Source organism: Thaumasiovibrio subtropicus, from assembly GCF_019703835.1.
Taxonomy (GTDB): Bacteria; Pseudomonadota; Gammaproteobacteria; order Enterobacterales; family Vibrionaceae; genus Thaumasiovibrio; species Thaumasiovibrio subtropicus.
The window spans coordinates 3,171,312-3,286,654 of record NZ_AP023054.1 but is presented as its reverse complement, the minus strand read 5'-3'; the positions used below and the strand labels follow the sequence as shown (position 1 = coordinate 3,286,654).

The 115,343-nt window shown below is 48.7% G+C and carries 89 protein-coding genes, 5 tRNA genes and 6 rRNA genes (2 of these 100 cut by a window edge); 63 read left to right on the top strand and 37 right to left on the bottom strand.

What is annotated here, in order from left to right:
• The 5 genes from TSUB_RS14590 to TSUB_RS14570 form a co-directional block, all read left to right on the top strand.
• Positions 1-63 carry the final stretch of a thymidylate kinase gene (locus tag TSUB_RS14590; RefSeq protein ID WP_087019035.1) on the top strand. The gene continues 171 nt to the left of window position 1, outside the view, so only the last 63 of its 234 coding nucleotides appear in the window; the start codon falls outside the window, past its left edge; its stop codon occupies positions 61-63.
• A 151-nt stretch (positions 64-214) separates the two neighbouring features.
• A complete protein-coding gene (locus tag TSUB_RS14585) occupies positions 215-2,047 on the top strand; it encodes an assimilatory sulfite reductase (NADPH) flavoprotein subunit (protein ID WP_087019034.1) in 1,833 nt (610 codons plus the stop codon).
• Positions 2,047-3,768, top strand: a complete 1,722-nt coding sequence (cysI, locus tag TSUB_RS14580; protein ID WP_087019032.1) for an assimilatory sulfite reductase (NADPH) hemoprotein subunit — start codon at positions 2,047-2,049, stop codon at positions 3,766-3,768. Before TSUB_RS14585 ends, cysI begins: the two co-directional genes overlap by 1 nt.
• Positions 3,761-4,522 carry a phosphoadenylyl-sulfate reductase gene (locus TSUB_RS14575; RefSeq protein WP_087019030.1) on the top strand — a complete coding sequence of 254 codons (762 nt, stop codon included), beginning with the start codon at positions 3,761-3,763 and terminating at the stop codon, positions 4,520-4,522. The genes cysI and TSUB_RS14575 overlap by 8 nt, the downstream gene beginning before the upstream one ends.
• 128 nt (positions 4,523-4,650) lie before the next feature.
• Positions 4,651-6,086, top strand: a protein-coding gene (locus TSUB_RS14570) for an IS1182 family transposase (protein ID WP_221274514.1) whose coding sequence is annotated in 2 segments (ribosomal slippage) — positions 4,651-5,206 and positions 5,206-6,086 — 1,437 coding nt in all. Because the reading frame shifts where the segments join, the coding sequence is not laid out codon by codon here.
• A 141-nt stretch (positions 6,087-6,227) separates the two neighbouring features.
• Here TSUB_RS14570 and TSUB_RS14565 read toward each other — a convergent pair.
• On the bottom strand, positions 6,228-6,743 hold the full coding sequence (locus tag TSUB_RS14565) for a DUF2780 domain-containing protein (protein ID WP_087024634.1): 516 nt from the start codon (positions 6,741-6,743) through the stop codon (positions 6,228-6,230).
• Between the two features lie 127 nt (positions 6,744-6,870).
• Entirely contained in the window at positions 6,871-7,491 is a 621-nt protein-coding gene (locus TSUB_RS14560; RefSeq protein ID WP_087024633.1) for a BamJ family beta-barrel-assembly machinery protein, read from the bottom strand.
• A gap of 417 nt (positions 7,492-7,908) precedes the next feature.
• Between TSUB_RS14560 and TSUB_RS14555 the strand changes: the two genes are divergently transcribed.
• A complete protein-coding gene (locus TSUB_RS14555; protein WP_087024631.1) occupies positions 7,909-8,592 on the top strand; it encodes a LysM-like peptidoglycan-binding domain-containing protein in 684 nt (227 codons plus the stop codon).
• A gap of 60 nt (positions 8,593-8,652) precedes the next feature.
• Here the strand turns inward: TSUB_RS14555 and TSUB_RS14550 are convergent, their stop codons facing one another.
• Complete coding sequence (locus TSUB_RS14550; RefSeq protein WP_087024630.1) at positions 8,653-9,540, bottom strand: DMT family transporter; 888 nt, start codon at positions 9,538-9,540, stop codon at positions 8,653-8,655.
• Positions 9,537-9,998 (bottom strand): GNAT family N-acetyltransferase, encoded by a 462-nt coding sequence (locus tag TSUB_RS14545; protein ID WP_087024628.1) that lies wholly within the window; start codon positions 9,996-9,998, stop codon positions 9,537-9,539. Before TSUB_RS14545 ends, TSUB_RS14550 begins: the two co-directional genes overlap by 4 nt.
• A 377-nt stretch (positions 9,999-10,375) precedes the next feature.
• Between TSUB_RS14545 and cobA the strand changes: the two genes are divergently transcribed.
• From cobA to TSUB_RS14460, 17 genes are all read left to right on the top strand, one after another.
• Complete coding sequence (cobA, locus tag TSUB_RS14540) at positions 10,376-11,305, top strand: uroporphyrinogen-III C-methyltransferase (RefSeq protein WP_087024923.1); 930 nt, start codon at positions 10,376-10,378, stop codon at positions 11,303-11,305.
• A 17-nt stretch (positions 11,306-11,322) separates the two neighbouring features.
• Complete coding sequence (cysD, locus tag TSUB_RS14535; RefSeq protein ID WP_087024915.1) at positions 11,323-12,231, top strand: sulfate adenylyltransferase subunit CysD; 909 nt, start codon at positions 11,323-11,325, stop codon at positions 12,229-12,231.
• 10 nt (positions 12,232-12,241) lie between these two features.
• On the top strand, positions 12,242-13,651 hold the full coding sequence (gene cysN, locus TSUB_RS14530; protein ID WP_087024917.1) for a sulfate adenylyltransferase subunit CysN: 1,410 nt from the start codon (positions 12,242-12,244) through the stop codon (positions 13,649-13,651).
• Between the two features lie 23 nt (positions 13,652-13,674).
• Positions 13,675-15,405: an SLC13 family permease gene (locus TSUB_RS14525; RefSeq protein ID WP_192867876.1), complete on the top strand. Its 1,731-nt coding sequence runs from the start codon at positions 13,675-13,677 to the stop codon at positions 15,403-15,405.
• A gap of 15 nt (positions 15,406-15,420) precedes the next feature.
• Positions 15,421-16,047: an adenylyl-sulfate kinase gene (gene cysC, locus TSUB_RS14520; RefSeq protein WP_087024919.1), complete on the top strand. Its 627-nt coding sequence runs from the start codon at positions 15,421-15,423 to the stop codon at positions 16,045-16,047.
• Positions 16,047-16,790 carry a 3'(2'),5'-bisphosphate nucleotidase CysQ gene (gene cysQ, locus TSUB_RS14515; protein WP_087024921.1) on the top strand — a complete coding sequence of 248 codons (744 nt, stop codon included), beginning with the start codon at positions 16,047-16,049 and terminating at the stop codon, positions 16,788-16,790. Before cysC ends, cysQ begins: the two co-directional genes overlap by 1 nt.
• A 466-nt stretch (positions 16,791-17,256) precedes the next feature.
• Positions 17,257-18,809 (top strand): 16S ribosomal RNA (locus TSUB_RS14510).
• Positions 18,810-18,880: 71 nt separating this feature from the next.
• A tRNA-Ile gene (locus tag TSUB_RS14505) sits at positions 18,881-18,957 on the top strand.
• A 45-nt stretch (positions 18,958-19,002) separates the two neighbouring features.
• Positions 19,003-19,078: transfer RNA gene (locus tag TSUB_RS14500), tRNA-Ala, on the top strand.
• Between the two features lie 250 nt (positions 19,079-19,328).
• Positions 19,329-22,211, top strand: a 23S ribosomal RNA gene (locus tag TSUB_RS14495).
• Positions 22,212-22,299: 88 nt separating this feature from the next.
• Positions 22,300-22,415: ribosomal RNA gene (gene rrf / locus TSUB_RS14490) — 5S ribosomal RNA — on the top strand.
• 345 nt (positions 22,416-22,760) lie between these two features.
• Positions 22,761-24,310, top strand: a 16S ribosomal RNA gene (locus TSUB_RS14485).
• Between the two features lie 66 nt (positions 24,311-24,376).
• Positions 24,377-24,452: transfer RNA gene (locus TSUB_RS14480), tRNA-Glu, on the top strand.
• Between the two features lie 250 nt (positions 24,453-24,702).
• Positions 24,703-27,584: ribosomal RNA gene (locus tag TSUB_RS14475) — 23S ribosomal RNA — on the top strand.
• A gap of 89 nt (positions 27,585-27,673) precedes the next feature.
• A 5S ribosomal RNA gene (rrf, locus tag TSUB_RS14470) occupies positions 27,674-27,788 on the top strand.
• The 16S, 23S and 5S rRNA genes sit together here with 3 tRNA genes alongside, the layout of an rRNA operon.
• Positions 27,789-28,391: 603 nt before the next feature.
• A complete protein-coding gene (ltrA, locus tag TSUB_RS14465; RefSeq protein WP_221274591.1) occupies positions 28,392-29,684 on the top strand; it encodes a group II intron reverse transcriptase/maturase in 1,293 nt (430 codons plus the stop codon).
• A 638-nt stretch (positions 29,685-30,322) separates the two neighbouring features.
• The gene (locus TSUB_RS14460; protein ID WP_087018916.1) at positions 30,323-30,622 is read left to right on the top strand and encodes a hypothetical protein; all 300 of its coding nucleotides are present in this window, start codon (positions 30,323-30,325) and stop codon (positions 30,620-30,622) included.
• A 527-nt stretch (positions 30,623-31,149) separates the two neighbouring features.
• On the opposite strand, the gene TSUB_RS14455 is transcribed toward TSUB_RS14460, so the two are convergent.
• The 5 genes from TSUB_RS14455 to rpsU all read right to left on the bottom strand — a co-directional run bounded on the left by TSUB_RS14455 (position 31,150) and on the right by rpsU (position 35,874).
• Positions 31,150-31,225: transfer RNA gene (locus TSUB_RS14455), tRNA-Ile, on the bottom strand.
• 131 nt (positions 31,226-31,356) lie between these two features.
• Entirely contained in the window at positions 31,357-33,204 is a 1,848-nt protein-coding gene (rpoD, locus tag TSUB_RS14450) for an RNA polymerase sigma factor RpoD (protein WP_087018914.1), read from the bottom strand.
• 93 nt (positions 33,205-33,297) lie between these two features.
• Positions 33,298-35,031, bottom strand: a complete 1,734-nt coding sequence (dnaG, locus tag TSUB_RS14445; protein WP_087018912.1) for a DNA primase — start codon at positions 35,029-35,031, stop codon at positions 33,298-33,300.
• Between the two features lie 157 nt (positions 35,032-35,188).
• Complete coding sequence (locus TSUB_RS14440; protein ID WP_087018910.1) at positions 35,189-35,632, bottom strand: GatB/YqeY domain-containing protein; 444 nt, start codon at positions 35,630-35,632, stop codon at positions 35,189-35,191.
• Between the two features lie 26 nt (positions 35,633-35,658).
• Positions 35,659-35,874, bottom strand: coding sequence for a 30S ribosomal protein S21 (rpsU, locus tag TSUB_RS14435; protein ID WP_086939748.1), 216 nt, complete (start codon positions 35,872-35,874; stop codon positions 35,659-35,661).
• Between the two features lie 183 nt (positions 35,875-36,057).
• Between rpsU and tsaD the strand changes: the two genes are divergently transcribed.
• Positions 36,058-37,083 carry a tRNA (adenosine(37)-N6)-threonylcarbamoyltransferase complex transferase subunit TsaD gene (tsaD, locus tag TSUB_RS14430; RefSeq protein WP_087018908.1) on the top strand — a complete coding sequence of 342 codons (1,026 nt, stop codon included), beginning with the start codon at positions 36,058-36,060 and terminating at the stop codon, positions 37,081-37,083.
• 82 nt (positions 37,084-37,165) lie between these two features.
• Here the strand turns inward: tsaD and plsY are convergent, their stop codons facing one another.
• Positions 37,166-37,789: a glycerol-3-phosphate 1-O-acyltransferase PlsY gene (gene plsY, locus TSUB_RS14425; RefSeq protein ID WP_087018906.1), complete on the bottom strand. Its 624-nt coding sequence runs from the start codon at positions 37,787-37,789 to the stop codon at positions 37,166-37,168.
• Between the two features lie 158 nt (positions 37,790-37,947).
• Between plsY and folB the strand changes: the two genes are divergently transcribed.
• The 4 genes from folB (at position 37,948) to TSUB_RS14405 (ending at position 40,638) form a co-directional block, all read left to right on the top strand.
• Positions 37,948-38,304 carry a dihydroneopterin aldolase gene (folB, locus tag TSUB_RS14420; RefSeq protein WP_087018904.1) on the top strand — a complete coding sequence of 119 codons (357 nt, stop codon included), beginning with the start codon at positions 37,948-37,950 and terminating at the stop codon, positions 38,302-38,304.
• Positions 38,301-38,816, top strand: coding sequence for a 2-amino-4-hydroxy-6-hydroxymethyldihydropteridine diphosphokinase (folK, locus tag TSUB_RS14415; RefSeq protein WP_087018902.1), 516 nt, complete (start codon positions 38,301-38,303; stop codon positions 38,814-38,816). Before folB ends, folK begins: the two co-directional genes overlap by 4 nt.
• On the top strand, positions 38,816-39,622 hold the full coding sequence (locus TSUB_RS14410) for an undecaprenyl-diphosphate phosphatase (RefSeq protein ID WP_087018900.1): 807 nt from the start codon (positions 38,816-38,818) through the stop codon (positions 39,620-39,622). Before folK ends, TSUB_RS14410 begins: the two co-directional genes overlap by 1 nt.
• Positions 39,623-39,852: 230 nt before the next feature.
• Entirely contained in the window at positions 39,853-40,638 is a 786-nt protein-coding gene (locus TSUB_RS14405; protein WP_087018898.1) for a hypothetical protein, read from the top strand.
• 104 nt (positions 40,639-40,742) lie between these two features.
• On the opposite strand, the gene TSUB_RS14400 is transcribed toward TSUB_RS14405, so the two are convergent.
• Complete coding sequence (locus tag TSUB_RS14400; protein WP_087018896.1) at positions 40,743-41,975, bottom strand: multifunctional CCA addition/repair protein; 1,233 nt, start codon at positions 41,973-41,975, stop codon at positions 40,743-40,745.
• Positions 41,976-42,104: 129 nt separating this feature from the next.
• Here TSUB_RS14400 and TSUB_RS14395 point away from each other — a divergent pair, with 129 nt between their 5' ends.
• Positions 42,105-44,390, top strand: coding sequence for an AAA family ATPase (locus tag TSUB_RS14395; protein WP_159064863.1), 2,286 nt, complete (start codon positions 42,105-42,107; stop codon positions 44,388-44,390).
• A gap of 88 nt (positions 44,391-44,478) precedes the next feature.
• On the opposite strand, the gene TSUB_RS14390 is transcribed toward TSUB_RS14395, so the two are convergent.
• The 3 genes from TSUB_RS14390 to TSUB_RS14380 form a co-directional block, all read right to left on the bottom strand.
• Positions 44,479-45,084 (bottom strand): TIGR04211 family SH3 domain-containing protein, encoded by a 606-nt coding sequence (locus tag TSUB_RS14390; RefSeq protein ID WP_087018892.1) that lies wholly within the window; start codon positions 45,082-45,084, stop codon positions 44,479-44,481.
• Between the two features lie 117 nt (positions 45,085-45,201).
• Positions 45,202-46,470 (bottom strand): inorganic phosphate transporter, encoded by a 1,269-nt coding sequence (locus TSUB_RS14385; protein ID WP_087018890.1) that lies wholly within the window; start codon positions 46,468-46,470, stop codon positions 45,202-45,204.
• Between the two features lie 29 nt (positions 46,471-46,499).
• Positions 46,500-47,180 (bottom strand): TIGR00153 family protein, encoded by a 681-nt coding sequence (locus tag TSUB_RS14380; protein ID WP_087018888.1) that lies wholly within the window; start codon positions 47,178-47,180, stop codon positions 46,500-46,502.
• 179 nt (positions 47,181-47,359) lie between these two features.
• Between TSUB_RS14380 and TSUB_RS14375 the strand changes: the two genes are divergently transcribed.
• Entirely contained in the window at positions 47,360-48,877 is a 1,518-nt protein-coding gene (locus TSUB_RS14375; RefSeq protein ID WP_087018886.1) for a CYTH and CHAD domain-containing protein, read from the top strand.
• Positions 48,878-48,966: 89 nt separating this feature from the next.
• Here TSUB_RS14375 and TSUB_RS14370 read toward each other — a convergent pair whose 3' ends face one another.
• A complete protein-coding gene (locus TSUB_RS14370; RefSeq protein WP_087018884.1) occupies positions 48,967-49,731 on the bottom strand; it encodes a potassium channel family protein in 765 nt (254 codons plus the stop codon).
• A 172-nt stretch (positions 49,732-49,903) separates the two neighbouring features.
• Here TSUB_RS14370 and TSUB_RS14365 point away from each other — a divergent pair, with 172 nt between their 5' ends.
• Together TSUB_RS14365 and glnE are read left to right on the top strand one after the other, a co-directional pair.
• Entirely contained in the window at positions 49,904-51,496 is a 1,593-nt protein-coding gene (locus TSUB_RS14365; RefSeq protein ID WP_087018882.1) for a methyl-accepting chemotaxis protein, read from the top strand.
• Positions 51,497-51,519: 23 nt separating this feature from the next.
• On the top strand, positions 51,520-54,372 hold the full coding sequence (gene glnE, locus TSUB_RS14360; RefSeq protein ID WP_087018880.1) for a bifunctional [glutamate--ammonia ligase]-adenylyl-L-tyrosine phosphorylase/[glutamate--ammonia-ligase] adenylyltransferase: 2,853 nt from the start codon (positions 51,520-51,522) through the stop codon (positions 54,370-54,372).
• Between the two features lie 52 nt (positions 54,373-54,424).
• Here the strand turns inward: glnE and lpxL are convergent, their stop codons facing one another.
• Positions 54,425-55,375: an LpxL/LpxP family Kdo(2)-lipid IV(A) lauroyl/palmitoleoyl acyltransferase gene (gene lpxL / locus TSUB_RS14355; protein WP_087018878.1), complete on the bottom strand. Its 951-nt coding sequence runs from the start codon at positions 55,373-55,375 to the stop codon at positions 54,425-54,427.
• 126 nt (positions 55,376-55,501) lie between these two features.
• Between lpxL and hldE the strand changes: the two genes are divergently transcribed.
• Entirely contained in the window at positions 55,502-56,932 is a 1,431-nt protein-coding gene (gene hldE / locus TSUB_RS14350) for a bifunctional D-glycero-beta-D-manno-heptose-7-phosphate kinase/D-glycero-beta-D-manno-heptose 1-phosphate adenylyltransferase HldE (RefSeq protein ID WP_087018876.1), read from the top strand.
• Between the two features lie 82 nt (positions 56,933-57,014).
• On the opposite strand, the gene tolC is transcribed toward hldE, so the two are convergent.
• Entirely contained in the window at positions 57,015-58,331 is a 1,317-nt protein-coding gene (gene tolC / locus TSUB_RS14345; protein ID WP_087018874.1) for an outer membrane channel protein TolC, read from the bottom strand.
• 462 nt (positions 58,332-58,793) lie between these two features.
• Here tolC and nudF point away from each other — a divergent pair, with 462 nt between their 5' ends.
• The 8 genes from nudF to idi all read left to right on the top strand — a co-directional run bounded on the left by nudF (position 58,794) and on the right by idi (position 67,212).
• Complete coding sequence (nudF, locus tag TSUB_RS14340) at positions 58,794-59,396, top strand: ADP-ribose diphosphatase (protein WP_087018872.1); 603 nt, start codon at positions 58,794-58,796, stop codon at positions 59,394-59,396.
• A 63-nt stretch (positions 59,397-59,459) separates the two neighbouring features.
• Entirely contained in the window at positions 59,460-59,849 is a 390-nt protein-coding gene (locus TSUB_RS14335) for a DUF1249 domain-containing protein (protein WP_087018928.1), read from the top strand.
• 19 nt (positions 59,850-59,868) lie between these two features.
• Positions 59,869-60,693, top strand: coding sequence for a 3',5'-cyclic-AMP phosphodiesterase (gene cpdA / locus TSUB_RS14330; protein ID WP_087018870.1), 825 nt, complete (start codon positions 59,869-59,871; stop codon positions 60,691-60,693).
• Positions 60,693-61,271, top strand: a complete 579-nt coding sequence (yqiA, locus tag TSUB_RS14325) for an esterase YqiA (RefSeq protein WP_087018868.1) — start codon at positions 60,693-60,695, stop codon at positions 61,269-61,271. Before cpdA ends, yqiA begins: the two co-directional genes overlap by 1 nt.
• Positions 61,272-61,456: 185 nt before the next feature.
• Positions 61,457-63,340 carry a DNA topoisomerase IV subunit B gene (parE, locus tag TSUB_RS14320; protein WP_087018926.1) on the top strand — a complete coding sequence of 628 codons (1,884 nt, stop codon included), beginning with the start codon at positions 61,457-61,459 and terminating at the stop codon, positions 63,338-63,340.
• A gap of 54 nt (positions 63,341-63,394) precedes the next feature.
• A complete protein-coding gene (gene parC / locus TSUB_RS14315) occupies positions 63,395-65,650 on the top strand; it encodes a DNA topoisomerase IV subunit A (RefSeq protein WP_159064862.1) in 2,256 nt (751 codons plus the stop codon).
• 125 nt (positions 65,651-65,775) lie between these two features.
• Positions 65,776-66,528 (top strand): 1-acylglycerol-3-phosphate O-acyltransferase, encoded by a 753-nt coding sequence (locus TSUB_RS14310; protein ID WP_087018864.1) that lies wholly within the window; start codon positions 65,776-65,778, stop codon positions 66,526-66,528.
• A 135-nt stretch (positions 66,529-66,663) separates the two neighbouring features.
• Positions 66,664-67,212 carry an isopentenyl-diphosphate Delta-isomerase gene (gene idi / locus TSUB_RS14305; protein ID WP_087018862.1) on the top strand — a complete coding sequence of 183 codons (549 nt, stop codon included), beginning with the start codon at positions 66,664-66,666 and terminating at the stop codon, positions 67,210-67,212.
• Between the two features lie 72 nt (positions 67,213-67,284).
• Here the strand turns inward: idi and TSUB_RS14300 are convergent, their stop codons facing one another.
• A complete protein-coding gene (locus TSUB_RS14300) occupies positions 67,285-68,334 on the bottom strand; it encodes a linear amide C-N hydrolase (protein WP_087018860.1) in 1,050 nt (349 codons plus the stop codon).
• A 101-nt stretch (positions 68,335-68,435) separates the two neighbouring features.
• On the opposite strand from TSUB_RS14300, the gene TSUB_RS14295 reads away from it, so the two are divergent.
• The gene (locus tag TSUB_RS14295) at positions 68,436-69,332 is read left to right on the top strand and encodes a LysR family transcriptional regulator (protein ID WP_087018858.1); all 897 of its coding nucleotides are present in this window, start codon (positions 68,436-68,438) and stop codon (positions 69,330-69,332) included.
• Between the two features lie 69 nt (positions 69,333-69,401).
• Here TSUB_RS14295 and TSUB_RS14290 read toward each other — a convergent pair whose 3' ends face one another.
• Positions 69,402-69,788: a RidA family protein gene (locus tag TSUB_RS14290; protein ID WP_087018856.1), complete on the bottom strand. Its 387-nt coding sequence runs from the start codon at positions 69,786-69,788 to the stop codon at positions 69,402-69,404.
• 89 nt (positions 69,789-69,877) lie between these two features.
• Entirely contained in the window at positions 69,878-70,579 is a 702-nt protein-coding gene (locus tag TSUB_RS14285; RefSeq protein WP_087018854.1) for a Dph6-related ATP pyrophosphatase, read from the bottom strand.
• A 454-nt stretch (positions 70,580-71,033) separates the two neighbouring features.
• Here TSUB_RS14285 and TSUB_RS14280 point away from each other — a divergent pair, with 454 nt between their 5' ends.
• Both TSUB_RS14280 and TSUB_RS14275 read left to right on the top strand, forming a co-directional pair.
• Positions 71,034-72,545, top strand: coding sequence for a DUF1800 domain-containing protein (locus TSUB_RS14280; protein ID WP_087018852.1), 1,512 nt, complete (start codon positions 71,034-71,036; stop codon positions 72,543-72,545).
• Positions 72,546-72,547: 2 nt separating this feature from the next.
• Positions 72,548-74,329: a DUF1501 domain-containing protein gene (locus TSUB_RS14275; RefSeq protein ID WP_246616375.1), complete on the top strand. Its 1,782-nt coding sequence runs from the start codon at positions 72,548-72,550 to the stop codon at positions 74,327-74,329.
• A 425-nt stretch (positions 74,330-74,754) separates the two neighbouring features.
• On the opposite strand, the gene pyrI is transcribed toward TSUB_RS14275, so the two are convergent.
• The 4 genes from pyrI to TSUB_RS14255 all read right to left on the bottom strand — a co-directional run bounded on the left by pyrI (position 74,755) and on the right by TSUB_RS14255 (position 78,222).
• Positions 74,755-75,216, bottom strand: coding sequence for an aspartate carbamoyltransferase regulatory subunit (pyrI, locus tag TSUB_RS14270; RefSeq protein WP_087018850.1), 462 nt, complete (start codon positions 75,214-75,216; stop codon positions 74,755-74,757).
• 15 nt (positions 75,217-75,231) lie between these two features.
• Positions 75,232-76,161: an aspartate carbamoyltransferase gene (pyrB, locus tag TSUB_RS14265; RefSeq protein WP_087018847.1), complete on the bottom strand. Its 930-nt coding sequence runs from the start codon at positions 76,159-76,161 to the stop codon at positions 75,232-75,234.
• Positions 76,162-76,527: 366 nt separating this feature from the next.
• Positions 76,528-77,817, bottom strand: a complete 1,290-nt coding sequence (locus TSUB_RS14260; protein WP_087018845.1) for a hypothetical protein — start codon at positions 77,815-77,817, stop codon at positions 76,528-76,530.
• Between the two features lie 225 nt (positions 77,818-78,042).
• Positions 78,043-78,222 carry a hypothetical protein gene (locus tag TSUB_RS14255; RefSeq protein WP_159064861.1) on the bottom strand — a complete coding sequence of 60 codons (180 nt, stop codon included), beginning with the start codon at positions 78,220-78,222 and terminating at the stop codon, positions 78,043-78,045.
• A gap of 345 nt (positions 78,223-78,567) precedes the next feature.
• On the opposite strand from TSUB_RS14255, the gene TSUB_RS14250 reads away from it, so the two are divergent.
• Positions 78,568-80,697 (top strand): hypothetical protein, encoded by a 2,130-nt coding sequence (locus TSUB_RS14250; protein ID WP_087018843.1) that lies wholly within the window; start codon positions 78,568-78,570, stop codon positions 80,695-80,697.
• A 60-nt stretch (positions 80,698-80,757) separates the two neighbouring features.
• Here the strand turns inward: TSUB_RS14250 and argF are convergent, their stop codons facing one another.
• Complete coding sequence (gene argF / locus TSUB_RS14245) at positions 80,758-81,762, bottom strand: ornithine carbamoyltransferase (RefSeq protein WP_087018841.1); 1,005 nt, start codon at positions 81,760-81,762, stop codon at positions 80,758-80,760.
• A 338-nt stretch (positions 81,763-82,100) separates the two neighbouring features.
• On the bottom strand, positions 82,101-83,321 hold the full coding sequence (gene arcA, locus TSUB_RS14240) for an arginine deiminase (RefSeq protein WP_087018839.1): 1,221 nt from the start codon (positions 83,319-83,321) through the stop codon (positions 82,101-82,103).
• A 613-nt stretch (positions 83,322-83,934) separates the two neighbouring features.
• Here arcA and rraB point away from each other — a divergent pair.
• The 3 genes from rraB (at position 83,935) to TSUB_RS14225 (ending at position 87,941) form a co-directional block, all read left to right on the top strand.
• On the top strand, positions 83,935-84,324 hold the full coding sequence (rraB, locus tag TSUB_RS14235; protein WP_087018922.1) for a ribonuclease E inhibitor RraB: 390 nt from the start codon (positions 83,935-83,937) through the stop codon (positions 84,322-84,324).
• Positions 84,325-84,675: 351 nt separating this feature from the next.
• A complete protein-coding gene (locus TSUB_RS14230; RefSeq protein ID WP_087018837.1) occupies positions 84,676-86,655 on the top strand; it encodes a HAMP domain-containing methyl-accepting chemotaxis protein in 1,980 nt (659 codons plus the stop codon).
• 56 nt (positions 86,656-86,711) lie between these two features.
• A complete protein-coding gene (locus TSUB_RS14225) occupies positions 86,712-87,941 on the top strand; it encodes an ABC transporter substrate-binding protein (RefSeq protein ID WP_087018835.1) in 1,230 nt (409 codons plus the stop codon).
• A 100-nt stretch (positions 87,942-88,041) separates the two neighbouring features.
• Here TSUB_RS14225 and TSUB_RS14220 read toward each other — a convergent pair whose 3' ends face one another.
• Positions 88,042-88,986, bottom strand: coding sequence for a bifunctional helix-turn-helix transcriptional regulator/GNAT family N-acetyltransferase (locus TSUB_RS14220; RefSeq protein WP_087018833.1), 945 nt, complete (start codon positions 88,984-88,986; stop codon positions 88,042-88,044).
• A 133-nt stretch (positions 88,987-89,119) separates the two neighbouring features.
• Positions 89,120-89,497, bottom strand: a complete 378-nt coding sequence (locus tag TSUB_RS14215) for a DUF2061 domain-containing protein (protein WP_087018920.1) — start codon at positions 89,495-89,497, stop codon at positions 89,120-89,122.
• 273 nt (positions 89,498-89,770) lie between these two features.
• Here TSUB_RS14215 and TSUB_RS14210 point away from each other — a divergent pair, with 273 nt between their 5' ends.
• Genes TSUB_RS14210 through TSUB_RS14200 form a run of 3 tightly spaced genes read left to right on the top strand, consistent with a single transcriptional unit; the run spans position 89,771 to position 92,614 of the window.
• Positions 89,771-90,913 carry a YjgN family protein gene (locus TSUB_RS14210; protein ID WP_159064860.1) on the top strand — a complete coding sequence of 381 codons (1,143 nt, stop codon included), beginning with the start codon at positions 89,771-89,773 and terminating at the stop codon, positions 90,911-90,913.
• Positions 90,910-91,941, top strand: coding sequence for a M48 family metallopeptidase (locus tag TSUB_RS14205; RefSeq protein WP_087018829.1), 1,032 nt, complete (start codon positions 90,910-90,912; stop codon positions 91,939-91,941). The genes TSUB_RS14210 and TSUB_RS14205 overlap by 4 nt, the downstream gene beginning before the upstream one ends.
• Positions 91,931-92,614 carry a penicillin-insensitive murein endopeptidase gene (locus TSUB_RS14200; RefSeq protein WP_087018828.1) on the top strand — a complete coding sequence of 228 codons (684 nt, stop codon included), beginning with the start codon at positions 91,931-91,933 and terminating at the stop codon, positions 92,612-92,614. The genes TSUB_RS14205 and TSUB_RS14200 overlap by 11 nt, the downstream gene beginning before the upstream one ends.
• 113 nt (positions 92,615-92,727) lie before the next feature.
• On the opposite strand, the gene TSUB_RS14195 is transcribed toward TSUB_RS14200, so the two are convergent.
• From TSUB_RS14195 to pepA, 3 genes are read right to left on the bottom strand one after another with little or no spacing between them, the layout of a single operon-like run.
• Positions 92,728-95,589: a valine--tRNA ligase gene (locus TSUB_RS14195; RefSeq protein WP_087018826.1), complete on the bottom strand. Its 2,862-nt coding sequence runs from the start codon at positions 95,587-95,589 to the stop codon at positions 92,728-92,730.
• Between the two features lie 27 nt (positions 95,590-95,616).
• Positions 95,617-96,051, bottom strand: a complete 435-nt coding sequence (locus TSUB_RS14190) for a DNA polymerase III subunit chi (protein ID WP_087018824.1) — start codon at positions 96,049-96,051, stop codon at positions 95,617-95,619.
• A 59-nt stretch (positions 96,052-96,110) separates the two neighbouring features.
• Entirely contained in the window at positions 96,111-97,619 is a 1,509-nt protein-coding gene (gene pepA / locus TSUB_RS14185; RefSeq protein WP_087018822.1) for a leucyl aminopeptidase, read from the bottom strand.
• A gap of 192 nt (positions 97,620-97,811) precedes the next feature.
• Here pepA and lptF point away from each other — a divergent pair, with 192 nt between their 5' ends.
• Positions 97,812-98,921 (top strand): LPS export ABC transporter permease LptF, encoded by a 1,110-nt coding sequence (gene lptF / locus TSUB_RS14180; RefSeq protein WP_087018820.1) that lies wholly within the window; start codon positions 97,812-97,814, stop codon positions 98,919-98,921.
• The gene (lptG, locus tag TSUB_RS14175; RefSeq protein ID WP_087018818.1) at positions 98,914-99,984 is read left to right on the top strand and encodes an LPS export ABC transporter permease LptG; all 1,071 of its coding nucleotides are present in this window, start codon (positions 98,914-98,916) and stop codon (positions 99,982-99,984) included. The genes lptF and lptG overlap by 8 nt, the downstream gene beginning before the upstream one ends.
• A 68-nt stretch (positions 99,985-100,052) precedes the next feature.
• On the opposite strand, the gene TSUB_RS14170 is transcribed toward lptG, so the two are convergent.
• Positions 100,053-100,511 (bottom strand): RDD family protein, encoded by a 459-nt coding sequence (locus TSUB_RS14170; RefSeq protein ID WP_192867833.1) that lies wholly within the window; start codon positions 100,509-100,511, stop codon positions 100,053-100,055.
• 365 nt (positions 100,512-100,876) lie between these two features.
• Here TSUB_RS14170 and TSUB_RS14165 point away from each other — a divergent pair, with 365 nt between their 5' ends.
• Both TSUB_RS14165 and TSUB_RS14160 read left to right on the top strand, forming a co-directional pair.
• Positions 100,877-102,490: a methyl-accepting chemotaxis protein gene (locus TSUB_RS14165; RefSeq protein ID WP_087018816.1), complete on the top strand. Its 1,614-nt coding sequence runs from the start codon at positions 100,877-100,879 to the stop codon at positions 102,488-102,490.
• 99 nt (positions 102,491-102,589) lie between these two features.
• Positions 102,590-102,676: transfer RNA gene (locus tag TSUB_RS14160), tRNA-Leu, on the top strand.
• Positions 102,677-102,679: 3 nt separating this feature from the next.
• Here TSUB_RS14160 and TSUB_RS14155 read toward each other — a convergent pair.
• Positions 102,680-102,850: a hypothetical protein gene (locus TSUB_RS14155; RefSeq protein WP_159064859.1), complete on the bottom strand. Its 171-nt coding sequence runs from the start codon at positions 102,848-102,850 to the stop codon at positions 102,680-102,682.
• A 387-nt stretch (positions 102,851-103,237) separates the two neighbouring features.
• Here TSUB_RS14155 and TSUB_RS14150 point away from each other — a divergent pair, with 387 nt between their 5' ends.
• The 6 genes from TSUB_RS14150 (at position 103,238) to TSUB_RS14125 (ending at position 109,087) form a co-directional block, all read left to right on the top strand.
• Positions 103,238-103,543: a PTS sugar transporter subunit IIB gene (locus TSUB_RS14150; RefSeq protein ID WP_087018814.1), complete on the top strand. Its 306-nt coding sequence runs from the start codon at positions 103,238-103,240 to the stop codon at positions 103,541-103,543.
• A 177-nt stretch (positions 103,544-103,720) separates the two neighbouring features.
• Positions 103,721-105,040, top strand: a complete 1,320-nt coding sequence (locus TSUB_RS14145; protein WP_192867850.1) for a PTS sugar transporter subunit IIC — start codon at positions 103,721-103,723, stop codon at positions 105,038-105,040.
• A gap of 79 nt (positions 105,041-105,119) precedes the next feature.
• Positions 105,120-105,428, top strand: coding sequence for a PTS lactose/cellobiose transporter subunit IIA (locus tag TSUB_RS14140; protein WP_087022268.1), 309 nt, complete (start codon positions 105,120-105,122; stop codon positions 105,426-105,428).
• Between the two features lie 26 nt (positions 105,429-105,454).
• Positions 105,455-106,771, top strand: coding sequence for a 6-phospho-beta-glucosidase (locus tag TSUB_RS14135; RefSeq protein ID WP_087022264.1), 1,317 nt, complete (start codon positions 105,455-105,457; stop codon positions 106,769-106,771).
• A gap of 84 nt (positions 106,772-106,855) precedes the next feature.
• On the top strand, positions 106,856-107,587 hold the full coding sequence (gene chbG, locus TSUB_RS14130) for a chitin disaccharide deacetylase (protein WP_087022261.1): 732 nt from the start codon (positions 106,856-106,858) through the stop codon (positions 107,585-107,587).
• Between the two features lie 501 nt (positions 107,588-108,088).
• A complete protein-coding gene (locus TSUB_RS14125; protein ID WP_087022258.1) occupies positions 108,089-109,087 on the top strand; it encodes a LacI family DNA-binding transcriptional regulator in 999 nt (332 codons plus the stop codon).
• 99 nt (positions 109,088-109,186) lie between these two features.
• On the opposite strand, the gene nagE is transcribed toward TSUB_RS14125, so the two are convergent.
• The gene (nagE, locus tag TSUB_RS14120) at positions 109,187-110,641 is read right to left on the bottom strand and encodes an N-acetylglucosamine-specific PTS transporter subunit IIBC (protein WP_087022255.1); all 1,455 of its coding nucleotides are present in this window, start codon (positions 110,639-110,641) and stop codon (positions 109,187-109,189) included.
• A 159-nt stretch (positions 110,642-110,800) separates the two neighbouring features.
• Between nagE and TSUB_RS14115 the strand changes: the two genes are divergently transcribed.
• Complete coding sequence (locus tag TSUB_RS14115; protein WP_087022252.1) at positions 110,801-111,694, top strand: LysR substrate-binding domain-containing protein; 894 nt, start codon at positions 110,801-110,803, stop codon at positions 111,692-111,694.
• A 23-nt stretch (positions 111,695-111,717) separates the two neighbouring features.
• Here the strand turns inward: TSUB_RS14115 and TSUB_RS14110 are convergent, their stop codons facing one another.
• From TSUB_RS14110 to TSUB_RS14100, 3 genes are all read right to left on the bottom strand, one after another.
• The gene (locus TSUB_RS14110; protein ID WP_087022250.1) at positions 111,718-112,113 is read right to left on the bottom strand and encodes a hypothetical protein; all 396 of its coding nucleotides are present in this window, start codon (positions 112,111-112,113) and stop codon (positions 111,718-111,720) included.
• A gap of 69 nt (positions 112,114-112,182) precedes the next feature.
• A complete protein-coding gene (locus TSUB_RS14105; protein WP_087022248.1) occupies positions 112,183-114,105 on the bottom strand; it encodes an amidohydrolase in 1,923 nt (640 codons plus the stop codon).
• Between the two features lie 175 nt (positions 114,106-114,280).
• Positions 114,281-115,150 (bottom strand): LysR family transcriptional regulator, encoded by an 870-nt coding sequence (locus tag TSUB_RS14100; protein ID WP_087022245.1) that lies wholly within the window; start codon positions 115,148-115,150, stop codon positions 114,281-114,283.
• Between the two features lie 144 nt (positions 115,151-115,294).
• Here TSUB_RS14100 and TSUB_RS14095 point away from each other — a divergent pair, with 144 nt between their 5' ends.
• A protein-coding gene (locus TSUB_RS14095) for a hypothetical protein (RefSeq protein WP_087022242.1) crosses the window boundary here: on the top strand, positions 115,295-115,343 show its 5' portion. The gene runs 242 nt beyond the window's last position; the window shows 49 of its 291 coding nt (coding positions 1-49); it begins with the start codon at positions 115,295-115,297; its stop codon lies off the right edge, out of view.

The window sequence follows — 115,343 nt, the reverse complement described above, 5'->3', positions numbered from 1 at the left end:
CAAGCAACTGAAAATGCGCTCGCGGTAGGATTTCAGCAAGTGCGTATAGCGGATGATTTTTGAGCGATGAGCGCATGTTTTTTAGTGCGGAAAAGGAGGAATGAGTACGTAACCTGACCAAACAAAAGGTTATAAAACATGCTTATCTATTCTTTCTTGTTATTTGGTGAAATGGCTAATCTATCCTCACGCAATGTATAGGGATCGTCGTGTCATGTTACCAAAGGAACTCTCGGCTCTAGCCAGTCCAATAAATGACCAACAATTGGGTCAATTACAACAAACCGTCGCCGAACTCTCGCCACAACAGTTAGCGTGGATGAGTGGTTATTTCTGGGGACTTAGTCAAACGCAAACCGCAGGTCAACCCGTTGCGCAAGCTGGGTTAGCGCCTGTTGCTACTGCACCTGCTGCTCAACCTGCGGGCAAGCTCACCATTATCTATGCCTCGCAAACAGGGAATGCCAAAGGTGTTGCTGAGAAACTGAAAGAAGACTCAGCTGCTGCAGGTATCGAGGTTGAACTGTTTTCGGCAGATGATTACAAAGGTAAAAATCTAGCCAAAGAGCAGTATGTGGTGATTGTTGCCTCGACCAATGGTGAAGGTGAAGCACCCGACAACGCCATTGAACTGCACGAATTCTTGCAGTCAAAGAAAGCACCAAAACTTCCTAACTTGAAGTACGCCGTGATCGGCTTAGGTGATTCAAGTTATGAGTTCTTCTGCCAAACAGGCAAAGACTTTGACAGCTTCCTTTCTAAGCTCGGTGCGACACCGTTCCAACCCCGAGTAGATTTGGATGTGGATTATGAGCAACCTGCCGATGAATGGTGCGCTTCAGCAATTACTTTCCTAAAAGACGCGTTGGCATCAGCGCAAGCTGAAGTGGTGACACTTCCTGTCGGCCAAACAAGTGCTGCGCCGATCGCTTCTGCTTACAACAAGCAGAACCCATTTGAAGCGGAGTTTTTGGTAAGCCAGAAAATTACTGGCCGTAGCTCAGGCAAAGATGTGCGTCATATTGAGATTGATCTTGATGGTTCGGATCTGTCTTACCAACCGGGTGATGCCCTGGGTGTATGGTATGAGAATGATCCTGCGCTTGCTGATGCGATTCTAGCGAAAGCGGGCTTAAAGGGTGATGAATCAGTGACAGTCGGCAACGATACATTGCCACTGCGTCAAGCCTTGATAGAAAAATTTGAAATCACGTCTGCCAACCCTCAGCAAGTGACGCAGTATGCGGAACTATCCGGTAGCAAGAAGCTACAAAAGCTGGTGGAAGATAAAGATAAGCTACGTGATTATGCGAACAACACCCAAGTTGTCGATGTGCTCGCTGAGAAGAAAACCAAGTTGAGTGCAGAACAGCTTGTGGGTCTACTGCGTAAGTTAACACCGCGCCTATACTCTATCGCTTCAAGCCAAGAAGAAGTGGATAGCGAAGTCCATTTGACTGTGGGTGTTGTTGAGTTTGAAAAAGGGGATGAGCAACGTTTTGGTGGCGCATCTTCTTACTTGTCACACCGTGTCGAAGAGGGTGGCAAAGTGAAAGTGTTCGTTGAACACAATAACAACTTTAAGCTTCCAGCAGACGATAATGCGCCAGTGATCATGGTTGGTCCAGGTACTGGTATCGCGCCATTCCGTAGCTTCATCCAAGAACGTGATAATCGTGATGCGGAAGGGAAAAACTGGTTGTTCTTTGGTGACCGTACCTTTACTGAAGATTTCCTTTACCAAGTGGAATGGCAGAAGTACCTGAAATCAGGCATTTTGAGCCAGCTTGATGTGGCCTTTAGTCGCGATCAAGCCGAGAAAGTGTATGTTCAACATCGCATCCTCGAGCAAGCTGAGCAAGTTTGGAACTGGTTACAAGATGGCGCTTATGTCTATGTGTGTGGTGATGCGACACGTATGGCGAAGGATGTCCATGATGCCCTCGTGACTGTGATTGAGCAGCAAGGTGGTAAGAGCCGTGAAGATGCTGAAACATTCCTAAACGATCTCCGTAAAGCGAAACGTTACCAGAAGGACGTGTACTAATGAGCAAGCAACAACAAGAAGTTTTGGGCGAAGTGCTCGGCCCACTATCTGATAACGAGCGCTTGAAAGCGGAGAGTCGCCACCTGCGTGGTACGATCGAAGAAGATCTGCAAGATCGTATTACGGGTGGATTTAAAGGCGATAACTTTCAGTTAATCCGTTTCCACGGTATGTATCAGCAAGATGACCGCGATATCCGTGGTGAGCGTGCTAAGCAAAAGCTTGAGCCACTACACAATGTGATGTTACGTGCCCGTATGCCGGGTGGTGTGATCAAGCCTGATCAATGGTTGGCGATTGATAAGTTTGCAGCAGAACACTCGCTGTACGGCAGTATTCGTCTGACAACCCGCCAAACATTTCAGTTTCACGGCGTGTTGAAGCCAAACATTAAATTGATGCATCAAACGCTCAACAGCATTGGTATTGATGCGATTGCAACGGCAGGTGACGTTAACCGAAACGTGCTGTGTACGTCTAACCCAGTCGAGTCTGAGCTTCACCAAGAAGCCTACGAGTGGGCGGCGAAAATCTCTGAGCATTTATTGCCTAAAACTCGCGCCTATGCGGAAATTTGGCTCGATGGTGAAAAGGTAGAAGAGACAGATAAAGAACCGATCCTTGGGGATAACTATCTGCCACGTAAATTTAAAACAACCGTTGTTATTCCACCGCAAAACGACGTGGATGTACACGCGAATGACTTGAACTTTGTTGCGATCGCCAAAGAAGGCAAGCTAGTTGGTTTTAACGTGCTTGTCGGTGGTGGGTTGGCGATGACACACGGTGACTTAGCCACTTACCCGCGTAAAGCGGATGATTTTGGTTACATCCCATTGGAGAAAACACTGGATGTTGCGGCTGCTGTGGTCACGACACAGCGCGACTGGGGTAACCGTAGCAATCGTAAGAATGCAAAAACCAAGTACACCTTGGATCGCGTCGGTATTGATGTATTTAAAGCCGAAGTGGAAAAGCGTGCGGGGATCGCGTTTGAAGCGAGCCGTCCTTATGAGTTTACCGGGCGTGGTGACCGTATCGGGTGGGTTGAAGGCATTGATGGTAAACATCATTTAGCGCTGTTTATTGAAAATGGCCGTCTGCTGGACTTCCCGGGCAAGCCTTTGAAAACGGGGATGGCTGAGATTGCGAAAGTACACAAGGGTGACTTCCGCATGACAGCGAATCAGAACATTATCGTAGCGGGCGTACCGAAATCGCAAAAAGCGAAGATCGAGAAAATTGCGCGTGCACACGGCTTGATGGATGACAACACGTCTGAGCAACGTAAAAACTCGATGGCTTGTGTGGCTTTTCCTACTTGTCCATTGGCCATGGCTGAGGCAGAACGCTTCCTACCTGAGTTTGTCACTGACGTAGAAGGTCTGCTTGAGAAGCATGAAGTCCCGCAAGACGACAATATAATCCTACGTGTTACTGGCTGCCCGAATGGATGTGGTCGCGCCATGTTGGCGGAAGTGGGGTTAGTCGGTAAAGCGCCGGGGCGTTACAACCTGCACTTAGGGGGTAACCGCGCGGGGACGCGTGTGCCTAAAATGTACAAAGAGAACATTACTGACAAGCAGATCCTAGAAGAGTTGGATGAATTAATTGGCCGCTGGTCATCGGAACGCGAAGGGAACGAAGCGTTTGGTGATTACGTAATTCGCGCGGGCATTATTGCAGAAGTTAAAGTATCGAAGAGGGATTTCTATGCCTAAATATCAACTGGCTGAATTGCTGGCTTTACCTAAGGTAGAGCAAATCCTTGCCTTAGCAGAAGTGAATGCAGAGTTAGAAGCGTTGTCGGCGACTCAGCGAGTTGAGTGGGCGCTTGAAAACCTACAAGGCGAGTTTGCGCTCGCCTCTAGCTTTGGCATCCAAGCCGCTGTGATGTTGCATTTAGTGACATCGGTGAAGTCTGATGTGCCTGTTATTTTGACTGACACGGGCTACCTGTTTCCAGAAACCTACCAGTTTATCGATCAACTGACGACGAAGCTGAACTTGAATCTGCATGTCTATCAGGCGCGCGAAAGTGCGGCATGGCAAGAAGCGCGCTACGGTAAATTGTGGGAACAAGGGGTGGATGGGATCAGTAAGTATAACCGCATCAATAAAGTAGAGCCCATGCGTCGCGCATTGGATGAACTGAATGTGGGGACGTGGTTCTCCGGGTTACGCCGTGAGCAATCTGATTCTAGAGCGAATTTACCGATTCTGGCGATTAAGAATGGTTTGTTTAAATTCTTGCCTGTGATTGACTGGAGCAAGCAAGATGTGGACGACTATCTAGCGCAGCATGATCTGCCCATTCATCCACTGTTTGAGCAGGGCTATCGTTCCGTGGGTGATGTCCATACCACGGAAAAATGGCGTCCGGGTATGTCAGAGCAAGAAACACGCTTCTTCGGTTTGAAACGAGAATGTGGCTTGCATGAAGATGATGTCAAAGGTGACGGCGAAGGTATTTAATTGTCGATAACGATAACATTGCGAATAAGAAAGGGAAGCGAATGCTTCCCTTCAGACTGCTGACAAAGGTCTAGCTTTCGAGCTAGACCTTTGATCTAATAGGGGTATCGAAATATGGACACTCCGTTATGCTTCAAGAGCCTACTCCGCAACAATACGAACTGGAAATGGTGACGATGGAACAGTTAGTTCCTAAAAACCATTTAGTGCGTAAAATCGATAATGCTATCGACTTCGAATTCATTCGAGATGAAGTCGCTCATCTTTACTGTAAAGATAATGGACGCCCACCTGTTGACCCTGTCCGCCTCTTCAAAATCATCTTACTTGGCTACATCTTTGGCATAAAAAGTGAGCGTCAGCTCGTCAAAGAGATTGAAGTGAATGTCGCTTACCGTTGGTTCTTGCGGATGTCATTAACAGAGAAAGTCATTCACGCTTCTACTCTCAGCCAGAACCGCATTCGTCGCTTTAATGGCACGGATGTATTCGAACGTATTTTTATCAATATCGTAGAGCAAGCCATGTCGAAAGGCTTGGTCGCGGGTCAAGAGCTCTTTACGGACAGTACTCATCTCAAAGCGAACGCCAACAAGAATAAACACACCAATAAAGTCACGGCGGTTCGTGCCAGTACCTATCTTGATATGCTGGATGAAGACGTCGCTTTAGACCGAGAAAAGCAGGTAAGAAGCCACTTAAGGCTCGGGAGTCAGAGCCAAAAACAAAGAATACTAAAACCAGCACCACTGACCCAGAGAGTGGCTTCATGACTCGTGATAATAAGCCTCAAGGCTTCTTTTATCTCGACCATCGAACCGTTGATGGTCAACACGGAATTATTCTCGATACCTACACCACCGCGGGTAACATCAATGACTCACAGCCTTACGTTCAACGCTTAGATTACACGCTTGCCACATTCCAATTGAACCCGATAGCTGTTGGACTGGATGCGGGCTACTTTACTGCTCCAGTGGCGGAGTCACTTGAACGTCGAGCTATTCTTGGCGTGTTCGGTTATCGACGTCCATCTAGAACGAAAAATACGTTCAAAAAGAAACACTTTACTTACGATGCGCAAAGAGACAGCTACCAATGTCCGAATGGTCAGGAGTTGCTTTATAAAACGACCTCACGCGATGCGTATCGAGAATACCACTCAGCCCCCAAAGAATGTGCGTTCTGTCCAATGAGGGATGACTGTACTCAAAGCAGAAATATGAAGAAAGTGATTACACGGCATATCTATAGTGACGCAGTAGAGAGGGCAAACCAAATGCGGCTCTCTTCCTACGGCAAGAAGACTTATAGACGTCGAAGTGAAACAGTAGAACGTAGCTTTGCAGACGCTAAGCAACATCACGGTCATCGTTATGCTCGCTTCCGCGGTCTAGCCAATGTGCAAATGCAATGTTGGTTGGCAGCGGCAGCCCAAAACATCAAGAAGATAGCGCTGGTGATGAACTATCTCCGAAAAATAGGCTTAAACATGGCAGAAATGAGGCAAATACTTGCTTCTGTATGCCTATGTAATGAACGGAAACTTCTGCGCACGACATAGCAAAAAATATCGCGATCGCGACCTACGGTCGCTTCCAAAAAAGAACCCCGCTTAAAAAGCGGGGTTCGTCATCAATCTGAAGGGAAGCGAATGCTTCCCTTTTGTTTTTGCGCGTTGCTGCCGCAACAACGTCGAATCGGTTTACGCAGGTTGCCATAGACTCGTTAATGAGCCCAACAAACCTTGGGTCGCGCCTTGATCGCCAAGGTACTGCAAAATGATGGGGGCAAACTGACTGATTAACGCAGGATCAATGCCAAGCGCATCGAAAGCTGACATCACGTTGCTCAAGCCTTTTGCGCCTTCTAATACGCCAGCGTATTCTGAAGGGATGGCAGATGTCAGGCTATCCAGCCCCGGGATAAGCGCAGTTAATTCATTGCCTTGTGTATTGCCAAGACTGTTTGAAGCGAGCGCTAATAGTGCCCCTGCACCACCGGCCGCTTGGGTTGGGGATACATCGATTTGGTCACTGAGTAGAGAAACGAGAGGACTGGCTTCTGTGGCTTTGTTATCAAGTGTGGCGAGACCCTTATCGAGCAGGCTTGATGCAGTTGAAACGGTTTCTTCATCAACATGCTTGAGTGCATCGTCAAAGCTGAAAGCGTGTACAGGTAGAGTTAGGCTAGCAAGGACAGCTAAGGTAGTGTATTTCATGATGTTACCTCCTTGTGAATAGAGATAACTTAACTGTATATCAGCGGCATTAAAATACCTAATTGGCTTTTAGTACTAAAAACGGCACCGAAGTGCCGTTTTTCTTAATAAAGTATCACTGTGAGGATTAAAGGATATCCAGTAGCTCAACTTCAAATACAAGTGCTGCAAATGGAGGAATCGCCGCGCCAGCGCCACGCTCACCGTAGGCAAGGTTTTGTGGGATGTAGAGTTTCCACTTTGAACCGACAGGCATTAGTTGTAGTGCTTCAACCCAGCCAGCGATAACGCCAGTCACAGGGAATTCAGCAGGCTGACCGCGCTCTACAGAGCTATCAAATACAGTGCCGTCAGTTAGCATGCCGTGGTAGTGTACGCGAACTGTTTTGTCGCTTGATGGTACTTCACCAGTACCTTCAGTTAGCACTTCGTACTGTAGACCAGACTCAAGTACAGTGACTTCTTCACGTAGCGCATTGTCTGCTAGGAATGCTTCACCGTCTGCCGCTGCCACTTTAGCTACTTCTTGACGAGCCGCTTCAGCACGCTCGTGAAGATCACGTAGCGCATTGTTGATTTCGTCAACTTCGATTTCTGGCATCTCATTAGTTAGAGAAGCTGCGATACCTTTTGCGATTGCCGCAACATTCAGGCCTTCCAGACCACTTTGCGCCAATTGTTGGCCCATTTGTAGACCGATGCCGTAGCTAGCTTTAGTTTCAACGGTGTCCAGTTTTACGTCGAACATAATTTCTCTTCTTTATTTGAGGTATGAAATGTCGAGGATAGCAGCTAAACCCGCGCCACATCAAGGTGTAGCCTTGGCTTAGGGGAAGGACTGTGCCACTTACATGCAAAAGTGTGCTGAGTTCCAATTTCCTCTGGCGACACTTCGGAAAACCTACGTCATGTAAAGGCACTATTCTGCGTCAGAGGTCAAAAGGGGCGGGTTTGCTTGTTATACGTGTTGGTGAAAATGTAGACTCGGTAAACTTTTCGCATAAAACGTCGTCTAATACCTCTGCGTTACACGGTTTTTTGCTGTAGGTTCATTTTTCACAGAGAAATAACGGAACTCATCATTAGCCTAGGTATACTGTGATTCTCGCTTTTCGGCGAGCATACTTTTTATTGTCTCTGATTTTTAAGATCCAAGGGAGAACGCATGGGTCAAGCCAAGCGCCGTAAACCGGTCAAAACATCCCCTCAAGTCTCGCAATTTACATGGCGTGCCAGTATTGAAAGTGGTTGGCGTTCTTGCGCCGCGGTGGCGAAGCGTGTTGGTGATAAGTTTGGTTTTATTTGGGATAAGGTGGCGCGTTATATCCCCTTGCTACATCGCCGAGTCTTGGTGGTTTTAGTCCCAATAGTGCTGATTTTATTGCTCTGGCCAAGTCGAGAGAAAGGGCCGGAGGTTCAAGAAGAGGTTCGCCGCAATGTGCCGATTCATTTACCTGAAGAAACAGTGACTGAACCGGCATCGCCTCAGCGTCCTGTGCAAACAGAAGGCGCGCGTTCCGTCACAGAAATGGTTGAAGCACCATCCAAGCCAGAAAGTGTTGCGCCAGCTCGTCCTATTTCAACCGATTGGCAGCAGCATAAGATTGCGGATGGACAAACGCTCGCGGCAATTTTTCGCAGCAAGGGACTCCCTTTGAAAGATTTGTACGCGATTGCAGCTATTGAAGGGGATGATAAGCCGATCAGTCGTGTTAGAGCAGGACAGATTTTGCGCTTTAAACAGACGGAGTCAGGTGAGCTAGACGTGTTACAGATTGAACGGAGCGGTCAAGAGCCAGTGATGTATGTGCGTCTATCTGATGGCAGTTTTTTCCGCAGTGATCGTTAGACTTATCACCCAAAGACGAGCAATGCCGAAGGCCACATTTGTGGCCTTCGTTGTTTTGATTTAGAGAGTAGGCTTCTCTGCGGCGGTGGCTTTATGAAAGAGAAGCCCGCGCAAACGCTGCCAAGGTAAAGGCATCATGGGAATGACGATGAGCAAGATTCCCGCGAAAGTGATGGCATCCGGAATTTCGTCAAACCACATCACACCAAACAGGGTGACGAAGACAAGGCCCGAGTATTCGGCTAGGGCAATTTTCCCTGCGTTTACCTCCTTGTAAGCGATAACAGCAAGCGCATGGTAGCCAAGTACAAAAAGGTTAATCGCCATAATCCATCCTACCTGCGTCAGGGTAATGGGCTGCCATTGCGCAATTGCAATAATCAGAGACACAGGGAGGGTCATGACACCCGTCCAAAACAGGGTAGAAACTAAAGGCTGCTCTTGTGGTAGGCGGCGAATCAGTATGTTTCCTAACGCCATACCCAATGCGCTGCCTAGTCCAACAATCGCAGCCCAATGAAAGTGGCTCGGGCGAAGCACGAGTAAAACGCCCATAAATCCAATAACGGTGGCAATCACTTTGGCGAGAGGTGGCGGCTCTTTCAACAACACAAGTGAGAGTGGCAACATCATCAATGGGCCAACGTAGAACATCGCGTTGGCTGTCGCGAGTGGCAGGTAAGTAATGGCGACCATCGCGCAAGCGCTTCCTATCAAGATAACCTGCGCGCGGGTGAAGGCGATTTTGCAGCAGCCTTGGTAGCGTTGTTGTTTCGGAAGTTTTAGCCAAAAAGGTAGCAACAAGAGTGTACTTAGCAGTTGGCGAATAAAGACATATTGGAAAGTAGGCACGTTGCCATCGAGTATTTTTAGTGACACGTCAGAGAATGACGCGAGCAGGTTAGCGAGGATAAGTAATGCAATTGCGCGTTGTGTTGCTGAGGTCATTCCAGTTTCTTCAAAGTTAATCGCATATCAATATGCGGGATGTCATCTTCCAAGTAAGGCTCTGAGCAAGCTTCAAAACCAAACTGACGATAAAAGTCGATCAAAGCATGCTGAGCGCCAATGGTGATCACTGCGGGGTTGAAGTGAGATCGTGCGACAGCGATGCCTTGCTCCATTAAAGGCTTACCTAATTGCTTACCTCGTCCGTGTGGGGCGATGATGACACGACCAATACTGACAGTCTCGTAGGTGATGCCCGCGCCCAGTACGCGGAGATAGGCGGTGAGCTTGCCTGCTTGGTAACCAAGAAGGTGAACAACCTCTTCGCGAGTGTCGTTCCCATCTAATTCTGGATAGGGGCAGTTCTGCTCAACAACAAACACGTCGATACGCAGCTTAATCAGGGCATGTAGTTGCTCAGTATTAAGCTGAGAGAAAGTGTAGGCTTGCCATTTCATCGTCGACTCCTTTCGTTATGAAGGCCGTATTCTATACCAAAATGAAAAGAGGTTTCAAAATACAGAGGTTGTGGTTCATGGAGGCAAGATGTTTGTCGAGGAGAAAAGACGTTATGAAGCGCGTTAGGCACAGAATGTGACTAGCACACTGTTTTTCTTAGAAGAACTGGTTATGTCTCATAGCTGGTAGTTAGCATCAAGTCTGATTGGTGTCGCTCGGTGATTTGCTAAGTTGTTGATATGTATGGGTCTTGTGTTTTTGCTCGGGGACTCGTTGTTACGTAAAACAAAAAAGCATAAAAAATGAAATTTTAGAATTTCAGGTAATATCGCCATCCTCCTATAGTGTCTTCATCTTAATGGATGAGGCTCTGTTTATGGATTTTCTGCCCCTGCTATCACAATTTCAACGCGCTCCGCACTCAGAACAACGAGCAGCAGACGAGTCGCGTTCGCTTTTTTCTCAAGCAGGCGCAGATATTCGTCAGTTTATTAATAAAGCGATCAAGCTCATTCCTTCACGCCCTCAGTCGCAAGGGAGCGTTGCACTTATTGGCTCTGGTCCTGGCGACCCGGGCTTGCTGACACTGCGTGCATTGCAGTTAATGCAAGATGCGGAAGTAGTGCTGTATGACTACCTTGTGTCGAATGAAATCATGTCCCTTATCCACGATAACGCAGAGTTGATTTGTGTGGGTAAGCGCGCGGGTTATCACAGTGTGCCACAAGAGGAAACGAACCGCTTGTTGGTTGAACATGCCCTAGAAGGAAAGCGTGTTGTGCGTTTAAAGGGGGGAGACCCTTTTGTCTTTGGGCGCGGTGGTGAAGAGTTAGAAGTCTTATTTGACGCGGGTGTGCCATTTCAAGTTGTTCCGGGCATCACCGCGGCAGCAGGGGCGACGGCTTATGCCGGTATTCCACTGACTCACCGTGATTATGCCCAGAGTGCCATGTTTATCACCGGTCATTTGAAAGCGGATCGTGATGATCTGGAGTGGACAACGTTGGCGCGTGGCAATCAGACCCTTGTGATCTACATGGGGTTAATGAAGTCAAGCCATATTCAAGCGCAGTTACTTACTCATGGTCGCAGTGCAGATACCCCAGTCGCCATCATTGAGCGCGGTACGCATTTACAACAGAAAGTACAAATCGGTCAGTTGGACCAACTGGCGGATCTGGCTAAAGACGCCGAATCACCCTCGTTAATCGTCGTGGGTGAAGTGGTGCGCTTAGCTGACAAGCTTGCCTGGTTTGAACAGGTAGCAACCCCATATTCATCCTTGCCTGCTGCGGCTGGCGAATAATAGCAATGGAGAAAGAGATGGATCCGAAACGATTAACCCACCTCAAGCAACTGGAAGCGGAAAGCATACATATTATTCGCGAGGTGGCGGCAGAGTTCGATAATCCGGTCATGATGTATTCGATCGGTAAAGACTCCTCTGTGATGCTACACCTTGCACGTAAGGCGTTTTACCCTGGTAAAATTCCTTTCCCACTTCTGCACGTTGATACGGACTGGAAATTCAAAGAGATGATTGAGTTCCGCGATCGTACGGCGGAAAAATATGGCTTTGAATTGTTGGTACATAAAAACCCTGAGGGTTTGGCGATGGGTTGTAGCCCATTTGTCCACGGTTCGTCGAAGCATACCGATATCATGAAAACTCAAGGTTTGAAGCAGGCGCTCAATAAGTACGGCTTTGATGCTGCTTTTGGCGGTGCACGCCGCGACGAAGAGAAATCACGTGCGAAAGAACGTGTTTACTCTTTCCGTGATAAGAACCACACCTGGGATCCTAAGAATCAACGTCCTGAGTTATGGCATACCTATAACGGCCAAATCAACAAAGGTGAGAGCATTCGTGTGTTCCCACTATCAAATTGGACTGAGCTAGATATCTGGCAATACATCTTGCTAGAAAACATTGAAATTGTACCGCTTTACCTAGCGGCAGCGCGCCCCGTTGTTGATCGTGATGGAATGCTCATCATGGTGGATGATGACCGTATGGAGCTACGTGAAGGTGAAGAAATCGAGCATAAGAGTGTGCGTTTCCGCACATTAGGCTGCTACCCATTAACCGGTGCTATTGAGTCTGAAGCTGACACCTTGCCAGGCATTATTGAAGAAATGCTGGTGGCTACATCAAGTGAGCGTCAGGGACGGGCTATCGACCATGACCAATCTGGGTCGATGGAACTGAAGAAGCGTCAAGGTTATTTCTAAGGAGAGCAGCATGAACAGTGTAATTGAACAACAAGTCGCTGAGCTGGGTATCGAAGCCTACCTCGATCAGCATCAACATAAATCTTTGCTGCGCTTTCTAACTTGTGGCTCAGTTGATGACGGTAAAAGTACTTTGATTGGCCGACTGCTCCATGATTCGCAGCAAATTTATGAAGATCAACTGGCCGCGATCCACGCCGATAGTCAAAAAGTGGGTACAACGGGTGAAAAGCCTGACTTAGCACTCTTGGTTGATGGTCTGCAGGCAGAGCGTGAGCAAGGGATCACTATCGATGTTGCCTATCGTTACTTCTCAACTAAAGCGCGTAAGTTCATCATCGCGGATACTCCCGGACATGAGCAATACACGCGTAATATGGCAACAGGGGCATCAACCTGTGATCTCGCGGTTATTTTGATTGATGCGCGTAAAGGTGTATTGGACCAAACTCGTCGTCACTCTTACATTGCGAGCTTACTGGGGATTAAGCACTTTATCGTTGCAGTGAACAAAATGGACTTGGTCGATTTCGATCAGAGCCGCTTTGAATCTATCCGTGATGAGTACCTCGCGTTTGCTGAAAAGCTCAATCAAGATATCGACATCAAGCTAGTGCCTATTTCTGCATTAGAAGGTGATAACGTCGTTGATCGCAGTGCAGGCACACCATGGTATGAAGGTGAAACGCTGCTTGAGATCCTTGAGTCGGTGCAGTTGGGCGAGCGTGAAGAACAAGCTTTCCGTCTGCCTGTGCAATACGTAAATCGTCCTAACCTTGATTTCCGTGGTTTTGCCGGCACCTTGGCATCAGGCACGGTGAAAGTTGGTGACGTAGTTAAAGCCCTACCTTCAGGCAAGGTCTCAACCGTCTCTCGTATCGTGACTTTCGATGGTGATTTGCAAGAAGCCCATGCGGGCCAAGCGGTCACGGTCACCCTTAATGATGAGATTGACATTAGCCGTGGCGACCTTTTGGTGCCAGCGAATGATGATGTTTTACAGAGTAATACTCTATTAGCCGATTTGGTGTGGATGGCTGAGCAGCCATTGGTGCCGGGTCGTCAGTACGACATTAAAGTGGCCGGAAAGAAAACGGTTGGCTCAGTCTCTGCGATTAAGCACCAAGTGAACATCAATACGCTTGAGACATTCGACGTATCAGAACTGCCATTGAATGGTATTGGTCTGTGTGAAGTTGAGTTGACTGAATCCATTGCCTTCGACCGCTATCAACAAGTTCAAGATACTGGTGGCTTCATCGTTATCGACCGTCTCACTAACGTCACTGTGGGTGCAGGTATGATTCGCGATGCGGGCGAGCAAAAAGAAGTGACTAAAGAAGGCCAGATGCAGGCTTTCGAGGAAGAGTTAAAAGCCCTTATCCATAAATACTTCCCTAGCTGGGATCCAAGTATCTAAGTGGCTATTAAGGAGACGCTAGGATGGTGAGTTGGGAGCAGGGAATGGTCCTTGCGCTGTTAATGGTCATTGTGACTTGCCTGCTCGCAACACGCATTAAGCCTGCGTTTCTATTTGCGGGGGCAGCGTTTGTTGCCTTCCAGTTTGGACTGATTGAGCTTCATGATGTGGCGGGTAATTTTACCAACCCGTCACTGCTGACACTCGTCTTATTGATCTTGGCTTCAGTGGCGTTGGAGAAAACGCGATTGATTTCATGGGTTGGTCAACAGATAAGTCGTGGTGGTCAAAGTACAGTCGTCGCCAAGCTTGGACTGTCGACAGCCTTCCTTTCCTCTTTCACCAATAACACGGCGGTGGTGATCTCTCTGATTGGCGCGGTGAAGCGCAATCAAACCCATGCACCATCACGTTTATTGTTGCCCCTATCCTATGCGGCGATTTTAGGTGGCACCTTAACCTTGATTGGTACATCGACCAATCTGATTATCAATAGTTTTGTCGAAGATGCGGGACTACCCAGTCTTGGCTTCTTCGCGCCTAGCATGGTTGGACTTGCTGTGCTATTTGGTGGTCTCATTTTACTTATTCCGCTGAGCTACTTGCTTCCGGTCAATGATGACCATCATCAAGATGATCTCCCTTATTTTCTCGAAGCAAAAGTCGCTGGAGGTTCGCCGTTGGCGGGTAAGACTGTCGCTGAAAACGGTTTACGCGCCCTTCGTCGTCTCTTTTTAGCGGAAGTCATTCGCGATGGCGAGACCATTGCCCCTGTTTGTCCTGACACAGAGCTGAAGAGTGGGGACACGCTATTGTTTTGTGGTGACATTGAAAGTGTCACGACGCTTCAAGAGATTAAAGGACTTCAGCTGTTTGGTCATCATCATATCAATGGCCAGAATTTACTTGAGCTGGTGGTGAGCCAGTCGGCATCTATTCGCGGAAAGACGTTAAAAAGCGCGCGATTCCGCGAGAAGTTTGACGCTGTTGTCGTGGCTATTCGTCGAGGCCATGAGCGATTAGAAGGCGGGCTCGGCAATATCGAGCTCAATGCGGGCGATACCTTAGTGATCGTGCCGGGTAAGTCGTTCAAATCAAGCCAACATTTATTGAGTCGTGAGTTTGTACTCGTGAATGGCCTTGACTCCAGTGCGCGCCTTGATACGCAAAAGAGTGCTGCCGTCCTCGCAGGGTTTGCAGCCGTCATTGGCTTTTCGTTGCTGGGTGTGATGCCAATCATCAAAGGGCTATTGGGCTTTCTTTTGATCATGTTGGGTACGGGAACCATTAGCCTTACGGAGTTACGACGTCGATTTCCGACTGATATTGTGATTATTGTCGGATCTGCATTAACCATTGCTCAGTTGATGATGAGCTCAGGGCTATCCGCCAATATTGGCGATTTCTTCGTTGAATCGATGAATGGGTGGGGAGTGTATGGGGCCTTGGTTGCAACTTATTTGCTGACGATGATCTTTACAGAGCTCGTAACCAATAATGCTGCCGCAGCATTGTCGTTTCCGTTTGGTTATAGCCTAGCGTTGGCATACGGCGTGGATCCAATGCCGTTTATTATGGTGGTGTTGTTTGGTGCGAGTGCAAGCTTCATTTCACCTTATGGTTACCAAACGAACTTATTAGTGTATAGCGTGGGTAACTATCAGATTAAGGATTACATCAGGGTTGGCTTGCCCATCTCGATCATCTATTCCGCATTAGTGCTATTACTGGTGCCAATCCTGTTTCCATTTTAATTGAGGGAGTGTGTCATGAGTGCACAAGTAGAATCTAAGCCACAAGATGAAAACATTGTGTGGCATCAGCATGCTGTCGATCAGGCTCAGCGAAGCGAACAAAAACGCCAGCGCCCAGTTGTTTTATGGTTTACGGGCTTGTCTGGAGCAGGTAAATCTACCATTGCGGGCGCGCTGGAGAACCTCCTCGTTGCACGTGGACAACACACTTATTTGTTGGATGGCGACAATGTTCGTCATGGCCTTTGCCGCGACTTAGGTTTCTCCTCTCAAGACCGTCGTGAAAACATTCGTCGTATCGGTGAAGTGGCGAAGCTAATGTCAGATGCAGGGCTGATTGTGTTAACGGCATTTATTTCGCCGCATCGTCAAGAGCGTCAGCTAGTTCGCGATTTGCTGCCTGATGGTGACTTCATCGAAGTCTATGTAGATACTCCTCTGGATGAGTGCGAAAAACGCGATCCTAAAGGGCTCTATAAAAAAGCACGCGCAGGTGAGATCAAGAACTTCACGGGCATCGACTCGGAGTATGAATCACCAGAGAATCCAGAGATCCATTTACAGGCTGGTTCAGCAAGTGTAGAAGCACTGGCACAAGAATGTCTTGACAAGCTCGTGGAATTGAAAGTGGTGCAAGCATAGTGAGTAGTTCGTTACTAGATCGCGTTGTCGATATAGCAGAAGGTGCCGGTGATATTGTCTTAGGTTTTTATAATGATGATGTCGGTATCGAGTATAAAGAGGATGAAAGTCCATTAACGGAAGCGGATCTCGCGGCCAATCGCTATATTACTGATGCATTGACAGCGCTAACCCCCGATGTCCCCGTGCTATCAGAAGAGTCAAAGCATGCCCCTTGGTTAGAAAGAAAGCAGTGGAGCAAATTCTGGTTAGTCGATCCTGTTGACGGCACGAAAGAGTTCATCAAGCGAAACGGTGAGTTTACCGTCAATATCGCGTTGATTGATTCTGGTAAAGCGACACTGTCAGTGATTGTTGCGCCGGCGCTTGCGAAAACATGGTTGGCTAATGGTGAGCAGGCTTGGCTGAAAGTCGACGGGGAAATTCAGCAGATTTCGGTTAAACAGGCTGAAAAGCCAACAATTGTAGGTAGCCGGTCTCATAAAAGTGATGGGATGGCAGCATTTCTTGAGGGTATTGGTGAGCATAACTTTGTTTCGGCGGGTTCTTCGTTGAAATTCTGTTTAGTTGCCGAAGGCGTAGCGCAATACTATCCTCGATTAGCGCCCACCATGATGTGGGATACGGCTGCGGGGCAGTGTATTGCTGAAAGTGCTGGGGCAAAAGTGCTTGATGAACAAGGTGAGCCGTTGAGTTACCACAGAGAAGCGCTACTCAACCCTTTCTTTATTGTTTCTATCTAATCAAATAAGCCCAAAACGTAGGGTTTTTGGGCTTATTGGTCTCTTTTTGTGCGAACAACATAAAAAAACTCTTTTTCTTAAAAAAAGGCTTGTCAGCGTAATAAAGATCTCTATAATGCCGCCTCACTGACACGGAGCACGGCGCTGAAAAGCAATGTCGCCCACCGAGTTAGCCTCGAAAGAGGGATGTCAAAAAGTGGTTTTGAAAATAACTAAAATTACTTGTTGACATCAAATCAGGAAAGCGTAGTATACGCAGCCCTGACACGGTAACAGCGTTACCAGTCAACGTTCTTTAACAATATGACCATGCAATCTGTGTGGGCACTCGTTGAATAGATAGTCTAAAGATTTATCAATGATACTAGTGACCAAATTAAGACTTCGGTCTTAGCACAGTCAATTCATTACTTAGCAATAAGTAATATCAGTATTCATTGAGCCGGTCGCAAGACCAACAAAACTTTAATTGAAGAGTTTGATCATGGCTCAGATTGAACGCTGGCGGCAGGCCTAACACATGCAAGTCGAGCGGAAACGACTTAACTGAGCCTTCGGGTGACGTTAAGGGCGTCGAGCGGCGGACGGGTGAGTAATGGCTGGGAACCTGCCCTAACGAGGGGGATAACCATTGGAAACGATGGCTAATACCGCATAATCTCTACGGAGCAAAGAGGAGGACCTTCGGGCTTCTCGCGTTAGGATGGGCCCAGTTGGGATTAGCTAGTAGGTGAGGTAACGGCTCACCTAGGCGACGATCCCTAGCTGGTTTGAGAGGATGATCAGCCACACTGGAACTGAGACACGGTCCAGACTCCTACGGGAGGCAGCAGTGGGGAATATTGCACAATGGGGGAAACCCTGATGCAGCCATGCCGCGTGTATGAAGAAGGCCTTCGGGTTGTAAAGTACTTTCAGCAGTGAGGAAGGTTTAGTAGTTAATACCTGCTAGATTTGACGTTAGCTGCAGAAGAAGCACCGGCTAACTCCGTGCCAGCAGCCGCGGTAATACGGAGGGTGCGAGCGTTAATCGGAATTACTGGGCGTAAAGCGCATGCAGGCGGTCTGTTAAGTCAGATGTGAAAGCCCGGGGCTTAACCTCGGAACCGCATTTGAAACTGGCAGGCTAGAGTCTTGTAGAGGGGGGGTAGAATTTCAGGTGTAGCGGTGAAATGCGTAGAGATCTGAAGGAATACCGGTGGCGAAGGCGGCCCCCCTGGACAAAGACTGACGCTCAGATGCGAAAGCGTGGGGAGCAAACAGGATTAGATACCCTGGTAGTCCACGCCGTAAACGATGTCTACTTGGAGGTTGGTGTCTTGAACACTGGCTTTCGGAGCTAACGCGTTAAGTAGACCGCCTGGGGAGTACGGTCGCAAGATTAAAACTCAAATGAATTGACGGGGGCCCGCACAAGCGGTGGAGCATGTGGTTTAATTCGATGCAACGCGAAGAACCTTACCTACTCTTGACATCTACAGAAGCTTGAAGAGATTCGAGTGTGCCTTCGGGAACTGTAAGACAGGTGCTGCATGGCTGTCGTCAGCTCGTGTTGTGAAATGTTGGGTTAAGTCCCGCAACGAGCGCAACCCTTATCCTTGTTTGCCAGCACTTCGGGTGGGAACTCCAGGGAGACTGCCGGTGATAAACCGGAGGAAGGTGGGGACGACGTCAAGTCATCATGGCCCTTACGAGTAGGGCTACACACGTGCTACAATGGCGCATACAGAGGGCGGCCAACTTGCGAAAGTGAGCGAATCCCAAAAGTGCGTCGTAGTCCGGATTGGAGTCTGCAACTCGACTCCATGAAGTCGGAATCGCTAGTAATCGTAGATCAGAATGCTACGGTGAATACGTTCCCGGGCCTTGTACACACCGCCCGTCACACCATGGGAGTGGGCTGCACCAGAAGTAGATAGCTTAACCTTCGGGAGGGCGTTTACCACGGTGTGGTTCATGACTGGGGTGAAGTCGTAACAAGGTAGCCCTAGGGGAACCTGGGGCTGGATCACCTCCTTAACGATAAGACTGCTGTTAGATGCAGTGTTCACACAGATTGCTTGGTCGTAATGTGAAAGAATGCCTTAGATGGGTCTGTAGCTCAGGTGGTTAGAGCGCACCCCTGATAAGGGTGAGGTCGGTGGTTCAAGTCCACTCAGACCCACCACTTCTCCTCCCAGAGATGGTGGTACGACTAAGGTCATTCAATGATGGGGCTATAGCTCAGCTGGGAGAGCGCCTGCTTTGCACGCAGGAGGTCAGCAGTTCGATCCTGCTTAGCTCCACCACTCTTTAAGTGTTTTCTCGCAGAGAATATTTAAAAAGTGGTCTTTGATAGATTCACATGCTCTTTAACAAACTGGAAAGCTGACTAGTAAATTCAATCGAATAGATTGAATCGTTCATTGAAAAATGAACAAGTTCTCAAAATGTATTTACGCAAGTAAATACAACAAACACATTCAAGTGTCTTGTATTGAGTCCGGCGAAAACATGTAAACCTTGGTTGCTGTCATACGAAACCCCTTGGGGTTGTATGGTTAAGTGACTAAGCGTACACGGTGGATGCCTTGGCAGTCAGAGGCGATGAAGGACGTGCTAACCTGCGATAAGCCATGAGAAGACGGTAAGAGTCACTATACTCATGGATTTCCGAATGGGAAACCCGGCCGCATAAGCGGTCATCATAACGTGAATACATAGCGTTATGAGGCGAACTCGGGGAACTGAAACATCTAAGTACCCGAAGGAAAAGACATCAACAGAGATTCCGAAAGTAGCGGCGAGCGAAATCGGAGTAGCCCTTAAGCTGGCTTGGGATTAGGTGAAGGCTCTGGAAAGTGCCGCGATACAGGGTGATAGCCCCGTAACCGACAATCCCTTATCAGTGAAATCGAGTAGGACGGCGCACGTGAAACGTTGTCTGAATAGGGGGGGACCATCCTCCAAGGCTAAATACTCCTGACTGACCGATAGTGAACCAGTACCGTGAGGGAAAGGCGAAAAGAACCCCTGTGAGGGGAGTGAAATAGAACCTGAAACCGTGTACGTACAAGCAGTGGGAGCCCTTCGGGGTGACTGCGTACCTTTTGTATAATGGGTCAGCGACTTACATTCTGTAGCAAGGTTAACCGAATAGGGGAGCCGTAGGGAAACCGAGTCTTAACTGGGCGTACAGTTGCAGGGTGTAGACCCGAAACCAGGTGATCTAGCCATGGGCAGGTTGAAGGTGAGGTAACACTTACTGGAGGACCGAACCGACTAATGTTGAAAAATTAGCGGATGACTTGTGGCTGGGGTGAAAGGCCAATCAAACCTGGAGATAGCTGGTTCTCCCCGAAAGCTATTTAGGTAGCGCCTCGGACGAATACTACTGGGGGTAGAGCACTGTTAAGGCTAGGGGGTCATCCCGACTTACCAACCCTTTGCAAACTCCGAATACCAGTAAGTACTATCCGGGAGACACACGGCGGGTGCTAACGTCCGTCGTGGAGAGGGAAACAACCCAGACCGCCAGCTAAGGTCCCAAATTACTACTAAGTGGGAAACGATGTGGGAAGGCTCAGACAGCCAGGATGTTGGCTTAGAAGCAGCCATCATTTAAAGAAAGCGTAATAGCTCACTGGTCGAGTCGGCCTGCGCGGAAGATGTAACGGGGCTAAGTAGTAAACCGAAGCTGCGGCAATGCGCTTATGCGTATTGGGTAGGGGAGCGTTCTGTAAGCTGTTGAAGGTGTGCTGTAAAGCATGCTGGAGGTATCAGAAGTGCGAATGCTGACATGAGTAACGATAAAGGGGGTGAAAAACCCCCTCGCCGGAAGACCAAGGGTTCCTGTCCAACGTTAATCGGGGCAGGGTAAGTCGACCCTAAGGCGAGGCTGAAGAGCGTAGTCGATGGGAAACGGGTTAATATTCCCGTACTTCTTACAATTGCGATGGAGGGACGGAGAAGGCTAGGTGGTCCTGGCGACGGTTGTCCAGGTTCAAGTATGTAGGTTGGGTGTTTAGGCAAATCCGGACACCTAAGACTGAGATACGACGTCGAGCTGCTACGGCAGTGAAGTCATTGATGCCATGCTTCCGGGAAAAGCTTCTAAGCTTCAGATTGTAAGGAATCGTACCCCAAACCGACACAGGTGGTCGGGTAGAGAATACCAAGGCGCTTGAGAGAACTCGGGTGAAGGAACTAGGCAAAATGGTACCGTAACTTCGGGAGAAGGTACGCTCCTGTCGGTGAAGTCCCTCGCGGATGGAGCTAACGGGAGTCGCAGATACCAGGTGGCTGCAACTGTTTATTAAAAACACAGCACTGTGCAAAATCGAAAGATGACGTATACGGTGTGACGCCTGCCCGGTGCCGGAAGGTTAATTGATGGGGTTAGACTTCGGTCGAAGCTCTTGATCGAAGCCCCGGTAAACGGCGGCCGTAACTATAACGGTCCTAAGGTAGCGAAATTCCTTGTCGGGTAAGTTCCGACCTGCACGAATGGCGTAATGATGGCCACGCTGTCTCCACCCGAGACTCAGTGAAATTGAAATCGCAGTGAAGATGCTGTGTACCCGCGGCTAGACGGAAAGACCCCGTGAACCTTTACTACAGCTTGGCACTGAACATTGAGCCTACATGTGTAGGATAGGTGGGAGACTTTGAAGCGTTGTCGCCAGATAGCGTGGAGTCATCCTTGAAATACCACCCTTGTATGTTTGATGTTCTAACTTGGCCCCATTATCTGGGGTGAGGACAGTGCCTGGTGGGTAGTTTGACTGGGGCGGTCTCCTCCCAAAGCGTAACGGAGGAGCACGAAGGTGGGCTAATCACGGTCGGACATCGTGAGGTTAGTGCAATGGCATAAGCCCGCTTGACTGCGAGACTGACAAGTCGAGCAGGTGCGAAAGCAGGTCATAGTGATCCGGTGGTTCTGGAATGGAAGGGCCATCGCTCAACGGATAAAAGGTACTCCGGGGATAACAGGCTGATACCGCCCAAGAGTTCATATCGACGGCGGTGTTTGGCACCTCGATGTCGGCTCATCACATCCTGGGGCTGAAGTCGGTCCCAAGGGTATGGCTGTTCGCCATTTAAAGTGGTACGCGAGCTGGGTTTAGAACGTCGTGAGACAGTTCGGTCCCTATCTGCCGTGGGCGTTGGAGAATTGAAAGGGGCTGCTCCTAGTACGAGAGGACCGGAGTGGACGAACCTCTGGTGTTCGGGTTGTGTCGCCAGACGCATTGCCCGGTAGCTAAGTTCGGAATCGATAACCGCTGAAAGCATCTAAGCGGGAAGCGAGCCTTGAGATGAGTTCTCCCTGGCAGTTTAACTGTCCTAAAGGGTTGTCGTAGACTACGACGTTGATAGGCAGGGTGTGTAAGCGTTGTGAGGCGTTGAGCTAACCTGTACTAATTGCCCGTGAGGCTTAACCATACAACACCCAAGGTGTTTTATCGGACTTAATCGCACTTGAGTGTGTTGAGAATAGACGAATCAGCTTTCCTAGTTTGAACAAATTTTGCTTGGCGACCATAGCATTGTGGACCCACCTGACTCCATGCCGAACTCAGAAGTGAAACGCAATAGCGCCGATGGTAGTGTGGGGTCTCCCCATGTGAGAGTAGGACATCGCCAGGCTTTGAATTTTCTTTCTTTTTGTCTAAGAAGAAAGTGATTTCGCTTGCGAGCGGAGTCAACATAAGATTTTCAAAAAATCGAGAATCTTATCTTGACTTAAAATCAGAGCAGCGTATTATACGCCTCCTGACTTGCTGAAGCCAACAAGGCTAACGCATTGAAAGTCAACGTTCTTTAACAATATGACCATGCAATCTGTGTGGGCACTCGTTGAATAGATAGTCTAAAGATTTATCAATGATACTAGTGACCAAATTAAGACTTCGGTCTTAGCACAGTCAATTCATTACTTAGCAATAAGTAATATCAGTATTCATTGAGCCGGTCGAAAGACCAAAAAAACTTTAATTGAAGAGTTTGATCATGGCTCAGATTGAACGCTGGCGGCAGGCCTAACACATGCAAGTCGAGCGGAAACGACTTAACAGAGCCTTCGGGTGACGTTAAGGGCGTCGAGCGGCGGACGGGTGAGTAATGGCTGGGAACCTGCCCTAACGAGGGGGATAACCATTGGAAACGATGGCTAATACCGCATAATCTCTACGGAGCAAAGAGGAGGACCTTCGGGCTTCTCGCGTTAGGATGGGCCCAGTTGGGATTAGCTAGTAGGTGAGGTAACGGCTCACCTAGGCGACGATCCCTAGCTGGTTTGAGAGGATGATCAGCCACACTGGAACTGAGACACGGTCCAGACTCCTACGGGAGGCAGCAGTGGGGAATATTGCACAATGGGGGAAACCCTGATGCAGCCATGCCGCGTGTATGAAGAAGGCCTTCGGGTTGTAAAGTACTTTCAGCAGTGAGGAAGGTTTAGTAGTTAATACCTGCTAGATTTGACGTTAGCTGCAGAAGAAGCACCGGCTAACTCCGTGCCAGCAGCCGCGGTAATACGGAGGGTGCGAGCGTTAATCGGAATTACTGGGCGTAAAGCGCATGCAGGCGGTCTGTTAAGTCAGATGTGAAAGCCCGGGGCTTAACCTCGGAACCGCATTTGAAACTGGCAGGCTAGAGTCTTGTAGAGGGGGGTAGAATTTCAGGTGTAGCGGTGAAATGCGTAGAGATCTGAAGGAATACCGGTGGCGAAGGCGGCCCCTGGACAAAGACTGACGCTCAGATGCGAAAGCGTGGGGAGCAAACAGGATTAGATACCCTGGTAGTCCACGCCGTAAACGATGTCTACTTGGAGGTTGGTGTCTTGAACACTGGCTTTCGGAGCTAACGCGTTAAGTAGACCGCCTGGGGAGTACGGTCGCAAGATTAAAACTCAAATGAATTGACGGGGCCCGCACAAGCGGTGGAGCATGTGGTTTAATTCGATGCAACGCGAAGAACCTTACCTACTCTTGACATCTACAGAAGCTTGAAGAGATTCGAGTGTGCCTTCGGGAACTGTAAGACAGGTGCTGCATGGCTGTCGTCAGCTCGTGTTGTGAAATGTTGGGTTAAGTCCCGCAACGAGCGCAACCCTTATCCTTGTTTGCCAGCACTTCGGGTGGGAACTCCAGGGAGACTGCCGGTGATAAACCGGAGGAAGGTGGGGACGACGTCAAGTCATCATGGCCCTTACGAGTAGGGCTACACACGTGCTACAATGGCGCATACAGAGGGCGGCCAACTTGCGAAAGTGAGCGAATCCCAAAAAGTGCGTCGTAGTCCGGATTGGAGTCTGCAACTCGACTCCATGAAGTCGGAATCGCTAGTAATCGTAGATCAGAATGCTACGGTGAATACGTTCCCGGGCCTTGTACACACCGCCCGTCACACCATGGGAGTGGGCTGCACCAGAAGTAGATAGCTTAACCTTCGGGAGGGCGTTTACCACGGTGTGGTTCATGACTGGGGTGAAGTCGTAACAAGGTAGCCCTAGGGGAACCTGGGGCTGGATCACCTCCTTAACGATAAGACTGCTGTTAAATGCAGTGTCCACACAGATTGCTTGGTAATAATGTAGAACACGATGTGTCCCATTCGTCTAGAGGCCTAGGACACCGCCCTTTCACGGCGGTAACAGGGGTTCGACTCCCCTATGGGACGCCACTATCTCAATCTTTTGCTGAAGCAGAAGCTTAAGATAGTGGTGTTGAAAGACACACATGCTCTTTAACAAACTGGAAAGCTGACTAGTAAATTCAATCGAATAGATTGAATCGTTCATTGAAAAATGAACAAGTTCTCAAAATGTATTTACGCAAGTAAATACAACAAACACATTCAAGTGTCTTGTATTGAGTCCAGCGAAAACATGTAAACCTTGGTTGCTGTCATACGAAACCCCTTGGGGTTGTATGGTTAAGTGACTAAGCGTACACGGTGGATGCCTTGGCAGTCAGAGGCGATGAAGGACGTGCTAACCTGCGATAAGCCATGAGAAGACGGTAAGAGTCACTATACTCATGGATTTCCGAATGGGGAAACCCGGCCGCATAAGCGGTCATCATAACGTGAATACATAGCGTTATGAGGCGAACTCGGGGAACTGAAACATCTAAGTACCCGAAGGAAAAGACATCAACAGAGATTCCGAAAGTAGCGGCGAGCGAAATCGGAGTAGCCCTTAAGCTGGCTTGGGATTAGGTGAAGGCTCTGGAAAGTGCCGCGATACAGGGTGATAGCCCCGTAACCGACAATCCCTTATCAGTGAAATCGAGTAGGACGGCGCACGTGAAACGTTGTCTGAATAGGGGGGGACCATCCTCCAAGGCTAAATACTCCTGACTGACCGATAGTGAACCAGTACCGTGAGGGAAAGGCGAAAAGAACCCCTGTGAGGGGAGTGAAATAGAACCTGAAACCGTGTACGTACAAGCAGTGGGAGCCCTTCGGGGTGACTGCGTACCTTTTGTATAATGGGTCAGCGACTTACATTCTGTAGCAAGGTTAACCGAATAGGGGAGCCGTAGGGAAACCGAGTCTTAACTGGGCGTACAGTTGCAGGGTGTAGACCCGAAACCAGGTGATCTAGCCATGGGCAGGTTGAAGGTGAGGTAACACTTACTGGAGGACCGAACCGACTAATGTTGAAAAATTAGCGGATGACTTGTGGCTGGGGTGAAAGGCCAATCAAACCTGGAGATAGCTGGTTCTCCCCGAAAGCTATTTAGGTAGCGCCTCGGACGAATACTACTGGGGTAGAGCACTGTTAAGGCTAGGGGGTCATCCCGACTTACCAACCCTTTGCAAACTCCGAATACCAGTAAGTACTATCCGGGAGACACACGGCGGGTGCTAACGTCCGTCGTGGAGAGGGAAACAACCCAGACCGCCAGCTAAGGTCCCAAATTACTACTAAGTGGGAAACGATGTGGGAAGGCTCAGACAGCCAGGATGTTGGCTTAGAAGCAGCCATCATTTAAAGAAAGCGTAATAGCTCACTGGTCGAGTCGGCCTGCGCGGAAGATGTAACGGGGCTAAGTAGTAAACCGAAGCTGCGGCAATGCGCTTATGCGTATTGGGTAGGGAGCGTTCTGTAAGCTGTTGAAGGTGTGCTGTAAAGCATGCTGGAGGTATCAGAAGTGCGAATGCTGACATGAGTAACGATAAAGGGGGTGAAAAACCCCCTCGCCGGAAGACCAAGGGTTCCTGTCCAACGTTAATCGGGGCAGGGTAAGTCGACCCCTAAGGCGAGGCTGAAGAGCGTAGTCGATGGGAAACGGGTTAATATTCCCGTACTTCTTACAATTGCGATGGAGGGACGGAGAAGGCTAGGTGGTCCTGGCGACGGTTGTCCAGGTTCAAGTATGTAGGTTGGGTGTTTAGGCAAATCCGGACACCTAAGACTGAGATACGACGTCGAGCTGCTACGGCAGTGAAGTCATTGATGCCATGCTTCCGGGAAAAGCTTCTAAGCTTCAGATTGTAAGGAATCGTACCCCAAACCGACACAGGTGGTCGGGTAGAGAATACCAAGGCGCTTGAGAGAACTCGGGTGAAGGAACTAGGCAAAATGGTACCGTAACTTCGGGAGAAGGTACGCTCCTGTCGGTGAAGTCCCTCGCGGATGGAGCTAACGGGAGTCGCAGATACCAGGTGGCTGCAACTGTTTATTAAAAACACAGCACTGTGCAAAATCGAAAGATGACGTATACGGTGTGACGCCTGCCCGGTGCCGGAAGGTTAATTGATGGGGTTAGACTTCGGTCGAAGCTCTTGATCGAAGCCCCGGTAAACGGCGGCCGTAACTATAACGGTCCTAAGGTAGCGAAATTCCTTGTCGGGTAAGTTCCGACCTGCACGAATGGCGTAATGATGGCCACGCTGTCTCCACCCGAGACTCAGTGAAATTGAAATCGCAGTGAAGATGCTGTGTACCCGCGGCTAGACGGAAAGACCCCGTGAACCTTTACTACAGCTTGGCACTGAACATTGAGCCTACATGTGTAGGATAGGTGGGAGACTTTGAAGCGTTGTCGCCAGATAGCGTGGAGTCATCCTTGAAATACCACCCTTGTATGTTTGATGTTCTAACTTGGCCCCATTATCTGGGGTGAGGACAGTGCCTGGTGGGTAGTTTGACTGGGGCGGTCTCCTCCCAAAGCGTAACGGAGGAGCACGAAGGTGGGCTAATCACGGTCGGACATCGTGAGGTTAGTGCAATGGCATAAGCCCGCTTGACTGCGAGACTGACAAGTCGAGCAGGTGCGAAAGCAGGTCATAGTGATCCGGTGGTTCTGAATGGAAGGGCCATCGCTCAACGGATAAAAGGTACTCCGGGGATAACAGGCTGATACCGCCCAAGAGTTCATATCGACGGCGGTGTTTGGCACCTCGATGTCGGCTCATCACATCCTGGGGCTGAAGTCGGTCCCAAGGGTATGGCTGTTCGCCATTTAAAGTGGTACGCGAGCTGGGTTTAGAACGTCGTGAGACAGTTCGGTCCCTATCTGCCGTGGGCGTTGGAGAATTGAAAGGGGCTGCTCCTAGTACGAGAGGACCGGAGTGGACGAACCTCTGGTGTTCGGGTTGTGTCGCCAGACGCATTGCCCGGTAGCTAAGTTCGGAATCGATAACCGCTGAAAGCATCTAAGCGGGAAGCGAGCCTTGAGATGAGTTCTCCCTGGCAGTTTAACTGTCCTAAAGGGTTGTCGTAGACTACGACGTTGATAGGCAGGGTGTGTAAGCGTTGTGAGGCGTTGAGCTAACCTGTACTAATTGCCCGTGAGGCTTAACCATACAACACCCAAGGTGTTTTATCGGACTTAATCGCGCTTGAGTGTGTTGAGAACAAGACAAATCAGCTTTCCTAGTTTGAATAAATTTTGCTTGGCGACCATAGCATTGTGGACCCACCTGATTCCATGCCGAACTCAGTAGTGAAACGCAATAGCGCCGATGGTAGTGTGGGTCTCCCCATGTGAGAGTAGGACATCGCCAGGCTTTGAGTGAAAAGGCCATCCGAGAGGATGGCCTTTTTGCGTTGTGCGCCGAGCATGGCGTTGCTCTAGGAGGTGAAAGTCCTCTACGGGCTCAGTCGAGCGAGAACCGTTAGCCTATGCAAGGATGTTCACTGTGAGGTGAAATCTGAAGGAAGCAAATGGCAAAACTTGGTTGTGACGGACAGAAACCTGATAGTAGGCCAGTACAACTTGGGTAACCTAGCAATAGATAGAATAGCCCAATGCCTCGACGGGAAGTGTGTATAGGTAAATCAGGCACGACCAAGGGAAAGAGCAACGTCTTACCTCGGGAGATCTTATTGCTTGTCTCAGTCGAGACTAATACAGGAGTGATGTTGTGTGATGAGCAATGAGAAGTCAGCAGAAGGCATAGTACTTTGAGGAAGTACAACTCAAGGGAAGGCCTGAACAGAATATATCAAGAAGCAGTCACTATTTACTCAATCATGTGGAGTCATAGCAAGATGAATAACATCTCTACGTTCCAAAGGGCAATACCGCAAGTAAAGCTCACGGTCACGAAGAATGACAAGCATGATCGGCGTAGAAAAGAGGACGAGTCTTGGTGACCCCAACTCCGCTGATGGAACAAATCAGCGCCTCAGCGAATCTGAACCATGCTCTTCGACGCGTGAAGAAGAACAAGGGGTGCGCAGGTGTCGACAGGCTCGATATCACAGCGACCATCTCAAAACTTCGACAAGCTTCAAATGGGCAAGCGCTCCGGCAGAGTCTTCTGGACGGAAGCTACCAACCTCAACCAGTCCTTGGTGTAGAAATCCCTAAACCTAATGGTGGTGTAAGACAACTAGGCATCCCCACGGTGCTTGATAGGGTTGTTCAACAGGCAATGACATCGGTGCTGACTGATATCTATGAGCCTAAGTTCTCCGCCAGTAGTTATGGGTTCAGGCCGAACCGCAGTGCGCATGATGCGTTAGCAGCGGCAAGTCGCTATATCAGGGATGGTCGAGGTTATGTTGTAGATATCGACTTAGCGAAATACTTCGACACAGTGAACCACGATAGGCTGATGTACAGACTATCGCAGGACATTGATGATAAGCGAGTGTTAAAGCTAATCAGGGCATATCTACAGGCAGGCTTAATGCGAAATGGGATAGTTGAACAGAGACAACGAGGAACGCCACAGGGCGGGCCATTATCTCCGTTACTTTCTAATATCGTATTAGATGAACTGGATAAAGAGTTAGAGCGAAGGGGGCATAAGTTCTGTCGATATGCAGACGACTGCCAAATCTACGTTCGTAGTGAGGAAGCCGCCCATCGAGTCAAAGCGTCGATAACGGAGTTCTTGGAGCAGAAGCTAAAGCTCACGGTAAATCGTGAGAAAAGTGCCGCGACAAGAGTGACAGAGCGAGCTTACTTAGGCCATAGCTTCAAGAGAGATGAAGCAATCCTGATATCGAAATCGGCACAAGCTCAAATGAAGAAGCGAGTGCGGAGAATAACGAAGCGAAATCGAGGTCGAGAGTTATCGGTAATAATCACCGAGTTAACCCAATACCTACGAGGTTGGCAGCACTACTTCAAGCTCGCCATACGTAAGAGCGCGATGCAGCGTTTAGACGAATGGATACGACGTCGATTAAGATGCTACCGACTGAAGCAGCGCAAACGCAGATACAGTATAGCGACATGGTTACAGCGACAAGGTGTAACAGAGCGCAATGCGTGGAAGCTAGCGATGTCAGATAAAGGTTGGTGGCATCTGGCGTTAACGCCCCAGTTGAATCACGCCATGCCAGTTAACTGGTTCAATGAGAGGGAATTATACTCGTTGCGAGACGGGTATGAGTCACTGAAAATATATTCGGAACCGCCGTATGCGACCCACGCTTGTACGGTGGTGTGAGAGGACGGAGGCCGTGAGGCCTCCTCCTACTCGATTATCTCTTGTATCGAATTTCCCAAATAATAGAACTGTTACTGTCGAACGGATCTAGGCCGCGTTCCAAGCTAAACTCAAATCCTTCCGGTTGTACTCTGTTTACCAAATCTCGCTTTCTCCTGAAACCAAACATCAGCTTGATTAAGGCTTACACGCTCTGGATTGTCACTGATCTTTTCCAGTAGTAAGTTTTACTATGGCTTCTTGAGTTACTCTACTTGTGTGGATGTTAAGAATACGGTCTGCATGCTCTTGGCTTTTCTTGTTGCCCTTAAAGGCCTTTTTCAAGAAAGGTGTGAATCCATTTATTCACCTTAGCTCTACTAGCTTGAGAAGCTTAGCAATTTGTGTACGTGAAAAGCCATCTTAGATGTGGGTAAGCGCGAGCAGCCTCACTTCCATTTGTATGGATTATTGCTGCCTTGCTAACTTTTTGAAGCCGATATTAATGAGGCTATCCGTAGCTATTTGACTGTATGAAAGAGTGATCTCAGCTAGATCATATTTTTACTTAGAGTGGTGTTAAACCATCACAAAGCAGAGCATATTGAAGATATCAATGACGCGACTCAGAGTACTGAAGCTATTTCTTAAGGAGTACGATGCTTATAGTTAAGGCAAGAGTATACATAAAGCCAGAAAGCGAAGGCGGGCTAAGTAAGCCTTTCGTTTCAGGAATGCAGCCCTCTTTCGCTGTAGCGAGCGACTTGATTGCGTGTAAAGTCATTGGAGCCGCAGGACTTTCAGTACTTGCTTCAGGGCGAGAGCATGATGTAACTATTGAGCTGCCTTATGGAGAAGTATTTACAGCTCTGATTATTGAAGGATATATATTTCATCTAAATTTTGGAGGGCAGGAGCTTGCGAACGGAATCGTCAAGAACGTGCTTCAGATATACTAGTTCGGGCGTGATCTGACAGTTCCTCTTTTGATAATCACTGGCAAGCTGATGTTTCTCTGCAACCTTAATGCGCTGAAGTAAACAGCGCTAGCTCTTGTTGAATGAGTAGCATTGCAGCGGTGTATCTAGAACTTTAGTATAGAATGCTTTGCAGCTGCCGCCTTAGAGACCGCATAGAGCTCAAATCTGAGAAGGTTACGATAACTGATAGAGCGACCAAGACACTAATGACAACCGCACAGCTTTCCTGTTGCTGATATACCATTAATCGTTTCTACTAAAATCCCATGAGTGCTGATAGTAGGTGCTATCGAGGTACTTTTGTACTGATATTAACTAAAGGAGATAACAGTGAGGATGAGTTGTCCGTTAAGCGAGCCAAAGGAAGAAAACGGTATTAGAGAGGTAAGTTTAAGGGCTTGCCACACAGAATGCTACACAAGAGCCATCTGCTACATGTTTGCTACACAGAGCCCTAAAACGAACAAGGCCTTAGCAGCGAAAACGCTCTAAGGCCTTGAAAAATATGGTGGCCCCTCGCAGACTTGAACTGCGGACCAATCGATTATGAGTCGACTGCTCTAACCACTGAGCTAAGGGGCCATAATGAGCAGTGATTATAGGGGATAGGGGCGGATCTGTCTAGATGAAGAGTAGGTGGTTTTGCTTGCATTTTAAGCAGTTATAAAAAAAGCGAGCGTAGATGCTCGCTTTTTATGCTTTGTTTCTACCGGTTACTCGTCAAGGAAGCTGCGCAGCGTTTCTGAGCGGCTTGGGTGACGTAGTTTACGAAGGGCTTTCGCTTCAATCTGACGGATACGCTCACGTGTCACATCAAACTGCTTGCCAACTTCTTCCAACGTATGGTCGGTATTCATGTCGATACCAAATCGCATACGAAGTACTTTAGCCTCACGAGGGGTAAGGCCTGCGAGTACTTCGTGTGTTGCCATACGCAGGTTGGTTGCCGTAGCGGAATCCATCGGCAGCTCTAGCGTTGTATCTTCAATGAAATCACCTAGGTGCGAATCTTCATCATCACCGATTGGGGTTTCCATTGAGATTGGCTCTTTGGCAATCTTCAGTACTTTGCGGATCTTGTCCTCAGGCATTTGCATGCGTTCTGCCAGCTCTTCTGGCAGCGGCTCACGGCCCATCTCCTGAAGCATCTGACGAGAGATACGATTCAGTTTGTTGATGGTCTCAATCATGTGCACAGGGATACGAATAGTACGTGCCTGGTCAGCGATTGAACGTGTAATTGCCTGACGGATCCACCACGTTGCGTAGGTCGAAAATTTGTAACCACGACGGTATTCAAACTTATCGACGGCTTTCATCAAACCGATGTTACCTTCTTGAATCAGATCCAAGAACTGCAGACCACGGTTGGTGTATTTCTTCGCAATAGAGATAACAAGACGCAAGTTTGCTTCTACCATCTCTTTTTTAGCACGGCGTGCTTTTGCTTCACCAATCGACATACGACGGCTAATGTCTTTGATGCGCTCAACAGATAGGCCGGTTTCACCTTCAATGCCTTTCAGTTTTTGCACGCTACGACGTAAGTCTTCTTCGTAATTTTGAAGACGGTCAGCCCATGGTTTGCCAGAGCTAAGCGCTTCATCAATCCAGTGTTCGCTTGACTCATTGCCGCTAAAGAAGGAAACAAAGTTTTTCTTCGGCATCTTAGAGTTATCAACACAGATACGCATGATTAAACGCTCGTGAGTACGAACACGGTCCATGGTATCGCGCAATGAACTCACTAGGCGGTCAAACTGCTTAGGGATCAGGCGGAACTGCTTGAAGATTTCAGAGAGCTCTTCAACGGCAACTAACGTACGTGGGTCTGCACGACCATAAGTATCGATCGCGGTTGCCATTGATTGATAGCTTGAACGAAGCTCAGAAAACTTCTCACGAGCAAGTTCAGGATCGATGCTGCCATCATCCTCATCTTCTTCGTCATCATCACTATCGTCTTCTTCCAGATCTTTATCTTCGTCTTCTAGATCTGCTTCACTCAGCTCAGAGCCGATATGCGTAGCCGTTGGGGCTGCGGTCTCTTCGTCATTAGGATCAACAAAGCCGGAGATAATATCTGTAAGACGAAGTTCTTCAGCTTCTACTTTGTCGAACTGCTCGAGTAGGTGAGCGATAGCTTCTGGGTATTCTGCAACAGAACATTGAACTTGGTTGATACCTTCTTCAATGCGTTTAGCAATGTCGATTTCGCCTTCACGGGTCAACAGCTCTACAGTACCCATCTCGCGCATGTACATGCGAACTGGGTCAGTGGTGCGGCCAATTTCGTTTTCAACACTAGAAAGTGCTTGCGCTGCGGCTTCAACGGCATCTTCGTCTGCGGCGTCTTCTGACATCATCATATCATCGGCATCAGGGGCGCTTTCAACCACCTTAATACCCATGTCATTAATCATTTGAATGATGTCTTCTACCTGATCAGAATCAATAATATCTTCTGGCAGGTGGTCATTTACTTCGGCGTAGGTCAGATAGCCTTGTTCCTTGCCTTTTTGGACAAGTAACTTTAGCTGAGACTGCGGATTTTGCTCCATAGACGATATCCAACTTGGGTCTGTGTGAAGAATGTAGTATGCGGAAACGCAAACCGCCAAATATAACAAATTTCAGTATTGCTGGCTACTTTGTCAACGAGACGAGATGAGCATCGCGAGCTCTTGTTTTTCTACGTCCGAAAGGCCTTCTGTTCGGCTTTTAGCTAGCAAGGTTGCAATTTGTTGCTCAACACACTGGGCAAACACTTTGTCCAATGCGTCGTTAAAAACTGTTTCTACGATGTCGTCATCCGTTGCAAGATCCCAACTCGCGAGTTGAGATAAGATGGCTTCATCTTTTGTATTACGCCAGTGCTCTAATAACTGGCCAGTAGAGATATTGGGGTTGGAATGACATTTATCAACCAACGTTATCAATAAATTTATCCCCGGCACCTTCAGTGAGCCTAATCCTGTGACTTCAGGGACGCCTTCAGAGAGAGATGGATTTTGCAATAGCAAGGCGATCACCACACGCATGGGGGTTCGCTTCATCTCTGGCTGAGGTGGTTTCGCCGCGGCGACACTACCATGTTTAGAGAGTAGTTGTGAAAGCTGGGCTTCGTCAGGTAGACCCAGTTTTTTTCCCAACATTTCTCGCAAATATAACCGTAAAGTACCGCCTGGTACTTTATCTATCAGTGGCACCGCTAGTGTACTCAGTTTGGCCTGCCCTTCGCGTGTACTGGTATCTACCTGTCGCATCAAGGTATCAAACATGAAGTTGGTTAGCGGTGTTGCTTGTTTTACCTGCTCTTCAAACGCGTCTCGGCCTTGATTACGAATAAACGTATCAGGGTCGTCACCGTCGGGTAAAAACATAAACTTAAGTTGTCTTCCGTCACTGAGATACGGTAACGCTTGTTCCATTGCACGCCATGCGGCATCACGACCTGCTCGGTCACCGTCATAACAACAGATGACGGTGCTGGTTTGGCGAAAGAGCGTTTGCATGTGATCGCCCGTTGTCGCAGTACCTAGTGCTGCAACGGCGTAATCCACGCCAAACTGAGCAAGCGCCACAACATCCATATACCCTTCAGCAACGAGAACTTGCTCCGGTTCTCGATGCGCCTGCATGACTTCATACAAACCGTAAAGCTCTCTACCTTTGTGGAAGAGCGGTGTTTCTGGTGAGTTTAGGTATTTTGGGGTGCCATCACCGAGCACTCGACCACCAAAAGCAATAACACGCCCGCGTCTGTCGCGGATGGGAAACATGACACGCCCACGAAAACGGTCATAACGACGGCCATTCTCGTTCTCGATTAACATACCGGCAGACACGAGGCCTTTTTGCGACTCTGGATCGCGCCCAAATCGTTGTCTGACTTGGTCCCATTGATCGTCTACATAACCGATTCCAAAGGCTTTGACGACTTCGCCACTCAGCCCTCTACCTTTTAGATATTCAATGGCATCAGGGTATTGGCGCAGTTGACCTTGGTAAAACTGGGCTATTTGCCCCATCATTTCGTAGAGGCTGCGTTTTTCTTCCTTGGCTGGACCAGAAGGGCCATTACCGCGCTCGCGGGGTACCTCTAAACCAAGCGAGTTGGCGATTTCTTCGATAGCATCAGGAAACTCAAGGCGATCAAACTCCATGACGAAGTCAATGGCATTACCATGCGCGCCACAACCAAAGCAGTGATAAAACTGCTTCTCTTGGCTGACAGAAAAAGAAGGCGTTTTCTCGTTATGAAATGGGCAACACGCGGTGTAGCTTTTTCCGGCTTTCTTTAGCTTCACCCGGGCATCAATGAGCTCGACGATATCTACTCGCGCTAAGAGGTCATCAATAAAGGAACGGGGAATCAGTCCTGCCATACGTGCTGCTACCTTGGAACAATTTGCAAAACAGAATACGTTAAAGCACTAAATTATCAATGCGCTAAAGTATTATGTGAGTGGTTTTTAGATACGAACAAGCCGCGTAATCCAATCAAATGGATGACACGGCTTGTTGCAAAGGTTGATAAAGGGATTAACCGAGTTTCGCTTTCACGAGTTGGCTAATTTTCCCCATATCGGCACGACCCTGAACTTGTGGTTTCAGCACGCCCATCAGTTTGCCCATGTCTTGCATAGAGGCAGCACCAGTCGCAGCGATGGCTTCATCCAGAAGAGCAGCGATTTCATCGTCACTCAGTGGTTGAGGCATAAACTCGTCTAGTACAGCGATTTCAGCAAGCTCTACATCCGCAAGATCTTGACGACCTGCCTCTGTGTATTGCGCAACTGAATCACGACGTTGCTTTACCATTTTGGTCAGCACAGCAATGATGTTTTCATCGGTAAGCGGCATTTGCTCATCGACTTCACGTTGCTTAATTGCTGCCATTACTAAGCGGATGGTACCAAGGCGAGGTTTGTCTTTCGCCTTCATCGCCGCTTTTTGTTCGTCCTTAAGACGCTCGATCAGAGTCATGTCAGGTTCCTTCTGCTAATCAGTGATTAGTACAGACGAACGCGACGCGCGTTTTCACGAGCCAATTTTTTCAGGTGACGCTTAACCGCTGCTGCTTTAGCACGCTTACGTACAGTGGTTGGCTTCTCATAGTGCTCGCGACGGCGAACTTCTGAAAGGATACCTGCTTTTTCGCAAGAGCGCTTGAAACGACGTAGTGCTACGTCAAACGGTTCGTTTTCACGTACTTTGATTACTGGCATGTAATACTCACCTCAGAGTGTGTTCGTTTATGCTGACGGCCAAAAGTGCCAGCTGTTTAAAAATGGTGCGAAATTTTAATCCGAACTATGGGGCTTTGTAAAGCAAATTGCTGCAATGAACTGGTTAATTTCTGGCAGCGAGGGTAACATGTGCGCAAATCGCGCTGAGTATCAGAGGTAAGTATGCGAATTCTCGGCATTGAAACGTCTTGTGATGAGACGGGCATCGCCATTTATGATGATGAAAAAGGCTTACTGGCACATCAACTTTACAGTCAAGTTAAGCTACACGCTGATTATGGGGGCGTTGTTCCTGAGTTAGCATCACGTGATCATGTGAAAAAAACGATTCCCTTGATTCAGGCTGCACTGAAGCAAGCGAATTTAACCAAAGATGATATCGATGGTGTCGCATTTACTGCGGGGCCTGGGTTGGTGGGCGCGTTACTGGTGGGCGCGACCATCGGACGCAGTATCGCTTACGCATGGGATGTGCCTGCGGTACCTGTCCATCATATGGAAGGACACTTGCTGGCACCTATGCTAGAAGATGATGTCCCCGAGTTCCCTTTTGTGGCGCTACTTGTTTCGGGTGGTCATACCTTGTTGGTCGATGTGAAAGAGATTGGTGAGTACACCATCTTGGGTGAGTCCATTGACGATGCCGCGGGTGAAGCGTTTGACAAAACGGCGAAGTTAATGGGATTGGATTACCCGGGCGGTCCACGGCTTGCTAAGTTAGCCGAGCATGGTACTGAAGGGCGTTTTACTTTTCCTCGTCCAATGACAGATCGTCCAGGGCTTGATTTCAGTTTTTCAGGCCTAAAGACATTTGCGGCGAATACCATTCGCGCCAATGAAGATGATGAACAGACACGCGCAGATATTGCCTTTGCCTTTCAGCAAGCGGTTGTCGATACTTTGGCGATAAAATGTAAGCGTGCATTGAAAGAGACAGGCCGTAAACGCTTGGTGATTGCGGGTGGTGTGAGTGCGAATGTGTATTTACGCGAGCAGCTCGCCGAGATGATGACCAAAATGAACGGTAAAGTGTATTACCCGCGTAATGAATTCTGTACCGATAACGGTGCGATGATCGCTTATGCAGGTATGCAGCGCCTAAAGAACGGCGAAGTGCTCGATCTTGGCGTGAAAGCGTATCCGCGCTGGCCTCTTGATCAACTGACACCCGTTAGTGTGAGCAAGTAAATAGACCGCGCATTTTAGCCAGCTACAAAAAACGCAGCATTATAAGCTGCGTTTTTTTATGTGCATTAATAATGACAAAGGGTTATCCCGTCGACTCTTCTTGCTTTCTTTTCTTATCAAACTTATGCCAAATCTTGCTTTCTTTACCTTTAATCAAGCGGGCGATGTTTTCACTGTGTCGCCATAAGATAAGGCATGACAGCATGGAGACGGCCATGGTGTACTCCGGTTTAAAGAACCAAGTACAAAGCGGTGCAAGTAGCGCGGTGACAACGGAGCCGAGGGAAGAGAAACCACTTGCAGCAACAACAGCAAGCCAAACGGCGATCAATAAGCCCGTTAAGTCAGCACCGATAGGTGCCAGCGCACCCAGTGCCGTTGCAACACCTTTCCCACCTTTAAAATGAAAGAAGATAGGGTAGATATGGCCGAGGCAAGCGGCAATACCGATAAAGCCAAGATAAAGCGGGTTCAAGCCAATAAAGTAGCTTCCCCAAACGGGCAACATGCCTTTCAATATGTCGCAAATGAGTACCAAGAGGGCGGCGCTTTTTCCACCCATACGCAGTACGTTGGTCGCGCCAGGGTTGCCAGAACCTGTTTCGCGAGGATCGGGTAAACCGTACAGACGACAAATTAGCACCGCACTGGATACAGAACCCAGTAAGTAAGCTGCGATGATAATCAGAAATACCGATGCCGTCATGTTGCCTTCCATATGCTCACCGACGTTAGATTGACGAAACAACCTGTGCGGTGCGAGTTTGACCTGTGATATAGTTCGATGTCTTTATCACCTGATAATACGCGCTTTTAGGCGTATTGGGTATCCGACCTGTAGATTATTTTGGCTAGGTTTCACAGATGGATTGCGTTTTTATTGAACAACTTGAAGTTATCACAACAATTGGTGTGTATGACTGGGAGCAAGAGATCAAGCAAAAGTTGGTGCTTGATATTGAGATGGCACACGATAACCGCCCAGCGGGTAAGAGTGATGATGTTGTCGATGCATTGGATTATGCCAGTGTGAGTCAAGCCGTGACTGACCACGTCACGAATGGGCGCTTTTTATTGGTAGAACGTGTTGCGGAAGAAGTCGCGGCATTGATTCAGCAAAAATTCAGTGTGCCTTGGGTGAAAATTCGTCTTACTAAGCCCGGCGCCGTCGTGAATGCGCGCGGTGTGGGTGTTGTTATTGAACGCGGGCAACGCGCGTGACACGTGTATTCATCAGTGTTGGTAGCAACATTGAGCGAGAAAAACATGTCAGATTAGGTTGCGAAGCGCTAGCGTCATTGGGTGTGTCGCTGCGTTTCTCTACTTTATATGAGGCTGAATCTGTTGGGTATCAGGGGGCGAACTATTTCAACTTTATTGTTGAAATGGAAACGTCACTCTCGCTTGATAGATTACTCGGCGCATTGAAAGCCATTGAACAACGTTATGAGCCAGAAGTGCAACAGCAGGGCTATCGACAACGTTGCTTAGATCTTGATGTCATTTTGTATGGTCAAGAAACTTCGGTATCGCCTTACCCGCTTCCCCGCAACGATCTGTTTAAATTCGCTTTTGTTTTGTTACCAATGAGTGAGCTCGCGCCGGAACTTTTGGTGCCGGGTCACTCTAAGACTCTACTAGAACTATGGCAGTCCCTCTCTCTGCAGCCTCCGATGCAAACACAGTCATTACAGGCAGTTGATTGGGACTTTTACAACAATAAGGAAAAATAATGAGCGCTATTGAAGCTTTTGTGTTGGCTTTGATTCAGGGCCTGACGGAGTTCTTACCTATCTCCAGTTCAGCGCACCTGATCTTGCCTTCAGCAGTGTTAGGTTGGGACGATCAAGGGTTAGCGTTTGATGTCGCGGTGCATGTGGGAAGTTTAGCGGCGGTTATGATCTATTTCCGCAAAGAGGTTGTCGCCTTATTTACGGCTTGGATAGCGTCCATGTTTAAGGGGGATCGTAGCCCAGAAGCAAAACTCGCTTGGTTGATCATTGTCGCTACCTTGCCTGCAGGTATTCTTGGCTTTGTGCTGGATGATTTCATTGATGCGTATTTGCGCTCTGCGTATGTCATCGCGTGTACCACCATTGTGTTTGGTTTATTGCTATGGTGGGCTGATAAAACCTCACGTCTTGAATACAACGAGTACCAAGCGACATGGAAAAAAGCCTTGATCATTGGTTTTGCACAAGCGGCAGCCATGATTCCGGGTACCTCACGATCTGGCGCCACCATGACAGCAGCACTGTTCCTTGGTTTTAATCGTGAAGCGGCAGCACGTTTTTCTTTCTTGATGTCGATGCCAATTATCTTAGCCGCAGGTGGATACCTAGGTGCAAAAACAGTGGCAACTGGGGCGACCATCGCTATGATGCCACTCCTCGTCGGTATCTTTGTCTCGTTCGCAAGTGCTTATGCATGTATTCATCTCTTCTTAAAGCTTGTGACCCGTGTCGGCATGTTACCTTTTGTCATCTATCGCTTAGCTCTGGGTGTCTTCTTAATGGGCTTTCTCCTTTTAGGTAGTTAACTCTACTGTGCGCGCTAGGTATCAACCTAGCGCGTTGCTCTTCTTCTTTCTCTTCTTGATATGCGCTAACCGTGTTGCTCATAAGTTCTGCTAATGAGGCTGATAAGACTTATTAAGTTTATTTGAAACGATGTTCAATTGCATAATGAAGTCCATTAAAGAAACACTGTTTTTTATGTGGCCTGTTAGTGAAGGCGCATGAGTATTGATTTACCTAAGAGATTGTACTGATGAAAAAACTCAGCTTTGTAGCAATGATTCTGGCGACGCTAGTGGGTTGCAATTCCTCGGGCTCAGACGACACAAGCTCAACGTTGCCTGACGCTCCGGTTGAACGTCCTCAACCTGATGATGTGACGCCACCACGTCCAATCCCTGCGCCTGGTGACGATGTGCCTTCGCGACCGACGCCTGACTGGTATCTTGAAGCGGCAACGATTTACGGCATGAGCGTCGAATCACTGGAGGCCGTGTGTGAGTTTAGTTATGACGATGAAAGGCATGGTCAGGTTTATCCTTCGCGCTGTTACTGGGAGGAGGATGTACTCACAGTGACTTACTCGTCGGTTGATGTGTATGCGCAAAATGGGAAGCATGATGGTGTGCGTAATCAACTGAGTTGGGTGATTAGTCCAGAACTTATAAGTGAAGGGCATATTTGGCCTTCAGTATGGAACCATGATGCCAGCATGGATGAGAAAGAAACACGGGGGATTGAAGAATCCAACTTTTTCGGCTTTGAGGAGTGTGTACAGTGGAGCTGCGACAACACGGTGCAGCGTCAGCACTATTTGATGCCTGAGTTTAAACATGGCTTAGCGGTGTCGGATGGTAAGCCACATCTTGATGACACCGATTTTACCTTACGTACTTATGAAATTGGCAGCCCTTTACGCGTGTTTATCGATTACTTCTCAGCGAACTATGATGTCGCACTGCAGTGGAACGTGATTCATGTTGAAGCTGATTTTATGAAGCACTTGCATCCCGTATTAGCGCCAGCATTTGGCTATTAACTTAGCCGGCGTCTTGTGATGGTGAAGGAAAAGAGCCGAGCCATTCGGCTCTTTTGGTTTCTCGGTTACCAGAAAGATCGAACCCGCTGAATATGGAGACGCCGTTAATCGGTGACTTGCTGAGCTTTAACCGACGCTACGGCTTCTGCGCGTTGTCGATTTAATTCCGCTTTTATATCAGCACCTTTATACCCAGCGGTGACGATTGGTTTGACATCGACGGCTTGTGCCGCAGTGAAACACGCCAACACATAGTCTGCTTGAGGGTAAGCGTTGTCCTCAAAACCGATTCGACCTCGGCTATCGGCTCGACACGCAGTCACCAATTTTTCTACGCGCTCTGGTTTTCGCCATGCATCAATGCGATCAAACAAGTTCGTCAGCGTACTCGGTTTGAGTTCCATCGCGCGATGAATATTGGTGTGTTCTGCACAAACAATTAACGCTAGATCTCGGTAACTGTTGGGGACTTTGAGACGGTGACAGAGTTGCTTGACCAACTTAATGCCACGTTTTTCATGAGCAATGTGTCGCGGCCACTCCTCTTTAGGTGTCGTTCCTTTTCCTAGATCATGGAGTTGCGCCGCAAATCGGACCTCAGGATCATCGCTTTCAGTGGCGGCTTGCTTAGCGACAAGCAAAGTATGGATGCCACAATCAATTTCTGGATGATGTTGTTCCGGCTGAGGCACACCGAAAAGGGCATCAATTTCAGGCATGATGACATGCAACGCGCCACTGAATCGTAGCGTCTCTAAAAAGACATCAGGGCGTTCGCTCGTCAGTGATTTATGCCACTCTTGCCACACGCGCTCAGCGGTTAGCGCAGAGAGCTCCCCAGAGACCGACATGTCGATCATTAGTGTAAGTGTCTCTGGAGCGACATGGAAACCGAGATTGGCATAGCGCGCTGCAAAACGTGCCACGCGGAGTACTCGAAGAGGATCCTCGCTAAATGCGGCGGAAACATGACGTAGGCGTTTGGCTTCAAGATCTTGCTGACCATTGAAAGGATCATGAATATTGCCTTTGGCATCCTGAGCCATGGCATTAATGGTCAGATCGCGGCGGATCAAATCTTGCTCTAGGGTGACATCCGGCGCCGCGTAGACGGTGAAGCCCGTATAACCTGAACCAGATTTACGTTCGGTACGCGCCAGTGCATGTTCTTCTCTTGTTTCTGGATGAAGGAATACAGGGAAGTCCTGTCCAACTTGTGTGTAACCGAGATCCAGCATTTGTTGCGGATGCGCGCCGACAACGACCCAGTCACGATCTTTTACGGTTAAACCGAGTAGGGTGTCACGTACCGCGCCACCTACAAGAAAAGTTTCCATATTTGTCCCGTTTTCTGCATGAATGCAGGTTGGCTCGCATCAATCCACGAATCTCAACGCATTCAGAATATGTTCTTGGCCCTTATTGTGGCACTATTGTCGACGATTGTTTATCTCGGACCCACGTTTATGTACAAGGATTTTTTCTCGTTAAAGGAATCGCCCTTTACCATTATTCCAAGCGCCCGTTTTCTCTACTTGAGTGAACGTCACCGCGAAGCGTTGAACCATATGGTTTCAGGGCTCGCTGATGGTGGTGGCTTTGCACTATTGACTGGCGAAGTGGGGACCGGGAAAACAACGGTACTTCGCGCACTGATTTCGCGTCTAGAAGAAAATACTCAGGTTGCGACTATCCTCAACCCAAGTCTTTCTGCGAATGAGTTATTGGCCAGCCTGTGTGATGAGCTGGCACTAAGCTATACCGATGCAAATAGCTTAAAGCAACTGACCGACACCTTGTTTGATAAGTTGAAAAGTAATGAGGCGGCCGGCAAGCAAACGGTGCTCATAATTGATGAAGCCCAACATTTGATGCCCGATGTGCTTGAGCAGTTGCGCTTACTGACGAACCTTGAGAGCGAGAATCGTAAGTTATTAAAAGTGGTGCTGATCGGCCAGCCTGAACTCCAGCAGCTTTTACAGCAAGATAATTTGCGTCAGCTAGCGCAGCGTATTACCTCTCGCTACCACCTGCTGCCGTTAACCGAGACCGAAGTCGCCAGTTACATTGGTTATCGCTTACAAACAGTCGATTGCCTAGAGACAATTTTTAATGCTAAGTCGATGACGGTGATTGCCAAACGCACCATGGGTATTCCGCGTTTGATTAATCTGGTTTGCGATAAGTCGATGCAGATTGCTTGCCAGCAGGGTAAGCGCATCGTGACGGCAGATATTGCAGGGCAAGCCTGTGATCACGTCCTTGATTGGCAATCTTTAACGATAGATACCGAGCCGCAAAAAAACAAAACCACCCTAGTGGCAGCCGCTATCGGGCTTGCGCTAGTTGGGGTGGTTGGTTACAAAACCTATCCTTGGTTTACCGTGCCAACATTGCAATCAGCACAACCTGTTGCCGAGGTTGAAGCCTCCTCTGTCGGTGTCAGCGATGCCAGTACGGTATTGGTTGCTCAATCTGATGACATTGCCTCAGTGGTTACGGCGGCGCTATCAACAGCAGTTGAGACGACGCTAGCAGAAACGACCACTGTTGAGCCCATCGTTGTCATGCCAGTACAACCAGTAAGTTACCCCGATGATGTTTGGTCGCTGGTGGGCGACGAACGACAAGCATTGCGTACACTCGCAAGGCTGTGGGGGATTGCGTTGGCATATCCCCAGTCTAATTGTGGCTTATTGGCCAGTGGGCCGATGCAGTGTTATCAAAGTACGGTTTCACTCCCTTTGCTGCGGATGGTCGATAAGCCTGCGGTCGTGACGCTTTATCAACAAGATGCCACACTTTATGCGGTGGTTTATGCGGTTGATGAAAATCAAATCGAGCTACTGATTGACGGCTATAAGGTTGTTGTGAGCCATGACTGGTTTGAATCACATTGGTTGGGCGAGTCGTTATGGCTTTGGAAGCCGCCGTTTGCTGACACGGTCATTTTACCAGGTCAAAGTGGTGAGCCAGTAAGATGGCTTGATCAACGTTTGGCATTGGTACTGGGTGAGCGCCAGCTCAACACTCGTACCTTGACGCCGGCTATGCGAAATCGTGTGTCGCGCTTCCAGCAGAATCAACTGTTAGACGCAGATGGAATTCCGGGGCCGATGACCTTGATGTCATTGCAGTCCGCCCTGAGGTTGTCTGGTCCTGATTTGATGCCTCTGGAGCGCAAGATCACGCGCATTGATGGCGAATATACCTTTGCACCTTACCCTCAGCTGCCGGCCGGAAATCCCTTGCTGTTAACCGCACCGCCTGAAACAGAGCTCACCTCTCCCGTATTGGAAGCCCCAGTGGTTGCAGAGCAAGTACCTCGACGAGAGACAGAGACGGTGAGTTCGGGCGGTGATAACCCCATAGAGCTTGATCTGTCGGAACTTTCCCCTGAGCTGGCGAAACGCGTGCAAGCCGCACTAGAGGCCGGTGAGGAGGCAGAGCGCACGACATCGGCAACGTCCACAGAAGACGCTGTGGTTGCGGAAGAATCAAGCACAGAGCCGAGTGTTGTTCCTATTGGTCAATTGCCTTTGGCTGTACAAGATCGCTTGCCAACCTTGAACTTTCAAACCCATATTTATGCCTCTACAGCGGGTGCGCGTTGGGTGAAAGTGAATGACCGAGAGTTGTTTGAAGGTGATGAAATCGCACCTGGCCTAACTTTAGAGAAGATAGCGCCGAACCATGTTGAGATGGGGTTCGAAAACTATCTCTTCAGTATGCCAGCATTATCAGAGTGGTAAACGCGACACTGAACAATGAATAAGACAAGGGCTCGTCATTGACGAGCCCTTGTTGTTTTTTCTTCACAAGCAAGATTGGAAGGCCAGTTTAAGCCCAACCGCTCGGCGATTTCTTCTTGCGAGGAATCAAGTGGGGAAGCAGCAGGCCAAGTAGAAGTCCGCCACCAGCAACCATACCACCCCGCATAAACCAGCGCATGAGTAGATCATTGTGTTGTGTATCGAGTTTCTTACTCAAAGTGCCCACTTCCGTCTCGGCAGCGTTTAAGCGTTCACTTAGCATCTGATTACGCTCTTCCAAATCAGAAATTTTATCTTCCCGATCTTTCAGTGAAGAGACCAAGCTGGCATTGCGTTGGTCAGCATCTTGTTCTGCTGTCGCAAGTTTCGCCTTGGTTTCCGTGAGCTCTTTCTCAAGCGCAGGTAAGCGCTCTTTGAGCCCAGGCGTGTTGGTGATGAAATCATTCTTGATCCAACCTTCACGACCACGGCTGTCTTTGATTTTAATGTAGCCACTGCTGGCTTCGAGTTGGGTTACTTTTGCGCCAGCGTTAACGCTACCTAGTATGCGGTACTGCGTGCCAGGACCAGAGTGCATATAAGTAAACAAGTCATCAGAGATATACTTGGTTTGAGCATGGGCTGGGGCGGATAGAGCGCAAGCCAAAAGAATGAGGCGAATAAAATGCTTCACTGCGGGATCCTTCACGAATCTAATTTTTTATGTTGAAGCTGAGATAGTAAGAACTTTATGAGAAGGGTGCAACCATGGAGAGGGAGATGACCCCTCTCCTTGGCGGTAAATCACTTCTTAACTAATCATGACTTGCATGATTTTGAAGAATATGACAGCGAGTAATGCACCTGCTGGAAGCGTAATTACCCATGATGCGACAATGTTACGCACCACTCCGAGGTTCAGTGCAGCGATACCACGCGCAAAGCCAACACCGAGCACAGCACCCACTAAGGTCTGCGTGGTTGAAATCGGCAAGCCTGTACCAGACGCCACTACAACGGTTGATGCCGTCGCAAGCTGAGCGGCAAAGCCACGGCTTGGCGTCAGTTCTGTGATACCCGTACCGACCGTCGCCATCACTTTATGCCCTAGCGTGGCAAGACCAACGACAATACCGATACCACCCAGCGGTAAAATCCACCATGCAATTTGGGTTTTCTCAGCGATTTCACCCATATTTTGTACCGTTGAAACGATCGCAGACAGCGGGCCGATAGCGTTTGCCACATCGTTAGAACCGTGCGCGAAGGCCATGGCACAAGCCGTAATCACCATCAGCAAGCTGAAGACACGCTCGACGCCAGCAAAACCATTGCTGTCAACGGTGGTGCCATCGTCGGTGTACTTACGTTGGATGTAGACGTAGCCAACAACCATGACGAAAAATGACACAACGGCAGAAGCTAACCATGCTTCACCGGTTGAAAGGTGAAGGCCAACGTGCTTCAGACCTTTTGTGATAGTTACAAGAGAGATCACAAGTGTGGTCAGGAACATGTAGCCCGGCACATAACGCTTGGCGTTATTGAGCGGGTTGGCGGTATCAAAAATCAGTCGTTGCGCACTAATGAAGATAAAGTAAGCGAACAGACCCGAGATAAACGGTGTGATGATCCAGCTACCAACAATCCCTTTCACTGAGTTCCAATCAACCGCTTCAGTACCTACAGAGATACAAGCGAAGCCGATAATGGCACCAATGATAGAGTGCGTTGTAGAAACGGGCCAGCCCATGAAAGAGGCCACGATAAGCCAAGTGCCTGCCGCAAGCAGGGCTGACATCATACCGTAAACCAAAACGTCAGGCTGGTGTGCGAAGAGATCGGTGTCGATAACACCTCGGCGAATAGTGTCGGTCACTTCACCACCTGCAAGGTAAGCACCGGCAAATTCAAAGATCATTGCAATGATGATGGCTTGCTTGACGGTCAGCGCTTTCGAGCCAACAGACGTACCCATAGCATTGGCAACATCGTTTGCACCAATACCAACAGCCATAAGGAAGCCAAAGACGGCAGCTACGATAATCAGTAGCGGACCATACTGAGCAATAATTTCCATTGTTTACAACCTATTTCAACAAACGCGATTTATGCGCGAGACAACATGAGTTCAAGGCGTGAGCCCACACGTTGGGCTTGATCAGCGATTTCGCCAACCCACTCTAGAATTTTGTAAAGGAACATGACATCCACAGGGTTGTGGTCAGCCTCAATGGCGAGCAGTTGCTTACGCAGACCGATCTGCATGGCATCTGTGTCGTCCTCGATTACATCTAGCTGGTGGATCATTTCTTCCACCAAAGTGACTTCGCGGCCTTTAAAGCCAGTCTCAAGGAGTTCATCGAGTTCGTGTATCACCTTCTTAGCTTGTTTGGCAGAGTCGAGACAACGCTGCACATAAGCGATAAAGTCGGCGTACATAGGAGAAGGGATTTGCAGTTGACGCCCATAGACTCGGCCCGCAATATCTTTAGCGATATTGGCAAGTTTGTCTTGTTGGGTCAGTAGGCTCAGCATGTCAGTGCGATCGACTGGCATAAATAAACCACGAGGAAGACTCAAACGAATTTCACGTTTCAGCTGATCGGCTTCTTTCTCGAGATGAGAAATTTGCGCACGTAGGGTTTCTGCTTGCTCCCAGTCACCGTCATGACAGGCGGCGAAGAAAGGAACGAGTTGCTCACAGCAGGCATGGACTGTCGTCACATGATCTTGCAATGGCGTCAGTGGGGACTTTGCAAACAGCCCCATAATTGTATTAACTGGCATGGAGATCACACCTTAATTGCCAAATGGCGAAAAAATAAGCGATGGTTTTAAGCGGCGAATGTTACCCCAAGGCCGCGTCCAATAAAAACATTTTCATGTCTATACATTCCTGAAAATTCGGCTTGCTGTTGGCAAACTTTGCCCATATCCTTGAGATGTCACGTATTATAGGGTTACGTATGGAAACCGAAATAGAGTTGAAATTTTTCGTTTCAGCACAATTTTCAGGCACTTTGGCGTCAAAAATCGAGCGATTTAAGGTATTACAGAAAGGACGGCGTGAGCTGGGCAATACCTATTTTGATACGCCAGATAAGCTCTTGAGGCAACACGATATTGGTTTGCGGATTCGTCGTTTTGATGATGTTTCTGTCCAGACTTTAAAAACTGCGGGTCGTGTTGTCGCCGGACTGCACCAACGTCCTGAGTACAACGCTGAACTCTCAGATAATCAGTTAAACCTCTCTCTTCACCCGGCCGATGCTTGGCCAGACTCCTTCGATATCAACAGATTACAGGCCGATTTGGAGCCGCTATTTTCTACCAACTTCGAACGTCAGCAATGGCTTGTTGCGTTGAATGATGGTAGCCAAATTGAAATTGCCTTTGATCAAGGAGAAGTGATTGCGGGTGAGCAACGCGATCCTATCTGCGAAGTTGAGCTCGAACTGAAGTCAGGTCAGACTGAAGCGCTTTTTTCGTTGGCACGTGAATTATGCAGCGAAGGAGGCATTCGTCTGGGCAACTTGAGTAAAGCCGCGCGCGGTTATCGTTTAGCCAGTGGTTATGACGGTGATAGCGTGAAAGCGCTGGCATTACTCGAAACAAACGATAGCCACACGGTTGAGCAAGTGTTTGTAAACAGCTTAGAGCACGCCCTCTCGCATTGGCATTACCATGAGCAGATCTATGTAGAGCGTCAAGATCACCAAGCACTGTATCAGATCCGCCAATCTATTCAGTTGATCATGCAGGCCCTCGCCGTATATGGGGAGATCATTCCTCGTCGCGGCAGTGCGTTAATCCGCCAAGAGTTGAAATGGTTGCGTGGCGAGCTTAACTGGCTTGAAGAAGCGGCGAGCATTGAACAACTTGTCTCGGATAAAGGCCACAAGATGCGCAAGCTAGATGCGCGTAAGTCGCTAGTGAAGCAGTTGAAAAAGCGTATGGAGCGTCTCCCGAGTGAGGAAGAGATGCTGGTGTTGTTTCAGTCTTCTCGCTACTGCAATCTGCTGCTCGATTTAAGCCGTTGGATCTTGAGTCATGGCTGGCAGCCTCTGTTGGATGATAAATCCCGCGAAACATTGTCTCAGAGCATACGTCCTTTTGCGGATGAGCAACTCAACTACTCATGGGATGAGTTGTTGCAAGTTTTCCCTGTGGATAGCCAGTTTAGTGCTGATGATTACATTGGTCTTTACAACAAGTTGGCGCGTAACCTGCTGACTGGCGTCTGTTTCGCCACGTTATATGATGAAGAGGCGCGAGAAGCGTTCCGTCTACCTTGGTACGATTTGTTGCACGGAATTGAAGATCTTCAGCAACTCGAACAAATTGGTCGTTTACTTGAAAAGCAACCAGAGCAGGAAGATCGCGATCAGATCGGTCGTTGGCTGGCACGAAAGCAGTCTTCATTATTAAGTGCGATGCAACAAACCCGCGACAATAGTTTAACGTTAGAAGCCTACTGGCTGTAATCATTGATAGAAGGAATAGCCGCACTGTGATGTGCGGCTATTTTTTTCGCTAAAGATCTTCGATACCTTCTCCGATAACACTCATATGTCTATGGTTTTCTATAAGAAACCGAACTTTCTTTCTCAGACTTTAACTGCTGTTCAAGCGAATCGATGCGTTTCAGTAAACGTTCTTGATTGTCGAGGATCTGTTGCCATTCAGGTTGCACTTGATGGCGTTTTTGAATGGCGCTGCTAACAAGGCCTGCAACCATGCCGAAGATGGCGACACCAGAGACAATCACAATGCCCGCGATGATGCGTCCCCAGTTAGTCACCGGGTAGAGGTCACCATAGCCGACGGTAGAGATGGTCACAATGACCCACCACAACGCATCATCTGCATTGGTGATAGTGGCATCAGGTGCATTGCCTTCGACGAGAAGAATAAAGGTCGATCCTAAAGTTAGGAGCAGAGTGAGAAGGAGAATTAAGGACGCTAGCGTCGTCTCCTTTGGCGCTCGGGAGAGCTGGCCAAGGACATCCTGACTGGTGCGAATGAGGCGAATAACGCGGAATATTTGAAACAAGCGCATAAAGCGCAGTGGTTCGATAATGGGCACGCTGGCAATAAAGTCAATCCAATGTTGACGAAGGTATCGGCGTTTATTGCGGCTGCGAACGAGGTCGATGGAAAGTTGAAACCAGAATATAAGGCAGATAAAAGTATCAAGGATGATAAGCCAGTGAAAACTGTCGGTATACCTTGCTGCAATCATGGATACGACAACAATGATAAGTGACACCAATGAGAGGGCGAATGCCATTAAGCTCATCGGGTGCAACTGATGCTCATCGGGTGCAAAGTTTTTCATTCTTGTTGTTTTTTCATGTCATTAAAAGGTTACACTAAGAGAGCCCGTTAACCATTTGACTTAACAAAAATTAACGTCGAATGGCTAGCTGGCCTTACCTACTATAAAGAAATTCGTCAGGCCTGTCAGTGAGGTAGGCCTAGATGGAACAATAGCAAAAGGGAGACCCAATATGGCCAAACTGACTTTTAAGCCATGGGAAAAAACAGTCACGGATATTAAGCTAGTACCTAAGTTGGTGCTACTTATGGTATTCAGTACAATTTTGGTGCTAGGAAAACAGCTTTGGGATGCACGCACATTCCATCAATCGCTGCTAGAAATACAGCTTCACACCCAGCAAGAGTTAGCCGCGGCTAACCTCGCCACCTTGCAAGTATTAAAAAACAGTAACCCTGAAGTGATCCCTTCGGTGATCGCTGACACTAATCTCGCCTATGGCGAAGACATGACCGTGTTTTTAGTCGACAAGGCATCTGGTGACATTCAGGGCCATCCCACTGCGCGTTCGCTTCAGCAACTCGCGGCAGTGACAGAGAGCGGTGTCAGCCAAAGCAGTCGCCTGCGTCAGGTCGCGACTGACGACAGTTGGTGGCTAGGCGATGGTGAGGTGTTGGAATATGCCAAGCTCAGCCAAGATGGGACATACTGGATTGTGGTTTCTCAGACCTCAAAAGAGGCCGACGCATTTTACGCGGATTACCTTGTTCAGGTTGCATGGCAAACTGTCGCCATGATTTTGATCTTCATGGTTGTGCTGCTCGGTGGATCGTCGATCATGTTGCGCCAGTTCCGTTACTTGAGTAACAGTATTCAGCAGATGTCGGATCGCAATCTCGCTGAAAAAATTGAGATGCAATGTAAAGATGAGTTTGGCGAGCTGGCTCAATCTCTAGAGCGCACACGTGAGCAATTACGTGATGTAGTGTTAAATCAACGCACTACATCGCATGAGTTGTCGGAAGTGACCGAAGTGATGACAATGAGCATGCAAGAGACCCGTGAAGCCGCGCAAGAAGAGTTCAATGAAATTGATCAGTTAGCCTCGGCAATGAGTGAAATGACGTCGACGGTTTCAACCGTTGCAGAGCATGCTAAAAATGCATCGCAAGCGACCGAAGGCACCTCAGAGCAAGCCAAGCAGGGGCAGCAGTTTGTATCTCAAACGGTACATACCATTGAACAACTTTCCAATGATATTACTGCGTCAGCACAGGCGGTAAATCAAGTGGAAGAGCGTGTTGAACGTATTGGCTCCGTCGTCACGACGATTCAGAGTATTTCTGAGCAAACGAACTTATTGGCATTGAATGCGGCGATTGAAGCAGCGCGTGCAGGTGAAGCGGGGCGCGGCTTTGCGGTGGTTGCGGATGAAGTGCGCAACTTGGCAGGCAGTACCGGTGACGCCACCATCGAGATCCAAGAGATGATCACACAGCTCCAACAGAGTGCGCAAGAAGCGGTGAACTTGATGGAACAGAGTGTAGTGGAAGCGGCAGATGGCGTTGAGCTGGTGACAAAAGCGGGCATGGAGCTTGATAGCATAGTGCACCGTGTTCAAGAAATTAATGACATGAATTTCCATATTGCTTCAGCCGCAGAGCAGCAAAGCCAAGTAGCAGACGAGATGAATCAAAATCTCACCAATGTGCGTGAATTGGTCGAAGGTTCTGTTACTGTTGTTACTGAGCTCACTGAAACCGCAGAAGAGATGCAAAATACCGCTGCGGAAATGGAAAACAAGATTCAAGCATTTAACGTTTAACGTAGGGATACAAGGAGTCGCAGATGACGTTGCCTTCATTAATGGCGCAAGCCGCGGATAAACACTGGCAACATCTGCAAGAACAACACCCCGAAGTCACGACAAGCTTGTCTGCGGAACAACAGGCAAGCTTGTTGTCGTTAATGGGGTACAGTGATTTCATTGCTAACAGTGTTATCCAGCAGCCAAGCTTGGCTGAATGGTATTTTGCTGCCGAGCAAAAACCAGAAAAAGCCCGTGTTTATCGAACCCGTCTTGCCAACTTGTTGGCCGAAGTGAATGATGAACCGAGTTTAATGCGGGTGTTACGTCGTTTTCGGCGTGAAGAGATGGTCTTGCTTGCCGCGCATGATTTCTTAGGAAAGCAAAGGTTAGAAATCAGCCTCGCGCGCCTGTCTGAGCTTGCTGAAGCCATCATCATGGAAGCCTACCACTGGCTTTATAGCCGCTGTTGTCAGGAGTGGGGGACGCCAACCAATGATGAGGGTGAAGCGCAACCTATGTTGGTGCTTGGTATGGGGAAACTCGGTGGTGGCGAGTTAAACTTCTCTTCTGACATCGACCTGATTTTTACCTATCCCGATAACGGCGAGACAGTTGGCGCGCGTCGCAGTATCGCGAATGCCCAGTTCTTTACGCGTTTAGGTCAGCGACTTATCAAAGCACTCGATCAACAGACTTTTGATGGTTTCTGCTACCGAGTCGATATGCGTTTGCGACCTTTTGGTGATAGTGGCCCCTTGGTAATGAGCTATGCGGCACTTGAAGATTATTACCAAGAGCAAGGGCGCGATTGGGAACGCTATGCAATGATCAAAGCGCGGGTCATGGGGAGAGAGAGCTTCTCGAGATACCAAGAGCTGCGCCAAATGCTGCGCCCATTTGTGTTCCGTCGTTATATCGATTTCAGTGCGGTGCAATCACTGCGTCGTATGAAAGCGATGATCAGCAGTGAGGTGCGTCGTCGTGGCTTGCATAACAACATTAAGCTTGGCCCCGGTGGGATTCGTGAAGTGGAGTTTATCGCGCAATCTTTCCAATTAATCCGCGGTGGTCGTACCCCACAACTGCGTGGACGAGGGCTCCTCGAAACCTTAAAAGCGATTGCTGAGAATGGTTTGCTACCAGCAGAAGAAGTGGACGTTCTCCGCGCAGGATACTGCTTCTTAAGGCGAGTTGAAAACTTGCTACAAGCGATTAATGACACTCAAACCCAAACCTTGCCCGATAAGCCATTGGATCAATGGCGACTTGCTCATGCCTTAGGATGCTCTGATTGGTCAGCACTTGAAGCTGAGATTACAGGTCATATGGCCGCGATCCATCAGGTGTTTGATGATCTTATTGGTGACGATGAGCAAGAGCAGCAGGGAAGTGTCGAAGCTCATTTCCAAGAGATATGGGATATGGCACGGAATGAAGACGTGCTGTTGACTATCTTTAACGAGTTCAGTTTCGTCCAGCCAAGCCAGTTGTGTCAGCACTTACTCAATGTGAAACAGGAGTTGAGTAAGCGTACCTTGGGTCAACGTGGTCGGGAAGTACTGAACCGATTAATGCCTTCTTTATTAAGTCATATTTTGCCGCGAGATGACGCACCATTGGTGTTGAATCGAATTTTAGAACTGGTGATCGCCATCGCCACGCGGACGACTTACCTAGAGCTCTTGGCTGAACATAACAATGCGCAGATCCAATTGGTGCGATTGTGTGCGGCTAGTACCATGATTGCAGAGCAGTTGGCGCGCTATCCGATCTTATTGGATGAGTTACTCGATCCGAATCAGCTCTATCATCCCATTCCACTAGAGCAGTACCGTGATGAATTGCGTGAGTACCTTGCTCGTATCCCTGAAGAGGATATGGAGCAGCAGATGGAAGGTATTCGTCAGTTCAAGCAGACGCAATTGCTCCGTATCGCGGCAGCAGACATTGCGGGTGTGCTGCCGGTGATGAAGGTGAGTGATCACTTAACCTATCTTGCAGAAGCGATTGTTGATGCCGTGATCAGTCAAGCCTGGTTCCAGACTGCGTCAAAATATGGTTCACCAAGCTACTTGAAAGAACGCGGTGGTCGAGGCTTTGCAGTGATTGGCTACGGGAAGGTAGGTGGTTGGGAGCTGGGGTATAACTCGGATCTTGATATTGTTTTCCTGACTGATTGCCCAGCGAATGATTATACCGACGGTGATAAGCAGATCGATAGTCGCCAGTTTTATGTGCGTCTTGCCCAACGTGTCGTGCACCTTTTCTCGACACGTACGACGACGGGTGTGCTTTACGAGATAGATACACGGCTACGCCCTTCAGGCGCTTCAGGTTTGCTGGTTAGCACGGTGGAAGCGTTTGAAGAGTATCAACATCAGGACGCGTGGACGTGGGAGCATCAAGCCCTGGTTCGAACGCGAATGATTTATGGTGATATGCCTTTGGCTCAAGCATTTAGTAAAGCGCGCAAAGGTGTGCTGCGCTTAGCGCGCGAGCCGGAAAAGCTACGTCAGGATGTCGTCGAAATGCGCGAGAAAATGCGCGATCATCTTGGTGGGAAAAAAGCGGGTCGCTTTATGATCAAGCAAGATGCTGGTGGGATCACGGATATCGAGTTTATCGCTCAGTACCTTGTTTTGAATCATGCAAAATCGCTGGGTGCGCTGACCAAGTGGTCTGATAATGTGCGGATCTTTGAGATGCTGGCTGAATGCGAGGTCATTGGGCATGCCCAAGCACAGGCGGTGATCAATGCTTACACTGGCCTGCGTGATGAGATCCATCGCTTGAATCTGCGTGGGCTTGATGCCGATGTGGCGGGCGATCAGTTTGAGACAGAGCGTGACGTGGTGAAGGCGATGTGGCAACAGTATCTAATTGATTGCTAACGATGCAAACGTAAACCTAAAAAATAGCCCGCTCGTTCGACGCGGGCTTTTTTTATCTATTGGCTCGAGGATCTTTATCGCCATAGAGGTTAGGCGCCCCTTCTGGACGGGTCTTAAAACGTCGGTGTAGCCACATATATTCTGCAGGTGCTTTTCGTATCGCTGCTTCTATCACCTGGTTTATTTTGGTCGCTGCGGCTTCAACATCGTGATAAGGGAAGTCTTCAACGGGCGCTACTTCGCAAATGTAACCTCTATTATCCTTGCGGCGGCGGAAACTGAACCCGACCACCGCAGCTTTTGAGGTATCGGCTAAAATGGATGTTCCTGTGGTTGTACAGGCATCTTCGACACCAAAGTAAGGGACAAAGACAGAGCGACGAGGGCCATAGTCGTGATCAGGCATGTACCACAATGCCCCGCCATCTTTGAGCGCTTTAATCATTCCTTTAACGTCGCGCTTATGGATCATGCCTCGATTGACGCGAACACGGCCCTTGAACTGGACGTAGTCATAGGCGGGATTGTTGTTAGGGCGGTAAACCCCCCATCCCGGGACTTGACTGCCCATGGCCCGCGCGCAGATTTCTAAATTGAGGTTGTGATAGGCCAAAATAATGACGCCACGCCCTTGCTGGGTTATCTCGGCAACTTTTTCCATGCCGCGGACTTCAACGAGGCGATTTAAACGCCATTGCGGCCAAAACCATGCGATACAGGTTTCAAATAACGCAAGGCCACTGTTCTCGACGTTTTCTCTCACTAAATTGTCAATTTCATGTTCACTGAGTTCAGGAAAACAGAGCTCAAGGTTGCGCTTAGCGACATAGAGGCGTTTGTGCATAATACGCATCATTAAGTGCCCTGTGGCACGGCCTAAGCGCAGTAGGACAGCATAAGGAAGCCAAGAGATGAGGTACATCAGCCCCATACCAAACCATACTAGCCAGTAGCGAGGGTGGAGCAGTCCAACATGAAATTGAGGAGAAGCGTATTTACTCATAGCGAGAGAAGTCACTGTTCCGGATGAAAAAGAGCTTGCTATTGTAAATGAATTGACCGCCTGAGTCTCCCAGCCTCAGTTGGATAATGTTACACTCGGCTGGTTTCCTGAATTTCGGAGAGAAAAATGAAACTGACGCTTCCTGATTACGATCTTGCTTCTGTACTGGTGGTTGGCGATGTGATGCTAGATCGCTACTGGACGGGTCCTACAGGCCGTATTTCACCGGAAGCTCCGGTGCCAGTGGTCAAAGTTGACCAAATTGAAGAGCGTCCTGGTGGTGCTGCAAACGTCGCGATGAATATTGCAGCCCTTGGCGGTCACGCGCATTTGATCGGCTTAACGGGTCAAGATGAAGCGGCTGAAGCGTTGCGTCAGACATTAACGTCTCTAAAAGTGAACTGTGATTTTGTTGCACTTCCTGATTATCCAACTATTACTAAGTTGCGAGTGATGAGCCGTGGTCAACAGTTGATTCGCCTTGATTTCGAAGAAGGTTTTCATGGGGTTGCTGAAGAGCAGGTCCTGCCTCCAATCGCGCAAGCTATGCGCGATGCAAAAGTGGTGATTCTTTCTGATTATGCCAAAGGTGCACTTACCCATGTGCAGGCAATGATCCAATCTGCGCGCGACGCGAATGTTCCCGTATTGGTCGATCCTAAAGGGACCGATTTTGAACGTTATCGCGGCGCGACGTTACTGACACCTAACTTGTCTGAGTTTGAAGCGGTTGTCGGCAAGACCAGCGGCGATGAGGATATTGTTGAGAAGGGCTTAGCCGTGATCGAGCAGTTCGATCTTGAGGCGCTGCTGGTCACGCGTTCTGAACATGGTATGACATTGATTCGTAAAGGCGCAGAACCATTCCACTTACCAACCCAAGCGCAAGAAGTGTTTGATGTGACTGGTGCCGGCGATACGGTGATTTCGGTCTTAGCAGCCTCTTTGGCCGCTGGTAAAAGCTACGAACACGCGTGTGTTATGGCGAATGCCGCCGCGGGTGTAGTGGTTGGCAAACTAGGGACTTCAACGGTGTCGACCATTGAACTCGCTGAAGCGGTGCATGGTTGCCAAGAAACGGGTTTTGGTGTGATTGCAGAGTCAGCGTTGAAAGTTGCTGTTGCTGAAGCGCGTAAACGTGGCGAAACCGTGGTAATGACAAATGGGTGTTTCGATATCTTGCATGCGGGACATGTTTCCTACCTCAATGAGGCGCGTAAGCTTGGTGACCGCTTAATTGTGGCGGTGAACACTGATGAGTCGGTGAAAATGCTTAAAGGCCCTGGACGTCCAGTGAATCCTACCGATCGCCGTATGGCGGTACTAGCAGGGCTAGGCAGTGTGGATTGGGTTGTGCCGTTTGGTGAAGAGACACCACAGCGTTTGATCAGCGAGATTTTACCCACTCTGCTTGTGAAAGGTGGTGATTATAAGCCAGAAGAGATTGCTGGCGGTGTTGAAGTGATCGCTGCTGGGGGCGAGGTGAAAGTGCTCAACTTTGAAGATGGCTGTTCGACAACGGGTATCATTGAAGCGATTCGTAGTGGTAAGGGCTAAGCTGAGCACTTCGCATCGAAAGCATTAAAAAAGGCACCGAAGAAGGTGCCTTTTTTCTATCATTTTATTGCCGTTTTGCTGTTTATTTTGCAGCAACAAGGCCTGCGTTGATATCTACGATATCTTGCTCACTCAAGGTGCCTACAGCTTGTTTCAGGCGCAGAGTACTAAGGATATAGTCGTAACGCGCATTTGACAGACTGCGGTTAGCATCGAAGAGGCGACGTGTTGAATCGAGTACATCGACAATGGTTCGGGTACCAACATCAAAACCCGCTTCCGTTGCTTCGAGTGCTGAGCGCGCTGAAATCACGGTTTGCTCGTAAGCACGTAAACTACCAATGCTCGCATTGATGGTGTTGTAGTAAGCACGTACATCGCGCACGACGCCGCGGTAATCTTCTTCCAGCGCTTGGCTTGCGGCGACATAGCCGTATTGTGCCTGCTTCACTTGCGATGTGATGTTACCACCAGTATAGAGTGGCATGCTGAGGTTAATGCCCGCTTTCAGGTCGTTATAATCGCTGTCACTGTTCATCGGAGAAGAGTTCTTCACGTTGATATCGACCATGTCGTAACCCGCACTGAAGCTCACTGTTGGTAGACGAGAGCTTTGAGCCAGTTCGATTCGCTCGCGAGCAACATCTTGGGTGATACGTGCAGCCAGTAAGGCTAAGTTTTGTTGCTGCGCGGTTTCAAGCAGGGCGTCGACATTGCGATCAGGACGGCTCGCACTGAAACGCGTCGTGTCGAGCACATCAAGTGAGGTATGCTCTTGTCCCGTAATTTCACGCAGACCTTCATAGCTGTTGATTAGCTCGTTTTCCGCGACGATTTCACTCGCCAGCACGGCATCATATTGTGCTCGCGCATCATGCACATCGGTAATCGCTGACAGGCCAACTTCGAAGCGTTGCTGCGTCTGCTCTAACTGACGACCTACCGCGGCTTTTTCTGCGCGAACGAACTCCAGGTTGTCGATAGCACGTAGCACTTCGAAGTAAGCAACAGAAACGCGGAGAATCAACCCTTGCTGGGTAGCAGCGTAAGCGGCATCGGCTTTACGGGCATCCATTTCTGAAATGTCGAGGTTGATCCAGCTATCGCGGCTAAAGATTTGCTGAGTTAGGCCAATGCCAGCTGACAGCACATCATTTTCATTCGCATCACGGTTGCTGCGAGTAATGTTATAGCCCGCGTTTAAATTAACTTGCGGTAAAAGGCTGGCGCGAGAACTATTGATTGCTTCAAACGCTGAATCCTTGCTGGCAGCCGCTGAGAGGAGTTGGGGATCATTCTGTTTGGCTTGCTGGTAAATTGTTGCGATATCGTCAGCAAACGCAAAGTGACTCACACCACCCAGAGTGATACTGATGACGAGTGGCAATAATTTCTTCATGGATACAGTCCTTGATGAATATTAGCAATGAATGGTTTAGTGTACAGCATAATCGCTTTTGTGGAACGGATCATTACGTAACTTTACGCCGGTAAGTTGCTGTTAAGCTTGGGTTGCAAAGGTTACGTAATTGGACGCGTTTAATGCCGCTAGCGATATTTATATTTTTGTCTCGAATTGACCAATTAATACGATATATGTGCAAAGGTCGCTATCTTATGCAACGTAAACCTTAACAGAAAATGATCAATGCGTGCCATTTTTCCCTGTAAGAATGTTTATAAATTCAGCAAGTAAGTGTTCTATTACTAATAATGAAGGCAGAGAGGGTGAGCAAAGGTCATGATTTCCGGCCATTTTTGTTAGGCTTCACACTATAATTTAAATTTTATGACATTTGTTGAAGGCTCGGGATATGTTACTCTTTGAGCTTCACACATTCGCATTCAGGAAGAAGCCCTTATGACACAAGAGTACGATAAGCACGATGTGGCGTTGTTGGAAAAAGAGACGGTTTTTCAGGGCTTTTTCCGGATGGTGAAGTATCGCCTCAAGCACAAGCTTTTTGCGGGTGGTTGGAGTGAGGAAATGGATCGTGAGGTCTTCGAACGAGGCCATGCTGTCGCATTGCTGCCCTATGACCCACAGCGAGATCAGGTTGTCATGGTCGAGCAATTCCGCGTTGGGGCCTATATCGCTGGCTGCGCCCCATGGCAGATGGAGATTGTCGCAGGCATTATCGAAGACGGTGAAACACCGCATGACGTTGCGTTGCGAGAAGCGGAAGAAGAAGCTGGACTGAAAGTGCATGCACTCCACGATGTCACGCGATATTTGTCGAGTTCTGGCGGGTGCACCGAGTGTTTGAATATTGTTGTCGGTGAAGTCGACAGTAAGAATGCGGGTGGAATCCACGGCTTAGCAGAGGAACATGAAGATATTCGCGTGCATGTTGTTCCGCGATCGACAGCCTATGAGTGGGTTGATAGTGGGAAAATTGAAAACGCAGCCTCTATTATTGCTCTGCAGTGGCTACAGTTAAACTATCAAAAACTGCAGCGTTAGGCTGAGCAAAAAAAGTAAGGATCGAACGTGAATCGCAATTATGTCGTCGACTTTCCAGCAATCATGAGAACCTACGAAACTAACTATGCTAAGTTGGTGTCTCTATTGCCACGTGGCGAGCAGGAGCGATGCTGCTATGAAGTCTGTGGGGAAGACTACATGCTGACGATTCTCGAGCAGACCCGCTATACCACGCTGATAGAGATAGAGCAGCTCTCTCCACTTGCGAATCAACCGGCAACCAAGTTGACGGTGCGTCTATACCACGATGCAAGGGTGGCAGAAGTGTGTGCTACCCAACAGACAACGAGGCTCAAGCCCCGTTATGATTACCCCAATAAAGGGATGCACCAAAAAGACGAAAAGCATCAAGTAAATCAGTTTCTTAATGACTGGCTGGTGCACTGCCTGAGACACGGCACAAATAAATCATCAATGTGTAAGTTAAATTAATAACAAGGTTTTACGCGTTTTGCAGACATTTTCTCTGCCCTTAAAGGACTCCGACAGTGCAGTTTTACTGCAACTCACTGATACGCACCTTCACAGTACTGATGAAGGCAGCTTGTTGGGTGTACAGACCAATCAGAGCTTTAGAGCCGTATTAGATGAAATTGATGCCAAGGCGTCACATTTCGACGCACTTCTGGCGACTGGGGACATCTCTCAAGATCACAGTGCAGCATCCTATCAGCACTTCGTTGCGGGTATTTCCCGCTGGACGACACCTTGCTTTTGGTTGCCCGGTAACCATGACTTTAAACCGAACATGTATTCGGTCTATCCGACACCGGCCATTGATCCCAGCCAACAAGTGTTAGTGGGTGAGCATTGGCAACTTGTCTTACTCGATAGCCAAGTGAAAGGGGTGCCGCATGGTGAGCTAAGCGAAGCGCAGTTGGAACATCTGCGCAACGCGTTGCGTGCTCATCCGAATCGTCATGCGCTGGTGTTATTGCATCATCATCCACTAGAAGCTGGCAGCGCTTGGTTGGACCATCATCGTCTCCATAACGCTGAGGCGTTTTGGGATGTGATTAGTGAATTTCCGACAGTGAAAGGGGTGCTGTTTGGCCATATCCATCAAGAGATGGATCGTTTACACAATGGTGTACGCATCATGGCAACGCCTTCCACCTGCTTTCAGTTTAAGCCCGACTCTAATGACTTTGGACTTGATAATCAGACGCCGGGTTGGCGTTGGTTAACACTGAAGGCGAATGGTGACATAGAGACCAAAGTTGAACGCTTGCCCGGCAAGGATTACTTACCAGACTTTAATAGCGCAGGTTACTGATGACGCCTTTACTCCTTTATATCCACGGTTTTAACAGCTCGCCATTATCGCAGAAAGCGCAAATCATGATGCAATACTGCCGCGAGCATCGCCCGGATATTCGCTTGGAGGTACCGCAACTGCCCAGTTACCCACAGGCGGCAGCGCATTATTTAGATGAAGTGGTGAAACCACTCCTTAGTCGCCATAAGGTCGGTTTGGTAGGTAGTTCTCTTGGTGGTTACCTGTCAACCTGGTTAAATGACAGATATGGCATTCCGGCAGTATTAGTGAATCCAGCGGTAAAGCCCTACGAGTTACTGGTCGACTATCTCGGCGAGCAAACTAACCCTTATACACAAGAAGTGTATACCTTGGTAGAAGCGCATATGGACGAATTGAAAGCGCTGGATGTGGATGTGCTAAAGCACCCGGATCAACTATGGTTATTGCAGCAGGAAGGCGATGAGGTGCTTGACTACCGTCAAGCGGTTGAAAAGTATGCTGCGTGTCGACAAAACGTGGAGCCAGAGGGTAATCACAGTTTTGTTGACTTTGAGCGCTATCCTGCCGAGATCATTCAATTTCTTGGCTTGTAACATCATACCTTTACGATAAGTTGTGATTGTACAATCTATCGCCTTCTTAGAGTCTGCTGACTTTAATCCCCACTAGCAGCAGGGGAAGACGGGTCACAAATGTGACTGACTTTTCGTGGCTCCTGCTTGACAACCAAGCGGGCGTTACTGACTATTGTGAAAATTTTTTACGACGTATCCCTGATATGACAGAGCAAACTTATAACGCGGGTGCCATTGAGGTTCTCAATGGACTGGAGCCCGTGAAGCGCCGTCCAGGTATGTATACCGACACTACGCGCCCCAACCACCTTGGCCAAGAAGTCATCGATAACAGTGTCGATGAAGCTTTGGCTGGCCATGCCCGCAAAGTTGAAGTGATTCTTCACGCCGACCAATCGCTTGAAGTCATTGATGATGGCCGAGGGATGCCCGTCGATATTCACCCTGTAGAAGGTGTATCTGGTGTTGAACTTATCCTGTGCAAATTGCATGCGGGTGGTAAATTCTCTAACAAAAACTACCAGTTTTCTGGTGGTCTTCACGGGGTGGGTATTTCGGTCGTTAATGCCCTTTCAAGCCGTGTTGAAGTGACCGTTAAACGTGATGGTCAGGTCTATCAAATCGCCTTCGAACACGGTGATAAAGTCTCCGAGCTTGAAGTGATTGGTACTTGCGGCAAGCGCGCTAAAGGGACCCGTGTTCATTTTTGGCCAACACCGGACTACTTTGATAGTCCAAAATTTTCCGTCTCGCGCCTAAAGAGTGTTTTGAAGGCAAAAGCGGTGCTATGTCCGGGCTTGGAAATTGTTTTCACTGATAAGGTCAATAACGAAGAGCACCGTTGGCACTATGAAGATGGCCTTAATGACTACCTGGCAGACAGTGTAAAAGAGTATCCGTTGCTCCCAGAGCGGCCATTTACAGGCAAGTTCACTGGCTCAACAGAAGCTGCTGATTGGGCCGTGATTTGGTTACCTGAAGGCGGCGAGCTGATTAATGAAAGCTACGTGAACCTGATCCCAACTGCACAGGGCGGTACCCATGTGAATGGACTTCGTCAAGGTCTGCTTGATGCGATGAAAGAGTTCTGTGAGTTCCGCAACTTATTACCGCGAGGCGTTAAGCTGACCGCCGATGATATCTGGGATCGCTGCGCCTACGTGTTATCGATCAAGATGCAAGATCCACAATTTGCGGGCCAAACTAAAGAGCGACTCTCTTCACGTCAGAGTGCTGCATTTGTTTCGGGTGTCGTAAAAGATGCCTTTAGCCTCTGGTTGAATGAGCAACCACAGATAGCTGAGCAACTCGCTGAGCTGTGTATTGCCAACGCCCACCGCCGTATGCGTGCTGCGAAAAAGGTTGTGCGCAAGAAAGTGGCCTCAGGGCCAGCCTTACCCGGTAAGTTGACCGACTGTTCAATGCAGGACTTAAGCCGAACCGAACTCTTCTTGGTCGAGGGTGACTCGGCGGGTGGTAGTGCGAAACAGGCGCGCGACCGTGAGTTCCAAGCCATTATGCCGCTACGCGGTAAGATTCTGAATACGTGGGAAGTGTCTGCGGATCAGGTCTTGGCATCACAAGAAGTGCATGACATCTCTGTTGCGCTGGGCATTGACCCCGATTCTGATGACTTGAGTGGCTTGCGCTACGGTAAAATCTGTATTCTTGCCGATGCGGATTCGGATGGATTACATATCGCCACCCTGCTTTGTGCGCTGTTCTTCAAACATTTTAAGGCGATGGTGAGAGCGGGGCATGTCTTTGTTGCGATGCCGCCACTTTATCGAATTGACTGTGGTAAAGAGGTTTACTATGCCCTCGATGATCAAGAAAAAGAGGGGATTTTAGACCGATTAAGCCAAAAACGCGCCAAGATCAACGTGCAGCGATTTAAAGGATTGGGTGAAATGAACCCGCTACAGCTGCGCGAAACCACCATGGATCCGAACACCCGCCGTTTGGTGCAGTTAACGCTGGATGAAGATGAGCAGGATGAGAAGGTGATGGATATGTTGCTCGGTAAGAAACGAGCAGAAGATCGTCGCGGTTGGTTACAAGAAAAAGGCGATCTCGCCGAAGTATAATGATTTTTCCGCCAGTGAGAGCTGGCGGTTTTCAGTTTTAACGGATGTCACATCATGACTGATATTTCGATGGATGGCGTTGAACAGCTGCCGATTGGTCGCTTTTCTGAAGATGCCTACCTCAATTACTCCATGTACGTAATCATGGATCGTGCGCTGCCGTTTATCGGTGACGGATTGAAGCCAGTACAGCGTCGTATTATCTATGCGATGTCAGAGCTAGGGCTCTCTGCGACGGCAAAGTATAAGAAATCTGCTCGTACCGTCGGTGACGTGTTGGGTAAGTATCACCCTCACGGTGATTCCGCCTGTTACGAAGCGATGGTCCTAATGGCGCAACCATTCTCTTACCGTTATCCATTGGTCGATGGGCAAGGTAACTGGGGTGCGCCAGATGATCCGAAATCTTTCGCTGCGATGCGTTACACCGAGTCACGTTTATCTCGCTTCTCAGAAGTATTATTGAGTGAACTGGGTCAAGGCACGGTGGATTGGGTGCCAAACTTCGACGGTACCATGAAAGAGCCGAAGATGTTGCCCGCGCGTCTGCCACACATTCTGCTGAATGGCGTGACAGGGATTGCCGTCGGTATGGCCACAGACATTCCACCGCATAATGCCCGTGAAGTGGCCAATGCACTGGTCCATCTGATTGATAATCCAAAATCAGATCTAGAGACCTTGATGGAGTATGTCAAAGGGCCTGATTATCCGACGGAAGCGGAAATCATCTCATCAAGCGCTGACATCAAAAAGATGTATCGCACCGGTAAAGGTAGCGTGAAGATGCGCGCGGTGTGGACGAAAGAGAATGGTGATATCGTGATCACCGCGCTACCACATCAAGTATCTGGTGCGAAATTGCTTGAGCAGATTGCCAACCAAATGCGCAACAAAAAGTTGCCAATGGTGGATGATCTACGTGATGAATCTGATCATGAAAATCCGACCCGTATTGTGATTGTACCGCGCTCTAACCGCGTTGATTGTGAACAGCTAATGAATCACCTGTTTGCATCAACCGATCTAGAGAAGAGCTACCGCGTCAACCTCAATATGCTGGGCCTTGATGGCCGCCCGCAGGTGAAAGGGTTAGAAACGGTTCTACGTGAATGGCTGGTGTTCCGTCGCGAAACTGTGCGCAAGCGTTTGCAGCACCGCCTAGATAAAGTCTTGGCCCGTCTGCACATCTTAGAAGGTCTCTTGGCGGCTTATCTCAACATTGACGAAGTGATTGAGATCATCCGAACAGAAGATAATCCAAAAGCCGAATTGATGTCGCGCTTTGATCTGAGCGAGAAGCAAGCTGAAGCGATCTTAGAGATTAAACTGCGTCAACTTGCCAAGCTTGAAGAGATCAAGATCCGCGGTGAGCAAGATGAGTTAAACAAAGAGCGTGAGAAACTAGAGCAACTGCTGGGTTCTGAGCGCCGTATGAATACCTTATTGAAGAAAGAGATCGCGGCGGATGCAGAGAAGTACGGCGACGATCGCCGTTCTCCAATGGTTGAGCGTGCTGAAGCGAAAGCGCTATCTGAGCGTGAGCTAGTGCCGAGTGAACCAATCACTGTTGTGCTGTCAGACAAAGGTTGGGTGCGCCATGCCAAAGGTCATGATGTCGACCCGAGTGGCATGAACTTCAAAGCGGGTGATGCATATTTAGCGCACGCGCGGGGTAAGAGTAATCAACCCGCTATCTTCCTGGGTAGTGATGGCCGCTCCTATGCGCTCGAATCGCACACCTTACCTTCAGCGCGCAGTCAAGGTGAGCCGATCACTGGCCGCTTGAACCTGACGCCGGGCAGTGCGGTGCGACAAGTCTTGATGTCTGATGAGGATAATCTTTGGTTAATGGCTTCCGATGCTGGTTACGGCTTTATTTGTAAATCGAGTGATATGATCTCGAAGAACAAAAGCGGTAAAGCGTTGTTAACCTTGCCCGAGAACGCCGAGGTGATGTCGCCGCAAACCATTAACGATCTTGAGAACGACCAGATCGTCGCGATCACCAATGAAGGGCGGATGTTGATCTTTAAGGTCAAAGATCTGCCTCAATTAGGTAAGGGTAAAGGAAACAAGATTATCAATATTGCAGCAGCGCGTGCGAAAACACGCGAAGAACTGTTGGCACATTTGATTATTTTACCACAAGGCGCATCGTTAACCCTGCAAGCGGGCAAGCGTAAACTGGGGTTGAAACCCGCGGATCTTGAGAATTTCCACGGCGATCGTGGTCGTCGAGGCGCGATGTTACCGCGTGGGTTACAACGCGTGACAGGGATAGAGATCGTGGTGCCCGAAGCGGAATAACGACTCAGTGTTGATACTAAAAGCCCTCACCCTGAGGGCTTTTATTTGTTAAGGGGTGAAAAAGGGTGTTTTTTCATCTTCAGTCTGTATACTAGCGTACACTTGTACGCTGAAAGGATGTAGGAATGATTTTTGTACTGCGCTTGCTGGCAACCGCTATCTTTGCCGTAGTGATGTTTGTTTTTGGCTGTAGTTGGTGCTTGCTAAGTCCGCGCAATCCAAAACATGTGAAGACCTTTGGACGCATGTTCAGCAAGATGTCTCGCATCTATGGCATTAAGCTGGAAGTTCGCTATCCAGAGCAGCAAGAGGGCTTGCCGCCGAGTGTATATATTGCCAATCACCAGAGTAACTGGGATTTATGGACAGTGTCAGGGGCAGTGATGCCTCGTACGGTCACCGTCGGTAAAAAGAGCCTGCTTTGGTTACCTCTTTTTGGGCAACTGTATTGGATTACCGGTAATATTTTGATTGATCGTAAGAACCGCTCGAAAGCCGTGGGGACGATTGGTCAGGTTGTCGAGAAAATTAAACAGAACAAGGTATCGGTGTGGATGTTCCCTGAAGGGACACGATCACGCGGCCGTGGCTTGTTACCTTTCAAAACTGGCGCGTTTCATGCGGCGATTGGTGCTGATGTCCCTGTAACGCCGATTGTTTGTAGTTCGACGGGCCATTTAAATCTGAATCGCTGGGACAACGGCCATATCATTGTTGAAGTGATGCCTCCCGTCTCAGTAGAAGGATACGGTAAAGATCAAGTTCGTCAGCTTGCGGAAGATTGCCGCAACCTCATGGTGGATAAGCTGGCTGAGTTAGACGAAGAAGTGTCACGCCGTAATGGGGCCGGAAAAGTGGGACACTCCTCCGCTGCCTAGATGAACGGCAAGGTCATGGGAAACCTTTGCTGAACTGATTACTATTGCAGTTGGTCAATAAGCTATGATAAAAGGGCACGCTTCGGCGTGCCCTTGCTGTTTTTGGGTGCCATATCACGTGATAACGAGGGCTTGATGTCAACAGAGCAAGTAGTACTGGTTAACCATGACGGTGAGCCGATAGGGCTAAAAGAGAAGATGCAGGCGCACCTTGATGGTGACCTCCATTTAGCGTTTTCTGTCTTACTCTATCGTCACAACAGCAAAGGCGATCGCGAATATTTACTGCATCAACGGGCGATGAACAAGTACCATAGTGGCGGCTTGTGGACGAACACGTGTTGCTCCCACCCACGCACAGGTGAAACCCTTATAGATGCGGGTGCACGTCGTTTACATGAGGAGATGGGGATTCATTATGAAGGTGAACTGCATGATGTTGGCGACTTCGTCTATCGTGCCGATTTGGATAATGCCCTTGTCGAGCATGAGTTGGACCATGTGCTGATTGGTTCAGTCGATCATCTTGAGTTTACCGTAAATCCTGAAGAAGTCATGGCGACGGCGTGGGTGAGTGCAGCGAGCTTGCATACAGCCTTGGCGACGACGCCAGAGCGATACACCGCTTGGTTTCCCACCGTGGTTGCAATTGCTGAGTGCGCATTAAATACGAAAAGTCATTGAGTCTGTGGCGTTATTACTCACGTGTAAAAAAACGGCACCTCGAAGGCGCCGTTGCGGTTAAAGTTGACTGGACTAAATACGATATTGGCCCATCACGCCTTTGCTTTCGATCATCCGCTCTGTAATGTCGCCGAAGAGATCAGCTTGGTCTGCCGGAATGCTGTAGAACTTACCATCATTGACTTTATCGAAGTCGACAGAGAAATGCGTGAATGCATCACCGAACTGATAGCGAACCTGCATCACTTGTTGATCGAGGTTGTAGGCAAGTGAATACAAGGTCGCATAACCCATCATTTCGCCGTTAACGGGGCGGTTAGCCGCATCAAGGGGGATCTTGTAGGTCACACTGTCTATTTTGGCGAGGCCATTGGTGTAGCTACTTGGCTCAACCAACTGGTCTTTCATGTATTTGTTCCAAATGAAACGTTGTGATGAAATGATGTTGCCCGGCACGGGGAAGTTGCCATCTATCTCACTAGCATCGCTTGGCTTCGCCGCTTCCCAGTTAGCAAGATGTTCAGCATAGCTTGGGCTGTTCGTCATCACATCATACTGTTTACCATGATAGATCTGCCATTGGCCATCAATGAACTCAAGGACGGCTGAGTCACCAGTCGCATCTTGAAGAGAGTAATGGCCTTTCATCGCCATACCATTGTGTTCAAACTGCTGAATTTGCAGTGTCTCAATGTTTTTTAAGGCTTCTTCGACGGTCGCAAAGCTATCAAGCAAGTAGGCAACGAAGCGGGCGTTTTGAATTTGTTGGCGAGTTTCATCAAATTTGCCCGGAGATTCTTCATCTAAAAACAGAGCATTAGCAGAGAACCCCGCTTCGTTGAAGCCATCTACCAAACCAATACCATAAAGTGTAAGGCCGACAGAGGCATACTTAGACTCCCAAGTTAGCGCATGGTCGGATTCGAAACCGCGATAGCGAATGCCTGCTGGTCGCACATCAACGGTTGGTTGATTCTCTTCCATCCAGTCCATGGTGCGGCCCACAAAGACGCCATGATCGTCTGTTTCCCAAAGCACGCGAGTACATGCTGACGCGGTGACTGATGCCATGGCTGCGGCTACCGATGCAGCCAGTACGATTTTTTTAGTAAGTGCTTTCATAATGTGAATCCTGTTTTGTCATTGGATGTGGCCATTTTACGAAAGTGATTCAGCAAGTAATCTCAGTTTTGTTAGAATATTTGCAACAAACGGAGGAAGGTATGGCAAGAGCGAGTATTGAACAACTGACAGCTTTTGTGGCTGTGGCTGAACAGGGCTCCTTTAGTGCTGCGGCGAGAAAGTTGGGTAAAGACAGGGCGACACTACACCATCAAGTGACCAATTTAGAGATAGACTGGGATCTTGAACTGTTTGAAAGAGCTGGGAAAAAGCCGAAGTTAACTACCGAAGGCGAGCCACTGTTACGTCAAGCGAAGCACATTCTTTACCAACTCGATGCGCTTGAACTTGCGTGCGATAGCCTCTCGCAGGGAGAGGTGGCGGAAGTGACGGTATGCCATGACGTCGCGTTGCCTTGTGATGCGATAGCGTCGTTTGATAGTGGGATGCGACGAGCCTTTCCACACACGCGCATTCATTGGCTGCAACGCGACAGAGACCCCGCAATCGATGCCTTGTTGAGGTCGCAAGCTGATTTTGCGATCACCTTAAACAGTGGTGCGATAACACCAAAAGCCGGTCTGCGGTTTCACAATTTAGGGTATCCAAAATTTGGTTTCTACGTGCATCGAAATCATACCTTAGCGCAGCGAAAAGACTTGAGTATCCGTGATCTTGAACAATGCCGTCAGTTGGTGGCTGAAGACTTGATGAATACCGCTTTGAAAGCGCAGATGGTGGTGGCCTCGAACGCAGTGAAAGTGAGTAACATCGATGTGTTATTGCGTATGCTGCAAGACGATGGCTTCGCTATTTTGCCGGAACACGTCCTGACATCTTCGTTTTATGCTGACCAGTTCTGCCAGCTCGACCTTGCTTTTATGACGAAAGAAGGCAGGGCCGGGTATGTGTTGTTGAGTCGCTCGGAACTGGATAATAGCCCTGTACATCACGCATTGATCACGGAAATTACGGCGTGGTTCAAAGCATTACCATAAAGAAAAAGGCCAGTCTGTGACTGGCCTTTTGCTCATTCAAATCGTGAAGAAATTCGCGAGTATTGCCGATTACTTACGAACGGCAATGGCTTCAATTTCGATGCCAACATCTTTTGGTAGGCGGGCAACTTCAACGCAAGAACGTGCAGGATAAGGTGCATTGTGCTCATCAAAGAACTGACCGTAAATTTCGTTAACAGCGGCGAAATCGTTGAGATCTTTCACGAAAACAGTCATTTTCACGATGTCTTTTACAGTGAGGCCAGATGACTCAACCACCGCTTTGACGTTTTCGAGAGATTGACGCGCTTGCGCGGTAATTTCAGCAGGTACTTCACCCGTTTCTGGGTTCACTGGGATCTGGCCTGAAGTTAATACCATGTTACCCAGGTCAACGCCCTGTACGTATGGACCGATAGCCGCAGGCGCTTGTTCAGTGTGTAGTACTTGAGTCATGTGATGTCCTATATATTGAGTGTCATTTGAGGCAGTTAGTGTGCATCTTCACGTGCAACAGGTCAAAGGAAATACTGCGGGGTGAGATCTCAACGAGGGATCAGTTCCTGAAAGTAAAATCCCGGATGCGAGTCGGTTAAATGATCCGCTTTATAATGTTTATGAACGATGTCGTCTTTTTCAAATGCGACAGGATGGCTAAAGTTCGGACCGTCAAAAACGAAGGTGTGAAACTCGCCATTTTCTCCACATGGATCAACGGCTTTCGGTAGATCTGCGATGAACTCGGCATTGAGTTCTCGACCCACGAAGGATTGATCTAACTTGCTACCATCAATGGCCACGACGACGGCACGAAAGCCAAGAGAGAGCAGTTCATCGAGCAGTTCGCGTGTGTCGCGCTTCCATAGCGGAAAGTGGGCTTGAATACCGACAGGCGCAAGTTGCGCTTCGCGATGGCTGCGAAGATCTTCTAGGAAAATATCGCCAAAAATGGTGTGTTCCCAGCCTTTTGCTTTAATTTCGCCGATCTCTTTCTTCATGATGGTGTCATATTCTTCCATCGTAACCGTTTCTGGTAACCAGATTTTGTGAAGCGGCAATCCAAGCGCATCGGCTTGTTTATCAAGGAGCTCAACACGAAGACCATGCATCGAGACGCGACGGTGGGTCTCGTTAACAGTGGTCAATAGGGTGTGAATTTCAAAGCGCGGGTCTTGCTGCGCGTGGTAGAGTGCCATGGCGCTGTCTTTACCACTACTCCAGTTAAAATAGGCATTTAGGATTGACATACAGGCTTCCTAGCAGAGTTGATATGCCGTCATAGTAGGGGAAAAAGCGGCAATAAAAAAGCGCAGCGAGGAGCAGCGCTTCGACAATCTCGCATCTAGTGTAGGGCAGTATTATGATGATCACGCCGCAGCTACTTTTGAGTCTCTTTTATCGCTCAGGAACAGAGCGGCACAATGTGATTGGCCATTCGTTAACTTGGGTTAAGGAGAATGCACCCCGTTACCTCCGCTGAGGCATCATTTCTGCTCGCTTCATTAGCCTAAAGTGAAAATTTTGCTTGTCTCATTTTTGATTATTTGAGGGTTGAGACACGAATAAAATGTGATCTTAAGCATCATTGCATAAAAAAATGAGCATTGTCTGCATTCTCAAATATACCTTAAAAGAATATTGAATTGTCTTGTTTGTTGGTCAATTTTGATTGTGAGTGCCTATTAAATAAGGTGGACACAAATGGAAGGATTGACTTACAGACAAGCATCTCGCTTTCTCGATATGGCAACGATGGGATTGAGGGATGGTGATGTCGAGGCGTTTTTAGCGATAGATGATCGCGATACTTGGGTGACACAACAGTTAGCTGAAGGCTTTGCGAATCATGAAGAACGACTAGCGTATCAACGTTTAGAGATTGGCGGTGACGCGACGCAAGCCATGCGAGTAGGGGCGTGGTTCGATATTGCTCTTTGGACGGGTGCCCAGCTCCGTCAGCGAGTTGCATTTGCGCTGAGCCAGATCTTGGTTGTCAGCGACCGTGACGGCCAACTCGCGCCTCACCCCGTTGCGCTAGCGCATTACTACGATATGTTGACAACCCATGCCTTCAGTGACTACAAAACCTTGCTCTACCACGTCACCCGTTCGCCTGTCATGGGGCATTTCCTTACCATGGTCGGCAACCTGCCGAAGTCTCAAAGTGGTGTTGATCCTGACCAAAACTATGCCCGTGAGGTAATGCAGCTCTTCACCATTGGGCTAGAAGAGCTCAATATGGACGGGACTCTCAAGCTTGATGGCGAGGGGAACCCCATCCCGACGTATGACGATGAAACCATTCGCAATGTGGCGCGAATCTTTACGGGCTGGTTCGTGGACAGTAGTGGCGCCAATGGCACCATGTATGACCCTATGGTGGCATTTGATGATTCCCACGATATGGATGAGAAAACCGTCTTCGGCGTGACCTTTCCCGCGGGTGTCGGCGCTGAACAAGAACTGGATGCGTTTCTCGATTTATTGGTCGATCATCCTAATACCGCGCCTTATATCAGTACGTTGTTGATCAAACGGCTGGTAACCTCAAACCCTCGTCCTGAGTATGTGGCGCGGGTGGCAAATGTGTTTGTTAGCAGTGGTGGCAATCTAGGCGAAGTGATTAAAGCAATCTTGACCGACAGTGAGGTCCTCAAAGAGGGGGATCTGCATGTGGCGAAAGTACGCGAACCTATCTTGGCAATGACACATTTCTACCGTGCGACGGACGCGAGGCCGAAAGGAGGCAGCACCACGGTTCGCAATCCTATGGATTATCAAAACACCTTTGGACAATATCCGTTAGGCGCCCCGTCTGTATTCAATTTCTTTTCACCGAACAGCCGACCTTCGGGGCCTCTTCGCGACAACAACCTGACAGCGCCTGAGTTGAGTCTTATCGATTGGAACCAAGTGATACGGATGGGCAATGTGCTCTATAAAACTGTATTGCAATACGGGCAAGATAGAAACAAAACCGATCTAGCCACGGAGATGTACACCTTTCCAGATGATCTCGAAGCTGCTGCTAACGCGGGGGATGTGGAGACCATGTTGACCATTATCACCCGTCGATTTTTGAACGGCGTACTCACGCCAGAAATCGAAGCCCATTTACGCAGCATTTACGATGTACACGGCACTAAACGTTATGCAGTGCCGAAAATGGTGTTCTTTGCCGCTATTTCGCCCAATTTCATGGTACAGGAGTAGAGATGATGAAACTCACTCGTCGACATTTTCTTAAAGGATCCGCTGCGGTTTCGGGTACGACATTGATGCCTCTGTCATTGACACTACCAGGTACGGCACATGCCGCAGGAAACGACTATAAGGCATTGATCTGTTTGTTTCTCTATGGCGGCAATGACTCTTTCAATATGGTGGTACCCGCAGACGCGGCTAATCATACAAACTACTTAGCGGCACGCCCTGACATTGGTTTGCAACTGAATGAAATGGCGGATATGGCTGGCTTTACTGATGAGGCTGGGCAGCAAGTACGTTTAAATGGCCAGATGCCGAATTTGGCGCAATTAATGTTAGAAGGGGCAGCAACAACCATTGTTAACGTTGGCACCATGTTAGAGCCAACCACCAAAGCCAATTACAGCCAAGTTCGAAAGCCTGCCAACTTAGGGGCACATAACAAACAGCAGTTGGCTTGGCAGCGCAGTTGGAATATCAGTGAGTACAACCCCTTTGGCTGGGCGGGGATGATGATGGATATTCTAGCGAGCCCCTCTTTGATCGCTGAGAACATGGAAATCTCGGGCGGTGAGCTATTGGATGGCCAGCAAGCTATCCCGGTAGAAGTCGAATCAAACGGCGTTGCGGCGATGGACGCTTTGGGTCACTCGAATATTGTTAAGGAGAACTTCTCCTCGCTGGTGGATAACCCTTATGGTTCGCTGTTTTCTCAGGCTTATACTGCACGCTTGCAAGGTGTTCGTGATTTCCAAGAGCAATTAGATGCGGTGTTTGCGGCAAATCCGGAAGATGAATCGATCAACCCAAGTTATCTCGGACGTCAACTACGTATGGTTAAACGCCTCATGCAGTCCAGTGAAGCGTTAGGGCATCAACGTCAGGTGTTTTTTGTTTCAACTGGCGGGTTTGATAACCATCGTAACCAGCGAGGTCGCCATGATGGACTGCTCGCAGACATTGACCAAGTGGTAACGCAGTTTTATCGCGCGCTGGAGGCCGAAGGGTTAAGTGATAAAGCGGTGCTCTTCTCGATGTCTGACTTTGGTCGCACGATCGAAAATAACAGTAATGCCGGCACTGACCATGGCTGGGGAAGTAATCAGATTGTGGTGGGTGGGGCAGTGCAAGGAGGCAAAGCCTACGGACGTTACCCGAGTTTTGTACGTGATGGCGTTGATGCGATTGGCAACAAGTTTATCCCGTCGACGTCCTCTGAGCAGATGGCTGCGACGTTATGTCAGTGGTTTGGGCTCAGTGAATCGAGTATTGATTATATCTTTCCGAGCTTAAGGCCAACGAACACGAACGCTTTCTCTAGTCGTTACCTTGGTTTTCTTGGCAATGTGACTACGCCGCCGCCTGTTGTTGATCCTGCGGTGCTTGTGCCAGCCGCGGTGGTGGCGAGTGTCGAGAATGCCAATGGGACGGGGGCCGCCATCAATGCGATTGATGGAAATCCAGAGACTCGGTGGTCGGCGAAAGGGATTGGAGTGACCTATACACTCACGCTTTCATCTCCTGCGACGATCAGCTTATTGCGTTATAAGCAAGTGAAGGGGGATGTGCGCAGTTATATGTTTGATATCCAAACGTCTACCGATGGCGTGACCTTTACGACTATCGCCAGCGTTACGACCCCTGGCAACAGTGCCGATTGGTTAGAGGCGCCTTTGACTGGGGATGATATCACCGCCGTGCGATTAGTCTGTAATGGGAACAACGATCCTGTTGATACCTCGTTGCGAGGATGGAATAACTTCATTGAGTTAGAAGTATGGGGTGTTTAACCAACGGGTATCGCTTTCTTGCCACCGAGCCTGTCGTATCGTGATAAAGCAGGATACGGATAGCTTATCTTGCTGGTTTAGGGGGGAGAAATAAGCAAATTATGCGTTGTATAGCAGGAAAGTAATCGATGAAATTGGTGATTTCACTGTGGAGTTGAAGGTTTTCAAATTTCATGAAAATACCTTTAAGGCATCTTGCTGTCGGCGAAGTCATGCACCAAAGTTAATAGGCTTATGAGCGAAAGCGATACACTTCTTTCTTAGGTTCCTTCCTAACGCCAAGCGGCGTTGTGCCAATGTAACCTAGCCCCCGATGTTGCATGGGATTTGCCAGTCTGAGCGGGCTGGCTTTTTTTTGCGTGGTATCAAATTGCCAACAAAAAACGCGCCGTATGGCGCGTTTTAGTGACAGATAACTTATCTGCTTAGTGTTCTGTCACAATTTCGCGCGAGAACACTTTTTCACAGTAGTGACATTTCAGTTGTACATCGTCTTGGTGTTGAAGGATGCGGAACTGGCTATCAACGGGCTCATCATGGGTAATACAGTTGCTGTTTGGGCAAGAGAACACTTTGGTGATTCGCTCGGGTAGCGAGAGTGTGAGCTTTTTCACCACTTCGTAGTTTTCAATTTGATTGACTGTGGCATTCGGTGCGTACAGCGCTAACTGATTGGCTTGCTCTTCAGAAACAAAGACGTTCTCAATCTTGATGAGGTCTTTGTGGCCCAAGGCAGAAGATGGCAGGTTTAAGCCAATGGTGACGCGCTTTTCACTGCTGCTAATATCAAATAAGTTCAGCACTTTGATACCCACGTTAGCAGGAACATGGTCGATCACAGTACCGTTTTTAATCGCTTCGACCTGAAGTTGATTTTCTTTCACCATGATAGTCTCTCCTGCTTAAAGTGTTTCGTTAAGAACCAGTGCCAACAAGGCTTGGCGGGCATAGACACCATTCTCCGCTTGTTGGAAATAGTAAGCGTGAGGTGTGGTATCAACATCGACAGTAATTTCATCGACACGCGGAAGCGGGTGTAGCACTTTCATATTGTCACGCGCGCCATCAAGGGTAGCGGCACTGAGAATGAAGGCTGATTTCATGTGGGCATATTCCGATGCGTCGAAACGCTCTTTTTGTACACGCGTCATATAAAGTACGTCGACTTCAGGAATTACCTCTTCAATATTATCGTGCAGGCTGTACTGGATGCCTGCCGCGTCAAGCTCTTCCAAAATGTAGTCAGGCATTGCTAAAACTTGTGGTGCGATGAAGTAAAAACGGACGTTGTTAAATTTAGAAAGCGCTTGCGTCAGAGAGTGCACCGTACGGCCATATTTCAAGTCGCCCACCATGGCAATATTGAGATTATCGAGTTTGCCTTGTGTTTCAGCGATGGTGTAAAGATCTAGCAGAGTCTGCGTTGGGTGCTGGTTAGCACCATCGCCGCCATTGATGACGGGTTTGCCATTGGAAAACTCAGTCGCTAAACGTGCTGCTCCCTCTTTCGGGTGGCGCATGAAGAAGGCATCGACATAGCTAGAGATAACGCGGACCGAATCGGCGAGGGTTTCCCCTTTTTTGCCTGAAGAGGTGTTGCCACCATCCGGAAAACCGATGACTCGTCCTCCAAGACGCTGTACTGCTGTTTCGAAAGAGAGGCGCGTACGGGTTGATGCCTCAAAAAAACAGCTCGCAATGACTTTGTTTTTGAGTAATTCAGGTTGTGGGTTCGCTTTAAGCTGAGCTGCGGTGTCTACGATGAGTTCTAGCTCTTCGCGGCTAAGCTCAGGGATAGAAATAATGTGCTTCTGATACAGCGAATTCGCCATGGCTACGCTTCCCTATTCAGTGATCAAATTAAAAATTTTGGTCAAAAAAAAGCCTCCTATAAAAGGAGGCTTTCTTGACTAATTCTGGAGCGAAACAACGTGTGATCCTGCCTCTGTAAGGCGTGTTGAGAACAGCGCTGAGCGAGTCTGACAGGACATTAATACACCATTGCGTCGGCTAAATTGTCGAGCATTATACTCGCTATTATCACGGACGCAAGCATCGCTAGGAAGGTGAGAGGCGAGGAGAGAATCTCTCGAAAACCCCTGCAATCTAGCGCTGCTATTGGCGACCAAGCGATGATTAATCGCATCAATCATTCAGTGTTTGGTGATGGCTAACGATGTGCTGCGTTTTCCTTGCTGTTACGCGAGTTGTTCCGTTTGACCATTGAGTCGAGCCCGATATCTTTTGGATGGACGAAAACCACAAACGCCGAGTATCAGCGCGAGCAAGACAAGCACAGCAACGATAGCGACATGAAGCCGAACTTGCATTTCAGCTGCTACGCCATAGTGAACATCAAGGTGGTAGAGGGTGCCATGCGCTTCAGTTGTCACCGCAAAAAGGGTGCCGCGTACCACTTGTTGTGAGGCATAGTGGAGTTCGGCAAGTGTTTCCGTCACCGCTTCTTTGGAGTATTGGGTTAGGTTAGTTAAATCATCCTCGACGAGATGCCGTTTAATGCTATCAACGCTATGACCTAATGCTCGCAATTCTATCGGTAGTCTGCCATGTAGCAATACCCGATGTCCCTCGGGGAGCGCCGTGGCATTTAATAGCGTTTTGATTTCTGCACTGCGGCGATCGATAGGTTGATCGCCGAGAAAGTCAGGCACATCGGCTGTGTTGTGAGGGATGATAAAGTCGCGGCACCAACTGTGGTTTAAATAATCGTCTTTAAGATGAACAGATGTGCGAGCATCAAGGCAGTACTTTGGTTGCATCAGCGTCAGGTATTGGCCTACTTGCAGAGGGCTTTCCCAATCTTTTTCAGCACTGATAATGAGAGATGCGGGGGTCGGCGAGCGACTGAAAGCCAGTTTGGCATCTTGTCGGTCAACATCATTCCCTAAGCCTAGCGCGATAATGAAAAGTCCAATAGAGAGGGGCTGGAAAACGGACTGAAGTGGGGTCAAGCCGTGAGGTTTATTGTTGAGTATTGTGTCGTCACTGAGTGACAACAATAACTCATGCTTCACGGAAGCAGAAAACTGGCCTTGAAAGCCGTTTTCTATTTTTTCTCGCCATGCCTGTGGGATGCGTAAACGAAACGCCTCATTCGTATTGTTAACCTTGACCGGGATATAGCAGGCGCCATGCTCCACCTCAACGTTGTCTAAACGGCCTTGAAATTGACTGATGGTAATTTTGCGCTTGGGGAGAATGAAGATCAGTGCCATGAGAAAAAGGAGGCAAAGTCCAGCGGCCATCGCATTGACAGCCCATTGCGTTTCGAAGAGGGTTTTCAATGCGTAATAAAGCATGACAAGTCCGATAGAGATAACAACAAAACTCACTCGATACTCATCTCTCATGTTCAAGAAAGCCAGCTCTTGCTGTGTGGCTTGACGCGTGTGCAGTAATCGGCAGTTGATCGATTTGCCTGTTCCCTTGTTGTGCTTATTAGGTTTGTTTTTGTTACGACTATCCATTCGTTATCCATCTGTCGCGTGAACTCGCCAAAGTTGCCAATGATAAGACGGTTAACTTGATGAATTCACTGCGGTGCTTACTCTTTTATTACAAATTTATGTCAGTTATGTGTCGTTCTGCGAGGGATCTCTCAGAGGACAGCATGTGTAAGGGAAGCAAGCCTGCCCACTCCGGACAGGCTGATGCTAATTAGATCAACTGGAGGTGTCTATATCTGTCGCCGATCATTCTGCCGAGACAAAAATGATTTCCTGTTCAGGTAACGCTGACGCTCGTCTGTTTTCTAAGATGTGAGCCAGTAGTTCTTGATCGTCAATGGAAGTGACTTCTTCATTGTTGTCGTCCTCTCCTTTTACCAAGTATGCAGTTACACCGAACATGACCATTAACAGGATTGCTTCCAATTTCAGTTGTCCTTTGCTGATAAATACATAATCCAAAGACGACAGAAACTGACGCAATCACAAATGTGACGGTGAGGAGGTAGTGCGTAAAGGTAAGGAAAGTGGCGGAACTGTGACATAGCGCGAACGTGGTGTTTAACGACATACGCTACTAGCCCTAAGAGAGTGCATAGGATACCTGAGACTGATTTTCCGGCCTTGCAGCATTTGTTTCTGGATGCACTTCGCAAACTTGTTGGTTAAAAAGTGTGTCATTTTTATGCGATGTCATCATATCTCCCATTTTTTGTTGTGAAGTTTGTCAATTTCGAACGGCGTTATCGGTATGGATAGAGGTGAGGAGATATGGAAGAGATAGCGGTCTTTTTGAAGATTTTGGTGCTGGTAATCTCGATTATTGTGTTCTTTATGAACCGCTCTGAGAAAAAAGCCTTTGATGAAAAGCGGGATGAAGCATTAAGCGCTAGACGTGATGAGCCATTAAATGAGGCAGAGCGTGAGGCGGTAGAAAAATGGCTTGAACAGGCGCCCACTGAATCTACGGTGTACTACCTCTGCGGTGATCTTGCTTATATTGATTTGAATGAAGTTGAAGGCATTCAGAGTGAAGAAGAGCGCCCAGTCCTCCTCATCAACGAGCAACCAGTATTAATGTCTACGGTGGCGCTGGCGTGCGCACAGCGCGAAGGGAATATGGCGGAAGTGGTTAAAGTTGATGACACGCTGGTGTTACTCAGTCTCAATGATCGTTACCGCTTAGTGGATGAGCAACAAGGTGTCTATCCCGAAGGCATGGCGGTGGCCGAGAATGGCATGCTGGATACTGAATCTTTAGTCGCAGACGAAGTGGAAGCCGAAGTGGTTTACCATCGCATGACGGTCGAGAAAGTGGGTGAACGCCAAGCGACACCCGAAGAAATCGAGTACCTCACCCCGCGCTTTTATGCGATGAGGTTTATGGGATGGACGATTCTTGTGGCGATTGCTTACCTGATAGTGGCCGGATATGGCTATCAAACCGAGGCAGGGCTCGTCGCTGTATGTGGTGTATTGCTGGGTTATGTATTTTGTCGCCGCAATGGACGTCTGAAAGAAGAAGATTGTCGGGTCGAAATCTACCGTGGTGCGATACACAGTATGAGTGATTCGGCGTCCGAGTTGCTGGTGGCGATAACGGAAGATGACCGCCAAGTGGCACTATTTCGTGAGTATCAAGCACCACTCGCGTGGCAAGGCTTATTACAGCCAGGGACAGTGGGTCGCTTTGATGTGTGCCCTTCGCAAGGCAAGATGCTTGCCTTTGGGCCGCACCGAGCAATTGATGTGGTTGATGAGTCCCCAGGCCGCCTGCGTCAGCCCAAGCATCTGACGATGATGTTCTCCATTGTGGCGTTAATATTACTCGCAGCTTACCAAGTCTACTGGCCTTGGGCGAAAGCGAGCGTGGCGATGCAAATGGATGCGCAGTGGCGCACAATGGCCTATGCGGGGGACTGGCAACAGATGCCAAAGGTGGGTGACACCTTGGTGCTTGATCAACCAAAGTTCTGCGAACAATCTAATGGCTGGGTAGGTTCATTCTGCTATCGATTCCACGTGTCGACCAATGCCGACGAGGAGGTAACCTTCACTCCCTTGTTACTCACGGATACGATAAAGGCACGCGCAGGTTACTTTTTGGATAAACCAAACATGCTGCCGCAACTGCCAGATGAAGAGTATCTGCGTTTAGAAAGGTTGCAGTACCTTTATGTTGGCATTGGTGAAGCGTTGAGGCCGCAATATCAACTTTACTGGTTTACTGCGGAAGACTTAGTCAACATTGCCAATCATGTCGATAAGTTTTGCCATTACGCAGAAGAACCTTGCGATCGCTTTCGCGCGGCATTTGCGCCAATTTGGCAGGCAGTGACGGAAGCGGAATGCGATAAGACGAGTTGTTGGCAACAAGCGTTAGCCAATGAAGTGCCCAAAGAGACATCACCAACGCTAGAAAATATTGATACGGCCAGTGTGTATCGTCAGGCAGGAAGAGATATTGCCAAGCAAATCCGCCAAGGGGTGATTGATGAGTATGTGCTGTCGTTCAAAGAGATTCCAGAGCAACGCGTCACCCTCGACTTTAACCATGCCACCTTCGGTGAGATGAAAGCCGCAGCCGACGTGATTGGTGACTTCTTAGATATTAATCGTCGCCACACAGAGCAGATGAAGAAGTACGTTGATATCGCAACCCTGGCTTATTCGGCAGGTATGAGTAAAGTGACGGCGACTGTGATTGGCATTCAACCAGAAGGGGACAGTTATACCTTGCTGATTGATGCTTATCTGGATCAAGAGGCTGCGAATCAAGAGTTCCAGAAAATGATCTTGATGGCTATTTTGTCTCTGATGGCGGCAATCCATCTTCTGTTGTATATCATCGGCCGTAGGCCGTCAGCAGCGAGGCCACAACAGTCAGCATTGGTGAGCTGAGTATTATTGGGGCAATAAAAAAGACCGCCTGATGGCGGTCTTTGCTATGGAAAAATCAGACTAGCTACCCAGTGTCGCTACCATGACAGCTTTAATGGTGTGCATGCGGTTCTCTGCTTCATCGAACACAATACTGTGTTTAGATTCAAAAACCTCTTCGGTGACTTCAAGGCCGGATAGGCCATATTTTTCTGCTATCTCTTTGCCTAAATGGGTTTCGTCATTATGAAAAGCAGGCAGGCAGTGCATGAACTTCACATTCGCATTGCCCGTTGCTTCTAGCATGGCCTGATTGACTTGATAAGGTAGCATCTCTTTTACGCGTTGCGCCCAAGCTTCTTCGGCTTCCCCCATAGAGACCCAAACATCGGTGTAGAGGAAGTCACATTCTTTCACGCCTTCAGCTACATCTTCAGTGAGGGTAATGGATGCGCCTGTTTCAGCGGCAATCGCTTGGCAAGTCGCAACGAGTTCGTCTTCAGGCCAGAAGGCTTTTGGCGCGACAAGGCGGATATCCATGCCCATTTTGGCTGCACCGACCATGAGAGAGTTACCCATATTATTTCGAGCATCGCCCAAGTAGGCGAAGCGCATTTCATTGAGTTGTTTGCCCGGTGCATGCTCTAGCATGGTCATAAAGTCAGCAAGAATTTGCGTTGGATGAAACTCGTCAGTCAGGCCATTCCAAACAGGAACGCCTGCATATTTACCCAACTCTTCGACAATAGATTGCCCAAACCCACGGTACTGAATGCCGTCATACATGCGGCCTAGGACGCGGGCAGTATCTTTCATGGACTCTTTATGACCAATTTGCGTGCCTGAGGGGCCTAAATAAGAGACTCGAGCACCTTGATCAAACGCAGCGACTTCGAAGGCGCAACGGGTACGTGTGCTGCTTTTTTCAAAGATCAATGCAATGTTTTTGCCGACGAGATTTGGTTGTTCATATCCATTGTATTTTGCGCGCTTCAGGTCAATGGCGAGGTCGATCAAATGTTGAATCTCGCGCGGAGTAAAGTCGAGTAGTTTGAGAAAGTTACGATGCTTTAAGTTGAACGCCATTGCCGACTCCCTTGTGATTATGATGGATGAATTTTGTGTAATAATAATTCACATTATGTGAATGGATATTCTGTGATGATAGGGGGCATAGTAGGGGATTGCAAGCGAAAATCCCATTGAGTGACAAAGAGGCGAATCGGCAAGAAAACAAGTGGCGCGATCAAGAGAGGAAATGCAGCGGCACGGCGGCCAGCTATACCGCTGCGGTCGCATGAAGGCGAAAGTTCGCGAGTTATTTCCATGCCTTCTAAGTATGGAAGATCTCTTTGATCCTAGGTTGAACAATGAAGCATAAAATTCATATTCACGCCTTGTTTCTGCCTATGATGTGACTCGCATCACAAGCTATCGCGTTCAATCGGACAGCTCATACAGCGTGCTCCCCCTCTGCCTCGGCCAAGCTCATTGCCCGGAATGGGGAGCACTTGGATCCCAGCTTTGTCATATTTTTCATTGGTATAAGTATTTCTCTCATACCCGATCACAACACCAGGTTTGATCGTTAAGACATTATTGGCATCATTCCATTGTTCGCGTTCTGCTTCATAGCTGTCGCCGCCCGTGGTGATCAATTCGATCTTATCGAGATTCAAGGCGGTTTCGATGGCGGGAAGGAAATGCGTTTCGCGATAGGTCGCGATCCGCCCTTCTTTTCCGGGCACTAAACGCCAGCAGGGCGTATCGGGACGCACCACTTCTGGATAGATAGAGAAGGTGTCCTCTCGCATATGGGTCATCACGGTATCGAGGTGCATGCATGAACGGTGCTTGGGAAGATCTAAAGCCAATACTTGCGTGGCTTGGCCATGTTTAAAGAGACTCGCGGCGAGGTGCTCAACACCTTGCGGGGTTGTTCTTTCTGACATGCCTACAAGGACCGCGCCATTACCTATCACGAGGACGTCACCCCCTTCGATGGTGGCATTGTCATAGTTCACCTCGTCGTTACCGTAAAAGTAGGTGAAGTCTTGCTTCGAAAAGAGAGGGTGCCAGCGATAAATTGCTCTCAAGTGATTGGTTTCTCGCTGTCTGGCGGCCTTTGCCATTGGATTTAATGAGACACCACCATAAATCCAGCAGGAGGTATCTCGGGTGAAGAGGTGGTTTGGCAAAGGCTCTAGGACAAAATCGGTGCCAGCATGCATCGCTTGCATCATAGAATCGGGGCGCAGAGGTAACTCGGAGAAGCTTAGCCCGCCAAGGAGAATGGTGGCGAGCTCTTCATTGGGTTGTTCAGCTAGAAACTCTCGTACGTCTTGCGCAAAGCAGTTACCTAATCGGTAATCGGAAATTTGCGTATCGAGCAGCCATTGCTTGGCATCGGAGTTTGAGAGTGTCTCGACCAACAGATCATGGAGTAGCAGTACTTCAACCCCTTGATCACGCAGTGTTTGTGCGAATGCATCATGCTCTTCGCCAGCCCGCTCTACTGAGAGGACATCATCGAACAGCAGCTCATGACAGTTTGATGGGGTAAGTAAGTTAAGGGCGCGCTCTGGACGGTGTAGTAATACGCGTCGCAGTTGACCGACTTCTGAGCCGACATAGAGTGGGTTCATTTCTGCTCTCCTGATCTCTGTTTTCCCTGCTGAAACGGCTTGGTATAAAACGGTTCAGGCAGTGAAGATGAGATATGACGTTCCTGTCTTTGGCCATAAAGTTACCTGACTTTACGGCTCCATAATTGATGTTTGCATCATGCTGGGATAAATCACGCTAATGGAGATAGTTCGGGATTGCAAGCATGTTGCGTATTCTAAATATATTTAATTCATTGAATTTAAATATATTTTTAGGTTTTCTTCACTAGCGATTATCCGTTGGGTTGCGTGTTTATTCAGCATTGATGGGCAGATATTAGTGTTCAGAGGTAAATGATTGTTAGCGGTTGACGATGAGGGCTATTTTTGTGACGCCCACAACAGCGGGCGATTGAATGATATTTGCGCAATGTGTTTCGGGTCGCATTTTTGAGTGGTTATTCATATCACTGAAAAGGATAGATATTCACTATTGTGAAAAATGCGCGAAAGCTGACTGGAAATGTGAGCAATATCACTCAGGGTTCGACTGGGTTAGAAATCGCGCTATTGCTTTAGATAGCAAGGGAAATATGCGATAGTAGCGCCGTTAATCTCTCAGACGATTGGAGTCCCCATGTCTAACACAGAAATCTCGTACGAAGAATTGATCGAAGAGCAAAAAGAGGAAACGCGTGAAATTATCGAGGCCCTGCTGGGTGATGGTAGTGATCCTGATGCGCGTTACTCGATCGAGCACCACTTCTCTGCGGATAGTTTTAAAGATCTTGAAGAAGCGGCGGTTGAGGCATTCAAAATGGGCTTCGAAGTGTTGGAAGCTGAAGAGTTAGAGTTGGATCCAGAAGATGGTGGCGGTACGGTTGTTTGTTTTGATGCCGTTGCCGAGTCAGCATTGGATGCTGAGTTGATTGATGAGCAAGCAGAAAAACTGATTCGCTTAGCCGAGAAACACAATATCGACTACGACGGTTGGGGCACCTACTTCGAAGATGGCGAAGAGGATGAAGAAGACGGCGAGTAAGCTGTTTTTTCCCTCAGCGAATAAAGCCCCCAAGTGGGGCTTTTTTTGTGGCTATTCTCAAATCATTTAGCGCCACAAAATAAGCCTTCGGCACAGATTTGCGCTATATCCATCAAAAGCACGAGACGCGGCCCACCTATTCTTTCCTCATACGATACCTCTCCTGTATGGCTCTTTTACCTTAGATTTCATTATTTCGGCATAAGTTTGCTTAACTCCTTGTTTTTGTGTTCTTGTATTTTTAAAGAAATTAATTGGTGTTGAAAAATATTTTATGCACATATTTTCTGGCGACTTGGTGAGGGTGTTCTATTCTTAATAATACTTTTGTCAATCTGAGCCGCTGTATTTATGAAAGTAAGTATCGTTTTAAGAACGATTATTGGCTTTGCCATTATGTTCTTGTTGTTAGTGGTACTTGGGGGCGTTAGTTACTTCAATACCAAGAACATTCAGCAACGTGTTGACCAAGTTACCGAGGAGGCGACGCCCTTGCTGGTAGGGTCTTCACAACTGCAGAGTACTGCGCTGGGCAGTCAACGTCGTTTGCTAGAATTCCGCACGCTTACCAATCAAGACAAACTCGCCGCGACGTCGCTGTTGTTCGACGAGCAAAAAGCGGTGTTTTCCGACATCGCTGCTGAACTGGTTGCACGTCAAACTTCCCCAGACTTAGCTGATGAGTTTTCTGCCTTGCAGGCGGAAGCGGATAATTATTATGCCGTTGCTGCGGAGATCATGGCGCTTCACCGTGAGTTGGTGATGGTGAGTAACAATTTGGCCGAGATTCGCAGTAACTTTGTTCACCAAGAAGACGTGTATCAGCAGGCTTCTCAGCTATTGCTTGACGCGACGGCAGATAAACGGTCGCAGCGTAACAAAGTGGAACGCTTGACCAGTGGTATCAGTCGCGACTTGAAAACATTGCGACGCGCCAACCAAGAGACAGATTTAAACGCGCTAATTGAGGATTTAAATCGCAATATCACCAATGCGCTGAAGAATTTGTCTCGCGTTAAAGCCAGCGACGCCGTGCTCGCCCGTTTCCGAAAAGCGGTAGAAGAGTTGCAGGTGAGCAGTACCAGCGAGACTGGCCTGTTACCGCAAATGCTCTCTTTACAAGCGATAGAAAGCAACATTGCTCGTCTTGATGCACAAGCCAATCAGCACTTGGTTGCCATGGAGGCGCTACTCGATTCGTTTGCAAGTTCCTCGCAATCCGCCGTCGAAGAAGCCAAAACGGTGACAGAGAAATCCGTGTCATCGGCAGTCCTTTTTAATATCACCATGACCCTTGTGTCTGGGGGCGTCGCGATAGTGATCGGCTACATGACAGCACAGAGTATTCACTCTCCGCTGGCGAAAATTACCCCTGTTCTGAAGAAAATGGCAGAGGGGGATATGACGCATAAGGTGAACTATCAATCCTCTTGTGAGTTTGGGGCGTTGTCAGCATCGCTCGACGCCTTAGTAGACGGCATGCGTGAAGTGTTATCGCAGATTAACCAAGGCGCGGAAAGTCTAGCGGAAGAAGCGCGAAATGCGGCGATGATCAGCGAAAACACCATGGCCCATGTTGAGCAGCAGAAAAATCAGATTGATCAGGTAGCGGCGGCGATTTCTGAAATGGAAGTGAGTGTGACTGAAGTGTTCCGATCGTCCGAGAATACCCAACAAGAGGTCACACACGCCAATGATGGAACGCAAGATGGTCGACGTCAGGTTGCAATAAACCGAGAAATCACCGAATCCCTGTATGGCGCTATCAATCAGGCCGTGGAGATCACCAGTAAATTAGATGAATTTAGTGCCAATATCGGCAGCATTCTGGATGTGATTCGTGGCATTGCTGAGCAGACCAATTTACTGGCGTTGAATGCCGCGATCGAAGCGGCACGAGCGGGTGACCATGGACGTGGTTTTGCTGTTGTGGCAGATGAAGTCCGTACCTTGGCGAATCGTACTCAGCAATCCACCGTAGAGATTCAGACCATGATTGAGAACTTGCAGCAAAGTTCGAAGCAGGTTTCTGAAGTGATGAACGAGAGCCAATCACAAACCGAGCGCTGTGTTGAGCAAAGCCGTACCACAGATGAAACCCTACAGAGTGTGGCTGGGCGTATGGAAGCCATCAAAGAGATGACGGTACAAGTGGCGCATGCGACCGAAGAGCAGATTTCTGTCAGTAAAGACATTGCAAAGAACATCAATGGCATTACTGAAGTGGCACTCGAGACGGAGAGTCAGGCGCGAAACTCTGCGTCGGTCAGTGATGTACTGGCACAACTCGCCGAACAGCAACGCGCCCTCGCGGGACGCTTCAAATTGTAATCAGAACCATGTGCGCCGTGATTGGCGTCATTAGCGAAAAAAAGAAGAGGTAAAGTATGAACAGGATGCCCATTTTATCTGCGCTGACCTTGGTAATGCTAAGCGGTGCAGTTCAGGCCGCAGAGTTGAAGATTGAAAGCTGGCGAGAAGATGGCCAGATTTGGAATGAGAAGATCATTCCGGCATTTAATGCCAAACATCCAAACATTAAAGTCACCTACGTTCACACTCAGGCGACCGATTACAATAGTAGCCTGCAAACCAAGCTTGGGAACGGCTCGGCCGGGGATCTCATTACTTGTCGCCCATTTGATGACTCATTGAAGCTGTTCCAGGCTGGGCATTTACTCGATATCACTGATCTAGAAGGAATGGTGAACTTCCCAAGTTTTGCGAAATCCGCTTGGACTACCGACGACGGTGCGACCTCTTTCTGTCTGCCAATGGCATCCGTAATTCATGGCTTCTTTTACAATAAAGCCATTTTTGCTGAGCTAGGGATTAGCGAGCCAAGCACGGAAGCGGATTTCTTTGCTGCATTAGAGAAGATTAAGGCGAGCGGTAAGTATGTGCCTTTAGCAATGGGAACCAATGATAAGTGGGAAGCGGCAACAATGGGTTTCCAAAATGTCGGCCCTAATTATTGGGCGGGAGAAGATGGTCGTCTTGCCTTGATTGATGGTGATGAAAAGCTGTCTGATGCCCATTATGTTGAGGTGTTTGAACAGCTTGCGAAGTGGGGACCTTACATGGGGAGCGGATTTGAAACCCGCACCTATACCGATGCCATTGCGATGTTTGGTGATCAAAAAGCGGCTATTTACCCAGCAGGATCGTGGGACATTTCGGCTTTCAACACCAAGTTCGATCTTGGTGCGTTTAAGCCCGTCCTGAAATCTGGTGATGATGAGTGTTTTATCTCGGATCACACCGATATTGGTGTCGGGATCAATGCGAATTCAGCAAACAAAGAAGAAGCGAAGATCTTCCTCGAGTGGATGTCGAGCGAGGAGTTCGCCTCTATCTTCACCAATGCGCTGCCAGGGTTCTTCTCGCTCTCTAATCACTTTATTGACGTTGAAGATCCAACCGCAAATACGATGATCGGTTGGCGTGATGAATGTGACTCCACCATACGTAACTCCTACCAAATCTTGAACCGTGGCACACCGGGACTGGAGATGGAGATTTGGGAAACCAGTGTCGGCGTCATCAATGGCAGCATGGCGCCAGCAGACGCGGCGAATCGATTGCAGCAAGGTTTAGATGGCTGGTACAAGCCCTAGAACCCAGCACGGGTTGATCATATGTTGATTTTCCCAATGACCAAAGGCAGACGTTATCGTCTGCCTTTTTATTGCTGAAAAAGGAGGTGACTTGAGTATATTAGATGAGTGGCTTTAGCATTCTTACTTCACAGGCATCATGGCCTGTATCGCCAAGCGGGGCATCTAAGTATGTAAACCCCAGTGATTCGTATAGGGCAATCGCGGCCTTGAGCTCTGCAGTGGTTTCAAGGTAACAGGCTTTAAAACCGTGTTGTCGCGCGAACTTGAGCGCTTCTGCGGCAATTCGGCGTGCAAATCCTAACCCTCTTAACTCAGGGAGAAAGTACATTTTTTGCAGCTCGCACACCCCTTCAGCACCTGCAAGTGGGGCAACCCCTCCGCCACCTAATACACGATGATCTTTTTCGATGACCCAAAAAATAGCACTGTCATCCCGGTAGCACTCGCTAAGGCTATCAAGGGTAGGATCAGCGACACTATAGCCTTTATCTGCGGTAAGGCCATGCTCGTCAGAGACGCGACGAATGACGGCTGCCATGGCGGCATTGTCGAGCGGCGTCAGCGGACGAAGTGTGTAGCCTACCTGATTGGCAGAGGCTTGAATCGCGCGTTGATAGCGATACAAGCTGCGACCTAACGCGTCGATTTCGTCGGCATCGAGTTGGTCGAGAAATCCCGCCACCTGATGGTTTAAGCTTGTGTCGAGAGAGTCAAACAGGGCGCGCCCTTCGGCTGTCAATATCGACTGTGCTTTGCGTTTATCCCCTGCGACATGTTGAGTCGTGACGAGCCCTTTGTTGATTAGCATCGCGTTGGCTCGGCTGGCGTTGGATTTATCTACGCGCAGTTTGTCTGCCAGTTCACTGACGGTGAGTGGTGCCGACTGAATTTCAATCAGCGCATGCGCCTGTACCGGGGTAATACCGCTTAAGCCACAGTGCTGGTCTAGCATACCAAGCCCACGCACCAACTCTCTAGATAAGGCACGTATTTGAGGTGCATTTGGGGGAGTGGATTTAGACGACTTCAGGTTGCTGGTCATAGATATTCTCACTGTCACTGGTTTGCTTTCCACACGCTAAGGTATCGTGTGGTTATATGGTTGCGGTGTGCAAGTAAATTTAGTTGCATACCACAACCATGTCAAGGCTGGATAGTGACCTTATGATGCAACGCTAGGCCTGTAGCACTGGTTGAGCACGTTCCTCCCAGACTTTTTCATGGAAGTAGTACACAATGGTGTTAACTGTCGGCTCAAGTAGGGCGATAGCACTGCCTACCAAAAGATCCCCACTCAATAAGTAACCGACACCAAAAGCGACACTGAAATGGACAGTGGCAAAACTGGCCGTTTTGATACGCAGCATCTGAGTCGTCATTGAAGCATGGTGTCGCCATGCCCAAATGCGGTCATGAAAATAGAAGGCCACGGTATTGGCCATAGGTTCAATCATGGCAACTAAACTGGCTAATAGGATTTCGCCAGTTAATAGATAGGTAATGGCGAAAGCGACACTAAAGTGTAGGGCAGCAAAGCTCATTGTTTTTTTCATCATGGCCTCTCTCAATAATATGGCTTGACTTGGGTCTATGGGAATATTATTGATAACTATTCTCATAAAGGAAAATCGTTTGCGGCAATGAGTGCAATAGGTCATATCGAATACGATAAAAATTGCGAGTTCGTCGTATTTTAGTTGCTTGCGGTTAAGTGTATGAATCCAAACTGTTAGAATGCGATTGCACCATAAATGAGTGCCCCGGCATGGGTAGGCTAGCAAAATAAAAAAGTCGGGTATCGATGAAGAATAAAGGAAATGAAAGAAATGAACGCATTTAAGTTCAACGGAAAAGGGTCAGAGTTTTTTGGTATCTGGATCGTTAATGTCCTTCTCAGCATTATTACATTAGGAATCTACTCGGCATGGGCAAAGGTACGAACAAACAAATACTTTTACGGCAATACCGAGTTAGCGGGCGAGACGTTTGATTATCACGCCACGCCAGGCAAAATCTTGATTGGTCGCTTGATAGCGATGGTGTGTGTGTTTATCTGGGCCTTTTCTGCGGCGATATCGCCAGAGTTTCAGGCGGCCCTTTTAGTGGCATTTGTACTTGTTATGCCCGCGTTGATGTTCATGAATACCCGATTTGATGCACGTATGACGAGTTATCGTCATATTCGTTTCAATTTTGAAGGCAGTATTTGGGGATTCTATTTGCTTGTGCTTGGTTTCCCATTAGCCGCCTTCGCAGTGTTTATTGGCATTGGCGCATTGGCTGGATTGGTGATAGGCGAGTCAATGGGGCTGTTGGTGTTAGTACCTATTTACGCAGTTGGCGGCATTTTTGGTTTCTCGTGGTGGCGCTTCAAGTTAGATAACTTCCTTGCCAATGGTTATCGCTACGGCACGCTAAAGTTTAAGGCTGAGCCGAGTTATAAAGCTTATCTTGCCACCTTTTCACTCGCGAGTTTGATTGCCATTGGTGCGATAGCGGTGCCGTTTATTTTTGTGATTGTGATTGGTTTTTCCTCGATGTTGGCATCACTGGGTGATCTTGACGAAAGCATGATGATCCTGCTTGGGGCTTTCGGTGTGTTTGGCGCCTTTGCTGCATACATCTTGATGTTTGTGATTGGTCAGTTGATCAATGCGTTTATCAATGTTCGTATTCGTAATCATCTGTTTAGCCAAACGATCCTTGATCACGAGTCTCAGCCACGTTTGAAATCAACGATGACGGTCTCGGGCTATTTGGGTCTGGTGATCACTAACTTCCTGCTCTTGATTGTCAGCTTCGGTATTGCTCGTGCGCATGTCAAAGTGAGAACGGCAATCTTTTTGGCAGATCATACGGAAGTTGAAGGTGATCTCTCCGCTGTCATTGCTTACGGCGAAAGTGAATATCAAGACTCGGCCATCTGCGACGAGATGGCAGCAGCCTTTGATCTTGAGGTCGGACTTTGAGCCAATTTGAAGCGCAATGTTACCGTAGCGGCAGCTCAGAGCAGTTTAATGGGCTATTTAGCTTCAGCATTGATGGCGACGTTGCCGTTGTGTTCGATGGGCAAACGCTGACAGCAAAAGTGTCTGAAGTGAACATTGAGGTGCCTGTGGGACAGCTCCCTTATCAGGTACGTTTTCCCGATGGCACCTTGGTCAAGCTCTCTTATAGCAAAGCGCTGGCGGCAGCCTTCCGTCAGTGTGGCCATCAGTCGCGTTTAGGGTTCACCGAGCGCAGTTGGCGCGCGGTTTTTGTCTCGCTGCTTTTAGTGATGTTGTCGGGGGTGTTAGGTTACATCTATGGCGTCCCCGCATTAACCTCTGTTATTGCGAATGCGCTGCCCAACAGCGTGGCAGAGCAGGTCGGCGAACGCACCTTAACCGAGCTAGATAAGAGTTGGCTTGAAGCCTCAACCTTATCGACAGAAGAACAGGCACGCATTACGGCGCGGTTTGACCATTTGGTCTCACAGCTGCCCGATATGCCTTTAACGCCGCGTTTAGTTTTCCGGCGTGACAACGATCTGGTGAATGCTTTTGCCTTATCTGATGGGACGGTGATCTTGTTGGATGGACTGGTGACTGTCGCCCCTTCGGATCAAGCATTAGACAGTGTGCTGTTGCACGAGCTTGCCCATGTTTACCATAAAGACGTTATGCATAGCTTGGTACGAGCAAGCTTAAACGGTGTGATTGTTGCCATGATCACCGGAGAAGCGTCGGGTGTGCTCGATTCATTGTTAGGTGTCGGTGTGTTTGTGAGCTCGCAAGGTTACTCGCGGCATGTCGAGCAGATAGCGGATGATTTTGCCGCTGAAAATATGCTCGCCATTCACGGGTCGGTTGAACCAATGAAAGCGATGTTTGAGGTGCTGGGGCAGGATCATGCTATGCCTGAACTGCTTAAATGGCTGAATTCTCATCCGGATATGGATGCGAGGATCAAGGCGATCGATAGTGCTGCTTTGAAGGTGGGTAAAGATGGGCAATAAATTAGTGAGTCTTGGTTGCCTGATGTTCGCGCTAGGGGCTAGCAATGTCGCAGCGGTTGAAAGTACTTGCTATGGCACGACCTCAAACGGTCGATTAGAGAATGGGGTCAATTTACCCTCGAGTGGTGATAATTTCGTAACGTATAGCCATGTGGCTCGCATGGCAGGGCGTACTTATGTGCATTCAGAAGTGAAAGCCATTGTGCTAGACGCCTATAAGGCCTTGGCAGTTTCGCATCCTGACAAGGTGTTCAAGTATGCTGAAACAGGTTATGAAGAGGGTGGACGCTTTCGCCCTCATAAAACCCATCGCAATGGGCTGTCGGTCGATTTTATGACGCCAATGATCAACAGTGATGGCGAGTCGGAACATTTGCCTACCCATCCTTTTAATAAGTTTGGCTACAATGTCGAACTTGATGCCAATGGTCGGCTGGATGATCTCCACATTGATTATGATGCCATGGCGGCGCACATTGTTGCGCTGCATAAAGCGTCAACAGCGAGAGGGCATGATCTGTGGCGCGTTATCTTTGATCCTAAGCTTCAAGCAGGCCTTTTTGAAACTGAGTATGGTAGCTATCTAAAGCGCCATATTCAGTTCTCCAAAAAGCGCTCTTGGGTTCGCCATGATGAGCACTACCACATTGATTTTTCGGTGCCTTGTCAATAAAGCCATTACGCCTTTGAGATGACCACGCCTTTGGGATGACCCAAAGCGAGGCAATAAAAAACCGATGCCCAAAGGCATCGGTTTTTCGTTTGAAACGTCTGCTTACGCTGCGCTTATAGTGCTGCGATGGTCGCTTGCTGTTCGGCGAGTTTGATCAGGCTTTGTTTGTAGCCTTCCAATTTTTCACGCTCTTTAGCAACCACGGCTTCTGGCGCTTTCGCCACGAAACCTTGGTTATTCAGCTTGCCTTCGATGCGTTTCACTTCGCCTTCGGTTTTCTTGATCTCTTTCGCCAGACGATCAAGTTCAGCATCTTTATCGATAAGACCAGCCATAGGAATCATCAATTCAGACTGACCAACGAGGGCAGTAGCACAAGCCGGCGTCTCTTCGCCTCCAGCGAGTACGCGTAGGCTCTCTAGTTTTGATAGTGAAACCAGCACTTGCTCGTTTGCTGTCAGACGTGCTGCATCAGTCTCATCCGCTGCCTTTAGCATCACATCCAATGGCTTGCTTGGTGCAATATCATACTCGGCACGTAGATTACGAATACTGGTGATGAAGCTCTTCACCCACTCAATGTCAGCGGTCGCTTTTTCATCGAAGTTCGCCGCATCATATTGAGGCAGAGGTTGCGTCATGATGGTCTCGCCTTCAACACCCTCAACCAGTGGCTTCACGCTTTGCCAGATTGTTTCAGTGATGTATGGGATCACAGGATGCGCAAGACGTAAGGTCTTCTCTAGTACAGTGATCAAGGTACGGCGCGTTGCGCGTTGCTGCGCTTCACTACCTTTCCAAAGTACTGGCTTAGTCAGCTCTAGGTACCAGTCACAGAATTGGTTCCAGATGAACTCATACAGCGTGTTCGCTGCCATATCTAGACGGTAGTTCTCAATGTGCGAGTTGAAATCTTTCGCGGCAAGTTCGAATTGAGATTCGATCCACTTGTCGGCCAATGAGTATTCAAGCTCGGCACCTGCCGCAAAACCACAATCTTGATCTTCGGTGTTCATTAACACATAACGGCTGGCATTCCACAGCTTGTTACAGAAGTTGCGGTAACCTTCTAGGCGTTTCATGTCCCAGTTAATATCACGACCCGTCGAGGCCATTGCCGCTAAGGTAAAGCGCAACGCATCTGTACCGTAAGGTTCGATGCCGTTTTCAAACGTTTTACGGGTGTTTTTCTCGATCTTCTTCGCAAGTTGCGGCTGCATCATGTTACCCGTGCGCTTTTCAACCAGCTCTTCTAGACCGATGCCGTCGATCATGTCGATAGGATCGAGTACGTTACCTTTTGATTTCGACATTTTGTCGCCGTTTTCATCACGGATAAGGCCCGTCATGTAAACCGTTTTGAAAGGCACTTGTGGCTTGCCATCGTCATCTTTAACGAAGTGCAGCGTCATCATGATCATGCGCGCTACCCAGAAGAAGATGATATCGAAGCCCGACACCAGCACATCAGAAGGGTGGAAGGTTTTCAATGCGTCGGTGTTTTCTGGCCAGCCTTGGGTGCCAAACGTCCAAAGTGCTGATGAGAACCAAGTATCCAGCACATCATCGTCTTGGCGTAGCACAACTACAGGGGCAAGATTATTTTGCTCGCGCACTTCTTCCTCAGTACGACCGACATAGACGTTACCGTCATTGTCATACCAAGCTGGGATGCGGTGACCCCACCAAAGTTGGCGAGAGATACACCAATCTTGTACGTCACGCATCCACGCAAAGTACATGTTTTCATATTGCTTAGGAACGAACTGAATGTCACCGTTCTCTACCGCTTCAACCGCTGGTTTAGCCAGTGGCGCGGTACGTACATACCATTGGTCGGTGAGCATCGGCTCGATGACGACACCACCACGGTCGCCGTATGGGACGGTGAGGTCGTGATCTTTGATTTCATCAAGTAAACCAAGGGCTTCGAACTCCGCAACGACGGCTTTACGTGCCGCAAAGCGCTCTAGACCTTGGTAGGCGTCTGGCAGTGCAGTGCTGTAGGCATCGGTCGGTTCGCCATTGGTGTTGAAGACTTCCGCTGCGTCACGGACGTTGGCATCGAAAGTGAAAATGTTGATCATCGGTAGGCTGTGGCGCTTGCCGACTTCGTAGTCATTGAAGTCGTGGGCAGGGGTGATTTTCACACAGCCTGTGCCTTTTTCCATATCGGCATGCTCGTCACCCACGATTGGAATGCGACGATCGACAATAGGAAGCAGGATTTCTTTACCAATCAGATCTTTGTAACGAGGATCTTCCGGGTTTACCGCTACACCAGTATCACCCAGCATGGTTTCTGGACGTGTGGTTGCTACGACAATGTAATCTTTGCCATCGGCTGTTTTCACACCGTCTGCCAGTGGGTAGCGGAAGTGCCACATGTGGCCTTTTTTATCTTTGTTTTCGACTTCGAGATCTGAAATCGCGGTGTGTAGCTTAGGATCCCAGTTAACAAGACGTTTACCACGATAGATAAGGTCTTCTTCATAGAGGCGAACGAAAACTTCTTTCACGGCATTTGAGAGGCCGTCATCCATGGTAAAGCGCTCACGATCCCAATCAACCGATGCGCCAAGACGGCGTAGCTGTTTGGTGATGGTGCCACCTGACTCGCCTTTCCATTCCCAGATTTTATCGATGAAAGCGTCACGACCATAATCGTGCTTGGTTTTGCCTTCTTCTGCGGCGATCTTGCGCTCAACGACCATTTGAGTCGCGATACCAGCGTGGTCTGTACCGACCTGCCAAAGGGTGTTCTTACCCTTCATACGCTCACAGCGGACCAAGGTATCCATAATGGTATCTTGGAAGGCGTGGCCCATATGTAGGCTACCTGTGACGTTTGGTGGCGGAATCATGATGCTGTAGGCATCTTTCGAGGTATCACCATGAGGACGGAAGTAACCGTTCTCTTCCCAGCGCTGATATAGCGCCTGCTCAATTGATTGTGGGTTATATGTCTTTTCCATAGCGCTCTTAATGGATCTATATCGGAATCAGGACGTTTCTGTCGCGGTCAGTGTTTGCAACTGAATGCCAGCGTGTCGATATTGCTTATATCGCTCACGCGCAAGTTGTTTGAGATTTTCATCGCAAGGGACGAAGTCTATCACTTGTGCAAAGGTCACCGCAAAGTTTGCGGCGTTATTCGCCAGATTTATTAGTACGGAGCGATGCCCTGAGTGGCGGAGGTACTGCCAGCCTATCTCCACAGGAGAACCGGCCCTAGGGCCTTCACCGAGTAGGTTATGCGGCACAAAGGCATCGGGGTCGCGTTGCCAAAGCAAATTATCAATGCGTTCTGCGTCGGCTTTTTGCTCGGTATGGATATAGACACGTTGACCTTGCTGATGATATTGGCTTGCGAGATCGCAAGCGAGCTGAAACTCTGCTTCGGCTTCATCTAGCAAATAAAAGGTCGCGTGTGTCATGGATCATTCCTGTTTATTGCGGCCAATAAAAAAGGGCCCGTAGGCCCTTTTTATCTCGATTATTCGTTGGTGTCGAGCCCTGAACGATTCAGCATAAACTGGACCAGCATTGGGACCGGACGACCGGTGGCACTTTTGTTTTTGCCTGACTTCCACGCTGTACCTGCGATATCAAGGTGTGCCCAGTGATATTTCTTGGTAAAACGCGACAGGAAACAGCCCGCAGTGATTGTGCCTGCACCTGGTGAACCCAAGTTAGCCATGTCAGCAAATGGGCTCTCTAACTGCTCTTGATACTCGTCTGTCATCGGTAGACGCCATGCGCGGTCACCAGATTGTTCAGAGGCGTTGCTGAGTTCATGCGCCAATGGATTGTGGTTAGCGAGCATACCTGTAAAGTGGTGGCCCAGAGCCATCACACAAGCACCCGTCAAGGTTGCCACGTCAATGACACAGTCGGGTTCGAAGCGTTCTGCGTAAGTTAGGGCATCACAGAGCACAAGACGACCTTCAGCATCGGTGTTCAGTACTTCAACCGTTTGGCCTGACATGGTCGTCAGAATATCACCTGGGCGGTAGGCATTACCATCAGGCATGTTTTCACAACCTGCGAGGATTGCTGTGACATTAATTGGCAGATTTAGCTCTGCGAGCGCGCGCATCGCACCAAACACACCCGCTGCACCACACATGTCGTACTTCATTTCATCCATGTTGGCGCCAGGCTTGATTGAGATACCGCCTGAGTCAAAAGTAAGGCCTTTACCTACCAGTACGATTGGCTTGTCGTCGGCATTGGGTGAGCCTTTGTACTCGATGATCGACATCATCGACTCATTGCGTGAACCACGACCTACGGCTAAGTATGATGTCATACCCAGCTCTTTCATCTCTTCTTCACCAACGATTTTAGACGTGATGGTCTCGTAGTCGTCAGCAAGGCGACGTGCTTGCGAGGCGAGGTAGGCAGGGTTGGCAACGTTCGGTGGCATGTTGCCAAGATCACGTGCGGCTTTCACACCTGAGGCAATGCCTAAACCGTGCGCGATTGCGCGCTCGCCTAACGGTAATTCGCGACGTGTTGGTACATTGAAGACCAACTTACGTAGCGGACGGCGTTGCTCAGGCTTGTTGCTCTTGAATTGATCAAACGTGTAAAGCGACTCGTTTGTCGACTCTACGGCTTGGCGGACTTTCCAATATGTATCACGCCCTTTCACATGCAGTTCAGTGAGGAAACATACCGCTTCCATGGAACCTGTGTCGTTGAGGGTGCTGATGGTTTTTTGGATGATCTGTTTGAACTGGCGCTCGTCAAGTTCACGCTCTTTGCCACAACCCACTAACAGAACGCGCTCAGACAGAACATTCGGCACATGGTGAAGTAGCAGCATTTGACCTGCTTTTCCTTCCAGATCACCGCGTCTTAGCAAAGCACTGATATAACCATCACTGATTTTATCTAGTTGCTCTGCGACAGGTGATAAACGGCGCGGTTCGAAAACACCGACAACGATACAGGCGCTGCGTTGCTTCTCCGGGCTGCCGCTTTTAACACTGAACTCCATGCGTACTCCTACATCTAAAGACAATTGATGCTAAATGTTAGATAATGCCGTGCTTACTTGAATGAAACCCACCTGTTTAAAGGGTATTTTTGAGCAGGGTAACAGTTAGCTGAAAGATAAAAAAACAACAGGTTTATTCTGAAATTATAGCGATTCCAGCAAAAAAACAAGTTTTCGAAGGACAGAATAGCGGTGATCATAGTTCGATATTTGACGCGAGAGACAATTAAGAGCCAAATTGCGGTGCTCTTTATCTTGTTTCTTGTTTTCTTTAGCCAACGCTTTATTCGCGTGCTGGGGTCGGCCACGGAGGGATCGATTCCAAGCGATCTCATCTTGACCTTTATCGCGCTCTACATGCCGTCAATGGGCCTGTTATTGCTGCCTTTGAGTCTCTATGTCGGCATCTTACTGACGTTTGGTCGCCTGTATGCCGAGAGCGAAATTACCGTCATGAACGCGACCGGTATTGGCAACAAATTTCTCATTCAAGCGGCGATGGTGTTAGCGCTGATGACGGGGGCAGTAGCAGCATATAATGCCTTCTGGCTCACCCCATGGGCCAATGAAAAAGAGGTACAATTGCGCGAACAATTAGCCTCAGAATCGGGCCTAGATCTCCTTATTAAAGGTCAGTTCCAACAAGCGCCAGACGGCCGTGCCGTCGTGTTTATCGATGATATTACTCAAAGTGGCCGTCAGTTAGAAAATGTGTTTGTAGCACAGCCTATTGCCATGGGTGGATTACGCCCAAGCGTATTGACAGCAGAAACGGGGGTGGTCTCTGAATTGCCTGATGGTCGTCAGGTCTTAGAGCTGAGAGATGGTGAGCGTGTTGAAGGGCTGCCAACGCGATTAGATTACACAGTGACTGAGTTTGAGAGTTACCAAGTGTTGATTGGTCAGCGCGCGGTGCGCGAACATCATCGCGATTGGGATGCCATTGGCACGCTTGAGCTCATGAGAAATAGCAACCCTTATGCCCAAGCTGAATTTCAGTGGCGTGTCTCTTTAGTCCTCTGTATTCCGCTATTAACTATGGTCGTTGTGCCGCTGTCGTCGGTGAATCCACGACAAGGTCGCTTTGCCAAACTCCTACCAGCGATCTTGCTCTACCTTGCTTACTTCCTCTCGATAAGTGCAGGTAAATCAGCGGTAGAAGATGAAGTGTTGCCAAGTTATATCGGGTTATGGGGCATTAACGCAGCCCTGCTGGGTGTGGCGATTGTATTGAACAGCCTGGATTCTTTGGCTGTGCGAAAACTCAAGGATAAATGGCGGAGAAGGCGCGCCAATGTTTAAGATTTTAGATGTCTATATTGGACGAACCATCATTAGCACCACAGCGTTGGTGCTGTCGATGCTGGTGGGGTTATCGGCAATCATCAAGTATGTTGAACAGTTGCGTAAAGTGGGGCAGGGGACTTATGACCTGATCTTGGCCCTCTGGTACGTTGTGTTGAGCATCCCTCGTGATATCGAGCTATTTTTCCCGATGGCAGTGCTACTTGGTGCGCTGATTGGGCTTGGTATGTTGGCGTCAAGCTCAGAGCTTACCGTCATGCAAGCTGCCGGGGTCTCGAAGCTACAGATTGGCCTGTCAGTCTTAAAAACGGCGGTGCCCCTCATGCTATTGATAATGGCGCTGGGGGAGTGGGGATCGCCGGTGACACAAAAAATGGCCCGTGAGTTACGTGCCGTGGCAACCTCTGGTGGTAACATTCTTTCAGTGCAGAATGCCGTCTGGGCGAAAGATGGTAACGACTTTATCTATATATTGCGAGTCAATGAAGATGGCAGCCTACAAGGGGTGAACATCTGGCAGTATGACGATGAAGATCAACTGACGTCATCGCTCTTTGCCGAAGAGGCCACGTATTCACCACAGAATGGTTGGCTATTGGAAAGCGCGGTACAAACGCAAATGAGTGGGCCTACGCGTTCTAAGCAGAAGTTTGATAAGGCGCGCTGGAAAACCACACTAACGCCGGACAAGTTAGCCGTGGTGACGGTGAAGCCTGAAGAGTTGTCAATGTCTGGTGTCTACGAGTACGTGCGGTATTTGAGAGAGTCTCAGCAAGATGCCTCTCGTTATGAACTCGCCTTTTGGCGCAAAGCGGTACAGCCTATCTCTATTGCGGTAATGATGTTGCTAGCGTTGTCGTTTGTGTTTGGGCCACTGCGTTCAGTGACTATGGGCGCGAGGGTTTTATCTGGCGTGGTCTTCGGATTTGGATTTTATATCTCCAACGAAGTTTTTGGTCCTATGAGTATTGTATACCGAATGCACCCCGCAATTGGCGCTTTAGGGCCCAGCGTGTTGTTCTTGTTTGTGACGCTCTATTTGTTAAAGCGAAAACTCTAATCCGTAGTGTCTCCTATGTGAAAAAGCGCGCTGTTAAGGCGCGCTTTTTTATTGAGTACGTGTATGGATTATTTGACTTTTGGGTCAAAGTAAACGTGTGTACTTGCCATATGATCTTGAAGGCTGCGGTTCTTTGAGTCGATTAATACTGTGACATTACCGAGACCAAATGCGGATGTCGCCATACGCACTAAGGCTTGAGTAAGAGAGACTCGTTGACCGTCTTCATTTTGCAAGTGAAGACGCCATGCTCGCATCCCCAGTGTTTGTCCTGCCTTGCACCAAAAGTAGGCGTAGAATCCCACCATAACGGTGAATAAATACAACGGATAGAGTATCGCAGCGACAGGGTGGTTATTGAGGTAGTGGCTAACATCCACATAATTGCCCATATTGAGCAGACCGATCTTGAGTGCTAACGCAACCACCCCGAGCGCGATGGCACCGGCTGCGATTAATACCGCTGTCACGACTAGCACATCATAAACCCACGCACCTAATCGTCTAAAAAATCCCGCTTCTTTCACTCTCTGTTCCCTATTTGGTTTATCTGCTATCGATTCTAACAACAGTTTTCCATTACGAATAGCGCCAGCAATCAGCCAGTATGAGGTTTGAGAAATAACATTGATCTATGTAGGGGAACATCATATGCCAATATCGGCTTTTCCCTATATCCAGCCGGAAGAATGCAGTTTTATTCCGACTCATCTAGTGATTCGTACTGCTACCTGATGGTTTCATTACCTGAGCCTGGATGTTAATGAGCTTTGTGTCATCAGTGACACTCGTTTTTATTATGTTAACTATCAAAAGCACCTTCTTCTCATTTGGACTTCTGCTATATTGCTTGCCTCGATTAATCGTATTAAATCCATAATCAGAGGCGGATATGCTACAAGGATTGTTTACAATCTCCGGAAAATTGCGCTTATTCAGCATTAAAATCGTTTTACTCTTTATCGCAGTATGTGGTTGGTTTTCATGGCATGGCTACACAGAGTTAATGGATGAACGCCGCCACTTGATGCGGGCTCAGGTTGAAACGGCAATCTCTGGAGCCTACAGCTTTTATCAGCAGCGTCATGAACTCGGCGACGACGTTGCGAAGACTCAAGCACTGAAACTGCTTGCTGACTATCGCTACGATGTTGACAACTACTTCTTTGTTATCGCCTCTAATCTCGACATCCTTGCCCACCCTAAACCCAGCCTTGTTGGTCGTAACTCTCGTGATATGCAGGACAGTGCCGGTTACTACATGTTCCGAGAAATGGGGCGTATAGCGAATACCACCCAAAAAGGGTTTTTGGATTATGTCTGGGCATCCCCAGAAGGTGATGTGTCCAAGAAAATCTCTTATGTGAGTTACATGCCCGAGTGGGACTGGATCATTGGTAGTGGCATTTTGGTCGATGATATCAATGCAAGCTTGATGACGTCGGTCTGGCGTACTGGCGTGATTATGTTATTGACGATTGTTTCTCTACTGGTCGCGCAAATGTGGCTTAACAACTCAATTAAGTCTGCAATCCATTATCTGAACGATGTGATTGAGCGCATGGCCGACGGTTTGCTTAATCAAAAGCTCGATGTGAACCGAAAAGATGAGATGGGCCAAATTATTCGCCAGCTTGACCGCATGCAGACGCAATTGCGTGATGTGCTACAGAGTGCCAATGAGACGGCCGAAGAGTCAGCAGCCATGGCGCAAGATATGGCGAGTGCTTCACAGCAATCTGCGGTGGGTGTTGCGGCTCAACAACAGCAATTGGATGTGCTAGCTGCGGCCATGGAAGAGATGACACAAACGATCATGGATGTGGCAAAAAATGCTGATCATACCGCTGTCGAAACTCAACAGGCGACAGCCTTGTCAACGCAGTGTGCCGACAATATGGATCAGTCAACAACCAGCATTAGCCATTTGGCAGAGCGTGTTGCGCTGGCTGATGAAGTGGTGCAGAAGCTCAACACTGGTGTGGAAGAGATCAGTTCTGTGGTGGAAGTCATTCAAGGTATCTCTGAGCAGACCAACTTATTGGCCTTGAACGCAGCGATTGAAGCAGCACGTGCTGGGGAGCAGGGCCGAGGGTTTGCGGTTGTCGCTGATGAGGTGCGTAGCTTGGCGAGCAGAACGCAAGCCTCCACACTTGAAATTCAAGAGACAATCTCCCAGCTAACTGAAAATGCCACGACGGCCAAAGCGGCGATGGTGGAGTGTGCAGATAAAGTACAGGTGGGTAATGAGATGTCTTACCAAACCAAACAACAGTTGCAAGCCATGATTAGCCAGCTATGCAGTGCCAGTGAGCAAGTTGCTCAGATCGCTACCGCCGCGGATGAACAAGGCGCTGTGACGCAAGATGTGACAAGCAGTATGACGGAGATTCAATCTGCCGCTAGCGATATTCACCAAGCCGCGGATAGCTTAGCCAAGCAAAGTGCCACGGTCGCGAATTCATCTGCACAACTGCAAGCAAACTTGAATTACTTCAAAATGTAATCAATTTGCTTACTAATCGTGCAAACGGTTCGATTACTTCAGTTTTTTTGCAATTGAGGCTTGCAGGTGGTTAAGAGTTACGTATAATCACTCGCACATGCCCGGGTGGCGAAATTGGTAGACGCAGCGGATTCAAAATCCGCCGGTGGTGACACTGTGCCGGTTCAAGTCCGGCCCCGGGCACCAATTTCAAACGATAAAGCCTCGACGAAAGTCGAGGCTTTGTTGTATCTGGCATAGCCTATAATGGCATTCTGCTTCTGCTTCTGCTTCTGCTTCTGCTTCTGCTTCTGCTTCTGCTTCTGCTTTCTGCGGTTTTTGGGTACGTCTAACTGCTAGGGTTGACTGCGTCGATTTCATCGCCACTTTGCTTGCCCCTCTTGACTAAAGATCGCGATAACAGCGCTTCTCGAAGGGCGAGTTTTCTAAGCTCGCCACCTTTGTTACTGCTTTTGGGTTTAGTCGACGAGATCTTCAAAGCAGCGTCTCGATGGCAAACCTAGAAATTCTCACTGAACAAACATCTTGAGGTAGTTAGAGTATATAACGTTGTTGGTTTTTCCTGAAAATCATCAACAGCGCTTGCTTCCTACTGCAATTAACATCGGGAGTTCTCACTATTTCATTGTGGTTTCATTGTTATTTTGTGATCTCTAACAAAATTAACGCAACCGGTTGCGCTTTTGTTGTGTGATGGTCTTGGTTACAATGTGAACACATCAATAATAATGAAAGGCGGGATAGAAAATGAAAAAGATATTACTTTGTTGCAGTGGCGGAATGTCGACCAGCATGCTAATGAAAAAAATGGCAGAGGCGGCTAAATCTCGAGGGATTGACTGCGAGATTGAAGCTATGGCCGTGGCCGCGTTTGAAGATGCCATTCAAGAGTACGATGTATGCTTGCTCGGCCCACAGGTGAAGTTTCAACTAGATAGCTTAAGCGAGGTTGCGGCGACATATGGCAAGCGTGTCGCCGCAATTGCGCCTATGGATTACGGGATGATGAAGGGTGATGCGGTGCTCGATCAAGCGTTGGCATTAATCGACTAGGTTACTCTACCCCGTTAGATTACTTATCTGTCGACCAAGATAAATAATAAATAGTTTTATCACACCACTTTTTATTTAAAGGTGCTGGAAATCAATACACTTTAAATAAATCTGCATACTGAAGTTATTCAGTAATTTGCAGCGGGAACGTATTTCCTAAAAATAAGGATTGTTTTAATGAAGCTCTACGATGCAATCATTGATGTCGTTGAACGACATATTGCGCCATTGGCCTCCAAGGTTGGGGCGCAGAAGCATGTCCGTGCCATGCGTGATGGCTTTATAGTGGCGATGCCTTTCATTATTTTAGGCAGTTTTACGCTTATTTTTGCCTTTCCTCCCTTTGATGAGAACACAACAAATAGCTTTGCCCGGGCGTGGTTAGACTTCGTTGCCGCCAACATGGACCAAATTTTGATGCCATTTAATATGACGATGGGCATCATGGAAATTTTTGTCGCCATGGGCGTCGCCTATAGCTTATCGAAAGCTTACAAAATGGATGGTATTACAACATCCGCACTTTCATTAATGGGGTTTCTTTTAATTGCCGCACCGCAATCAGAAGGTGGGTTAACCACGGCACATATGGGCGGAAGAGGCATCTTTACCGCAGTGATTTGTGCTTTCTACTCGGTCGAGATGTTTCGGCTACTTAAAAAGTACAACATCACGATTCGGATGCCGGAACAAGTCCCGCCAGCGATTCAGCGCTCTTTTGAACTGCTCGTTCCCGTGCTGGTGATGTTTTTGACCCTGTTCCCCCTCAGCTTGTTGATTCAAAACCAGTTCGAGATGCTGATCCCAGCAGCGATCATGGAGCTGTTTGTGCCTTTAGTGAGTGCGTCCAACACCTTACCCGCCATTATTGGTGCGTTGCTGTTATGTCAGTTGTTGTGGTTTTCGGGAATCCACGGCGCGGCGATCGTGGTGGGGTTATTGAGTCCGATTTTCCTGACCAATATCAGTGTCAACATTGAAGCTTTTGTGAATGGTCAGCCGATCCCTAATATCTTTACCCAGCCATTCTGGGACTTCTACATCTTCATTGGGGGTTCAGGGGCGACATTGGCTTTAGTGATTTTGATGGCATTTAGTCGCTCAATTCATTTGCGCAGTATTGGCCGAATGAGCTTGGTTCCGGGCATGTTCCAGATAAATGAACCGGTGATTTTCGGGACACCGATTGTCCTCAACCCGATCTTGTTTATTCCGTTTGTCTTCACCCCGATCATTAATGCGGTGATCGCCTATTTTGCCGTTCATACCGGCTTTGTGGGCATGGGGGTCGCGACAACACCATGGACAACCCCTGCGGTATTGGGCGCATCTTGGGGCTCAGGCTGGACGTTGACGCCTGTGCTCTTGGTCATCGTGCTTTTGATACTGGATGTCTTCCTTTATTTACCTTTCTTCAAAATGTTTGAAAAACAGATGCTAGAGCAAGAAGGGCCTGCAAAAGCGGCGTCGACGGTTGGCGAACCCGTTTCCGCCTGAACCTTGTTACAGCGGCGCAGCGCCAGTGAGCTCTGCGCCTTATCTCACTCACACTAAGACGTATTAAGCGAGCATGTATATGGAACAAGAAGCGGTAGTGATGGAAATCATCGTCAATGCGGGCGAGGCGCGTAGCCTCTGTTTTGAAGCATTGGCAAAAGGGCGTGCGGGACAGTTTGAAGAGGCTAAGGCGCGGTTAACGGAGGCGAAAGCCTGCTTGAACCGCGCGCATTTAGTGCAAACCCAGCTCATCGAAGCAGATGAGGGAGAAGGCAAAGTCAAAATGACCTTAGTGATGGTCCATGCGCAGGATCACTTGATGACCACGATCTTAGCCCATGAACTGGCGACGGAAATGGTGGCAATGCAGCAGCAAATGGCTGCGTAACGATAAATGGAAACGGAGAGTAGTTGATGAGTAGGTCTTCATTGAAGTTAGCCATTATCGGTGGCGGTAGCAGTTACACCCCAGAGTTGGTCGAAGGTGTGTTAAAGCGCCTTGACCAAGTGCCTGTAGGTGAAATCCATTTTGTTGATGTGGAAGCGGGAAGAGAGAAGCTCGATATAATCTTGGCGTTATCGCAGCGGATGGTGGATAAGGTTGGTGCCAAGATAGCCCTAACAGCATCACTCGATCGCCGCGCCGCCATCAAAGATGCCGATTTTGTCATGACACAGTTTCGCGTTGGGGGGCTGCAGGCGCGCGCCAATGATGAGCGTATTCCGATTCAATATGACGTGATAGGCCAAGAGACTACCGGGCCGGGAGGCTTTGCGAAAGCGCTTCGTACCATTCCTGTGATTTTGGATATCTGCAAAGACATTGAAGAGTTAGCGCCCAATGCGTGGATGCTTAATTTCACTAACCCAGCGGGACTCGTTACTGAAGCGGTGAGCAAGTACACCAAGGTGAAAACCATTGGCCTGTGTAATGTGCCCGTTTCAATGAAAATGATGATTGCAGAGATGATGGAATGCGAGCCAGAAGAGCTGTCGCTCGAATGTGCCGGCTTAAACCATTTGCTGTGGGCGCATAAAGCGTGGCTTCGCGGTGAAGACATTACTGCAACCGTGCTGGACAAAGTGGGTGACGGCGCAAATTACAGCATGAAAAACATCCATGAAGAGCCGTGGGATCCTGATTTTCTCCTCGCGCTGAACGCGATTCCGTGTCCGTACCATCGCTATTTCTATCAAACCGATGCCATGCTAGCAGAAGAGAAAGCCGCGGCGGCTGAAGGTGGGACGCGAGCCGAACAGGTGATGACAACAGAAAAAGAGCTGTTTGCACTCTATCAAGATGAGGGGTTAGATAAGAAACCAGAGCAGCTTGAACAGCGTGGGGGCGCGTACTACTCCGATGCTTCGTTAAACCTTGTCGATGCAATTTATAACAATCGCAATAGTTTGCATGTGGTGAATGTACAAAATAACGGTGCGATTGCCTCATTGCCGGATGATGCCGTGATTGAATGTACCGCGGTGGTAGGCAGTTGGGGCGCTAAGCCTTTGGCTGTGGGGCATTTGAGTCCGGCAGTCTTGGGCTTAATGCATCAAGTGAAAGCGTATGAAACGCTGGCGGTTGAAGCGGCTTATACTGGCGACTATACCAAGTCTTTCATGGCCTTGGCCGCCAATCCGCTAGTGCCGGATATCTCGCGTGCGAAAGCGATCCTTGATGAGATCTTGCGAACCAACCATGACTATTTGCCTCAGTTTGCAACAAGGTGAATACAAGCTGGTATAACAGTCTGATTAGCCCATTCTTACCGAGAAAAGTGGCTGAATGGTGCGCGCGAGTGAGAGGAGGAAAAAATGCAGGTCATTTTCAACGCTGATGATTTTGGCTTAACACAGGGTGTGAATTACGGTATCGCAGATGCGTGTCGACAAGGCGTGGTGCGCTCAACCACGATGATGGCAGGCATGGCTGCGTTCGAGCATGGCATCGCGTTAGCAGCGGACGTACCTGATCTGCAAATCGGTGTGCATTTACGTTTAACCGCCGGCAAGCCGATGACAGCACTGTCGCAAGGAGTGAATAGCGAGGGCGAATTTTTACGAGATGCAGAACGCTGGACACAGTCGCTAACGGAAACCGAGATTGGCGATGAGCTGGTGGCGCAAATCGAGGCCGTGCGTGGTGCAGGGATCGAGATAAGCCATCTTGATAGTCATCATCATGCGCATATGTTACCTGCTGTGCTGCCTGTTGCTATCGCCGTTGCGCAGCAGTACAAGGTGCCACTGCGGGGCAATGGCCACCAAGGTTGGCATCGCGCGGCGCTACGCTATCAATTTAGTGCCGATTTCTATGATGATGCCCTCAGCGAACAGTGCGTGTTGGAGACGATTGAACAGCATCGTCATGACTGTGATGTGATTGAGTTCATGTGTCATCCTGCCTATCTGGATGAAGGTCTGCTCTCTCGGAGTGCATACGCTGAACCGAGAGCAAAAGAGCTAGCGATTTTGACCTCTAGCCGATTACGCGCAGCGATTGAAGCGCAAGGCCATCAACTCGCTGACTACCGCGTCTTGTGGTAAATAAGCTGTATCGACGCAACAGCCAGAAGGTATTCCCCCCAAACCACACCTTGGTATCTTCTGGTTCGTTGCGCACTTTGTACTTAAGCCTAACACGCTTGCCCAACGGGAAGTGTGTTGACGCAGCTTGAGTCGGTATGGGGTTATGGCGTGTTTTTGGGGTGAAGTTGAGAGGCTTGAAGGGAAATCCGATATATACTCAAGCCACCTCAAGGTGCATGTTCAGCGAGAGTTTCTAGGTTTGCCATCGAGGCACTGTTTTGAAGATCTAGTGGACTAAATCAAAAAACAGTAACGACGGTGGCGAGCCTAGAAAACTCGCCCTTCGGGAAGCGACTAGCGCCCCGATTTCTGCGTTAAATGTGTTCGAAAGGGGAAAGCCATTCCTTCACACCTTTGCCTTGAACTCGACGCGCTAGTCTGCTTCTGAATCCTGCATCTTGAGGTGGCTTGAGTATACTCGCATTGCAACACAGCACCTTGATTAAATGGAAGTAATGGATGGCAAGTATTAAAGATGTCGCGGCGTTAGCGGGGGTGAACCGCTCAACGGTGTCACGGATTATCAATGGCGAAGGCTCTTTTCGCGCAGATACGAAGCGAAAAGTTGAAGCGGCCATGGCAGAACTCAATTATCGACCAAGTGCGATTGCACGTAGTTTAGCGACGGCTTCCTCAAACATGACAGGGCTTCTGGTGACCTATTACACCGGTGGCTTCTTTGGTTTTATGATGGATCAGGTTCAATCAGAGCTTGATAAGCACAACAAGTTTTTGATCACCGCACAAGGCCATCATAGCGTTGAAGGTGAGCGTGAAGCGATACGGCGTTTTCATGATCTACGCTGTGATGGCTACATTCTCAATAGTCGCCACTTAAGTGACGATGAGTTGCGTGATTTGGCAAAGCAACCCACACCGTTTGTGTTAATTGATCGCGTCGTCGAAGGATTAGAATCGCGTTGTGTGACCTTTGATCACCATAGCGCCAGTGAGATGATGGTGGCACATTTGATTGCTCAAGGTCACACGAAAATTGGGTGTATTTCAGGGCCTATTCATCGGGTCAACAGCCGGGCGCGTTTACGCGGTTATCAAGCGGCACTGAAGGCCGCAGGGATCACGCCTGATCCTAAACTGACCAGTGAAGGGAACTATGGGCGAGAAAGTGGTTACTTAGCGGCAAAAGCGCTGCATCAAGCCAACCCTGAGATGACCGCTATTTACTCGTGCAGTGAAGAGATGACCAGTGGGTTGTTACAGTATCTTCACGAGCAAGACATTGCCGTTCCTGAGGCGATATCCGTAGTCAGTTTTGACAGTATTGACCTTTGCGCCAGCTACTATCCCGCGATTTCAGCAGTGCACTTTCCGATTGGTGATATGGCCAGAACGGCAGTGGAGATCCTGAACGGTCTCATGAATGACTCGCCGATCGAGATTGTCCGTCACTTTGAACCGAGCTTACGTCTGCGGCAAGGTGACAGAGCGATAAACTAAAAAAACGCCCAGTCATGAGCTGGGCGTTTTAGTAAGGTGAGAATGTCACCACCCACACCAGGGGGGATTGGGTGGATAGCAACACTCTCAGGGGGACGGTTAGGCTAAGATGCGTTTCATCTCTGCGGCAACTTTATCCACTTTGCCAAGGCCAATGATGACTTGCAGTCCTTCTTTACCGATAGGTACCACGCCTGCAGCACCCAGTTTGCCCATCTCATCGCGGTTGGCGATAGAAGAGTCTTTTACAGTCAGACGAAGACGAGTAATACAGTTGTCGACTTCAACAATGTTCTCTTTACCACCGATAGCAGCGATGTAGGCTTCTGTCAGTTCGCCGATGTTTTCCGCATTGACGGCTTCTTCATCGCTCTCACCGCGACCCGGTGTTTTCAAGTTAAACTTGACGATTGCAAAGCGGAACATGAAGTAGTAAATCGCAAAGAAGACAACACCTTGAACGATCAACATGTACCATTTCACTGCGAGCGGGTTCTGCGTCGATAGAACCATATCAACGAAACCTGCAGAGAAGCCAAAGCCTGCCATCCACTCCATTGATGCTGCGATATAGAGCGAGATACCGGTGAGAACAGCATGAATCACGTAAAGCAATGGAGCCGTGAACATGAACGAGAATTCAAGTGGTTCAGTGATGCCAGTGAAGAACGATGCCATGGCGGCAGCGAGCATGATAGAGAAGGTTCTATCTTTCGATTTTTGGTCAGCACAGTGGTAGATAGCCAGTGCAGCACCCGGAAGACCAAACATCATGATGGGGAAAAAGCCTGCTTGGTACATGCCTGTTTTACCGACAACAGCATTGCCTTCTGCGAGGGATTGTGCACCACCAAGGAAGTTAGGGATGTCATTGATACCGACAACATCAAACCAGAACACAGGGTAAAGGGCGTGGTGCATACCAATGGTCAGCATCAGGCGGTTGAAGAAGCCAAATAGGCCAGCACCGACGGCGTCCATCGCTTGGAGTTTGGTACCAAAAGAGATGAGCGCGTCATAAATAACGGGCCAAACAACTAGCAGTAGCACCGAAAGTAAGATACCGGCGATGGACGTCAAAATGGGTACAAGGCGTTTTCCGCTGAAGAAAGCCAAGGCTTTAGGCAGTTCAACAGTGTGGAAGCGGTTGTAAATTTCAGCGGAGATAATACCGATAAGAATACCGACAAACTGGTTGCCAATCTTATCGAATGCTGCGGGCACCGCCTCAAGATCAATGCTTTTTAGCTGTGCAACAACGGCTGGAGAAAGCAAAGTGGTGACGACCATGTAGCAGACAAACCCCGCTAAGGCGGCTGAACCGTTTTTGTCGCGGCTCAGGCCGAAGGAAACACCAATGGCGAAGAGTAGCGCCATGTTATCAATGATGGCTGCACCTGATTTGATCAGTAACGCAGCGATGACGCTTTCTGAGCCCCAGCCAACCGGGTCAACCCAGTATCCAATACCCATCAAGATTGCTGCCGCTGGTAAGGTGGCGACCGGCACCATCAATGCTTTACCTACTTTTTGTAGATAGCCAAAAATATTCATTCATCACCTATTTTTTTGACGTTAATAAAGTTTCAAAGGTTCAGAGAGTTGTTGAGGCGGCCATCTCTTTCTCTCACTGCGCCAATAATGGGATAAATAAATTTCATCAACAAACGAAAAATAAGCTAACATGCATTAAAAATATTCATGGATGGAAAGATGTTAGTCAGTAATAAATTGATGGCCAACCTACACACCTTAACGATCGTCGCCAAACACCTGAGTTTTACCAAAGCGGCAGATGAATTGAGTCTAACTCAAGGGGCAATCAGTCATAGAATCAAAGGGTTGGAGTCTGAGCTTGGTTTTCAGGTCTTTGTGCGTCTCACACGAAGCTTGGCGCTGACTCCGGAAGGAGAAAGGTTGATAAATACCTTGCACCATTCGTTGGCCGCTATTAACAGTGAGCTTGAGGATTTAAGCGGTAACGCGTTGTTTGGGGAACTGGTTGTCGGCACATCACCCGCGTTTGCGACCAACTGGTTAATGCCGAGACTTCACCGCTTTCATGAAGAACACCCCCACTTGAATATTAAGTTGTTTACCAAGCACTACCGTGGCGATTTTCAATATGATGCGTTGGATGCGGCGATCTTTTATAGCCGAGGTCGTTACATTGACAGTTATTCGGAACGGCTGTTTTCTGAAGAGCGTATTCCGGTTTGCTCGGCGCTGTATGCAGAGAAACTTGGTCTGTTAGCTGGGGATCTCACTGCACTTTCGCAAGCGACATTTATTCACGGCGAGCATTCAGAGATCTGGTCTAAATGGCTCGATCATATGGCGATGACGATAGATTGCTATGCGCGTAGCCATACCTTCACCCAGTATGATCATGCGATCATGGCGGCACAGAACTCGATGGGAATTGCGATGGCGAGAAAAGTGGTTGCTGCCCACTATTTACAGACAGGGGACTTGGTTGCGCCATTCCCGAGTATTAGCTCGGGAATGGGGTATGACCTTGTTTGCCCGGACGGCATGCAGAGCAGACAAAAGTTTGTCGTTTTTGCTGACTGGCTGCGACGTGAAGCTGCGCTGATGGATGGCTAACCCTTCAGCTTACCTTGCTCGCGTCATGCATGATGTGCTGGCTTGTTAGCACGAAAACAGCGAACGACTTGCAGCAAGCCGACTAGACCAATGATGTTGACGGCGACACCTGCCCAGCGCCAAATCGCGGTCGGCCAGTTTGTCGGCTCACCTGTGAATGCACCAATGATGGCCAGCAATGCAGCCATAGCGGGGAGGAGGGACACTAGACAGTAACTTTTCTCGCAACCTTTGTGTAGCAGTATCAGCAGTGTCATGCTCAGGATTGTCATGACAACTATGCCATTGAGTGAAGCGACGGGGCCAATCGGTTGTTGTCCTTGTGCGATTTGGTAAACACCTACCGCGTTCCAGATCATACACAGTACAAGGTGAAGTAGTTGCGCCGAGTAGGCGCGAGTATATTGATGAACGAGCATAATGATCTCTTTGAGAGGTCAGAATAAAAAGCCCGGCGAGAGCCGGGCCAGTATTATCAGGGGGGCGAGTTACATATCGCGAAGGATCTCTTGGTAAATGCGGCTGGCATCGCAGCTATCACCACCTGTCACATGTCCACCGCCAAGGCGAGAAATGATGTTGACGGTATTTAGCCCTTCTTGGTTAAGCACGAGACCTTGCGACATTTTCTCAGTCACAACCGGGTTGCCATTAAAGACAGTGGCATAGACTTCGATGTCTTTAATAGTTTCAGGTGCCGTTTTCTCTACTTCATAAGGGTGCTGGTTGAGTACTGCAAAGTTAGCGGCTTTACCCAGGTCAATACTGCCCACTTCATCTTCCAAACGCGTTTGGTAGGCGGCTTCGATGGTGATCGCACGCAGCGACTCTTCCATGGTCATCTTTTCAGACTCACCTAGCATCTTGCCACTGAGGCCAGTACGGTTAACTGCTGTCCAAGCTAGTGCAAGTGGGCGTCCCGGCGCCATTGGCGCATCAGAGTGGAACGATAAGCTTGCCCCAGCATCAAGGAAAGAACGGCCACGAGACGTGTATTGCGCGCGCTCCATACCAACACCAAACTCTGCATACTGTTCGCCCAACACATGTAAGTAGAATGGGTTGACAGAGAAAGTGGCACCAATGTCAGCACCGCGCTGGATATCGACCGGATCGGTGTAAGCCAAGTGATGGAAACTGGTACGGTGATCCTCACGCGGTGACTCTTCGTGCAGTTTCTCCATCAGGTCTACGGCCACTTCGAGACCGTAGTCACCGTTAGAGTGGACGACGATGGTGTAGTCATTTTCCCAGTAGGGGCGCATGCTTGCTTCAAGATCTTCCGGATATTGGATCCAAGCGCCGTCATGGCCATCGGTATAGCCGTCTTTCATCATCATTAACTGTGCATACGCAGCGCCATCAGAGAAGAGCTTGACTTGATTGGGCAGCCAACGCACATACTCACCGTTTGTGGCTGGGTCTTTGACCATTTGCGACACCGCCTCGAAAGCGGCTTGCGCATCTTTATCCAAGTGATCATAAGCGGTGTTACCTGCCGGGATCATGTAGTAATCCAGCATTGGTAGGCCATCATCCATCAGGTTGACCATCGATGCTGTCATGTTCATCGGTAGCATGACACCAGGATCAACTGCGGTGGTGATGCCTCCTGCTTGCATATACTCCTTGGTACGCTCAATGCCTTGAGCAAACTTTTCCGGTGTGCCGACGAGTTGAAGCAACAAAGGCGCTGCGGCATAGAGACCGGTCTCATAGGCATGACCTTTTTCGTAGTCCATGTAGTTGAAGTGATTCGCTTCACCTTGCCAGTCTTCGGCTTTAACGCCGAAGTGATCGAATGCGGCACTGTTAAAATAGAGCTCATGCACAGAGCGCTGCCACACAATAATAGGACGTTCGGTGCTGATCTCATCGAGGATCTGACGGTTCATTTCACCATGGAAGTAGTTGTGCCAGCCCCAAGTGACGAGTGGCTCGCCTTCAGGCAGTGAGGCTTCGAGCTCTTTTAAACGCGCGAGATACGCTTCTTGGCCAACCACCCCTTTGACGTCTCCCCAAGGTAGGCTCCAGTCCGCTGGGGTGATGAAGTGGGTATTGGCGACAAAGGTGAACAGCCAAGCGTGGACATGGGGTTCGACAAAACCCGGAGTCATTGTTTTGTTGGCAAAGGTTGTATTGTGCGAGAAACCTTCCGTGTCTTGGTATTTGGCTAAGATGGTGTCTCGGTCGCCAATCGCAAGAATCTTACCATCTTGAACCGCGACGGCATTTGCACTCTCTATTTGGTCAGACATGGTAATGATGTTTGCCGCTGAATAGAGGGTGATAGGTGACGCTGAGGCTTCCGCAAACAGGGTGTCGGTTTGCTGCGTCGATTGACAAGCCGTGAGACCTAAGGCCATGGCGGCAGCTAATGCTGTGATTTTTATTTTTGCGTTTAGGGACATGGATGATGCTCCGAGAGTAAAACGAGAGACGTTGTCATTGAGGTTTATTCTATGACCGTTTGTCGTAATGCCTAAATCGCGAAATGGTGAATAGCGGGGTGAAATCCCCCGCATAGAGATAAAAGGTGGCGCAGATTTTTCGTTGTTTAACTCATTGCGTGGTGGTGATCACAGTTTAAGAAAGCAGGGAGGTGAGTTGATTAGCTAGCCAACGCTGGGCTTTTCCGAAGCGATGGCTGTGATGCCAAATCAAGATACGCCGCCCATACATAGGAGCATTTGTATCTAGACTGACTTGGATATAGCGTTCGCTTTCGGGGGAAATTAACTGCAAAGGAAAAATGCTCCACGCCGCTTTTTGACTGACGATTTCCAGCGCCGCTTCCGGTGAAAAGACCTGCTGAACATTCTCAAATCGGTCGGTGCGCACCACTTTGTCTAAATCGGGATAAGCAATAAGGGGGACTTTCCTCAACTCAGAGTGCAGTCGTTGCGTCGGGTGAGATTCCGCCGTATCGCGATGCATGACGCTGACGAGAGTGACATTGTCGACATGTTGAGGATGAAAGACTTCGGGTAAGTCGCGGTTTTGAAAGAGCCTTAATGCGATGTCTATGGTACCCGCTTCAAGCAAAGGATCTAAGGCGTCGGTGTGCTGCCGTTGCCAGTGCACGTGCAGGCCGGGAAACGCAGTATGAATGGCTTTATCTATTCGGCTCATCTCGTTTAGGGTCGTGAAATGATCGATGCCGATAGTCAGCGAGGATTCGATATCACTGCTTAAGTTTTGGCTGAACTGACAAAACGACTGATAGCCTTGCAACAGTGTGCGAGCCTTACCATATAAGGCCTCTCCCTCTGGCGTCAGTGTGATTGTCCGTCCATGGCGGTCAAACAGAGTAACACCAAGATCGATCTCTAAGTTAGCAATGGCCTGGCCTATCGAGCTGCGATCACGGTTCAGTTTTCTGCCCGCAGCGGTAAAAGAGCCCATTTCGACTACGGTGGTGAAATAGTGGAGATGTTCGATATTTGGAGAAATCATCGTCGAATTTTCTGAGATTGCCTATGCTTAGAAGGTTTTCTGACAAAGTTATTATTATCAGCACGTTGTTGCATTGCGCGGTATGAGTGGCCGCATCGATGCTTCAGTATTACAGACCCTGCTGATAATAACGAGGAGTAGGTGATGTTGCTGAGAGCGAAAGCGTGTTTGTTAGTAGGTATGGTGATGATGA

Bases quoted from the DNA above. Each gene is read 5' to 3' on its own strand.
- TSUB_RS14585 (WP_087019034.1), top strand. From the start codon at position 215: ATGTTACCAAAGGAACTCTCGGCTCTAGCCAGTCCAATAAATGACCAA.
- cysI (WP_087019032.1), top strand. From the start codon at position 2,047: ATGAGCAAGCAACAACAAGAAGTTTTGGGCGAAGTGCTCGGCCCACTA.
- TSUB_RS14575 (WP_087019030.1), top strand. From the start codon at position 3,761: ATGCCTAAATATCAACTGGCTGAATTGCTGGCTTTACCTAAGGTAGAG.
- TSUB_RS14565 (WP_087024634.1), bottom strand. From the start codon at position 6,743: ATGAAATACACTACCTTAGCTGTCCTTGCTAGCCTAACTCTACCTGTA.
- TSUB_RS14560 (WP_087024633.1), bottom strand. From the start codon at position 7,491: ATGTTCGACGTAAAACTGGACACCGTTGAAACTAAAGCTAGCTACGGC.
- TSUB_RS14555 (WP_087024631.1), top strand. From the start codon at position 7,909: ATGGGTCAAGCCAAGCGCCGTAAACCGGTCAAAACATCCCCTCAAGTC.
- TSUB_RS14550 (WP_087024630.1), bottom strand. From the start codon at position 9,540: ATGACCTCAGCAACACAACGCGCAATTGCATTACTTATCCTCGCTAAC.
- TSUB_RS14545 (WP_087024628.1), bottom strand. From the start codon at position 9,998: ATGAAATGGCAAGCCTACACTTTCTCTCAGCTTAATACTGAGCAACTA.
- cobA (WP_087024923.1), top strand. From the start codon at position 10,376: ATGGATTTTCTGCCCCTGCTATCACAATTTCAACGCGCTCCGCACTCA.
- cysD (WP_087024915.1), top strand. From the start codon at position 11,323: ATGGATCCGAAACGATTAACCCACCTCAAGCAACTGGAAGCGGAAAGC.
- cysN (WP_087024917.1), top strand. From the start codon at position 12,242: ATGAACAGTGTAATTGAACAACAAGTCGCTGAGCTGGGTATCGAAGCC.
- TSUB_RS14525 (WP_192867876.1), top strand. From the start codon at position 13,675: ATGGTGAGTTGGGAGCAGGGAATGGTCCTTGCGCTGTTAATGGTCATT.
- cysC (WP_087024919.1), top strand. From the start codon at position 15,421: ATGAGTGCACAAGTAGAATCTAAGCCACAAGATGAAAACATTGTGTGG.
- ltrA (WP_221274591.1), top strand. From the start codon at position 28,392: ATGGAACAAATCAGCGCCTCAGCGAATCTGAACCATGCTCTTCGACGC.
- TSUB_RS14460 (WP_087018916.1), top strand. From the start codon at position 30,323: ATGCTTATAGTTAAGGCAAGAGTATACATAAAGCCAGAAAGCGAAGGC.
- rpoD (WP_087018914.1), bottom strand. From the start codon at position 33,204: ATGGAGCAAAATCCGCAGTCTCAGCTAAAGTTACTTGTCCAAAAAGGC.
- dnaG (WP_087018912.1), bottom strand. From the start codon at position 35,031: ATGGCAGGACTGATTCCCCGTTCCTTTATTGATGACCTCTTAGCGCGA.
- TSUB_RS14440 (WP_087018910.1), bottom strand. From the start codon at position 35,632: ATGACTCTGATCGAGCGTCTTAAGGACGAACAAAAAGCGGCGATGAAG.
- rpsU (WP_086939748.1), bottom strand. From the start codon at position 35,874: ATGCCAGTAATCAAAGTACGTGAAAACGAACCGTTTGACGTAGCACTA.
- tsaD (WP_087018908.1), top strand. From the start codon at position 36,058: ATGCGAATTCTCGGCATTGAAACGTCTTGTGATGAGACGGGCATCGCC.
- plsY (WP_087018906.1), bottom strand. From the start codon at position 37,789: ATGACGGCATCGGTATTTCTGATTATCATCGCAGCTTACTTACTGGGT.
- folB (WP_087018904.1), top strand. From the start codon at position 37,948: ATGGATTGCGTTTTTATTGAACAACTTGAAGTTATCACAACAATTGGT.
- TSUB_RS14410 (WP_087018900.1), top strand. From the start codon at position 38,816: ATGAGCGCTATTGAAGCTTTTGTGTTGGCTTTGATTCAGGGCCTGACG.
- TSUB_RS14405 (WP_087018898.1), top strand. From the start codon at position 39,853: ATGAAAAAACTCAGCTTTGTAGCAATGATTCTGGCGACGCTAGTGGGT.
- TSUB_RS14400 (WP_087018896.1), bottom strand. From the start codon at position 41,975: ATGGAAACTTTTCTTGTAGGTGGCGCGGTACGTGACACCCTACTCGGT.
- TSUB_RS14395 (WP_159064863.1), top strand. From the start codon at position 42,105: ATGTACAAGGATTTTTTCTCGTTAAAGGAATCGCCCTTTACCATTATT.
- TSUB_RS14385 (WP_087018890.1), bottom strand. From the start codon at position 46,470: ATGGAAATTATTGCTCAGTATGGTCCGCTACTGATTATCGTAGCTGCC.
- TSUB_RS14380 (WP_087018888.1), bottom strand. From the start codon at position 47,180: ATGCCAGTTAATACAATTATGGGGCTGTTTGCAAAGTCCCCACTGACG.
- TSUB_RS14375 (WP_087018886.1), top strand. From the start codon at position 47,360: ATGGAAACCGAAATAGAGTTGAAATTTTTCGTTTCAGCACAATTTTCA.
- TSUB_RS14370 (WP_087018884.1), bottom strand. From the start codon at position 49,731: ATGAAAAACTTTGCACCCGATGAGCATCAGTTGCACCCGATGAGCTTA.
- TSUB_RS14365 (WP_087018882.1), top strand. From the start codon at position 49,904: ATGGCCAAACTGACTTTTAAGCCATGGGAAAAAACAGTCACGGATATT.
- glnE (WP_087018880.1), top strand. From the start codon at position 51,520: ATGACGTTGCCTTCATTAATGGCGCAAGCCGCGGATAAACACTGGCAA.
- lpxL (WP_087018878.1), bottom strand. From the start codon at position 55,375: ATGAGTAAATACGCTTCTCCTCAATTTCATGTTGGACTGCTCCACCCT.
- hldE (WP_087018876.1), top strand. From the start codon at position 55,502: ATGAAACTGACGCTTCCTGATTACGATCTTGCTTCTGTACTGGTGGTT.
- tolC (WP_087018874.1), bottom strand. From the start codon at position 58,331: ATGAAGAAATTATTGCCACTCGTCATCAGTATCACTCTGGGTGGTGTG.
- nudF (WP_087018872.1), top strand. From the start codon at position 58,794: ATGACACAAGAGTACGATAAGCACGATGTGGCGTTGTTGGAAAAAGAG.
- TSUB_RS14335 (WP_087018928.1), top strand. From the start codon at position 59,460: ATGAGAACCTACGAAACTAACTATGCTAAGTTGGTGTCTCTATTGCCA.
- yqiA (WP_087018868.1), top strand. From the start codon at position 60,693: ATGACGCCTTTACTCCTTTATATCCACGGTTTTAACAGCTCGCCATTA.
- parE (WP_087018926.1), top strand. From the start codon at position 61,457: ATGACAGAGCAAACTTATAACGCGGGTGCCATTGAGGTTCTCAATGGA.
- parC (WP_159064862.1), top strand. From the start codon at position 63,395: ATGACTGATATTTCGATGGATGGCGTTGAACAGCTGCCGATTGGTCGC.
- TSUB_RS14310 (WP_087018864.1), top strand. From the start codon at position 65,776: ATGATTTTTGTACTGCGCTTGCTGGCAACCGCTATCTTTGCCGTAGTG.
- idi (WP_087018862.1), top strand. From the start codon at position 66,664: ATGTCAACAGAGCAAGTAGTACTGGTTAACCATGACGGTGAGCCGATA.
- TSUB_RS14300 (WP_087018860.1), bottom strand. From the start codon at position 68,334: ATGAAAGCACTTACTAAAAAAATCGTACTGGCTGCATCGGTAGCCGCA.
- TSUB_RS14295 (WP_087018858.1), top strand. From the start codon at position 68,436: ATGGCAAGAGCGAGTATTGAACAACTGACAGCTTTTGTGGCTGTGGCT.
- TSUB_RS14290 (WP_087018856.1), bottom strand. From the start codon at position 69,788: ATGACTCAAGTACTACACACTGAACAAGCGCCTGCGGCTATCGGTCCA.
- TSUB_RS14285 (WP_087018854.1), bottom strand. From the start codon at position 70,579: ATGTCAATCCTAAATGCCTATTTTAACTGGAGTAGTGGTAAAGACAGC.
- TSUB_RS14280 (WP_087018852.1), top strand. From the start codon at position 71,034: ATGGAAGGATTGACTTACAGACAAGCATCTCGCTTTCTCGATATGGCA.
- TSUB_RS14275 (WP_246616375.1), top strand. From the start codon at position 72,548: ATGATGAAACTCACTCGTCGACATTTTCTTAAAGGATCCGCTGCGGTT.
- pyrI (WP_087018850.1), bottom strand. From the start codon at position 75,216: ATGGTGAAAGAAAATCAACTTCAGGTCGAAGCGATTAAAAACGGTACT.
- pyrB (WP_087018847.1), bottom strand. From the start codon at position 76,161: ATGGCGAATTCGCTGTATCAGAAGCACATTATTTCTATCCCTGAGCTT.
- TSUB_RS14260 (WP_087018845.1), bottom strand. From the start codon at position 77,817: ATGGATAGTCGTAACAAAAACAAACCTAATAAGCACAACAAGGGAACA.
- TSUB_RS14250 (WP_087018843.1), top strand. From the start codon at position 78,568: ATGGAAGAGATAGCGGTCTTTTTGAAGATTTTGGTGCTGGTAATCTCG.
- argF (WP_087018841.1), bottom strand. From the start codon at position 81,762: ATGGCGTTCAACTTAAAGCATCGTAACTTTCTCAAACTACTCGACTTT.
- arcA (WP_087018839.1), bottom strand. From the start codon at position 83,321: ATGAACCCACTCTATGTCGGCTCAGAAGTCGGTCAACTGCGACGCGTA.
- TSUB_RS14230 (WP_087018837.1), top strand. From the start codon at position 84,676: ATGAAAGTAAGTATCGTTTTAAGAACGATTATTGGCTTTGCCATTATG.
- TSUB_RS14225 (WP_087018835.1), top strand. From the start codon at position 86,712: ATGAACAGGATGCCCATTTTATCTGCGCTGACCTTGGTAATGCTAAGC.
- TSUB_RS14220 (WP_087018833.1), bottom strand. From the start codon at position 88,986: ATGACCAGCAACCTGAAGTCGTCTAAATCCACTCCCCCAAATGCACCT.
- TSUB_RS14215 (WP_087018920.1), bottom strand. From the start codon at position 89,497: ATGAAAAAAACAATGAGCTTTGCTGCCCTACACTTTAGTGTCGCTTTC.
- TSUB_RS14210 (WP_159064860.1), top strand. From the start codon at position 89,771: ATGAACGCATTTAAGTTCAACGGAAAAGGGTCAGAGTTTTTTGGTATC.
- TSUB_RS14200 (WP_087018828.1), top strand. From the start codon at position 91,931: ATGGGCAATAAATTAGTGAGTCTTGGTTGCCTGATGTTCGCGCTAGGG.
- TSUB_RS14195 (WP_087018826.1), bottom strand. From the start codon at position 95,589: ATGGAAAAGACATATAACCCACAATCAATTGAGCAGGCGCTATATCAG.
- TSUB_RS14190 (WP_087018824.1), bottom strand. From the start codon at position 96,051: ATGACACACGCGACCTTTTATTTGCTAGATGAAGCCGAAGCAGAGTTT.
- pepA (WP_087018822.1), bottom strand. From the start codon at position 97,619: ATGGAGTTCAGTGTTAAAAGCGGCAGCCCGGAGAAGCAACGCAGCGCC.
- lptG (WP_087018818.1), top strand. From the start codon at position 98,914: ATGTTTAAGATTTTAGATGTCTATATTGGACGAACCATCATTAGCACC.
- TSUB_RS14165 (WP_087018816.1), top strand. From the start codon at position 100,877: ATGCTACAAGGATTGTTTACAATCTCCGGAAAATTGCGCTTATTCAGC.
- TSUB_RS14155 (WP_159064859.1), bottom strand. From the start codon at position 102,850: ATGAAATCGACGCAGTCAACCCTAGCAGTTAGACGTACCCAAAAACCG.
- TSUB_RS14150 (WP_087018814.1), top strand. From the start codon at position 103,238: ATGAAAAAGATATTACTTTGTTGCAGTGGCGGAATGTCGACCAGCATG.
- TSUB_RS14145 (WP_192867850.1), top strand. From the start codon at position 103,721: ATGAAGCTCTACGATGCAATCATTGATGTCGTTGAACGACATATTGCG.
- TSUB_RS14140 (WP_087022268.1), top strand. From the start codon at position 105,120: ATGGAACAAGAAGCGGTAGTGATGGAAATCATCGTCAATGCGGGCGAG.
- TSUB_RS14135 (WP_087022264.1), top strand. From the start codon at position 105,455: ATGAGTAGGTCTTCATTGAAGTTAGCCATTATCGGTGGCGGTAGCAGT.
- chbG (WP_087022261.1), top strand. From the start codon at position 106,856: ATGCAGGTCATTTTCAACGCTGATGATTTTGGCTTAACACAGGGTGTG.
- TSUB_RS14125 (WP_087022258.1), top strand. From the start codon at position 108,089: ATGGCAAGTATTAAAGATGTCGCGGCGTTAGCGGGGGTGAACCGCTCA.
- nagE (WP_087022255.1), bottom strand. From the start codon at position 110,641: ATGAATATTTTTGGCTATCTACAAAAAGTAGGTAAAGCATTGATGGTG.
- TSUB_RS14115 (WP_087022252.1), top strand. From the start codon at position 110,801: ATGTTAGTCAGTAATAAATTGATGGCCAACCTACACACCTTAACGATC.
- TSUB_RS14110 (WP_087022250.1), bottom strand. From the start codon at position 112,113: ATGCTCGTTCATCAATATACTCGCGCCTACTCGGCGCAACTACTTCAC.
- TSUB_RS14105 (WP_087022248.1), bottom strand. From the start codon at position 114,105: ATGTCCCTAAACGCAAAAATAAAAATCACAGCATTAGCTGCCGCCATG.
- TSUB_RS14100 (WP_087022245.1), bottom strand. From the start codon at position 115,150: ATGATTTCTCCAAATATCGAACATCTCCACTATTTCACCACCGTAGTC.